Below are 110,350 nucleotides of genomic sequence, written 5' to 3'. Positions count from 1 at the left end.
GCTCACCTGCACACGCCCAAGGGCAGTGTCTTCAGCGGCCTCAAGCATGTCGCCCTTTTGGTGAGGTTGCGGGCATTGAACGGAACAGCTTGCGACAGTTCAGCTGGTTTGAAGACAAAACGGCTTGAAAAGCTTGTCCAGCAAGCGCTGCAAGCTATCAAAACATGAAATTTCCGGGATTGCCCATGCAGGCCATTCCGGGTGCCAGCGGGCAGGCTGCCATCGAGCTGGCCGGCGAACCCAGGCGCAGCCACGCCCCTGACATCCGGCGGATGAGCGCCACCGCGCGCAAGCCGCCGTAACCGCGCCGCGCGCCGATTCAGCGCACCGGCGCCTGCTGCAGCTCGCCCGCCTGCCACACGCGCCAGCGCAGCTGCATGCCCTGGGGCACGAAGACCACCACCGGCAGCTTGCTGTTGTAGCGCAGCAGCAGCGGTTCGGCCTGCACGAAGCCCGGTTTTTCAGTGCCCGGCGGGCACATCATCATGGTGGAGCGCACCTGGCCCTGGCTCTTGAGCACCCAGTAGGTATAGCCCCAGCCGGGCACGTCCTGCGCCTCGAAGCCGCCGTCCATGCCGCGCGCGTTGCAGTCCAGCGTCATGGCCTTGCCGCCGATCAGCTCCAGCTTGCGCGTGCTCTCGTCGGCCAGCGCGGGCAGCTCGATCACATGGCGCTGGTGGCCGGGCAAGGCCGCCGGGAAGGCCTTGAGCTCCTTGGCGAGATCGGTGGATGCAGGCATGGGCTGGGCCGCGCAGGCGGTGAGCAGTACCGCCAGGCACGGCCATGCTGCGCGTTGAAGGTGTTTGGAAAAGCAGTTCATGCAGCCAATGTAGCCGCAGGGCGGACTACGCGCCGCACAGCAGCACGACGGCGCGCGCCTCCATCGCCAGGCCCTGGCCCACGGGGCCCAGGCGCTCGGCGGTCTTGGCCTTCACGCTCACCTGCTGCGCGTCCAGCCCCAGCACCTGCGCAATGCCTGCGCGCATGGCGGGAATGTGCGCTGCCAGGCGCGGGGCCTGGGCGACGACGGTGCTGTCCACGTTCACGATCTGCCAGCCTGCGGCGCGCACCACGCGGACGGTCTCGGCCAGCAGCACGCGCGAATCGGCCCCGCCCCAGCGCGGGTCGGTATCGGGAAAGTAGCTGCCGATATCGCCCAGCGCCGCCGCGCCCAGCAGCGCGTCGGTGATGGCGTGCAGCAGCACGTCGGCATCCGAATGACCGAGCAGCCCCTGGGTGTGGGCCACCTGCACGCCGCCCAGCACCAGAGGGCGGCCAGGCACCAGGGCATGGATGTCCCAGCCCTCGCCCACGCGCAGTTTGGGCAAATCCGTCATGTGGCTTGACCTTTCAATATGGCCTCGGCCAAGGCAAAGTCCTGCGGCCAGGTGACCTTCAGATTGAGCAGACTCCCCGGCACCAGCAGCGGAGCATGGCCTGCCAGCTCCATGGCGCCGGCCTCGTCGGTCATGCCGGCAAAGCCCGCGGCCCGGTGCGGCTCAAGGGCTGACAGCAGGGGGCCAAGGCGAAACATCTGCGGCGTTTGCGCCAGCCACTTGTCGCTGCGCTCCAGGGTTTGCACGGCCCGGCCCGCGCGCGCGACCTTGAGCGTATCCGGCAGGGGCAGCGCCAGCAGGCCGCCCACGGCGTCGGGCAGGCAGGCGTCGATCAGGGCATTGACCAGCGCAGGCGTGACAAGGCAGCGCGCGGCGTCGTGCACCAGCACCCAGTCGCTGGCATGGGCACCGTGCGCCAGCAGGTGCTGCAGGCCGTTGCACACGCTCTCGGCACGCGTGGTGCCGCCGCAGCGGGCCACCTCCCAGTGGGCAGTGGCAGACAGCTGCGCATCCTGCGGCGCCACCACCACCAGCACGCGGCCGATGCGCTGCACCGCCGCCAGCGCGGCCAGCGTGTGCTCCACCAGCGGGCGGCCCGCCACGCTCTGGTATTGCTTGGGCTGGACCGCGCCGGCGCGCGAGCCCGTACCGGCGCAGGGCACGAGGGCGATGAGGCGGCCCGTTTCACCCATGCAGCAGGCTCCACAGGCGCGCGGCGGTCACGGGCATCTGCAGCCGCGGGGCCGCATCGCCACGCCCCGCGCGTGCCAGCGCATCGGCCACGGCGTTGACCACGCAGGGTGCGGCGCCGATGGTGCCGAGCTCGCCCACGCCCTTGACGCCCAGCAGGTTGTTGCTGCAGGGCGTGGATTCGTCCATGTCCATGCGGAACTCGCAGGCGAAATCCTGGGCGCGCGGCGCGCAATAGTCCATCAGGCTGCCGGTGAGCAGCTGGCCGCTGGCATCGTCATAGACCACGCGCTCCATCAGCGCCTGCCCCGCGCCCTGCACCGCGCCACCCACGAGCTGGCCGCGCACGATCAAGGGGTTGACCACGCGGCCGATGTCGTTCACCCCGGCGTAGGCCACGAGGCGCACCACGCCGGTCTGCGGATCGATCTCCACCTCGCACAGGTGCGCGCCATTGGGCCAGGTGGGGCCGGCCACGGTGTGCGTGTGCTCCACATGGATATGCCCTTCGGGCTGGCGGGCGGCCAGGTCGAAGAGGCCGATGCTGCGGTCCGTGCCCGCGACGGTGAAGCGCCCTTGCGCGTAGCGGATGTCGGGCTCGGCCACTTCCAGCTCGCTGGCGGCCAGGCGGCGGGCGCGCCGCAGGGTTTCCTGCGCGCCCGTGGCCATGGCCGAGCCGCCGGTAAACAGCGAGCGCGAGCCCGCCGAGCCATAGCCATTGCCACGGTCGGTATCGCCCAGCACCACGCGCACCCGGGACAGCGGCACGCCAAACACGTCCACCACCAGCTGCGCGAGCGAGGTGGCTATGCCTTGCCCCATCTGGTTGACGGCGGAAAAGACCTCGATCACACCGTCTGCCTGCACCTGAAGCGTGACGCGCTCTTCAAACGCATTGCCGCCGGTCCATTCCAGAAAGGTGGCGAGCCCCAGGCCGCGCCACAGGCCGCGCTGGCCCGATGCCTCGGCGCGCGCCGCAAAGCCCTGCGCGTCGGCAAGCCGCAGCGCCTGGTCCAGCACATGCTCGAACCGCCCCACGTCGTAGACCTGGCCCATGGGGTTGGTGTAGGGCATCTGCTCTGGCCGGATGAAGTTGCGCCGGCGCAGGGCGACGCGGTCCATGCCGATCTGGCGCGCGGCCTCGTCCATCAGGCGCTCGATGTTGAAGATGGCTTCGGGCCGGCCCGCGCCGCGGTAGGCGCCGGTGGGCGCCTGGTGGGTGAGCACGGCGCGGAAATGAAAGTCGATCAGCGGGATGTCGTAGACGCTGGTCTGCACCCAGGGGCCGACAAGCAGCTGGATGGCGGTGTTGGTGGCGGTGGGAAAGGCGCCGACATTGGCATCCGAATGCACGCGCAGCGCCAGGATGCGCCCCTCGTCGTCGAGCGCCAGGGCGGCATGCGACTGCACGTCGCGCCCGTGGGTGGTGGAGAGAAACTCCTCGCTGCGCTCGCCCATCCAGCGCAGCGGCCGCCCCGAGGCACGCGCGGCCCAGGCCAGCGCCGCCTCTTCGGGGTAGGAGCCGACCTTCATGCCAAAGCCCCCGCCCACGTCGCCCACCTGCACGCGCACCGCCTCGGGCGCTAGACCCAGGGCGAGCGCGACGTTCTTGCGCACCGAGGTCGGCATCTGCGAGGAAATCTGCATCAGCAGCCGCCCGCCGTGCGCATCCCAGAGCGCACGCACGCTGCGCGGCTCCAGCGTCAGCGCCACCACGCGCTGATGCACCAGCGTGAGTTGCACCACATGCGCCGCGCGGGCAAAGGCCGCGGCCGTCGCGGCGGCGTCGCCATGGCGGGCTTCGCAGGCGATGTTGTCCGGCGCCTCGGGCGTGACCAGCGCCTCGCGCGCCAGCGCCGCCGCCAGGCTGGGCACGCAGGGCAGCGCCTCGTAGTCCACCTGCACCGCCTCGGCGGCGTCTTGCGCCTGCTGCAGGCTGTCGGCCAGCACCAGCGCCACCGCTTCGCCGACGTAATGCACGCGCTCGGCCGCAAGCAGCTGGCGCGCCGGCGCAGCGCAGGCCGAGCCGTCGGCGCGCCTGAAGCCGACGCCGGCCTTCATCGCCGGCACCCCGGCCGCCTGCAGATCGGCGCCGCCATAGACCGCCACCACGCCGGGCATGGCGCGCGCCGCGGACAGGTCCACGCTCCGGATGCGGGCGTGGGCGTGGGGCGAGCGCACGAACACCGCCCAGGCATCGCCCGGCTCGCACAGGTTCTGTACATAGCGGCCCCGGCCTTTCAGCAGGGCGGCGTCTTCCATGCGTTGGACGGCGCGGCCACTGCCAAAGCGGGTGGCCACGGAATCTGAAGCTTCGGTCATCGATGGTCTGGGGAAACAGGCAGGACGCACGGACTATAGAGCCTGGGCTGCGCCAGGCCCGTCGCGGCGCTCGCACAGGCGCTTGTGCTGCCTGCGGGCTCGCCGGCTCGCATCGCGCGGGGCACCGGTGACGTCAAGGCCGCTCAGGCACGGGGCTTGCAGGCAGACGCAGGCAGGGCCGCGCGTGCACCGGCTTGCCCACGCATGAAACCAGCAGGCTCGCGTTGCGCGCCGAGGCGCGCTCCCGCAAGCCTGGGCCATGGCAAGCGAGGCGAGCGGGGAGCATCCCGACATTTGCTACTTGTTGAATAGCTGCAAGCGCTTGTCAGCAAAGCGTTTCAGCCGTATTTGTCTCAAAATTTGTGAATTCCCATAGCGCCCTAAAATAGCCGCCACGCACCCCCGTCCAAACCGGCCGGGGGTTTTGGTCGTTTCCGCTGCACGCCGTCCCCATGCAATTACCCAAGCTCATCCCCGGCAAGCGCCACGCGCTGCCCCGCCCCCCAGGTTCCAGCGACGCACTCTTGCTGGCGCGGCTGGCACAGGGCGTGTGCGCCGAGGGGCGACTCACCACCATCGTCTGCGCCGACGCGGCCGACGCGCGCCGCCTGATCGATGAGATCAACTTCTTCGCGCCTGAGCTGCGCTGCGCCCTCTTCCCCGACTGGGAGACCCTGCCCTACGACAACTTCTCGCCCCACCAGGACCTGATCAGCGAGCGCCTGTCCACGCTGTGGCGCATCAACCAGGGCGAGCTGGACGTGGTGCTGGTGCCCGCCACCACTGCGCTCTACCGTCTGGCGCCTCCCTCCTTCCTCGCGGGCTATACCTTTCATTTCAAGACGGGGCAGAAGTTGAACGAAGCCCGGCTGCGTGCCCAGCTCACGCTCGCCGGCTACCAGCACGTCGCGCAGGTCGTGGGCCACGGCGAATATGCGGTGCGTGGCGGCTTGATCGACCTCTACCCCATGGGCGCTCCCCAGCCGCTGCGGGTGGATCTGTTCGACGACGAGATCGACTCCATCCGCACCTTCGACCCCGACACCCAGCGCAGCCTCTACCCCGTACCCGAGGTGCGCCTGCTGCCGGGGCGCGAATTCCCCATGGACGAGGAGGCGCGCACGCGCTTCAGGAACCGCTGGCGCGAGCTGCTGGAGGGCGATCCGACCAAGAGCCGCATCTACAAGGACATGGGCGCGGGCCTGGCCACCGCCGGCATCGAGTACTACCTGCCGCTGTTCTTCGAAGCAACCGCGACGGTTTTCGACTATGTCGGCGACGGTGCCACGCTGGTGTTGCACGGCGACCTGGAAGGGGCGTTCCAGCGCTTCTGGCAGGACACGCGCGAGCGCCACCGGCTGCTGGCGGGCGACCCGGAACACCCGGCGTTGCCGCCCGAGGCCTTGTTCCTGACCGCCGAGCAGTTCTACGGCCAGGCCAAGGCGCATGCGCAACTGGCGCTGCGCCCCGCCGCCGTGCTCCCTCGCCCCTCCGCGGAAGGGGGCGAGCCTTTACTCCCTCACCCCTCCGGGGAGAGGGCCGGGGTGAGGGGTGCAGCAGGACAAACCGCACCTGAACCGACCCCCACCCCTGCCCTCCCCCAGGAGGGGAGGGAGGAATTCACCGCCCTGCCCGATCTGACCGCCGTGCGCGGCGCGGAGGACCCGATCGCCAAGCTGCACGCCCACATCGCCCGCACGCCGCACCGCGTGCTGCTGCTGGCCGAAAGCGACGGCCGCCGCGAAAGCCTGCTCGACTTCCTGCGCGCCAGCCACCTGCACCCGCCGAGGTTCGAGTCGCTGGAGGAATTTCTCGGCGCCAGCGGCGAGCGCGTGGGCATTGCCACCTCCATGCTGGCCGCGGGCTTCGCCTGGCAGGGGGAAGGCATCGACCTCGTCACCGAAACCGAACTCTTTGCCGCCACCGGTGGCGGGCGCAGGCGCAGGAAGCAGGAGCAGACCAGCGATCTGGAATCCATGATCAAGGACCTCGCCGAGCTGCAAATCGGCGACCCGGTCGTCCATGCCCAGCACGGCATCGGCCGCTACCGGGGTCTCATCAACATGGACATGGGGCAAAAAAACCCCGACGGCACGCCCGCGCTGCAGGAGTTCCTGCATCTGGAATACGCCGACAAGGCGGTGCTCTACGTGCCGGTGAGCCAGCTGCAGCAGATCAGCCGCTACAGCGGCATCGCGGAGGGCGACGCGCCGCTGCACAAGCTCGGCGGCCACCAGTGGGAAAAGGCCAGGCGCAAGGCGGCCGAGCAGGTGCGCGACACCGCCGCCGAGCTGCTCAACATCTACGCCCGCCGCGCGGCGCGCGAGGGCTTTGCCTTCCGCTTCTCGCCGCAGGATTACGAACAGTTCGTGAGCGATTTTGGTTTTGAGGAAACCGCCGACCAGAACGCCGCGATCCACGCGGTCATCCAGGACATGATCAGCCCCCGCCCCATGGATCGCCTCGTCTGCGGCGACGTGGGCTTCGGCAAGACCGAGGTGGCGCTGCGCGCCGCCTTCATCGCAGTGACCGGCGGCAAGCAGGTGGCGCTGCTCGCGCCCACCACACTGCTCGCGGAGCAGCACTACCAGACGTTGGTGGACCGTTTTGCGCGCTGGCCGGTCAAGGTCGCGCAGGTGAGCCGCTTTGCCTCGGGCAAGGAAACCACCACCGCGCTCAAGGGCCTGGCCGAGGGCACGGTGGACATCGTCGTCGGCACGCACAAGCTGCTCTCGGCCTCGACGAAGTTCAAGAACCTGGGCCTGCTCATCATCGACGAGGAACACCGCTTCGGCGTGCGCCACAAGGAGGCGATGAAGGCCATGCGCGCCGAGGTGGACGTGCTGACGCTGACCGCCACGCCGATTCCCCGCACCATGGGCATGGCACTCGAAGGCCTGCGCGACCTCTCGGTGATCGCCACCGCGCCGCAGCGGCGCCTGGCGATCAAGACCTTCCTGCGCGAGGAAAACCCGGGCGTGATCCGCGAGGCCGTGCTGCGTGAATTGAAGCGCGGCGGGCAGGTGTACTTCCTGCACAACGAGGTGGAAACCATCGAGGAGCGCCGCGCCCGCCTGCAAGACATCCTGCCCGAGGCACGCATCGCCGTGGCCCACGGCCAGATGCCCGAGCGCCAGCTCGAGCACGTGATGCGCGACTTCATCGCCCAGCGCAGCAATGTACTGCTGTGCTCCACCATCATCGAAACCGGCATCGACGTGCCCACGGCCAACACCATCCTGATCTCGCGCGCCGACAAGTTCGGCCTGGCGCAGCTGCACCAGCTGCGCGGCCGGGTGGGGCGCAGCCACCACCAAGCCTACGCCTACCTGATGGTGCCCGATGTTCAGGGCCTGAAGGGCCACGCGGCGCAGCGTCTGGAAGCCATCCAGCAGATGGAGGAGCTGGGCAGCGGCTTTTACCTGGCCATGCACGACCTGGAAATCCGCGGCGCGGGCGAGGTGCTGGGCGAGAACCAGTCGGGCAACATGATCGAGGTGGGCTTTCAGCTCTACAACGAGATGCTGGCCGAGGCGGTGAGGAGCCTGAAGGCCGGCAAGGAGCCCGACCTGCTCGCGCCCATGCAGGCCACCACCGACATCAACCTGCACGCCCCGGCACTGCTGCCCAGCGACTATTGCGCCGACGTGCAGACGCGCCTGTCACTGTACAAGAAGCTGGCCACCGCACGCAGCACGGACCAGATCGACACCCTGCTGGAAGAAATCGTGGACCGCTTCGGCAAGCTGCCGCCGCAAACCCAGACCCTGATCGACACACACCGCCTGCGCGTGCTGTGCGAGCCCTACGGCATCACCAAGGTGGACGCTGCGCCCGGCGTGATCCACATCAGCTTCGTGCCCGAGCCGCCGGTGGACCCCATGGCCATCATCCGGCTGGTGCAGAAGAACCGTGACATCAAGCTCGCGGGCAACGAGAAACTGCGCATCGAGCGCGAGCTGCCCGGGCCCGATCAGCGCGCGCAGCTGGTGCGTGACCTGCTGCGCAGCCTGGGCGAACCGCAGCGCGAAGTGCTTGCCGCCTGAAGCGCTGCGCCCTGGGCGCGGGCGCTCTGGCCACGTCCGCGGCCGACGCGCCCGGGGCCGGACCCCCGTGAAATCAAGGGTTTTCCCGCATTCCGATGGCACCATGGCGCAGGACGCGGCTGGTACTAGCAGCAAGACGGCAAATGACCATGATGGGAAGAGGCCCAATCTGCCAGGAGGGAATCATGTGGTCACGTCTGCTCAGCTTCGTCGTACTGGCGTTCTGCCTCATGGCAGCACACCTTCCTGCCTCGGCAACGATCTGGGATTCCGTCCCTGACGAGCAGCTCAAGGCGCTCGAACTCAGCCGGGACGCAACGCCCAAGGAACTCTTCGACAGCCTCTCCAAGCGTTACCGCGCGGAGCTGACCAAGGGCAAGCATGCCAAGTTCTGGGAGCCCATCCCGATGGACATGTACCTGGCGCCGACGCTGTTCTACAAGGCGCCGGATCTGGACATGCAGGTCACGCGCGAACAGTGCGCCAGCTGCCACGAGAGCGTCACCCATGGCTGGGTGGCCTCCTGGGAAAAGAGCGTGCACGCCAACCTTGACAAGATCCGCGCGCTGCCCGCAGACGACGTGCGCGCGTACAAGAAGGACATCATCACCGAGGTGGAAGCCAACTTGCACTCGCAGGGCCTGCTCGAGCAAGGCGCCCAGCTCAAGGACGTGGGCTGCGCCGACTGCCACCTGGGCATAGGGGCCAAGGCCGGCAACCACAAGGACCTGCATCTGCCCGACCGCACGGTCTGCGGCAGCTGCCACCTGCGCCAGTTCGCCGAAGCCGAGTCCGAACGCGACACCCTCACCTGGCCGCAGAAGCAATGGGACAAGGGCCACCCCTCGCATACCGTGGACTACATGGCCAACGTCGAGACCGCCACCTGGGCCGCGCTGCAGCAGCGCGAGGTGGCCGCCAGCTGCACCATGTGCCACACCAACCAGACCAAGTGCGACAACTGCCACACCCGGCATGAGTTCTCCACCGTCGAGGCGCGCAAGCCCGAAGCCTGCGCAACCTGCCACAACGGCGTGGACCACAACGAGTTCGAGCAATTCATGCTCTCCAAGCACGGCACCAAGTACCAGACGCGCGGCGACTCCTGGGACTGGAATGCACGCCTTGCCGACCAGAACACCAAGGGCGGCTTCACCGGTCCCACCTGCCAGGGTTGCCACTTCGAGTTCAACGGCCAGTTCACGCACAACACCGTGCGCAAGGTGCGCTGGGGCTTCCTGCCGTTCCAGAACATTGCCGACAACCTGGACGACCCCTGGTTCCAGGACCGCAAGACCGCCTGGATAGGCACCTGCTCGCAGTGCCACTCGCCGCGCTTTGCCGAAACCTATCTGACCATGATGGACAACGGCATCAAGGAGGGCACCAAGCTCGTCGAGGAAACCCGCAAGGTGGTGCAGAAGCTCTACGACGACAAGCTGCTCGTGGGCCAGAAGACCAACCGCCCGGCCCTGCCGGCACCGGAGCAGGACGAACCCGGCGGCTTCTTCTCGCTGTTCTTCGCCCAGAAGAACCAGACCACTCTGGTGGACCGCACCTTCGCCGAGATGTGGGAGCAGCACGTGGCGCGCTACATGAAGGGCCTGGAGCACGTCAACCCCGGCGGCTGGACCTATTCGCACGGCTGGAGCGATCTGATCAAGGACCAGGCCATCATCAACGAGCAGGACACCCTGCTGCGCGAAAAGGCGCAACTGGAGCAGCGGGTGCAAAAGCTTGAGGGCAAGGCCGGCGCCAGCGCCAAGCTGTCCTCGCTGGACAACCGCAAGCCGCAGAACCTGCTGGTCAGCCTCGGGGCGGACCCCTTGTACGCCGGTGGCACGCTGGCCTTCCTGGGCGGCGGCCTGCTGCTGGGCGGCCTTGCCGGGCGCCGCCGTAACAGGCGTGGCGACACTGGCGACACCCCGCAATGAGGCCGCGCCCGCACATGGAGCAACCCTGGGCCATCCACCCTTGAGGAGCGCAAATTGACACGCCAGCGCCCCCTTGTCGCCCGGCTCGCCATCGTCGGCGGCCTGGTGCTGATCGCGGCAGCCGCGCTGCTGCTCTGGCGGCACGCGAGCGCCCCGCCGATCTACCACTATGTGGTCGGCGAGACCCTGCCCGCGTCCGACGCGGGGGCGCTGTCCGCCTACGCCGAGGCCGGCTACACCCTGCGCCGCGCCAGCGTGCAGGCACCGGAACGGGACACGCCGCTTGCCACCCTGGACATCGCCGAGACCAGCGCGGGGCCGCTGCTGGTGAACTGGCAGGCGCGCGTCGATGACCCCTTCCTCACCCTCGCGGTACCGCCGGAAGACGTGGCGGCGCTCGCGCAGGTGCTCAAGCGCCATGTCTCCGGGGATGCCACGGTGCTCGCCTGGTGGGACAGCTCGCGCCAGTTCAAGACGCTCGCGGGTGTCGACGTCAACTTTGCGAGCCACCTGGGCCTGCCGCTCTTCGTGCCGGCGCACTGGAGCGGCAGCCGCGCGAGCGTGGAAGCCATCGAGCGCTCGTTCTGGAGCAGCGGCGACGCGGCTGCCGCCGCCGGCGAGCGCGAACGCTTCCGGCGCTTCGGCGAGGCTCTGGTGTCACCTGAAGCCGAAGGCATCGCGGCGCTGCGCGCCCTGGCCGGCGAAGGCAAGCGCGTGGTGCTCGTGCTGCACTGGCGCGACGTGATCCTGCTCGGCCAGATGTTCCCCGACAAGCTCGGCGTCGCCTTCCAGGATTTCGGCGCGACCAACGACGTGCACGGCATGGTGCGCCGCGTGCACGCCTGGCTGCAGGAGCACAAATACACCGCCTACGGCGTGCTGCAAGGCGGTGGCCAGCCCCTGCGCGCCATCGCGCTGACGGATGAGCCCTCGGGCAACACCCTGGCCGCCCGGCTGCTGCCGTTCATGGGAAACGCCCAGCACGACGTGCAGGGCGCAACCCTGGTCTATCAGACGGGGGGCTTCTCGGTGTATGAAATTGCGCCTGCGGGCGACGCGGACGCGGCCGTGCGGCAGGCCCAAGAAGGTTGACCAGCGCCGCGGCCTCGGCTCCACCGGGCGCGGCGCAGCACCTCCGCTGCGCGCCGCGCCGGCATGCCGGCCCGCCTTGCGGCGCGGCAGAAGCGAAATTCGGGGCACGCGCTTGCGGTGATCAGCGGCTCGGCCTTGCCAAGGAGAACGACCGATGCTCGGTTTTGTAGCGCTGACCGCGGCCATGGTGCTCACTGCACTGCTGGCGGTGCTGTTCCCCCTGCTGCGCCGCAGCCAGCGCCCGCTGCAGCGCGGCGAGGATCTGGCGGTGCTCGCCGACGGCCTGCGCGAGCTCGATGCGGCGCTGGCTGCGGGCGATGTGGGCGCAGCCGAGCACGAGAGGGCGCGCCTGGAGCTGCAGCGCCAGGCGCTGCAGGCCGACCAGGCGGCGCACGCTCGGGCCCAGTCGAGCCAGCAGGCCAACTGGGCCATCGCCCTGGCCACCGCCGTGGTACTGCCGCTGCTGGCGGTGGGCGTCTACTTGACGGTGGGACAGCCTGGGGCGCTCCATCCGCCTGCGGCAGCCGCACGCAGCGCCAGCGCGGGGGGCGCGCCGCACGCCCAGGACGACGCCGCGGTGGCCGCGCTGCAGGCACGCCTGGAGCGCGACGGTGGTGACGCCGACGGCTGGGTGCTGCTGGCGCGCTCCTACTACCAGATGGGCCGCATCAGCGACGCGCTGACGGCCTACGGCAAGGCGACGAAGCTGAGCGGCGACAACGCCGATCTCTGGGTCGAGTACGCCAACACCCTGGCGATCGCGCACCAGCGCGACCTCTCGGGCGAACCCGCCCGGATGGTGCAGCGGGCCCTTGAGATCGACCCGAACAATCTCAACGCGCTGGCGTTCGCGGGCCTGGCGGCGTTCCAGCAGGACGACCGGGCGGCGGCGCTGGCCCACTGGCAAAGGCTCAAGGCCCTGCTGCCTGCCGACACCGGGGACGCCAAGCGCATCGACGACCTCATTGCCCGCGCCCGCGGCCAAGCGCCGGCCACGCCGCAGGCAGCCACGCCGCAGGCACCCGGGCAGACCGGCGACGCCAGCATCCACGGCACGGTCACGCTCGACGAGCGCCTGCGCGGCCAGGTGGCGGCGGCCGACACGCTGTTCATCTTCGCGCGCGCGGGCGATGGACCACCCATGCCGCTGGCCGCCGTGCGTACCCGCGCCAGCGGCTGGCCGGTCTCGTTCACGCTCGACGACAGCAGCGCCATGGCGCCGGACATGCGCCTGTCCAGGTTCGCCCAGGTGAGCGTGGTGGCGCGCATCTCGCGGCTCGGCACGCCGGCGCCGCAGCCGGGCGACATCGAAGGCAGCGTCGAGCAGGTCGCAGTGGGCAGCAAGGAGGTGCGCATCGTGCTCGACCGCGTCGTCGGCCGCTGAGGCCGCGCGCGGGCCACGTCGCGGGCGCCGGCTGCCGGTGCTCCTATGCAAGCGCCGGCGTCGCCGCCAGTGCGCGGCGCATGCGCAGCAGCGCCTCGCTGATTTCAGTCTCGTCGAGCGCGGCATAGCCCAGCAGAAGCACGCGCCGCAAGGGGTCGTCGGCCGCTACGTCGAGCATCAAGGCATTGCCCTTGTCGATACCGTAGACGCCCACTCCCCGGGCGCGCGCCAGCGTCTCCACCTCACCCGCACTGCCCTCGTGGGCTGGCAGATGCACCACCACGTGCATGCCGCCCTCCCGGCCATCGACCCACCATTGCGGCAGAAAGTGCGCGAGCCCGGCGCACAGGTGGTTGCGCCGGGCGGCATAGGACTGGCGCATGCGCCGCAGGTGCTGTGCATAGCCGCCTTCGGCAATGAAGGCCGCAAGCGCCGCCTGTTCCAGCCAAGGCTGGCAATTGTTGAGCAGGGCCTTGGCATGGCAGCTGGGCTCGACCAGATCGGCCGGCAGGACCATGTAGCCTATGCGCAGACCCGCGCCCAGGCTCTTGGAGAAAGTGCCCAGGTAGATCACCACGTCGTCCCGGTCCAGGCTCTTGAGCGCCGGCAGCGGCGTGCCGTCATAGAAGAAGTCGCTGTCGTAGTCGTCCTCGACGATGATTCCGCCGCTGGCACGCGCCCAGTCCAGCAAGGCCTGGCGCCGGGGCAACGAGAGCGTGGCCCCGAGCGGGTATTGGTGCGAGGGGGTGGTGTAGACGAGCGCAGCGGCCTCGGGCAGGCGCGCCGGGTCTATGCCGTCGCGGTCCACGCGCACCGGCAGCAGCGTCGCGCCATGGTTGATGAAGACATTGGCCGCACCACGGTAACAGGGGTTTTCGACCGCCACCTGCACGCCGGGCTTGATCAACAGGCAAGCCAGCAGGTTCAGCCCCTCCTGTATGCCGTTGGTGATGACGATGCGCCCGGGTTCGGTGGCAATGCCGCGCGTCGCACCCACATGCGTTGCGATGGCCACGCGCAGGGCATGCAGGCCTTGCGGGTCACCGTAGTCGCACAGGTGCCGGGCGTTGCCGCGCAGCATGCGCATGAGCAGCGACTGCCAGAGCCGCAGCGGAAAGAGCCGCGCGTCGGGGCGTCCCACCCAGAAGTCGAACGGCAGTTCGCTGGCGTGCGGCGGCAGCACCTGATGGGACTGCACGCGCAGCGCCAGATGGCGTCCCTGACGCCGCGGCTCTGGCGCGGCGAAGTGGCTGGGCGCCAGGGGCAGGACCGACGGCCCTTCGTGCAGCGGGCGTGCGGTCACGAAGGTGCCGGCCGGCTCGCGCGCCTCGATCAGGCCCTCGGCCACCAGCCGCGCATACGCGCCCATCACGGTGTTGCGCGACACCTTGAGGTCGGCGGCCAGTTCACGGCTGGCCGGCATGCGCGCGCCCGGCGCCAGCCGACCATCCAGAATCAGGGTACGGATCTGCCCGGCAATACGCGTCTGCAGATTCTTGCCCGATGCGCCGTCGAGCCGTATGGGCAGCTGCATGGGTGACTCCTCCACAGTCCGCCACGCGTCCGCGCGACAGGCCGCGGCGCACGCAGCATCACCAAGCCAAAGAATTTCTCCCGTCAGCGCATGTTACATGGCTTGCGCCGCTAAAGCAGCAACGGCGCAGCCATGGCTCCACGGCGTTGCGCCGCATGGACCTAATCGGCGCTGCCCTGGAGCGCAAACACCAGCAGCAGCTCGTTGCGCTCCGGCAGGCGCCGGTAGTGCATGGCGCGCGTGTAGTGGCGCATCAGGCGCAGTCCATGCCCGCCGGGCACGGCCTCTTCGAGCGATGCTGCAAGCTCGGGGCTCGCCTTGTGCGTGGGATCGAAGGGCGCTCCATCGTCCGCCACCAGCAGGCCCATCCCGCCTTCGAGCCGGCCAAACGCCAGCCACACCTGCGCCGGTGCGCCGCCCGGCGCGCGCGCATTGGCGGTGACGTTGGCCAGCGCCTCGTCCGCGCACAGACCGACGGCAAAGCCCAGCTGCGCCGGCAAGTCCAGTTGTTCACACAATGCCTCCAGCCAGGCCAGCGACGCGGCCACCGCCTGGGCGCCGCTGTCCGGGGCGAACTCATGCGGAGCTTGCTGCCAGACGGGCCAGGGCTCGGGTGTTGTGCCAACCGTCATGTGGACGCCGCAGCGCGGGGGTGTGCAACAAGGCGATGGGCGCTAGAACCTGGCCAGCGCATCCTGGCGCGTGGCCTGCACGTCCAGGATGGCGAGAAAGCCGCTGATCTCGAACACCTCGCGCACGTGCGGCTGCATCGCGCACAGCACCAGGCGTCCGCCCTCCTGCTTCATGCGCTTGGCCAGCACCAGCACCAGGCGCAGGCCGGCGCTGGAGATGTAGTTGAGCCCGGAAAAATCCAGCACCAGGTTGCGCGCACCGCCATCGACTAAGGCCAGCAGCCGCGATTCCGCTTCCGCCGCATTGGCGCTGTTGATCTGCCCCTGCAGCGGCACGATGGTGGCCGTGGCGGTGGTCTCGGGAACGATGTCCATGGGTGAATGCCTCTCGGAACGCGCAGCTTCGGCCGGCGCAATGCGGATATCGCGGATGATAGCGTTCACTCCAGTCCCTGCCTGCGCATGCCCTTGTTCCACCTGCCTGCCCGCCCCGCCCCGCACCGTCGCGTGCCCGACCTCGCTTACGCTGCCAACGAGCGCCCGCCGGTGTCGGCCCTGTGGGTACTGGCGCTGCAGCATGCGGCCACCGCCATGGCCTTCATCGCCTACGTGCTGGTGACCGCGCGCCTGGCGGGCCTGTCGCGCGCGGACACCCAGACCATGGTCGCGCTGACCCTGCTGGCGATGGCATTGACCACCGCCATGCAGGCCTGGGGCGGGCGCTGGGGCGCGGGCGTGCTGGTGGTGAACATTCCCAGCGCCATGATGATCACGCTGGCCGCCAGTCTGCTGGGCGCCTACGGCCTGGGCGCCATGGCGCCGGCCGCGCTGGTGCACGGGCTGGTGTCCCTGGCCATGGTGCCGCTGGTGCGCCGCACCCGCCCGCTGTTTCCGCCGCCCGTCGTCGGCACGGTGATCTGCATGGCGGGTGTGGCGCTGGTGGCGGGCTCCATCCAGCGCGCGCTGGGGCTCACGCCCGGGCAGTGGAGCGTCGACGCCGCCAGCGCCGCGGTGGCCGGCGTCACGCTGGCGGGCATTGTCGGCCTGTCGGTCTGGGGCAGGCGCCTGCGCCTGATGGCCCTGCTGCTGGCCATGGCGGCCGGCGTGGCGGTGGCGGCGCTGCTCGGCAGGCTGGAGGGCACGCAGGCCCTGTCGGACGCCGCGCTGCTGGCCCTGCCCGAGCTGGCCGCGCCGCGCTGGCACCTGCAGGGCGACGTGCTGCTGGCCGTGGCGCTGGTGGCCATCCTCTCGCAGCTCGACACCCTGGGCAGCGTGATCATGCTCGACAAGATGGAAGACGCCGACTGGCGTCGCGCCGACATGGCGGCCATAGGCAGGGGCATACAGGCCAACGGCGTGGGCAACCTGCTCATGGGCCTGCTCGGCGCGCTGCCTACCTCCACCAGTTCGGCCAACATCGCGCTGGCCTATGCCACGCGCTCCACGGCCCGCGCCATCGGCCTGGCGGTGGCGGCGCTGCTGGCGCTGGCGGCCTTCCTGCCCAAGCTGACGCTGGCGCTCACGCTGGTGCCCGAGCCGGTGCTCGGCGCGGTGGGCCTGTACGCGGCGGGCTATCTGATGGTCTCCGGCATGCAGCTGACGGTCTCGCGCGCGATCGACAGCCGGGTGCTGTTCGCCGTCGGCCTGTCGCTGTCCGCAGGGCTGGCGGTGATGCAGATGCCGCAGCTGGCGCAGCAGGCGCCCGAGGGGCTGCGCTTTTTGCTGGGCAACGGTTTTGTCGTGGCAGGGGTGCTGGTGATCGCGCTGAACCTGCTGTTCCGCCTGGGCGTGGCGCAGCGCGCGCGCCAGGCCCTGCACGCGCCGGCTGAGGAGCTGCACGGCGAGATCACCAACTTCGTCGAGACCCGCGGGGCCGCCTGGGGCGCGCGCCGCGACGTGGTCCAGCGCGCCGCCATGGCCGCGCTGGAGGCCGCCGAGGCCATCCTGGCCAGCCCCGCACCCGCCGGCACGGACGCGCGCCGGCTCAGTGCCATCCGCGGGCAGTTCGACGAATTCAATCTGGACATCGAGCTGCTGCACAGTGGCGCGCCGCTGCGCCTGGGCGGCGGCCAGGCGCAGCTGCCCGATCCCGCGGCCCTGCTGGACGGCGCGGACGACAGCGCCATCGACGCCGCGCTGGCGCCCCTGTCGGGGCAGCTGCTGCACTACCTGGCCGACCGGGTCAGCACCGGCGCGAGCGCGGGACAGTCCTTCGTGCGCCTGCATTTCGAGCACTGAAACGCCCGACGCCCGCCGCCTGCCGCGGGCACGCGCGCCGCGCAGGCTAGACTGCAGCCATTCAGAGCCCGCCAGAGGCCTTGCCACGGAGACGACACCATGCGAGTCAATTGCGCCGCCGGCGCGCAGCCCGAGCTTGCCGCGCCGCCCAGCGTGCAGCAGTTCTGCGCAATCACCACGCCCTATTTGCCCGAAGCGGACAGCGAGGCGGCCTTCATCACCGCCATGCGCGACATCACGCGCTGGCACCAGCAGCGCTCGCCCTGGTATGCCAGGCTGCTGGCGCAGCACCAGGTGGACGTGGATGCGTTGCGCACCCTCGACGACCTGATCGCGCTGCCGCCGGTGCATGCCAATTTCTTCAAGCAGCATGAGATCCTGAGCGTGCCCGAAGACGCCATCACGCTGCACCTGACTTCGTCCGGCACCACGGGGCAGAAGTCGCAGATGTTCTTCGACGCCTTCACCATAGGACACGGGCGGCGCATGGCCGACGACTGCATGCAGGCGCGCGGCATGGTCAGCAGCGAGCCCGCGCACTACCTGGTGAACGCCTACGAGCCCTGCGACGGCCTGCGCGTGGGCACCTCCAACACCAACCAGTACCTGATGCGCTACGCCCCCGCGGCCGAGGTGTTCTGGACGCTGCGCGCGCTCGGCCAGGGGCAGCACGAGTTCGACGCCTTTGGCGCGGTGGCCAGGCTGCAGCGCTGGGCCGAGGGCAGCACGCCGGTGCGCATCATCGGCTTTCCGGCCTTCCTGCACTTCACGCTGCAGCGGCTGGAAAAAATGGGCGTCCCGCCGCTGCAGCTGGCCCCGGGCAGCGCGGTCATCCTGGGCGGTGGCTGGAAGGGCCATGCCGACCAGGCCATCGCCAAGGAGGCAATGCACGCCAGCATCGCGCGCCAGCTGGGCATCGCCGGCGAGCGCATCGTGGAGACCTTCGGCTCGGTGGAGCACAGCATCCCCTACACCAGCTGCAAGCACAACCACCTGCACCAGCCCACCTGGTCGCGCGTGCTGGTGCGCGACGTGGCCACGCTCGGGCCGCTGGCGCACGGGCAGGCGGGCTTCCTGTCCTTCCTCTCTCCCTACATCACCAGCGTGCCGGCGCACAGCGTGGTGATGGGCGACCTCGGCGTGCTGCACCCCGCACACAGCTGCGGCTGCGGCACGCCCACCCCGTGGTTCGAGATCCTGGGCCGGGCGGGCACCTCCTCGAACAAGAGCTGCGCGGCCGCGGCGGCCGAGCTGCTGCCTGCGGGCTGATGCCTGGCTGCCGCAAGAATATGAATGAAAAACGGCTCAAACGCTTGCCAGTCAAGCGCCAGCAGCTATGAATACCGAGAAACACCAAACCCGCCATTGCAAGGACACCGCACCATGAGCTCCCCCCTGGCCCCCACCGCCTGCTACTGGTTCGGGCGCTGGCTGCAGGCTGAAGAATTGCCCGCCGCGCTGCAGGGCTTGTCCGCACACATCGACGCCACCCTGCCCCGGCCCTTCCCGCTGCAGGCGCTGGTCGCGGCCTGCCACAGCGTATCGCGGCAGATCAGCGACCGCACCGGCTGCTACCCGGCCCTGCTGCGAGAGGCACTGCGCACCAGCACCGAGGCCGACGCGCTGGCCATGCTGCAGGCCATGGCCGCCATCCTGGACCAGGACGCACTGCACGAAAAACTGCGCAGCGAGCTGGGCAGCCACTACCCCGGCACGCTGCAGCGGCGCTACCCCGGCCGCCAGTTCGAGGCCTGGGCGGCCTGCGGCTGCGTGGTGCACATCGCGCCATCCAACGTCTTCACCGTGGCCGCGCTCGGCCTGGTGGAGGGACTGCTCACGGGCAACGTCAACGTGGTCAAGACCAGCGCGCGCGACGGCCACGTGGCCCAGCTGTTTGCCCAGGCGCTGGTGCAGGCCGACGTGTCCGGGCACCTGGCCGACTACATCGCGGTGCTCGCCCTGCCCTCCAGCGAGCAGCAGGCGCTGCGCCAGCTCATGGCCTGCGCCGACGCGGTCTCCGCCTGGGGCGGCGAAAAGGCCATGGCCGCGGTGCGCTCCATGGTGCCCGGCCACGCGCGCCTGATCGCCTGGGGGCACAAGGTGTCGTTTGCCTACCTGGCGGCCGACAGCCTGGACGACGACGCGGCGCTGGAAGGCTTTGCGCGCGACGTCTGCCGCCTGGACCAGCAGGCCTGCTCCAGCCCGCAAACATTGATGGCTGAAACCGACGAGGCCGGGCTGCACGCGCTGGCGCAGCGCCTGGCGGCGCTGCTGACGCGCATCTCCCCCGCCATCGCCGCACAACAGCCGGACAGCGCCGAGCAGGCCGAAATCACCAGCGTGGTGAGCGTGGTGCGCAGCGAGCAGGCGCTGGGCCTGACCCGGGTGATCGAAGACCCCGCGGGCGGCTGGCGCATCCTGCTGGACACCCGCCCGGGACTGCGCCCCTCACCACTCTTTCGCAGCATCTGGCTCAAGCCGGTGCAGCGCAGCCAGCTTGCGGCGCAGCTGCGCCCCATGCGCGCCTGGCTGCAGACCTGCGGCCTGGCGGCGGGGCTGGCCAGCATCGCGCCGCTCGCGCGGCTGCTGCTCTCGGCCGGGGTCACGCGCATCACCCGTCCCGGCGAGATGGTGGACAGCTACCTAGGCGCGCCGCACGACGGCATGTACGCGCTGCAGCAGCTGGCGCGGCGCGTCTCGGTCGACGGCCCCGAGCTGCTGCGCGAGCATGGCCAGATCGACGCGCTGGAAGCGCCCGAGCGCATGCCGCCGCCGGCCGCGCCCATCCTGAGCAAGGCGGGCTTTCAGGCACTCGAAGGGGTGGACCCGAAGGCCGGCGTCATCGTGCGCAGCGGCGGCTCCAGCGGCAAGATCGCCTACGCGGGCTACCGCTGGAGCGACTTCGACGTGCAGATGGCCACTTCGGGCGACGGCCTGGTGGCCGCGGGGCTGGAGCCCGGGCGCGACTGCGTGATGAACCTGCTGCCCGCGGGCAGCCTCTACGGCGGCTTCATCAGCTTCTGGGGCATTCTGGAGCGGCTGAAGGTGCGCCAGCTGCCCATGGCCATGTCGCCGGACTACGACTTCATCGCCGAGCAGATCATCGCCCACGGCGCCAACACCCTGATCGGCGTGCCGCCGCACCTGCTGGCCCTGTTCAAGGCCCAGGGCCAGCGCCTGCGCGCCTGGGGCGGGGTGCAGAAAATCTTCTACGGCGGTGAAGCGCTCTCCGGCGCCCAGCAGCGCTTTCTCACCCAGGACTGCGGCGTGGCCCTGGTGCGCTCGGCCGCCTACGGCTCCAACGACGCCGGCCCCATGGGCTACCAGTGCGCGCACGGCGGCGGCGGCGTGCACCACCTGTACACGCGGCTGCAGACGCTGGAGATCGTCGAGCTGGACAGCGACACCCCGGTGCAGGGCGAGGCCGTCGGGCGCCTGATCTTCACCCCGCTGGTGCGCGGCCTGCCGCGCATCGAGCGCTACGAAATCGGCGACCTGGGCCGCTGGCTGCCCGGCCCCTGCGCCTGCGGACGCCAGGAGCCGCGCTTCGAACTGCTGGGGCGCCTGGGCGACGTGTTCAAGGCCGGTCCGCTGATGCGCTACGACAGCTTTGTCAAGCTGCTGGGCGAACGCTTTGCCTACCCCGGCCCGGTGCAGCTGCACCTGCATGCGCACCAGACGCACACCGAACTGGAAATCCGCCTGGACAACCAGTGGAACAGCGCCGACGACCAGGCCGCCATAGCCCACCTGCTGGCCAGCTATCCGCCGCTGCAGGACTGCCAGAGCCTGGGCATCGCGCTGGCGCTGCGCATCAGCGTGCACGAGGACAGCGGCTTCACGCGCAACCCCGTGAGCGGCAAGATCATCCACATCTGCGACCACCGCGTCGGCGCCTGAACGCGCCGGCCAGTGCAAGGAGAGCCTCCCATGCCCCCGATTTCACCGCCTCCGCCCTCGCTGCTGCCCGAGCTGCTCGCCTTCGTGCGCGCCCGCTCGCCCTTCTACCGCGACTATTGGGCCCAGGTGCCGCCCGCCAGCGCCAGCCTGAGCGACTACCCGGTGCTGGACAGCCGGCGCTTCTGGGCCGCCAACACCGTGCAGGGCAACCAGGTGCTCACCGCACCCCTTGACAGCGGCATCACCTTCAAGAGCGGCGGCACCACCGGCCAGCCCAAATATTCGGTCTTCACCAACGCCGAATGGCAGGCCTTCACCGAAAGAAGTGGCGCGCGCCTGCGTGTGCTGCTGCGCGCCGGCGACCGCGTGGGCAACCTGTTTTACGCCGGCAAGCTTTATGCGTCCTTCCTGTTCTCGCAGCGCGTCATCGAGGCGGCGGGCCTGGGCGTAGGCTATCCCATCGCGGGCGACGACCTGCACGAGGCACTGGCCATCTGGCGCCAGTTCGACCTGAACGTGCTCGCCGGCGTGCCCACCACCCTCATGAAGCTGCTGGAGCTGCTCACGCCCGAAGACCGCGAGCGGCTGTCCCTGCGCCTCATCCTGTTTGCCGGCGAGCCCATGTTCGCCGACCAGATCGCGCGCGTGCAGGCCCTGTTTCCGGACTGCGTGGTGCGCTCCATCAGCGTGGCCGGCGTGGACTACGGCGAGCTGGGCTGGACCGAGCCCGACGCCGAGCCCGGCGTGCACCGCAGCTACGACGAAAGCACGGTGCTGGAGATCATCGACGAGGGCAGCGGCGCGCCCATTGACGCGACGGGGGTGCCCGGACGCCTGGTCGTCACCAACCTGCTGCGCCGCCTCATGCCCATCGTGCGCTACCCGGTGGGTGACCGCGGCGAGTGGGTGGACCCGCCGGGCACGCCCGAGCGGCGCTTTCGCCTGCTGGGGCGCACCGAGGAAGGCGCGCGCGTGGGTCCGATGACGCTGTACGTAGACGACATCCGCCAGGCGCTCACCACGCTGCAGGCGCAAGGCGTGCTGCAGGGCTTCAAGGACTTCCAGCTGCTGATCTCGCACCATGGCGAGCGCGACGAATGCTGCCTGCGCCTGGCGCTGGCCGAGCCGGCCAGCCTGGGCGAGCTGGGCGCGGCGCAGATTGCCCGGGCCCTCTATGCCGCACGCCCCATGTTCAGCGACCTGCTGGAGCAGGGCGTGGTGCACCCGCTGCGCGTGCAGGCGGTGACGCTCGATGGCCTGCAGACCAACGCCCGCAGCGGCAAGCTGCTGCGCGTGCTGGACCAGCGCCATGGATGAGCCGCCGGCCACCACCGCCGCAGGGCTGGTGTGCCCCTGGCTGCAACTGCAGCTGCCCGCCAGCCTTGCCGCCCTTGCGCCGCTGCAGGCCGTGCTGCAGCAGCAGGCGCAGCTGCTCGGCTTCGACCATGCCAGCGTGCAGCGCATCTGCGCCGCCTGCGACGAGGCCCTGGGCACGGTGCTGCACCTGGGGCACGACGCCGGCGACGACGCCAGCAACGAGCTGCAGGCCAGCATCCGGCTGCAAGGCCCGGCCCTGGAGCTGCGCCTGTCGGACAACGGTCTGCCCTACGACCTGAGCCTGCTGCCGCACTACGACCCCCAGGCTCCCGAGGCCGCCGATGAAGACGGCGCCGGCCTGGCCGCCTTCCTGATGCAGCGGCTGGCCGACCACTGCGAAGTGCTCAACCAGGGCCAGCAAGGCCACCACGTGCTGCTGCAATGGATGCTGCCCCAGGCTGCAGCGGGCGCGGCGAACCCGCCGCCCGCAGACACCACGCAGCCGCCGGATGCCACCGCCCAGGCCAGGGCGGCGGCCGCCATCCGGCCGATGCAGCCTGAAGACGCCATTCACCTGGCGCGGCTGATGTTTCGCACCTACGGCTATTCCTACACCAACCCCGACATGTATACCGCCGAAGGCATCCAGGGCAGGCTCAGCGACGGGCGTCTGACCTCCTGGGTGGCGGTGCATGGCGAGCAAGGCGTCCCCGTCGGGCATATCGCGCTGCTCAAGCCACAGGCCGACGACCCCGCGGTGGAAATCGGCACCGCCGTCGTCGCCCCGAGCGAGCGCGGCAGCGCGCTGTTCACCCGTCTCGTCACCACGGTGCAGGAGGCGCTGCCCCGCAGGCCGGAACGCGTGGCCTTCCTGCACGCGGTGGCCGCGCACCCGTATACGCAGAAAACCTTCAACCACCTCTGCTACCACCCCACGGCACTGCTGCTCGGGCTGATTCCGGGCAGTGCCAGCTTTCGCGGCATCGCGGGGCGCCGCCAGGGCGAGCGCGTGAGCGCCTTTCACAGCTGCAGGCTGCTGCAGCCGGTCGAGCCGCTGCAGGTGTGGCTGCCACCCGCGCTGCTCGAGCTCGTGCAGCCGGGCGCGCGCGCCATCGGCCTGCCTCTGCTGCCGCAACAGGAAGGGGCGCCGGCACTGGAGGGCGACACACAGCTGAGCAGCCAGGTCGTGCAAGACATGGGCGCGGCCTTCCTCACGCTGCAGCACGCAGGCCCGGACTTGCACACGGCCCTGGCGCGCCAACTGCGCGCACTGTGCCGCGCGCGCATGGATGCGATCTACCTGCACCTGGATGCGGGCCAGGTCCATGCTCCCGCGGTGTGCGCGGCCGCGCTGGCGCTGGGCTTCATTCCGGCCGGCCTCACGCCCTTCATGCCCTGGCCGGCCACGCTGTGCCTGCAGTACCTGAACAACCTGGAGCTCGACGAAACCCAGGTGCATGCCGTCGGCCCCGCAGCCGAGGCGCTGCGCAGCGCCCTCTTCAAGGCCTGGCGCGCGCGGGAATGGCTGGATTGAAGCGCCCGCCCTACCCCCGCCTCAAGCCGCAGGCGTGACCGGCAGCCCGGCGCAGGATTCGGGCGCATGCGTGGGAAACACCTCGCCCAGGAAGTCGAGAAAACTGCGCACCGCGGGCGACATGCCACGGCGCGAGGCAAACACCGCATGCACGATGGACTTGGGCTGGCTCCATTCGGGCAGCAGCCGCACCAGGCTGCCCTCGGCCAGCTCGCGGGCCACCATGTAGTCCGGCAGCCAGCCCATGCCGGTGCCGGCCATGGCGGCGAACTTGAGCGACAGCAGGTCGTCGATCACGCAGCGCGGCACCAGCTCCACGGTCTGCATCCGGCCCTGCGCGCCTATCAGGCGCACACTGGCGCGCCCCTCGCTCTCCGAGGGCATGAGCACGTCCATGCCCGCAAGCTCATCCAGACTGCGCGGCGTGCCCTGGCGCCGCAGCTGCGCGGGGCTGGCCACCAGTACCTGGCAGACCTCGTCCAGGCGCTTGACCACCATGGAGCCGCTGTCTTCCAGCGAGCTGCGCACGCGCAGCGCCACGTCCACGCCCTCTTCCACCACATTCACCACGCGGTTGCTGATCTGCAAGTCCAGCCGCACCTCGGGGTAACGGTCCAGATAGAACGGCAGCTGGCGCGCCAGCACCGTCTGCGCCAGCGTCACCGGGCAGGTCACGCGCACCGTGCCGCGCGGCTCGGCCTGCACCTGGGCCACGGCGTCGGCCGCTGCCTGCGCCGATTCGCGCACCGCCACGCAATGCGCCAGAAAGGCCTGGCCCGCGTCCGTGAGCGAGAGCGTGCGCGTGGTGCGCTGCAGCAGGCGCACGCTCAGCTGCGCCTCCAGCTCGGAGATGCGCCGCGACAGGCGGGACTTGGGTATGCCCATTGCCCGTCCCGCAGCGGCAAAGCTGCCACGCTCCACCACCTCGGCGAAGTAGAGCATGTCGTTCAAATCATGCATGGTTCTATTTTCAGGACAATCAAACACTGAAACACCTATCAATACCGGATAGGCGCGTGTTTGATAATACTGCTTGCGCAAGTTTCCGGGCTAAGCCGGCGCATTGCCTATCTTTACCGTCCCCACACACCACCTCGCAAGGAGAAGAACATGAGCAAGGTCCAACTCGCAGTCATCTACTACAGCAGCTATGGCACCAACCACCATCTGGCGGAAATTGCGGTCAAGGCGGCCGAAGAAGCCGGCGCCCAGGTGCGCCTGCGCAAGGCCGCCGAAACTGCGCCGCAGGCGGTCATCGACAAGGTGCAGGCCTGGAAGGAGTTCCAGCAGAAGACGGCCGACGTCGCCGAAGCCAAGCCGGAAGACCTGCAATGGGCCAATGCCTTCCTGTTCAGCGCGCCCACGCGCTTTGGCACCGTGGCAAGCCAGATGCGCGCCTTCATCGACACGCTGGGTCCGATCTGGCAGAAGGGCGACCTCGCCGGCAAGGCGGTGAGCGTGATGACCAGCGCGCAGAACCTGCATGGCGGCCAGGAATCGACGCTGCTGGGCATGTACACCACGTTTGCGCACTGGGGTTCGGTCATCGTGCCGCCGGGCTTTACCGACCCTGCGATGTTCAAGGGCCTGGGCAACCCCTATGGCGCCAGCAGCACGATGGGCGAAATCAAGGACGAGGTGCAGGACATCGTGCGCTACCAGGTGCGCCGTCTGCTGCAGGTCGCCGGCAAGCTGATCGCCTGATCCCCTGCCGCAAGGCCGTGACGCACGCCACCTCCGGGTGGCGTTTTTCATGCCTGCGCCCGCTCGCCCCGGCGGCGCTACCAGGCCCCCTTGTGCTCGGGCACCTGGTGCACCAGCGCCAGCAGCGCGCCCACCACGGCCAGCGCGGTCACCGCATAGATCCAGGCCTGCGCAACGCCGGGGTCGCGCACGGGCGCCAGCACCGCCGTGCTGACCGAGATGAAGACGATGGTGCCCACCTGCATGAACATCGAGCGCATCGCCGCCACCGAAGAGGAATGCTGCGGCGCCAGTTGCAGGCCGGCGTTGCGGCTGGCCGGGTTGATGATGCCCATGCCCACGCCCGCCAGCAGCGCGCCGCCGGCCAGCCAGGCATAGGGCGTGACGCCCAGTTGCGGCGCCATGGCCAGCACCAGCAGGCCCGCCGCCGTGATCGCGCCGCCCACGGCAATCGGCGCGCGGTAGCCGGTACGCCTGAGCGCCAGCACCGCCAGCACCGACATGACCACCGAGGCCAGGCCCTGGGCGATCAAGAGCGTGCCCGAAGCCAGCGCGTCGATCCCGTAGCGGTTGGTGGCGTACAGCGGCGCCAGCACGATGGCCCCCAGCGGCACCCCGCCCAGCAGCACGTTGACCAGGTTCACCACCCCGAAGTCGGGGCCATGGAGCAGTCGCGGCTCTATGAAGGGCTCGCACGTGCGCGCCAGATGGCGCACGAAGGCCCAGCCCGCCACCACCGACACCGCCAGCGGCGCCCACACCAGCGGCGCGAGAAAGGACACGCCGCGCTCGCCCAGGTAGTTCACGCCCAGCATGCCGCCAAGCACGCAGGCGGCCAGCAGCACCATGCCGGTCACGTCCAGGCTGCCCGCGCTCTGGTGGTGCTTGCGGTCGTGCGGAATCAGGCGCCAGGCAAAGAACAGGATCACCGCGCCGAGGGGCACGTTCACCAGAAACACCCCGCGCCAGTCCCAGTAGTGGACGAACAAACCGCCGAAGATCGGCCCGATCATCGCCCCGATGGGGAAGATGCTGCCGAACAGGCTCACCGCCCGGTCGCGCGCGCTGCCGAAGTGGTCCACGATGATGCCCGTGGCCGAGGGCGTGAAACCGGCTCCGCCCGCGGCCTGCAGGATGCGCAGCGCGATCAGCGTGTAGATGTCGGTCGCCAGCCCGCACAGCAGCGAAGCCAGCGTGAACACCACCACCGAGGCGATGAACACCCGCCGGCGCCCGTAGCGCTCGCTGAGCTTGCCGGTGATGGGCACCGCCACCACGAAGCCCAGCGAATACGCCGTCAGCGTCCAGCCTGCCCAGTTGATGGTGGTGCCCAGGCCGTGTTGCAGCGCATGCAAGGCCGTCGCGACGATGGTCGAGTCGATGGACATCATCAAGAGCGCCAGCGCGATCACCAGGAAGATGCGCACGCGCGGCACCGGGGTCTGGGCGTCGTCGGCGGCGCCGGCGTGGGGCTGTTCTTGTTCTTGCATGTTCCGAGTGTGCCCGAGCGCGCCCAGCGCTGCCGGGCGGCGCACGCATGGCAAACTTGCCGGTTTTCGCGTTGTGTCCGCCCCTCCCATGCAAGCCATCCTGCGGCAGATCGCCGCTGAAATCCACGCCACCGAATCCCAGGTCAAGGCCGCCGTCGATCTGCTCGACGGCGGGGCCACCGTCCCCTTCATCGCCCGCTACCGCAAGGAGGCGACGGGCGGCCTGGACGACGCGCAGCTGCGCGAGCTGCAAACCCGCCTTACCTACCTGCGCGAGCTGGTCGACCGCCGCGCCGCCGTGCTCAAGAGCATCGAGGAGCAAGGCAAGCTCACACCCGAGCTGCGTGCCGCCATCGAAGCTGCGCCGACCAAGCAGGAGCTGGAAGACCTCTACCTGCCCTACAAGCCCAAGCGCCGCACCAAGGGGCAAATTGCGCGTGAATTCGGCATCGAGCCCCTGGCCGACGCGCTGTGGGCCGACCCGCAACTGGACCCGCAAGCTGCCGCACAGCCGTACGTGAGAACTGAAAAAGGCGAAGGGGGAGAAGACTTCACCACCGTGCAGGCGGTGCTCGACGGCGTGCGCGACATCCTGAGCGAGCGCTGGACCGAAGATGCCGCCCTGGTGCAGAACCTGCGCGAGTGGCTCTGGGCTGAAGGCCTGCTGCAGAGCAAGCTCGTCACCGGCAAGAACGAAGCCGACCCCGAAGTAGCCAAATTCCGCGACTACTTTGACTACGACGAGCCCATGGCGCGCGTGCCCAGCCACCGGGCGCTGGCGGTGTTCCGCGGACGGCAGCTGGAAATCCTGGATGCCAAACTGGTGTTGCCTGAGGCTTTGCCTCCCTCCCCCGCTGGGGGAGGGTCGGGGTGGGGGCCAGCGAAGGCAGTGCCTTACGCAGGCCAGCCCTCATCCCCGCCTTCCCCCAGCGTAGGAAAGAGCAACAGCCCCAGCCTGGCCGAAGGCCGCATCGCGCTGCACCTGGGCTGGAGCCACCAAGGGCGCCCTGCCGACGACCTGCTGCGCAAATGCATCGCCTGGACCTGGCGCGTCAAGCTCGGCCTGTCACTGGAGCGCGACCTGTTCGCCCGCCTGCGCGAAGCCGCCGAAGCCGTGGCCATCAAGGTCTTTGCCGACAACCTGCGCGACCTGCTGCTGGCCGCGCCCGCCGGGCAGAAGGTGGTGATGGGGCTCGATCCCGGCATCCGCACCGGCGTGAAGGTGGCGGTGGTGGACGCCACCGGCAAGCTACTGGAAACCGCCACCATCTACCCGCACGAACCCCGGCGCGACTGGGACGGCAGCCTGACTGCTCTGGGGCGCCTGGTGCAAAAGCACGGCGTGCAGCTGATCGCCATCGGCAACGGTACTGCCAGCCGCGAGACGGACAAGCTGGCTGGCGAGCTGCTGAAATTAATACAAAATATGCCTCAAACCCATACTGGGCAAGCGCAAGCAGCTATTCAAAAAGTAGTTGTCAGCGAGGCTGGAGCCTCGGTCTATTCGGCCAGCGAATACGCCTCACAGGAACTGCCGGACGTGGACGTGAGCCTGCGCGGTGCAGCCAGCATCGCGCGCCGCCTGCAAGACCCGCTGGCCGAGCTGGTGAAGATAGACCCCAAGAGCATAGGCGTGGGCCAGTACCAGCACGACGTGAACCAGAGCCAGTTGGCGCACACCCTGGACGCGGTGGTGGAAGACTGCGTGAACGGCGTGGGGGTGGACTTGAACACCGCCAGTGCCCCGCTGCTGGCGCGCGTCTCGGGCCTGACGCAGACCACCGCCAAGGCCATCGTGCGCTGGCGCGAGCAGCACGGCGCTTTTGCCAGCCGCCAGCAGCTGCTCAAGGTTACCGGCCTGGGGCCGAAAACCTTCGAGCAATCTGCGGGCTTCTTGCGCATACGCGGCGGTGAAAACCCGTTGGACGTGACCGGCGTGCACCCCGAAACCTATCCGGTCATCGAACGGATCATCACCCAGACCGGCAAGCCCATAGACCAGCTCATGGGCCGCACCGAAGTGCTCAAGAGTCTGAAGCCCGAACAATTTGCCACGCCGCAGTTTGGTGCCATCACCGTCAAGGACATCCTGCAGGAGCTGGAAAAACCGGGCCGCGACCCCCGCCCCGACTTTGCCGTGGCCCGCTTCAACGACGGCGTGCAAGACATCGCCGACCTCAAGGAAGGCATGGTGCTTGAAGGCACGGTGAGCAACGTCGCCGCCTTTGGCGCCTTCGTCGATCTGGGCGTGCACCAGGACGGTCTGGTGCACGTGAGCCAGCTGGCCAACCGCTTCGTGGCAGATGCCCGCGAAATCGTCAAGACCGGCCAGATCGTGAAAGTGAAGGTGCTGGAAGTGGACGCGGCGCGCAAGCGCATCAGCCTGACGATGAAGCTGGACGCAGCCCCCACGCGGCGCGACGCCCCGCGTGAAAACCGCTACGAAGCCGCGGGGCGCAGCGCGCGCACCCGTGTCGACGCACCGCCAGCCACCACGATGGCTTCGGCCTTCGAGAAGCTCAAGGGTCTACAAGGGCGCTGACTGCTGCCAGCACGGCTTACTGAACTCAAGTTCGGCATAACGCGCAACGACGTCCGTTTGGATCATCGTCACGTGGCCGCCTTGTAGAGATTGCGGCAATAGTGGTAAGGGTGCCGATCCCGGAAACGGAGGGTGTGCAGAATTTTGTGTAAACGGACAATCCACCGCCGGCGTAAGCCGGCCTGTCCGTAAGCACAATGAACACCAAGAAACACGACGTACCCGAAGAACTGCTGTCTGGCCTGCTGGCCAACTACAAGAAGCCCGAAGACCTCATCGGCGAGAACGGTCTGCTCAAGCAACTGACCAAGCTGCTGGTCGAGCGAGCCCTGGACGCTGAGCTGACTGAGCACCTGGGCCATGAACGCAACGAGGCGGTGGCCAACCCCAGCGGGAACACCCGCAACGGCAAGAGCAAGAAGACCCTCAAGGGCGATTTCGGCGAGTTGCCCATTGAGGTGCCCCGCGACCGCCATGGCAGCTTCGAGCCTCAGCTCATCCCCAAGCACCAGACCCGCTGGGCCGGCTTCGACGACAAAATCATCTCGCTGTACGCCCGTGGCATGACGGTGCGCGAGATACAGGCCCACCTCGAAGAGATGTACGGCACCGAAGTTTCGCCCAGCCTGATTTCCTCGGTGACCGATGCCGTGGCCGACGAGGTCAAGGCCTGGCAGGCCCGACCGCTGGAGCCGATTTATCCCATCGTCTATCTGGACTGCATCCATGTGAAGGTGCGCGAGGGCGCGGTGCGGGTCAAGGCGGTGTACCTGGCCATCGGCATCACCATGACGGGCGACAAGGAGGTGCTGGGCCTGTGGCTGGCCCAGACCGAGGGCGCCAAGTTCTGGCTGCAGGTGGTCACCGAGTTGCGCAACCGGGGCGTGCAGGACATCTTCATCGCCTGCGTCGATGGGCTCAAGGGCTTTCCTGACGCCATCGAGGCCGTCTTCCCCCAGGCGGTTGTGCAACTGTGCATCGTTCACATGGTGCGCCACAGCCTGAACTACGTCTCATGGAAGCGCCGCAAAGAGGTGGCGGCCGACCTGCGCCGCATCTACACGGCCACCACTGCCGAAGAGGCCGAGCTGATGCTCGGTGAATTCGAGGCCCGCTAGGATGCCGAGTACCTGCCCATCGGCCAGTCCTGGCGCAGGAACTGGAGCCGCTTGACCCCGTTCTTTGACTACCCGCCGGAAATCCGCAAGGTCATCTACACCACCAATGCCATCGAGTCGGTGAACATGAGCCTGAGGAAGCTGACCAAGAACCGGGGCTCGTTCCCCAGCGACGAGGCGCTGACCAAGCTGTTCTACCTGGCGCTGCGCAACATCAGCCAGAAGTGGACCATGCCCATCCGGGATTGGAAGGCCGCGCTGACCCGCTTTACCATTCAGTTCGGAGACCGCATCTCCGTCAATTGAAGTCCGACCCGTTTACACAAAAATTCGGACACGCCCTCAAGAAACCAACGGCGGGCTGTTCTTGGCGTTTCACCGCTGATCGCTGCTGCAGCCACACCGGCCAGATTCAACCGTGCTGCCATCTCCTCGGCATGGTTTTTCGAATTCGCGAAAAAGAGAATGGAGCGCTCCGCACTGTTCTGAATGCACTGCAGCAGCCGTTCGTTGCGGCGCTGGTCACCCGCCAAGCGCTGGTTGATCGCCTCCAATAGGCGGTCAAAATCCAAACCCTCGCACACCGGGATCTGGCTCAACTGACTCTGTTCATCGTCCGTCAGCCCACCCCAATCCAGTGCCTCATAACTTGGCCGAGCCAGTACTCCCCGAGCCTGCAGGCACGTACCTGGACCCTCATCACCGTGAAGGCGATGACATTTCGCCCCGCTCGCGCCAATACCCGGGCCGTCGGCTCTGATGAGCGACGGCAAGCACCAGGACTTCCTGATCAATGGTCACGTAGATGATGGAGTACGGGAAACGCCGCATGACCAAACGCCGCTTGCCGTGCAACCATTGCGCCCCAAGCAAAGGGTATTCCTCCAGCAGCGCCATGGCACGTTCAAATTCACCGAGGAAGACCCGTGCCAGCAAGGCTCCAGCGCGCCCCCGGTAATACTCGGCAGCTTCCCACAGATCGGTTGCTGCCTCCGGGTGCAGCGAATACGTCACTGGAACTCAGCTTTCAGGCGCGCCAGCGTTTTCGTCCCCGGAAGGGGCAACGTCGCACCGCTGACCAGCTCCGCATGGCGTCGCTCGACTTCCGCTGCCCAAGCGGTCTCCACATCGGGATCAGTGTCCAGGCTGGCAATCAGCTTCTCGATCAAGCGAGCACGCTCAATAGCAGGCAGGTTCAGAGCCTGCGCCTGCAGCGCTTCTACAGTCTGTGACATGACTGGCACCTCCAAGGGATGACTTCCATACGCGGTCAGTTTACTCAGTGTCGCGTGTTCCGCCGCTCCGGCACGCGAGCCACTTGTCCGCTTCCACAACCACAACCAGCAGATATCAGTGACGGCTGCGCTGCACCGTCAGCGGCGCCATGATCGCCTGTCCCGGGGCAGTGCAGCCGCTGTCGCAGCACTTGCCGGGTTCGCGGTTTTGCGTGATGGGACGGTTCGGGTCATGCACCACGCCGCGCTCCAGCAGGCGCTCCACCAGTTCCACCTTGCTGCCCACGGGGTAGTTGCGCCAGATCTCCTGCTTCATCGCGGCGGGCGAGCCACCGCCGTGCAGGCTGATGAGCGAATACCAGCCGCCCTGGTAGGAAGCCGTGAGGTCCTCGATCAGGCGCGCGGCTTCGATGCGCTTGTCGTACGGCACCGCCGGGTTGGCGCGCAGCACCTCGGACAGGCTGGCGCTGGTAGCCGGGTTGTGGTCTTCATCCGGCCCGGGCAACGCCACGATCAGCCCGCCCGACACCTCATGCGCCAGGCGGTGCATGTCGTAGATCTGCGTGGCCAGCAACAGCTTGCCGATGTTGGCGAAGACCGGCTCGGGCATGAAGGTCTTGCTGTATTTGTCGGGTGCGGCATAGACGCTCGCGGCCACGCCGCAGGCGTAGAAGCCCTCGACGATCTTGATCAGCTCCACCATGGGTTCGCGCAGGCTGCTGACCTTGCCCGGGTCGTCAAAACCGTTGGCCTCGCACATCAGCGCGCCCGCGCCGATCAAGAGGTCGCCAAAGCCGGCGCGCGCCGCGATGCAGCTGTGGCGGTGGTGCGTGGCATAGCTGTAGGTAAGGATGTGGCTGTGCTCCCAGTCGCCGGCGTAGAACACCCGCTCCCAGGGCACGAAGACTTCCTCGAACAGCACCACGGCGGTGGACTGGCCGTATTTGCGCGAAAAGAGCGCATCGCCATGTTCCAGCTTCTCGCCCGGACGCCCGGCCACGCGCGAGACGATGGTGACACCGGGCGCATCCACCGCCACCGCGCAGCACACGGCAAAGGCCGCGTCCTGCGGGCCCATGTTGCGGCTGGGCATGACCAGCAACTCGTGCATGTAGGGCGCGCCGGTGACGATGGCCTTGGCGCCGCTGATCCAGACGCCCCTGCCGTCTTGGCGCACCACGTGCACGTAGGCGTCCTGCACGGGCTGCTCGTGCGGCTTCCGGGTGCGGTCGCCCTTGGCGTCGGTCATGGCGATGCCGATGGCCAGATCATGGTCCTGCACATGCTCCAGGTAGGCGCGAAAACGGTCACCGGCCTCACGCGTGCCGCTGGCATCGTCAATGGCGGCGGTGGCTTGCGCCAAGCCATTGAGTGCGTCGTGCGCCAGGTAGCGCTGGGCGCAGCCGGTTTCCTGGCAAAGCACGCGCACGGCTTCCAGCTTGTTCAGCAGATCACCCGCCGCCTCGTTCACGTGCAGCATGCGCGGCACCACCCTGGCGCGGCTGGTCTGGGTGGCCAGGGCTATCGGCGCCAATTCTTCGCGCAGGGCGAAGTCGTAGGTGTAGGCCAGCGCGTTCACGCCCGGCGCAAGCTGGGGCGCGTCCGCCACGCTGTCGATCTGCTGGCCATCGACGAAGACGCGCGGCTTGAGGCGCCGCAGCGATTCGCGATAGGCCTCGCCGGTCATCAGTTCTACGCGGGGCAGGGTCGCCTGGGTGGACTCGGTCATGGTGCTTGCTCGAAAACGTGGATGACGACATTTGAACGGTGTTCAATCAAATTGTCAATCCTACAATGCGGGGTATGCCGCTCACCGGGAAGAAAACCAGTCCCAGGCCGCCCTCGACGCACGAACTGCGCGCCGAGCGCCGGCGCCGGCTGGCCGACGTGCGCCAGGAACTGGTGCTGGATGCGGCGCGTTCGGCCTTCTTCGAGCTGGGCATGGAAAAGACCAGCATCCGCGAGATCGCCCGCCGCGCCGGCTATACGCCGGGCGCGCTCTACAGCTACTTCCCGAGCAAGGAGCACATCTATGGCGCACTGCTGGGCGAATCGCTGGAGCGCCTGAACACCCAGGTGCAGCTGGCGCTTCAGGCGGCCGAAAGCCCCGCCGAGCGGCTGCGCGCGGGCGCCAGCGCCTTCTTCGACTTCTACCGCGTCAACCCGCACGACCTGGATCTGGGTTTTTACCTGTTCCAGGGCATGGCGCCGCGCGGCCTCACGCCCGAGCTCGATGCGCGCCTGAACACCCGCCTGCGCGACGCCCTGCTGCCCTGCCATGCGGCGCTGCAGGCGCTGGGCCTTGACAACGCACGCGCCACCGCCGAAGTCACGGCCCTGTTCGCCCACATCGTCGGGCTGCTGGTGATGAGCCACACCGGGCGCATACGCATGTTCGGCCAGTCTTCGCAGGCGCTGTTTGTCGCTTATCTGGACAGCCTCTCGGAGCGCGCGCAACGCCCCTGAAAAAAAGGGCCGCATGGATGCGGCCCCGGTAGTTCGGCACGCGCCTTCGGCGCGTTCAAAGCACCTCGAACACGCCCGCCGCGCCCATGCCGCCGCCGATGCACATGGTCACGCACACGCGCTTGGCGCCGCGGCGCTTGCCTTCGATGAGTGCATGGCCGGTCAGGCGCTGGCCGGTCGCGCCGTAGGGGTGGCCCACCGCAATCGCGCCGCCGTTCACGTTCAGGCGCTCAGCCGGAATGCCGAGCTTGTCACGGCAGTAGATGACTTGCACGGCAAAGGCTTCATTGAGCTCCCACAGGTCGATGTCGTCGACCTTCAGGCCCAGCTTCTTGAGCACCTTGGGTACCGCGAACACCGGGCCTATGCCCATCTCGTCGGGCTCGCACCCCGCCACCGCGAAGCCGAGGAAGCGTCCCAGGGGCTTCAGGCCCTTGCGGCTGGCGTAATCCTCGCTCACGACCACGCAGGCGCCCGCGCCATCCGAGAACTGGCTCGCGTTGCCCGCCGCCACCAGGCCGCCGGGCAGCGCCGGCTTGATGCCGCTGATGCCGGCCGCCGTCGTGCCCTCGCGCAGTCCCTCGTCCTTGCTGACGGTGACTTGCTTCGTGATCAGCCCCAGGGTCTTGTCGGCGATGCCCGCGGTCACGGTGATGGGCGCGATCTCGGCCTCGAACAGGCCTGCGGCCTGTGCGGCGCAGGCCTTTTGCTGGCTGGCCGCGCCGTATTCGTCCATGGCCTCGCGGCCGATGCCGTAGCGCTTGGCCACCTGTTCGGCCGTCTGCAGCATGCTCCAGTAGATCTCGGGCTTCTTCTTCTGCAAGGCCGGGTCGAACAGCATGTGCATGTTCATCTCCTGCTGCACGCAGGAAATGCTTTCCACACCACCGGCCACATAGACGTCGCCTTCGCCCGCGATGATGCGCTGGCTGGCCAGTGCAATCGTCTGCAGGCCGGAGGAACAGAAGCGGTTGACCGTCATGCCGCTGGTGGTCACCGGCAGGTCGGCCATCAGGGCGATCTGGCGTGCGATGTTCATGCCGGTCGCGCCCTCGGGGTTGGCGCAGCCCATGATGACGTCCTCGACTTGCGAGCCCTCGATGCCCGCGCGCTCGACGGCGGCGCGCACCACGTGGCCGCCGAGCGTGGCGCCGTGCGTCATGTTGAACGAGCCCTTCCAGCTCTTGGCGAGCGGCGTGCGGGCGGTGGAAACAATCACTGCGGAGGTCATGGCGATATTCCTTGTTCTGTGGTTCTCGGGCTCAGGCGAAGTGCTTGCCTTCGGCCACCAGGCGCGCCAGCAGCGGCGCGGGCTGCCAGAAGGCGGCATCGTCGTGCGGGTTCTGCGCGAAGCGGCGCATCGCGGCCACCACGTTGAACAGGCCGAACTCATTGGCGTAGTTCAGCGGGCCGCCGCGGTACACCGGAAAACCGTAGCCAAAGATGTAGACCACGTCGATGTCGCTCGCCTTGTTGGCAATGCCTTCTTCCAGGATGTGCGCGGCCTCGTTGACCAGACTGAAGACCAGGCGCTGCACGATTTCCTCGTCGCCGATCTTGCGCGGCGTGATCCCTTCGCTCTTGCGGTAGTCCTCGATCATTGCCACCACCTCGGCATTGGGGATGGCGTCGCGCTTGCCCGGCACGTAGTCGTACCAGCCCTTGCCCACCTTCTGGCCGAAGCGCCCCTTCTCGCACAGCAGGTCGGCCGTCTTGCTGTACTTCATGTCGGGGTGTTCCACGTAGCGGCGCTTGCGGATGGCCCAGCCGATGTCGTTGCCCGCCAGGTCGCCCATGCGAAACGGCCCCATGGCGAAGCCGAACTTCTCGATCGCCTTGTCCACCTGCGCGGGGGTGCAGCCTTCGTCGATCAGGAAACCCGCCTGGCGCACGTACTGCTCGATCATGCGGTTGCCGATGAAGCCGTCGCACACACCCGCGACCACCGCCGTCTTGCGGATCTTCTTGGCCACGGCCATCACGGTGGCCAGCACGTCCTTGGCGGTCTTCTCGCCGCGTACCACCTCCAGCAGCTTCATCACGTTGGCGGGGCTGAAGAAGTGCATGCCCACCACGTCCTGCGGGCGCCGGGTGAAGGCCGCGATCTTGTTGACGTCCAGCGTGGAGGTGTTGCTCGCCAGGATCGCGCCGGGCCTGGCCACGGCATCGAGCTGCCTGAACACCGCTTCCTTGACGCCGATGTCCTCGAACACCGCCTCGATGATGAGGTCAGCGTCCTTGAGGTCGTCGTAGCTCAGCGTGGTCGTGAGCAAGGCCATGCGCTGCTCGTACTTGTCCTGCTTGAGCTTGCCCTTCCTGACCTGCGCCTCGTAGTTCTTGCGCATCACGCCCACGCCGCGCTCGATGGCTTCCTGCTTCATCTCCAGCATGGTCACCGGAACGCCCGCGTTCAGGAAGTTCATCGCGATGCCGCCGCCCATGGTGCCCGCGCCGATCACCGCGACCTTTTCGATCTTGCGCAGCGGCGTGTCGGCAGGCACGTCCGGAATCTTGCTCGCGGCGCGCTCGGCGAAGAACAGGTGGCGCAGCGAGCGCGATTCGGGCGACCACATCAGTTGCGTGAACAGCTCGCGCTCGGCCACCAGGCCATCGGCAAACTTCTTCTTCGTCGCGGCCGCCTGCACCGCGTCCACGCACATGGCCGGCGCGGGAAAGTTCTTCGCCATGCCCCGGGCCATGTTGCGCGCAAACTGGAAGTAGGCGTCGCCCTGCGGGTGTGCGCAAGGCAGATTGCGTACCAGCGGCAACGGACGCGCATCGGCCACGCTGCGCGCGAAGGCCAGGGCCTCGTCCATCAATGCCTCGGGCGAGCTGACCAGCTTGTCGAACAGCTTTTGCCCCGGCATGCCGGCAATGAATTCGCTCTTGACGGCTTCGCCGCTGACGATCATGTTCAGCGCCGCCTCCACGCCCAGCACGCGCGGCAGGCGCTGCGTGCCGCCGGCGCCGGGCAGCAGGCCCAGCTTGACTTCGGGCAGCGCCACGCTGCAGCCGGGCGCGACCACGCGGTAGTGGCAGGCGAGCGAAAGCTCCAGGCCGCCGCCCATGCATACGCCGTGGATCGCGGCCACCACCGGCTTGCTGGACTGCTCCACCAGGGAAATGACGGTGTGCAGATTGGGTTCGGCAAAGGCCTTGTCGGTGCCGAATTCGGTGATGTCCGCACCACCCGAAAACGCCTTGCCGGCGCCGGTGATGACGATGGCCTTGACGGCGGCGTCCTGCCCGGCCTTTTCCAGCCCCGCCACCAGCGCCTGGCGGGTGGCCAGGCCCAGGCCGTTCACGGGGGGATGGTTGAGCGTGACCACGGCCACGTCGCCATGAACTTGATAGCTTGCCGTCATGCTGTCTTCCTTGTAGAAATAAAAAAGTACGATCGTGCTTTTTTGAAGTGTAAGCGTGCGCCCGCCTTCCCTTTGTCCCCTTCGGGACAAGACGGCTCATTTGACTTTATTGATAGCTGCTTGCGCAGTCCCATATTGGCTTTGAGGCCAATTTGGCTTGAATTTCTGCGTGGACTCAGACTTCCAGCCATTCCTTGCGCACCTTGCCATCGGCACGCAACTGCTGGGGTGAACCTTCGAAGACGATGCGGCCATGGCCCATGACCAGCACGCGGTCGGAAATTTCCATGGCGATCGTCAGCTTCTGCTCGATCAGCAGCACCGCGATGCCACGCTCCTTCAGGCGCGTGAGGTAGATGCCGACCTGCTCGACGATCTTGGGCGCCAGGCCCTCGGTGGGTTCGTCGATCAGGATGCAGTCGGGGTCTCCCATCAGCGTGCGGCACAGCGTGAGCATCTGCTGCTCGCCGCCCGAGAGCAGCCCGGCCTCGATAGCGCAGCGCTCCTTCAGGCGCGGGAACATCGCGTACATGTCCTCGAAGCTCCAGCGGCTGCCGCGCCCGCTGCCCTTCTGCCCCAGCAGCAGGTTCTGCTGCACCGTCAGGCGCGGGAACACGTCGCGGCTCTCGGGCACGTAGCCCAGCCCCAGGTGCGCGATCTCGAAGGGCCTGCGGCCCAGCAGCGCCTGCCCCTTGAAGCGCACCGACCCCTGCGCCTGCACCATGCCCATGACGGCCTTGGCACAGGTGGAGCGCCCCGAGCCGTTGCGCCCCAGCAGCGCCACGATTTCGCCGCGTTCCACCTTCAGGTTCACGCCGTGCAGCACGTGGCTCTTGCCGTAGTAGGCATGCAAATCACGGATTTCCAGCATCAGTGCGCCCCTTCCTGCGCCTGGGCCACCGGCGAGCCGAGGTAGGCCTCCTGCACGCGCGCATTGGCGCGTATCGCCTCGGGCGTGTCGAAGGCGATCACCTCGCCATAGACCACCACGGCGATCTTGTCCGCCAGGCCGAAGACCACGCCCATGTCGTGCTCCACGGTCAGCAGGGTCTTGCCCTCGGTGACCTCGCGGATCAGCGCGATGAAACGCGCCGTCTCGGTCGTGCTCATGCCGGCCGTGGGTTCGTCCAGCAGGATCACCTGGGCGCCGCCGGCGATCGTGATGCCGATCTCCAGCGCCCGCTGCTCCGCATAGGTGAGGTTGACCGCCTGCACGTCGCGCCGGGCCGCCAGGCCGACCTGCGCCAGCAGTTGCTCGGCGCGCGCATTGGCGTCGTGCAGGCCGGAGAGGAAGCGCAGGAAGGTATAGCGATAGCCCAGGCTCCAGAGCACCGCGCAGCGCAGATTCTCGAACACGCTGAGCCTGGGGAAGATGTTGGTGATCTGGAAACTGCGCGACAGCCCCAGGCGGTTGATCTCGAAAGGCTTCTTGCCGTCGATGCGCTGGCCGTTGAGGCTGACCTCGCCACGGGTCGGCGCCAGCCGGCCGCTGATCAGGTTGAACAGCGTGGACTTGCCCGCGCCGTTGGGCCCGATGATGGCCACGCGCTCGCCCGGGCGCACGGCGAGGCTGGCGCCGCGGATGATCTCGGTCTTGCCGAAGCTCTTGTGCAGGTTCCTGATCTCGAGCGCGTAGTTCATGCGGCCTGCCCCGTGCGCTGCTGCTCCAGCTCGATTTCTTCCTGCGCCGCGCCCCAGGCCCGGGCAAAACGGCGCCCCACCTGGTGCACTGCCAGCGCGCCGGCGAGCGCCACCGCCGCGGCGCCGAGCCAGGGCGCAGACCGGCCCGCGTCCAGCGCGAAGCCCAGGTACCTGATCTCGCTGCCCATGGCGGCATTCAGCTGCATGTGGTAGATCATCTCGACCAGCAGGGACATGCCCAGCAGCAGCACCGCGCACGCCAGCACCAGCGCGCCGTAGAGCCCCGCGAAGCGCCCGAGCTTGCCGCTGCGCGCCATCTGCACGTTCATCATGATGAGACTGGCCACGCCGCCCGGGGCGTACATGATCATGAGCACGAAGATCAGCCCGAGATACAGCAGCCACGCGGCCGTGAGCTCCGACAGCAGCACCGTCGCGAGCACCATCAGCACGGCGCCGATGATGGGGCCGAAGAAGATGGTCACGCCGCCCAGGAAGGTGAACAGCAGGTAGGCGCCCGAGCGCATGCCGCTGAGCGAATCGGCCGCATTGAAGATCTCGAAGTTGATGGTCCCCAGCGCCCCGCCGACACCGGCAAAGAAGCCGGCGATGATGAAGCTGTACCAGCGCACCAGCTGGGGGTCGTAGCCGACGAACTGCGCCCGCTCGGGGTTGTCACGCACCGCGTTGAGCATGCGCCCCAGCGGCGTCGCGGTGAAGGCGTACATGAGCGCGGTGCAGACGAAGCAGTACGCCGCGATCAGGTAGTACAGCTGGATCTGCGGCCCGAAGCTGATGCCCGCCAGCGGCTTGCCGTAGGTGCGGTTGATGGAGATGCCGCCGTCGCCGCCGAACAGGTCCGGCAGCATGATGGCGAACGCCACCACGAGCTCGCCGATGCCAAGCGAGATCATGGCGAAGGTCGTGCCCGCCTTCCGGGTGGAGACGTAGCCCAGCGGCACGGAAACCAGCGCCCCGAACAGACCTCCCACCAGTGGCATGAGCACCAGCGGAAAGGCGATGCCGTGGGCGTCCACGTAGCTGATCGCCACCACGGCCGCATAGCCGCCCATGCCGGTGAATACCGCATGGCCGAAACTGAGCATGCCGCCCTGGCCCAGCAGCAGGTTGTAGGACAGGCAGATGACGATGAGATAGCCGATCTGCGAGAGCATGTTCAGCGCCAGGCTGCTGCGAAACACCAGCGGCAAGGCGAGCAGCACCAGGGCGAACCCTCCCCAGATCAGCCCGCGGCGCCGCGCGGCGGTGCCCGTCATGTGCGCGGCCATTTCAGTTCTCCCGCGTGCCCATGAGCCCGCGCGGGCGCAAGATCAGGATCAGCACCATGAAGAGGTAGGGCAGCATGGGCGCCACCTGCGCCACCGTCAGGCGCAGCGCCTGGCCGAAGGGGTTGTCGCCGGCCACCTGAACGCCCAGAATGCGCAGCAGGTCGGCCAGCGAGGTGTCGATCGCCACCGCGAAGGTCTGCACCACGCCAATCAGGATGGACGCCAGAAAGGCCCCGGCCAGCGAACCCATGCCACCCACCACCACCACCACGAAGATGATGGAGCCCACGGCATAGGCCATGGCGGGCTCGGTCACGTAGGTGTTGCCCGCCACCACCCCTGCCAGCGCCGCCAGCGCCGCGCCGCCGCCGAACACCAGCATGAACACGCGCGGCACGTTGTGCCCCAGCGCCTGGGCGGTGTCGGGATGGGTGAGCGCCGCCTGGATCACCAGGCCGATGCGCGTGCGCTGCAGCACCAGCCAGATGCCGCCCAGCATCAGCACCGCCACCAACATGATGAAGGCGCGCGACTTCGGAAACTGCGTGCCGTAGAGCGTGAACAGCGGCCCGCGCAGCTGCTCGGGCAGGTCGTAGGGCACGACGTTGCGGCCCCAGACCAGCTGCACGAGCTCCAGCACCAGGTAGGACAGGCCGAAGGTGATCAGCAACTCGGGCACATGGCCCCACTTGTGCACCCGGCGCAGGCAGATCTGCTCGAATGCCGCGCCCACCAGGCCCACGATGAGCGGCGCGATGACGAGCGCCGCCCAGTAGCCGACCGACTGCGACAGCGCATAGGCGAAATAGGCCCCCAGCATGTAGAAGCTGGCGTGCGCGAAGTTGAGCACGCCCATCATGCTGAAGATCAGGGTCAGGCCCGAGCTGAGCATGAACAGCATCAGCCCGTAGCTCAGCCCGTTGAGCAGCGAGATCGTGAAGAATTCCATCGCGAGTGCGCAGTGAAAAGGACGGCGCCGGGCAGGCCGGCTGCCCGACGGCCCGCCGGCTCAGCCGGCGGCAGCAGGCCTCAGGAGGGCCGCTTCATCTGGCAGCTCGTGGGCGTGCTGGCGATGTAGGGCTCGAGGTATTTCACCGGGGCGAAGGTGTAGCCGGTGTTTTCCACGCTGTAGCCGTTCTTGGCATCCACCTTCTGCCACTTGGAAATCCACATACCCATCTGCAGTTGGTGGTCGGCGGCGCGCATCTGCGCATCTTCGCCGTTGAAGCCCGTGAAGCGCAGCCCTTCCAGCACGGGCGCCACCTTCACCGGATCGGTGGACTTCGCCTTGGCCATGGCGTCGGAGACCGCCATCAGGGCGTTGTACACCGCATAGGTGTAGAAGTCGTCGTTGTACTGCGCCTTGAAGCCCTTGGCGAGTTCACCCAGGCGGCCGGTGTAGTTCGAATGGCCGTAGGAGATCTGGTAGACCTCGGCAATCTTGCCCTGCGCCAGCGCCGTGGGGGTGCCCGAGACGCCGGCGTAATAGGCATAGATCGGCACGTTCATGCCCGCGTCGTTCATGGCCTTGACGAGCAGCGTGAAGTCCTGCCCCCAGCTGCCGGTGACCAGGGTATCGGCGCCCGCGGCCTTCATCTTGGCGACATAGGGGGCGAAGTCCTTGACCTGGCCCAGCGCCACGTAGTCCTCGCCGACCACCTTCACGTCCGGGCGGTTGCGCTCTATGCCTTCCTTGAAGTACTTGGCCACCTGATGGCCGTGCGAGTAGTTCTGATTCACCAGGTAGACCTTGTGGATGTCCTTCTGGTCTTTCATGAAGCTGGTGAGCGCGGCCATCTTCATCGACGTGTCGGCGTCGAAGCGGAAGTGCCAATAGTTGCACTTCTCGTTGGTCGAGGCCGGATCGACCGCGGCATAGTTCATGTAGAGAACTTCCTTGCCGGGATTGCGCTCGTTGCTCTTGGCCACGGCGTCGGCCAGCGGCAAGGCGACGTTGGAGCCATTGCCCTGCGCGACATAGTGGATGCCCTGATCGACCGCGGCCTTGAGCAGGTTCAGCGCCTCCTGCGGCGAGCTCTTGCTGTCCATCGGCACGATCTCGAACTTGACGCCGGCCGGGTTTTCCTGCGCGTTCAGGTGCGCCGCGACATACTGCCAGCTCTTGAGCTGGTTCGTGCCGACATTGCCCATGGGGCCGGACAGACCCTCGATCATCGCGATCTTGACCGTCTGGCCGCTCTGGGCAAAAACGCCGCCGGCGCATGCCAGTGCTGCGCAAGCAGCAATTGTTCTGATAGTGAAATGCATGGGGTCTCCTGTAGGTGTAGCTGGCGTTTTCCTAGCCTACAAGAGACCCCCGTTGCAGGCCTTGAGGGTTTGCCCGGGTTTGCGGCCCATTCAGTCACCTACATGACTGCCCCAGCGCTCCCGCGCGTCGATTACAGCCCGGGCAGCTGGTAATCCTTGAGCTGCTCGCGCAGCTTGCTCTTTTGCATCTTGCCGGTGGCGCCCAGCGGGATCGACTCGACGAAGACCACGTCGTCGGGGATCTGCCATTTGGCCATCTTGCCCTCGTAGAACTGCAGCAGTTCATCGCGCGTCACCTGCGCGTCGGGCTTCTTCACCACCGCGATGATCGGGCGCTCGTCCCACTTGGGGTGCGCCATGCCGACGCAGGCGGCCATGGCCACGCCAGGGTGGGCCATGGCGATGTTCTCGATGTCGATGGAGCTGATCCATTCGCCGCCCGACTTGATCACGTCCTTGCTGCGGTCGGTGATCTGCATGAAGCCGTCGGCGTCGATGGTGGCCACGTCGCCGGTGGGAAACCAGCCGTGTCCGGCCTCGTCGTAGACCAGCGGGTCCGACGCGCCCTTGAAGTAGCTTGCCATGACCCACGGGCCGCGCACCAGCAGGTCGCCATAGGTCTGGCCGTCCCAGGGCTGGTCCTGGCCGTCGTCGCCGACGATCTTCATGTCCACGCCGAAGATCGCGCGCCCCTGCTTGGTGCGGATGCGCAACTGCTCCTCGGGCGGCAGCTTGAGCTGCTTGTTCTTGAGCGTGCAGACCGTGCCGAGCGGGCTGGTCTCGGTCATGCCCCAGGCATGCAGCACGTCCACGCCGTACTGGTCGCGGAAGGTGTCGATCATCGCCGGCGGACAGGCCGAGCCGCCGATCACGGTGCGCCGCAGGCTGGTGAACTTGAGGCCGTTGGCCGCCAGGTGCGACAGCAGCATCTGCCAGATCGTCGGCACGCCGGCGGCAAAACTGACCTGCTCGCTCTCCATCAGCTCGTAGATCGACTTGCCGTCCATCGCCGGGCCGGGAAACACCACCTTGCAGCCGGTGAGCGCCGCGCTGTAGGGCAGGCCCCAGGCGTTGACGTGAAACATCGGCACGACGGGCATCATCGAGTCGCGCGCCGACAGGTTCATCGCGTCGGGCAGGCTGCCGCCATAGGCATGCAGCACGGTGGAGCGGTGGCTGTACAGCGCGCCCTTGGGGTCGCCGGTGGTGCCGCTGGTGTAGCACAGGCCCGCGGCGGTGTTCTCGTCGAACTGCGGCCAGTCGTATTGGTCTGAGGCACCCGCAATCCAGGCTTCGTAGCTCAGCAGACCGGCAATGCCGCTGTCCGCAGGCAGCTTGTCGGCCTCGCACAGCAGCACCCAGTGCTTCACCGTGGGGCACTTGGCGTGCACCGCCTGCACCAGCGGCAGGAAGGTGGCGTCAAAACACACCACCTTGTCTTCGGCGTGGTTGATGATCCACACCAGCTGCGTCGGATGCAGGCGCGGGTTGAGGGTATGCATCACGCGCCCGGAACCCGCCACGCCAAAGTACAGCTCCATGTGGCGATAACCGTTCCACGCGATGGAGGCAACACGATCGCCCGGCCCTGTGCCCGCGGCTTGCAGCGCGTTGGCCAGGCGCTTGGCGCGCCGCGCCAGATCGGCGTAGGTGTAGCGGTGCATGTCACCCTCCACCCGGCGCGAGACGATCTCGCCGTCGCCATGGTGGCGCTCGGCGAAGTCGATCAGCATGGAAATCAAGAGGGGTTGGCTCTGCATCTGTCCGAGCAGCATGGTGTCTCCTTTTTGGGTCGGCGAACGAAACGCCGTGATGTTAGCTCTGGCGTGCGCTCGCCTGAAACGCCCGCGCCGCGGGGCCGCATGCACCTTGTCCCCTACCGGACAAGGGCGCGCCCGCCAGCACCGGCCGGCACTTCGTCCCACAATGGGCCATGGACATCTGCGCCGCGCCCGCCCACCCGCCGCAAGGCCCGGTCTGGCAAGCGGGCTTCTCCACCCTGGGCGAAGCGTTTTTCACCCCGCTGGCACCCAGCCCGCTGCCCGAGCCCCATTGGGTAGCCCGCAACACGGAGCTTGCCGCACAGCTCGGCCTGGAGCCCGCCTGGCTGGACAGCGACCAGGCCCTGCAGGCCCTCAGCGGCAACACCACGCTGCCCGGCAGCACGCCGCTGGCGAGCGTCTATGGCGGCCACCAGTTCGGCGTCTGGGCCGGGCGCCTGGGCGACGGGCGCGCCCTGCTGCTGGGCGAGACCGTGCAGGGCCAGGAGCTGCAGCTCAAGGGCAGCGGGCGCACGCCCTATTCGCGCGGCGCCGACGGGCGCGCGCTGCTGCGCTCGAGCATCCGCGAATACCTGGCCAGCTGCGCCATGCAGGGCCTGCAGATCCCGAGCACGCAGGCGCTCGCCCTGGTCGGCTCGCCCCTGCCGGTGCAGCGTGAAACGCTGGAGACCGCCGCCGTGCTCACGCGCGTGGCGCCCAGCTTCATCCGCTTCGGCCACTTCGAATGGTTTGCCGCGCAGGGGCAAGTGCAGGCGCTGCGCCGCCTGGCCGATTACGTGATCGAGCGCTACTACCCCGCATGCCGCACGGCCGACGCCGCCCAGGGCAATGCCTACGCCGCGCTGCTGCGCACCGTGGGCGAACGCACCGCAAAACTGGTGGCCCAATGGCAGGCGGCGGGCTTCATGCACGGGGTGATGAACACCGACAACATGAGCATCCTGGGCCTGACGCTGGACTATGGCCCCTTCCAGTTCATGGACGGGTTCGACCCGCAGCACATCTGCAACCACAGCGACCAGCTGGGTCGCTACGCGTTCGACGAGCAGCCCGCCGTCGCCCACTGGAACCTGGCCTGCCTGGCACGCGCGCTGTTGCCGCTGATCGAGGAGCTGCCCCACGCCCAGGCTGCGATCGCCGTCTACCCTGGCGCATTCGAGGCGCATTACATGACCCGGATGCGGCGCAAGCTGGGACTGAGCCAGCCCTTCGAGGGCGACGCGCAATCTCTTGCACAGCTGCTGCGGCTGCTGGCACGTGAACGCGTGGACTACACCATTTTCTGGCGCCGGCTGGCCGAAGCCTGCGCCAGCGGCGCGCCGGAGGAGGCGGCCGATCTGTTCCTCGATCGCACGGCCTTTCACGATTGGCTGCTCTCTTTCGAGAAGCTTGTAGCGCAAGCTGGTATTGCGCAAAACCCGGATTTGATGCTCAAAACCAACCCGAAATTCGTGCTGCGCAACCATCTGGCAGAGCTGTGCATCCGGGCAGCGAAACTTCAGGACTTTTCCGTCATCGAAGCCTTGCAGCAGGTGCTCATGCGCCCGTTCGACGAACACCCCGACCACCAAGCCTGGGCCGACCCGCCACCCGACTGGGCGGCTTCCCTCACCCTGAGTTGCTCCTCATGACCTATCCGCTACACAAGACCGACGACGAATGGCGCGCCCTGCTGGCCGACAAGCAGGCCGAGCCCGGCGCCTACGAAGTCACACGCCACGCAGCCACCGAGCGCCCCTTCACCGGCAAATACGAAAGCCACTGGCAGGACGGGCGCTACCGCTGCGTCTGCTGCGGCGCGCAGCTGTTCGAATCAGGTACCAAGTTCGACGCCGGCTGCGGCTGGCCCAGCTTCTCGCAGGCGCTGCCGGGCGCGGTCCGCGAGACCGTGGACCGCAGCCACGGCATGGTGCGCACGGAGACCACCTGCGCCCAGTGCGGCGCGCACCTGGGCCACGTGTTCGAGGACGGCCCCGCGCCCACCGGCCTGCGCTACTGCATGAATTCGGCGGCACTGGACTTCGAACCGCGATAATCCGGCACTCCATGCGCCTGCTGCTCGACTTCTTCCCCATCCTGCTGTTCTTCATTGCCTACAAGTGGCAAGGCATCTACGTGGGCACCGCGGTGCTGATGGGCGCCACCGTAGTGCAGATGGCCATCGTCTGGCGCCTGGACAGGAAACTCAGCACCATGCACAAGGCCACGCTGGTGCTGATCCTGCTCTTTGGCGCCCTCACGCTGGCGCTGCAGGACGAACGCTTCATCAAGTGGAAGCCCACGGTGCTCTACGCCGCCATGGCACTGGCCCTGGCCGTGGCGCTGTGGGCCTATCACAAGAACTTCCTCAAGATCATGCTGGGCGGCCAGATCGCGCTGCCCGAGCCGGTCTGGCAGCGGCTCACGCTGGCCTGGGTCGGCTACTGCCTGTTCATGGCGGCGCTCAACGGCTATGTGGCCGCCTATTTCTCCACCGATGCGTGGATGGACTTCAAGCTCTGGGGCTATGTCTTCCCCGTGGTCTTCATCATCGGGCAGGGCCTGTACATCGCGCGCCACCTGAGCGAAGCGCCCCAGGGCGCATCCTCTGGGACCTCCGGGGCGCCCGAATGAGTACCACCGTCACACCCCCGGGTACCGGCAATGCGGTAACCGCCGAAGCCATGGATGCCCGCCTCAGGCAGCAGCTGGCCCCGACACGGCTCGAAGTGCTGGATGAAAGCCGCCTGCACGAAGGGCACGCCGGCGCCAACGGCACTGGCTACGGCACCCATTTTCGGGTGCGCATTGCCGCCGCATCGCTGCAGGGCCACGGCCGCGTGCAGCAACATCGGCTTGTGTATGATGCGCTGCGCCCCTTCATAGAGGCCGGGGCCCACGCCATCGCCATCGAAGTTCTCTGACCCGCAGGCTTTCGCCCTCCAGGGTTTTCGCTCTCCTCCCTTTCCTCCTCCCTGCACCATTTCCATGCAAAACAAGCTCTTGTCCGGCCTGATGGCCGTTGCCGTCGTTGCTGCCACCGCCCTGCCGGCGGCCGCCCAGAACCTCGCCATCGTCAATGGCAAGGCCGTGCCCACCGCGCGCGCCGAGCTGATCGAGCAACAACTGAAGCAGGCGGGCCGCGAAGTCACGCCCGACATCAAGAAGCAGGTGCGCGAAGAAGTCATCGCGCGTGAAATCTTCATGCAGGAAGCGCAAAAGCGCGGCCTGCAGAACAGCAAGGACTTCAAGGACCAGATGGAGCTGGCCCGCCAGGCCCTCCTGATCCGTGAGCTGTTTGCCGACTACCAGAAGAAAAACCCGGTAAGCGACGCCGAAATCCAGGCCGAGTACGACAAGTTCGTCGCCGCCAACGCCGGCAAGGAATACAAGGCCAGCCACATCCTGGTCGAGAACGAAGACCAGGCCAAGGCCATCATCGCCGAGCTCGACAAGGGCGGCAATTTCGAGGAAATCGCCAAGAAGGAATCCAAGGATCCGGGCTCGGGCGCCAAGGGCGGCGACCTGGGCTGGGCCAACCCGAGCAGCTACGTGCCCGAATTCACCGAAGCCATGATCAAGCTCGAAAAGGGCAAGGTCACCCAGACGCCAGTCAAGAGCCAGTTCGGCTGGCACGTCATCCGCCTGGACGACACGCGCGACGCCCAGCTGCCCAAGCTCGAGGAGGTCAAGGACCAGGTGCGCCAGCAGCTGGAACAGCAAAAGCTGATGCAATTCCAGCAGGACCTGCGCACCAAGGCCAAGGTGGAATGAGGCGCCGGCCCTGACGCCAGGCAAACGCAGCGCGGCCCCCGGGCCGCGTTTTCATTGCGCCAGCACCCAGCCCGCGAACAGCAGCGCGCCTATCAATACCGGCTGGTGCAACATGTAGTACGGCAGGCTGTGGCGCCCCAGCAGCATCAGGGTGCGCCCGGGCCAGCCAGGCGCTCGCCGTGCGAGCCACGCCGGCCGGCGCGCAAGCAGCCACTGCCCCAGCGCCAGCCCCCACCAGAACACGCCCATCCAGGGAAACAGCGGCACATAGTCTTCGGTGACCGGCTTGCGAGTGATGAAACCCAGCCAGTTGAGCCAGCGTCCGTTGAAGGCTTCGGCCCAGCCGGAGGGCGCAGCCTCCAGCAGATACTGCCCAGCCCATGGCAGCAGCAGCGCCAGCAGGCCCGCCAGCCACAAGCCGCGTCCCCAGCCCGCACTCAGGCGCGCCAGCAGCCACATCAGCGCGATGCCGTGCAGCACGCCGAAGTAGATGAAGCTGTGCGGAAACATCAGCAGCGAACCGGCGCTCACCAGCAGCGCGCAACCGGCGATCTGCAGCCAGCGCCGGCCGAAGCGGCGCCAACCGACGCCCTGGGCCTGCGCCACCGCCTGTGCCATGCCCGCGCACAGCAGGAACAGGCTCAGGATCAGCGTGCGCTGCATCGTCCACAGCGGGTCGCGGTAAAAATCCTGGCGCCACCAGCCAAAATGGTTCAGGTCGAAACCGAAGTGGTAGAGCGTCATCCACACCAGCGCCAGGCCGCGCAGCGCGTCCAGTGCGCCGTAGCGCGGCGTCTCGCCTGAAGGGTCCCTCGCATTCATGCGGCTCACTCCCAAGTCGCGCAGCAAAACAAAAGGGGCCGGCGCAATGCCGGCCCCCATGGTATTGGTCGGAGCGATAGGATTCGAACCTACGACCCTCTGGTCCCAAACCAGATGCGCTACCAGACTGCGCTACGCTCCGATAGCCTGTGCTGCCACGTGGGCCGGGGCGCTCAACGGCCGGGCGCCGGGCCCCGTCCCGCCAGGTGGCGGAAAGTGATGCGCCCCTTGCTCAGGTCGTAGGGCGACATCTCGAGCGACACCTTGTCGCCCGCCAGAATGCGGATGTGGTGCTTGCGCATCTTGCCGCCGGTGTAGGCGATGAGCTGGTGGCCGTTGTCCAGTGTGACGCGAAAACGCGAATCGGGCAGCACCTCGGTGACGCTGCCCTGCATTTCTATGAGTTCTTCCTTTGCCATAAAGGTCTGTGCTCTTCTCCGGATGGGTCGCTGCCGCGCTCAAGCCAACCCCGCCGCGCAAGCAAAAAACAATCGCGTATTGTACTTCAGGCGCCGATTTCTGCCTGAACCGCTACACTGCATGCTTTTGCATCCACCGTGTCCGACCGTCTCGCCATCGCCCTCCAACACCTGGCTCCCAAGCAGGCCCTGACACAGCTGGCCGGCTACGGGGCGACGGCGCAGGGCGGGCGCTGGACCACCGCCGTCATCCGCTGGTTCGTCCAGCGCTACGGCGTGGACATGGCGGAGGCGGCGCAACCGGACATCGCCGCCTACCCGAGCTTCAACGCCTTTTTCACCCGGGCGCTCAAGCCGGACGCGCGGCCGCTGGCGACATGTGACCTGATCTGCCCGGTGGATGGGCAGATCAGCCAGTTCGGCAGCCTGCGCCAGGGCCGCCTGTTGCAGGCCAAGGGGCACGACTACAGCGCCACCGCACTGCTCGGCGCGGACGCAGCGCTCGCCGCGCGGTTCGACGATGGGCTGTTTGCCACCCTCTACCTGAGCCCGCGCGACTACCATCGCGTGCACATGCCCTGCCGCGGGCGGCTGCTGCGCATGCGGCACGTGCCGGGCAGCCTGTATTCCGTCAATCCGGTGACCGCACGCCACGTGCCCGGGCTGTTCGCGCGCAACGAGCGCGTGGTCTGCCTGTTTGATACCGATTTCGGCCCCATGGCCATGGTGCTCGTGGGGGCCACCATCGTGGGCAGCATCTGCACCAGCTGGCATGGGCAGGTCAATCCGCCGCGCGGCGCGCCCATGCGCCATTGGGACTATACGGACCAGGACATCGTGCTCGCGCAGGGGCAGGAGATGGGCCGCTTTCAGCTCGGCTCCACCGTCATCGTCTTGCTGCCGCGTGGCGAATTGCGCTGGTCAGAGAACTGGAGTGCCCCCGGCGCTGTGCGCATGGGCGAAGCCATGGCTCACAGGCCGTGCGAATAACCGAGGTTCTCCACCGTCGGCACGCGCTCGGTGGTGAAGAGCAACGGTGACAGCTCGAGCTCGCGCGTGGCCACCGGATCGCTGTGGCCCACAAGGTAGACCACCAGTTCGAGCCGGCGCAGTTTCACGTAGTCCACGGTTTCCCAGCGCCCCGCATGCCTGACCTGCGTGCCGTGGCGAAACAGCGGCATGGTGAAGCGCCGGCTCCAGCCCTGAGGAACGAGTTCGGGCAGCGCTTGATCGGGGTTGGCCTGGATCTGCATACGTCCTGCTTATCGGCAGTTTCGAGGCAAACATGAGCGAAAAAAAGCCACTCTTGCGAGTGGCTTGCGGTCCAGCCTTCGGCAAAGCCGCCCGTGGCGGCTTTGCCGGCGCGCCGGCTCAGTGGAACTGGGCTTCTTCGGTCGAGCCGGTGAGCGCCTTGACCGAGGAGCTGCCGCCCTGGATCACGGTGGTCACGTCGTCGAAGTAGCCAGCGCCCACTTCCTGCTGGTGGCTCACGAAGGTGTAGCCCTGCTGGCGCGCCGCGAACTCGGGCTCCTGCACCATCTCCACGTAGTGCTTCATGCCTTCCCCTTGCGCATAGGCATGGGCCAGCTTGAAGGTGTTGTACCAGTTGCTGTGGATGCCGGCCAGGGTGATGAACTGGAACTTGTAGCCCAGTGCCGACAGATCGTCCTGGAAGGAAGCAATCTGCTTGTCGTCGAGGTTCTTCTTCCAGTTGAATGAAGGCGAGCAGTTGTAGGCCAGCAGCTTGTTGGGCGAAGACGCCAGCACGGCCTGCGCGAATTCACGTGCAAAGCCGATGTCCGGCACGCCCGTTTCGCACCACACCAGGTCGGCGTAGGGCGCATAGGCCACGCCGCGGCTGATGGCCTGCTCCAGGCCGTTCTTGACGCGGAAGAAGCCTTCCTGCGTGCGCTCACCGGCCAGAAAGGCCTTGTCGTTGGCGTCATGGTCGCTGGTCAGCAGATTGGCTGCCTCGGCGTCGGTGCGCGCCAGGATCAGCGTGGGTACGCCCATCACGTCCGCGGCAAAGCGCGCGGCCGTCAGCTTTTCGACCGCCTCCTGCGTGGGCACCAGCACCTTGCCGCCCATGTGGCCGCACTTCTTCACGGCAGCCAGCTGATCTTCGAAGTGCACGCCGGCGGCCCCGGCGGCGATCATGTTCTTCATCAGCTCGAAGGCGTTGAGCACGCCGCCGAAGCCAGCCTCGGCGTCGGCCACGATGGGCAGGAAGTAGTCGATGAATTCCTTGCTGCCCGGCTCGACGCCTCGTCCCCACTGGATCTCGTCGGCACGCTTGAAGGTATTGTTGATGCGACGCACCATGGTCGGCACCGAGTCATAGGCGTAGAGCGACTGGTCCGGGTACATGGTCTCGGACGTGTTGCCGTCGGCGGCCACCTGCCAGCCCGACAGGTACACCGCTTCCAGACCGGCCTTGGCCTGCTGCATGGCCTGGCCCGCGGTGATCGCGCCGAAGGCGTTCACATAGCCCTTGCGGGCGCCGCCGTGCAGCTTGTCCCAGAGCTTCTCGGCTCCCAGACGGGCCAGCGTGTGCTCGGGCTGCACGCTGCCCCGCAGCCGCACCACATCGGCCGCCGTGTACGCGCGCTTGACGTCCTTCCAGCGCGGGTTCTGCGCCCAATCCTTTTCCAGGGCGGCAATCTGTTGTTCACGGCTGAGTTGGGCATTCAGCGATTGGGGCATGGTCTTCTCCGAAGGTTGAAAAATCGAAGGCTCCCGGGCGGAGCCGTGCAGGCATTGTATGTCTTATACAAGACTCGATTAACGTCTTGTGTCTTATATAAGACATATATTTTCTACAAACAAATCAACAACTTGCCTTCGATTTCCTGCGATATGAAAAACAATTTCTCATATCGAGAAATTTTCGTGCACTGCAACATGGAAGGTTTCACTGCAAGAATTCCCTTTTCGCAATGCGAAAAGAACGCGATGCACCGGTTCAATGCACACTTGTGTCTTCTCTCAAGCAACAAGAACCTCTGTCATGCACGCCAGCAACTCCCCAGCCTCCGGGCGCCCTCTGTCCTTCGCCGTCATGGGAGCCGGGGCTGTCGGCTGTTATTTTGGCGCCCTGCTGGCACGGGCAGGGCATGGCGTCACGCTGATCGGGCGCGGGGCGCACGTGCGCGCGATACAGAGCGCAGGCCTGCGGCTGCAGACCCAGAGCGAAGACCTGCACCTGGCCCTGCCCGCCAGCACCGAAGCCAGCGCCGCGCGCGGTGCCGACGTGGTGCTGCTGTGCGTCAAATCGGCGGACACCGAAGAGGCAGCGCGTCAGCTGCTTCCCCACGTTCGCCCGGACACGCTGGTACTGACGCTGCAAAACGGCGTGGACAACGACCTCAGAGCCGCGCAGGTGCTGAACGGCGCCTGCGACGTGGCGCCCGCCGTGGTCTACGTGGCCACGGCCATGGCGGGCCCGGGGCACGTGCGCCACTACGGCCGCGGCGACCTCGTGATTGCGCCTACCCGGCGCAGCGCAGAGCTGGCGCGCCAGCTGCAGGCGGCGGGCATACCGACCCAGGTTTCCGACAACGTGCGCGGCGCGCTCTGGGCTAAGCTGATCATCAACAGCGCCTACAACGCGCTGTCCGCGCTGCTGCAGCAGCCCTATGGCTGGCTCATGCAGCAGCCCGGCGCCGCCGAGGTGGTGCGGGATATCGTGGACGAGTGCCTGGCGGTGGCGCATGCCGAAGGCGTACAGCTGCCGGGCGACATCCAGGGGGCGCTGCGCTCCATCGTGCAGACCATGCCGGCTCAGCTGTCGTCCACCGCGCAGGACCTGGCGCGCGGCAAGACGACCGAGATCGAGCACCTCAACGGCTATGTGGTGCGCCGCGGCAACGCGCTGGGCATCGCCACGCCGGTCAATCGCACCATGCTGGTGCTGGTGCGCATGCTCGAGCAGCGCACGGCCGAGCAAGCTGCCGGCTGAAGACCGCACACCCGCCACCCGGCGGTGGAAAAGCAACAATTCCGCCGGCTGCTGCCGCAGCCACGTGCAGCCCCCGAACTTCTTGATGCGAAAACTGGCGGCAGGCACGTTTGCACGTTAACATAACGCTATCTTTTTAGATGCTTTTGCGTACATTCACGCATCCCGGCATCGCTCAGCACCAGGAGACACGTTCATGGGTTCGAAAGAAAACGCCGCCGTCAATCAGCTCCTTGAACGGCTGGAACGCCGCTACGCACTGCGCGTGCTCTGGGCCCTGCGCGACGGCCACCCCCAGACTTTCCGGCTGCTGCAGGACAGCGTGGGCAACATCACCCCGAACACCCTGAACACGCGGATCAAGGAGCTGCGCGAAGCCGGCTTTCTCGACCATGGCAGCGAAGGCTACATCGTGACTTCTTCGGGGCAGGATCTGCTCAAGCGCCTGTCCGACCTGCAGGCCTTCTCCACCCGCTGGGCCGCCGCCCGCAACAAGAAATAAACCCCGCCTGCCCCATCCAAGCGCTCCACGCCATGATTACCACCGATTCCGGCCTGCAATACGAAGACACCCACCTGGGCGAAGGTCCGCGCGCCGAGCACGGCCGCTCTGTGAAGGTGCACTACACCGGCTGGCTGTACCAGGACGGCGCCAAGGGCGCGCGCTTCGATTCCAGCCACGACCGTGGCGAACCGTTTGAATTTCCCCTGGGCGCGGGCATGGTGATCCGCGGCTGGGACGAAGGCGTGCAGGGCATGCAGGTGGGCGGCCAGCGCACGCTGCTGATCCCCGCCGCGCTGGGCTATGGCGCGCGCGGCGCCGGCGGCGTGATTCCGCCCAACGCCACGCTGCTGTTTGAAGTGCAATTGCTGTCGCTCGGCTGAGTCAGCGCGCGCGCCGGGGGCGTGTGAGCAGGCTCACGCCCCAGGTCGCCACCAGCCCCATGGGGGCGCCGAACACCCCCGCGGAAATCGGCTCTATGCCCCACCACAACCCCGGCACCAGAATGGCCTGCGGCAAGAGGCCGCGCAGCGCGCTGTTGTGCAGCACCAGGTAGTAAACGGTCACACCCAGCCCGACGAGCATGCCGACCACCGCCCCTTGGCGCGTGGTCTGGCGCCAGTAGATGCCCAGCACCATCGCCGGCACGAAGGTGGCCGCGGCGATGGAAAACGACGCCGACACCAGCGGCAATATCTCCGAGGGCTTGAGCGCCGCGACGAAGGCCGCCGCCAGCGCCACCGTGAGCAGGGTGAACTTGGTCAGAATCACGCGCTGCTCGGGCGAAGCCTTGTGGCCGGTGGACTGGAAGTACAGGTCGCGCACCAACGCGTTGCTGATGGTCAGCAGCAGGCCGTCCGCGGTGGACAGGGCCGCGGCCAGGCCGCCGGCGGCCACGAGGCCGGAAATCACGTACGGCAGCCCGCCGATCTCTGGTGTGGCCAGCACCAGCAGGTCCGCGCCCAGGCGCACCTCGCCAAACTGCACGATGCCGTCGCCGTTCATGTCCTGCACCGACAGCAGCGAGGCGTCCACGCGGGCCCACTGCGCGATCCAGGCGGGCAGTTCGTCGAAGCGGCTGCCCACGAGGTGCGTCATCACCTCGAACTTGACCAGCGCGGCCAGCGCCGGCACGCTCAGGTACAGCAGCGCGATGAACAGCAGCGACCAGGCCACAGAGGCACGGGCGCCGGCCACCGTGGGTACGGTGTAGTAGCGCATCAGGAGGTGGGGCATGCCGGCGGTGCCCAGCATCAGGCAAAACAGCAGCGCCATGAAGTTGCGCCGTGATATTTCGTACTGCGCCTGCTGGATCTCGTCGCCCTGCGGGTCGGCGGCAAACGGCAGGCTGTGCCGCGGCAGGCCGCCCAGGGGCTGGGCGCGTTCCTGGTTCTCGCGCAGCTCGCGACTCCAGCGCTCGCGCGCCTCGGCTTCGTCGCGCGGCATGGACAGCAGCTCTCGGCTGGCGGTAACGATCAGGTCCACGTCGGCGCTGCGCGAGCGCAGCTGCTGGATCCGCTGGCGCGCCTCGCTGCGTTCGCGCTCCAGCGCCGCCGGCACGTCGGCCAGGCGCTCCTGGTAGTCGCGCACCTTCTGCTGGTAGGCGTCGATGACCTGCTTTTCGGCGCTGGATGCCAGCAGCGCCGCCTCGCGCTCGGCAATCTTGCCCAGCTGCTGGCCGTAGGCGAGTGGCGCCGCCGGATTGCCCAGCTGCTTGTAGGCCAGCCAGGACACCGGTATCAGGAAGGCCAGCAACAACACCACGTACTGCGCCACCTGCGTCCAGGTGATCGCGCGCATGCCGCCCAGGAAGGAGCACAGCAGCACCCCGCCCAGGCCCAGCATGATGCCGATCTCGAACTGCACCCCGGTCAGGCGCGAGGCAATCAGGCCCACGCCATAGATCTGTGCGACCACATAGGTGAAGGAGCACAGCACAGCGCCGACGGCCGCCAGGATGCGCGGCCAGTCGCCGCCGAAGCGCACCTGGAAAAAGTCGGGAATGGTGTAGAGCTTCATCGCCCTGAGCGGCGGCGCGATCAGCATCGCCACCAGCACGAAGCCACCGGTCCAGCCCAGCATGTAAGCCAGGCCGCCGGGCGCACCCGGCATGCCGGAAAAGCCCTGCAGATACAGCGCCCCCGAGAGGCTGATGAAGGACGCGGCGCTCATCCAGTCGGCCGCGGTGGCCATGCCGTTGTAGATCGGCGGAATGCGTCGCCCGGCCACGTAGTACTCGGCCGGATCGGAGGTGCGTCCGTACACGCCGATCACCGCATACATCATCACCGTCAGGAACAGGAAGATGGGGCCTATCCAGTGGCGCGACAGGCCGCGCTGCTCGGCCCAGGCCATGGCCGCGACAAAGCCCACCAGGCCCAGCACATACAGGCCCAGGATGCGATTGAGCTGGGCGATGTAGGAGCGCCCGGTCACCGGCTCAGCCATGGGGTCCCTGCTCCGGCTCGCGCCCTCTCGCCTTGCCGCTGCGCTCGTAGTGGCGCATGCCCAGGTGGTAAACCCAGGTCAGCAGGATGAAGACCAGCACCCCGCCCTGCGCCGCCACCCAGTAGCTGAAGGGCCAGGGGCCAACCTGGAACTGCAGCGATTCGGCAAAGTAGCTCACGCCGAAAGAGACTGCAAACCACACCCCGAAGAGCACCAGCTTGAAGCCCAGGTGGTGCAGATCGGCCAGCTGCGGGTCCAGCGGCACGCCCACCCGCTCGGTGCCGGAGTCGGGCGTGGAAGTGGGCATGGCGCAGGCGTTCAGCCAGCCAGGCGCTGCCAGGTGGCGACCACGGTGTCGGGGTTGAGCGAAATCGAGGCGATGCCCTCGTGCGCCAGCCACAGCGCGAAGTCCGGGTGGTCACTGGGCCCCTGGCCGCAGATGCCGACGTACTTGTCCTGGGCCTTGCACGCCGCGATGGCCTGCTTGAGCAAGGCCTTGACGGCGGGGTCGCGCTCGTCGAAGTCGTGCGCCAGCAGCTCCAGGCCCGAGTCGCGGTCCAGCCCCAGGGTGAGCTGGGTGAGGTCGTTGGAGCCGACCGAGAAGCCGTCGAAAAACTCGAGGAACTCGTTGGCCAGTACCGCGTTGCTCGGCACCTCGCACATCATGATGAGCTTGAGCTCGTTCTCGCCGCGCCTGAGGCCGTGCTCGGCCAGCAGCTCGGTCACGCGCCGGGCCTGGCCCAGCGTGCGCACGAAGGGCACCATCACCTGCACGTTGGCCAGGCCCATTTCGCCGCGCACGCGCTTGATGGCCTCGCATTCCATGGCAAAGGCCTCGGCAAAGTCTTCGCTGATGTAGCGCGCCGCGCCGCGAAAACCCAGCATGGGGTTTTCTTCCTCGGGCTCGTAGCGGCTGCCGCCGATGAGCTTGCGGTATTCGTTGCTCTTGAAGTCCGACAGGCGCACGATGACGGGCTTGGGCCAGAAGGCTGCGGCAATCGTCGCCACGCCCTCGGCGACCTTGTCCACATAGAACGCACGCGGGCTGGCGTGACCACGCGCCACGCTCTCCACGGCCTTCTTCAGGTCGGCATCGACCGCGGGGTAGTCCAGGATGGCCTTGGGGTGCACGCCGATGTTGTTGTTGATGATGAATTCCAGACGCGCCAGGCCCACACCCTCATTGGGCAACTGCGCAAAATCGAAAGCCAGCTGGGGGTTGCCGACGTTCATCATGATCTTGGTGGCGATCTTCGGCATCTCGCCGCGCTGCACCTCGGTGACCTCGGTTTCCAGCAGGCCGTCGTAGATCTTGCCGGTGTCGCCTTCGGCGCAACTCACCGTCACCAGCGTGCCGTCCTTGAGCAGCTCGGTCGCGTCGCCGCAGCCGACCACGGCGGGAATGCCCAGCTCGCGCGCGATGATGGCCGCGTGGCAGGTGCGCCCGCCGCGGTTGGTGACGATGGCGCTGGCCTTCTTCATCACCGGTTCCCAGTTGGGGTCGGTCATGTCGGTGACCAGCACGTCGCCCGCCTGCACCGTGTCCATCTCGGCAATGCTGTGCACCAGGCGCACCGGGCCGGTGCCTATCTTCTGGCCGATGGCGCGGCCTTCGACCAGCACCGCGCCCGAGCTCTTGAGCTTGAAGCGCTGCTCGGCCTGGCCCTTGGTCTGGCTCTTCACCGTCTCGGGTCGCGCCTGCAGGATGTAGAGCTGGCCGTCCTGGCCGTCCTTGCCCCACTCGATGTCCATGGGACGGCCGTAGTGCTGCTCGATGACCAGGGCGTAATGGGCCAGTTGCTCCACCTCGGCGTCGCTCAGGGAATAGCGGTTGCGCTGCTCGGCCACGACCTCGGTGGTTCTGACCAGCTTGCCGCTGGCCGCCCGCTCCTCGTCCGTGGCAAACACCATCTGGATCAGCTTGGAGCCCAGGTTGCGCCGGATCACCGCGCGCTTGCCCGCGCGCAGCATGGGCTTGTGCACGTAGAACTCGTCGGGGTTCACGGCGCCCTGCACCACCGTCTCGCCCAGACCATAGCTGGAGGTGATGAACACCACGTCCTCGAAGCCGGATTCGGTATCTATGGTGAACATCACCCCCGCCGCGCCCAGGTCGGAGCGCACCATGCGCTGCACGCCCGCCGACAGTGCCACCACGTCGTGCGCAAAGCCCTTGTGCACGCGGTAGCTGATGGCACGGTCGTTGTACAGGCTGGCAAAGACCTCCTTCATCTTGTGCAGGACTTGATCGATGCCGACGACGTTGAGGAAGGTTTCCTGCTGTCCGGCGAAGGAGGCATCAGGCAGGTCCTCGGCCGTGGCCGAGCTGCGCACCGCGAAGCTGGCCTGGGCGCTGCCGCCGGAAAGCCGGGCAAAGGCCTCGCGCACGGCCTTTTCCAGCTCGGCCGGAAAGGGCTGGCTCTCCACCCAGCCGCGGATTTCGGCACCCGCGGCGGCCAGCGCGCGCACGTCGTCCACGTCCAGCGCCGCCAGGCGCGCACTGATGCGCGCGTGCAGGCCTTCGTGCTTCAAAAATTCGCGAAACGCATGCGCCGTGGTGGCAAAGCCCGTGGGCACGCGCAGCCCTTCAGGCAGTTGCGAGATCATCTCGCCGAGGCTGGCGTTCTTGCCGCCGACGACCTCGACATCGCTCATTCTCAGGTTCTCAAACGGTACGACCAGGGCGGTCGCCTCATAGCGTGCAGACATGGGAAAGCTCCAGAAGTTGAAACCGGGCCTGCCGCCGCACCTTCACGAACAGGTGGACGCGCACCCATGCAGGCCATCGGGCTTTGTGGTTGGAGGTATGGGCCAGCGCACTGCATGGTGGGAATGGGAATAATCGCGCGATTGTAGGCGCACCCCGCGCTTGCGCCTGCCCTCTCTCCCGGCCCCATTCCCAGGTTTTGCATCCATGACCCCACGCACCGTGTTTTTCGTCTCCGACAGCACCGGCATCACTGCCGAGACCTTCGGCAACGCCATCCTGGCGCAGTTCGACATCGAGCCGCGGCGCGTGCGCATGCCCTTCATCGACTCGGAGGACAAGGCCCACCAGGTGGTGCGCCAGATCAACCACACGGCGCAGCAGGAGGCCAACCGCCCCATCGTCTTCACCACGCTGGTGGACATGCCGGTGCTCAAGGTCATCCAGCAGGGCTGCAAGGGCATGCTGCTGGACATGTTCGGCACCTTCGTGCGGCCGCTGGAGGACGAGCTCGGCATGAAGAGCCACCACCGCGTGGGGCGCTTCTCGGACATCAGCCAGAACAAGGAATACCACGACCGCATCGAGGCGATCAACTTCAGCCTGGCGCACGACGACGGCCAGACGCACGACGACCTGGCGGGCGCCGACGTGATCCTGGTGGGCGTGAGCCGCAGCGGCAAGACGCCCACCAGTCTGTACCTGGCAATGCAGCATGGGCTGAAGGCGGCCAACTACCCCTTGATACCCGAAGACTTCGAGCGCAAGCAGCTGCCCTCCGCGCTGCTGCCGTTTCGCAGCAAGATCTTCGGGTTGACGATCAGCCCGCAGCGCCTATCGGAGATCCGCAGCGAACGCCGCCCCGGCTCGCGCTACGCCAGCCTGGACAACTGCCGCGCCGAGGTGCACGAGGCCGAGGCCATGATGCGCCGCTCGGGCATACGCTGGCTGTCTTCCACCACCAAATCGATCGAAGAAATAGCAACGACCATCCTGCAGGAAATCCGGCCCGAGCGCCTCAGCTACTGAGCTCGCATTGGCATCACCTACAGGACAATGTGGCCGGCTTGGGCCCCCTAGTCTTTTTTCGTCCCGATCCCACAATCAGGACATGGAGGTTGCCATGAAACATGTCGAGCAGATCTGGAGCGCCCCGCGCGGGCATTGGGTGGGCGACGGCTTTCCGGTGCGCACGCTTTTCAACTACAACCAGCACGCGCCGCTGCTCTCGCCCTTTTTGATGCTGGACTACGGCGGCCCGGCGCAGTTCGAGCCCACCGAGGCGCGCCGTGGCGTGGGCGAGCACCCGCACCGCGGGTTCGAGACCGTGACCATCGTCTTCGACGGCGAGGTCGAGCACCTGGACTCCACCGGCCAGGGCGGCACCATAGGCCCGGGCGACGTGCAGTGGATGACCGCCGCCAGCGGCATCCTGCACGAGGAATTCCATGGGCGCGAATGGGCGCGCAAGGGCGGCAAATTCGAGATGGCCCAGCTCTGGGTCAACCTGCCGGCCAGGGACAAGCGTGCCGCGCCCGGCTACCAGGGCATCACGGCGGCGCAGATTCCCACCGTGCAGCTCGCGGGCGGTGCGGGCAGCGCGCGCATCATCGCGGGCGAGCTGCAGGGCCAGCGCGGCCCGGCGCGCACCTTCACGCCCATGCAGGTGTGGGACGTACGGCTCAAGGCCGGTGGCACGGTCGATCTTCCCCTGCCCGAGGGCTGGAGCAGCGCCGTGGTCGTGCTGCAAGGCCGGATCGAGCTCGATGGCGCACAAGCCACCGACGCGCAGACCGTGCACCTGAGCCGCGCGGGCAGCGGGGCCACGCTCAAGGCGCTGGAAGAAACCCATCTGCTGGTGCTCAGCGGCGAGCCCATCGCCGAGCCCATCGCCGCCTACGGCCCCTTCGTGATGAACACCGAGGCGGAAATCCGCCAGGCCTTCATCGACCTGCAAGGTGGCCATTTCGGCGAGATGCCGCGCACCGCCAAGGCCTGAAGGAGACAAGTGCCATGCCGGATCCGAAAGATGGGGTGATCGAGATCATCACCGCGCGCAAGCGGCCGCTGGACGGTTTTTCCGTGCGCCGCCTGCTGCCCACGGCGCGGCGCAAGACCGTGGGGCCGTGGATCTTCCTTGACCACATGGGGCCGGCCGACTTCAAGCCCGGCGACGGCATCAACGTGCGCCCGCACCCGCACATCGGCCTGGCCACGGTGACCTACCTCTTCGAGGGCGAAATCCTGCACCGCGACAGCCTGGGCAACACCCAGGCCATCACGCCGGGGGACATCAACCTGATGGTCGCCGGGCGCGGCATCACCCATTCCGAACGCGAAAGGCCCGAGGTGCGCGCCAGCGCCCATCGCCTGCACGGCCTGCAGCTCTGGCTGGCGCTGCCCGAAGCGGACGAAGACTGCGCCCCCGCCTTTCACCACTACGCCGCCCAGACCCTGCCGCGTGTGGAACTGGCCGGGGTGCCGGCCCGCGTAATGATGGGCGCCGCCTGGGGCGTTCAGTCGCCCGTGCCCACCTATGCCGGTGCGCTGTACGCCGAGGCCGAACTGCAAGCCGGCCAAAGCCTGCCCCTGCCGCACGCGACCGAACTGGCCATCTACACCGCCAGCGGCAGCCTGCGCGTGGGCGAGACCATCGTGCCCGAGCACGCGCTGGCCATCGTGGACAGCCGCACTGCAAGCCACGTTCAGGCCGGCGGCACCGCACGGCTTGCCCTCATCGGCGGCGACAGCGTGGGGCAGCGCTTCATCGACTGGAATTTCGTCGCCAGCAGCAAGGAGCGCATCCAGCAGGCGCGCGAGGATTGGGTGCAGCAGCGCTTTCCCAAGGTGGTGGGGGATGGGGAGGAATACATTGCGCTGCCGAAGTGAGTGCTGACCGGCGGTGCGCGCAGCCCGGATTGCCGCTGGAACTCAAAACCCGCTGAGCACCTCATCCATCGCGCTGGTGATTTCTGCGGCCCTGGAGGCCAGCGAGCCCACAGGCTGCTTCAACAGCCGCACCGGCATGGGTGCCGCCAGATGTGGCATCAGCACCAGTGGCTCGCCAACCACCTCCAGCACGGGGCACAGCTTGGTGGGCAAGCGCACCTGCTTCACGCCCACCCGTGACAACGGCACCACCAGCCGGGTGCCCAACTGGTCGGTCAGTGCGCTTTGCACATCCAGCACACAGGGGATGAATTGGCGTGAACCCGGCTGCGGATTCACGCAAGCGTCGAACTGCGTCATTCAGCGCCGCCCGGGCTCTTGCCAAGACACCCAGCCGTCGCACCACAGGCCATGTGCCTCATGATGGGCATTTTGTTCGGCAATCCAGCCTTGTAGGTCTCGTTGAATTCACGCTTGCGCTGGGGGGCCAGGCTTTTCTGCTGCTCCCGTGCCGTCAGCTCGGCATAGCGCGTGGCGGACACAATGTTTGCCACTACACGCTCGTTCTCGACGCACATCTCACGGCAAACCTTGAGTATTCAAAAAAAATAGCTGTCAGCGCCTGTCAACAAACGATTTCAAATAGTTTTATATCTGAAATCGTTGTATGACAAGCGCGAGCAGCTCTCTTTTCAGTAGTCTTGACCCCGGTTCACTGCCCCGGCACCGGATTGCGCAGCCGGATATGCAGCTCGCGCAGCTGCTTTTCATCGACCTCGGACGGGGCCTGGGTCAGCAGGTCCTGGGCGCGCTGGGTCTTGGGGAAGGCGATCACGTCGCGGATGGATTCGGCGCCGGTCATCAGGGTGATGAGCCGGTCCAGCCCGAAGGCCAGGCCGCCGTGCGGCGGCGCGCCGTATTGCAGCGCATCGAGCAGGTAGCCGAACTTGGCGCGCGCCTCCTCGGGGCCGATCTTGAGGGCGGAAAACACCTTGCTCTGCACCTCGGCGCGGTGGATACGCACCGAGCCGCCGCCCAGTTCCCAGCCGTTGAGCACCATGTCGTAGGCCTTGGAGAGGCAGGCGCCGGGGTCGGTTTGCATCAGGTCTTCGTGCCCGTCCTTGGGGCTGGTGAAGGGGTGGTGCACGGCCGTCCAGCGGTCTTCCTCGTCGTCGTGCTCGAACATCGGGAAGTCCACCACCCACAGCGGCGCCCAGCGGTCTTCGAACAGGCCGTGCTTGCGGCCGAACTCGCTCAGGCCCACCTTCAGGCGCAGCGCGCCGATGCTGTCGTTGACGATCTTGGCCTTGTCCGCGCCGAAGAAGATCAGGTCGCCGTCCTGCGCGCCGCTGCGCTTCAAGATCTCGGCAATGGCCGCGTCGTGCAGGTTCTTGACGATGGGCGACTGCAGCCCTTCCCTGCCCTTGGCCACTTCATTGACCTTGATCCAGGCCAGGCCCTTGGCGCCGTAGATCTTGACGAAGTCGGTGTAGCCGTCGATCTCCCCGCGCGAGATCTGCGCGCCGCCGGGCACGCGCAGGGCCACCACGCGCCCGCCGGGCGTGGTGGCCGGGCCGGAGAAGACCTTGAAGTCCACGTCGCGCATCACCTCGGTCAGTTCGGTGAATTCAAGCGAGATGCGCAGATCGGGCTTGTCCGAGCCGAAGCGGTGCATGGCTTCGGCGTACCGCATGACGGGGAACTCGCCCAGATCGACATTCAACTGGGTCTGGAAGACTTCCTTGATCATGCGCTGGAAGATGTCGCGGATTTCCTCTTCGCCGAGGAAGGAGGTCTCGCAGTCGATCTGCGTGAACTCGGGCTGGCGGTCGGCGCGCAGGTCTTCGTCACGAAAGCACTTGGTGATCTGGTAGTAGCGGTCGTAGCCCGCCACCATCAGCATTTGCTTGTACAGCTGGGGCGACTGCGGCAGCGCGTAGAACTGGCCGTCGTGCACGCGGCTGGGCACCAGGTAGTCGCGCGCGCCCTCGGGCGTGCTCTTGCCCAGCATGGGGGTTTCGATGTCGATGAAGCCTTCCCGGTCGAGGAAGTTGCGCACCTGGATCGCGGTTTTGTAGCGCAGCATCATGTTGCGCTGCATCACCGGGCGGCGCAGGTCCATCACGCGGTGCGTGAGGCGCGTGGTCTCCGACAGGTTGTCGTCGTCCATCTGGAAGGGCGGCGTGACCGAGGGGTTGAGCACCGTGAGCTCATGGCACAGCACCTCGATCTGGCCGCTTTTGAGCTTGTCGTTGGTCGTGCCCTCGGGGCGCGCGCGCACCAGGCCCTTGATCTGCAGGCAGAACTCGTTGCGGATGCCCTCGGCGGTCCTGAACATCTCGGGGCGGTCGGGGTCGCAGACCACCTGCACATAGCCTTCGCGGTCGCGCAGGTCGATGAAGATCACGCCGCCGTGGTCGCGGCGGCGGTTGACCCAGCCGCACAGGGTGACGGTTTGGCCCATCAGGGCTTCGGTCACGAGACCGCAGTAGTGGGAACGCATGGGCATGGTGTTTTTCTTCCTGCGCCCGCCGTGGGGCGCGCTGTCGGTCATTCGGTGACGCGGCTGGCGTCGGCCAGCACCGGGTCGGGTGGCGCCACGACCCCCATCGAGACAATGTACTTGAGCGCCTCGTCGATGCTCATTTCCAGCTCGATGCATTCGCTCTTGCGCATGAGCACGAAGTAGCCGCTGGTCGGGTTCGGCGTGGTGGGCACGTAGATGCTGACGAATTCATCGCGCAGGTAGCCGGCCACTTCGCCGTTGGGCTGGCCGGTGATGAAGGCCACCGTCCACACCCCGTCGCGCGGCCACTGCACCAGCACCGCGGTGCGAAAGGCGTTGCCGCTCTCTGAAAACAGCGTCTCCGACACCTGCTTGACGCTGGAATAGATCGAGCGCACCACCGGAATGCGGCTGACCAGCGCGTCGCCCATGGCCACCAGCTTGCGGCCGAAGAAATTGCTGGCCAGCGCCCCGACGACGAGCAGGATGAGCAGCGTGAGCACCACGCCAAAGCCCGGCACGTGAAAGCCCAGCAGCCGGTCCGGCTGCCAGGCCTCGGGCAGGATCTCCAGCGTCTGGTCCAGCAGCCCCACCACCCAGGTCAGCACCCAGGCGGTGATGATCACCGGAACGATCACCAGCAGGCCGGAAAACAGCCATTTGCGCAATGCCGCCATGCCCGCTCTTCCTCAGGCCTCTGAAGTACTTGCGGCACTGGCGGGTGCTGCGCTGGGTGCTTCGGTTTTCGTAGCTTCCGGGGCGGGGCTGGCGGCGGCGGAGGCGCTCTCTTGCCCGCCCGTGGATTCAGCCGGCGCGCTGCTCTTGCGGCCACTGAAATCGGTGGCATACCAGCCCGTGCCCTTGAGCTGGAAACCCGCCGCCGTCAGTTGCTTGGCGTACGTCTGCTGCCCGCAGGCGGGGCAATGCGTCAGCGGCGCGTCCGACATTTTTTGCAACACATCCCGGGCGTGTCCGCAGTGGCTGCAGCGGTAGGAATAAATGGGCATTTCAAACGGCGCAAATTTCTTGCAAAGCCCACGATTATAGGTAGCGCGGCCTCCCCCGGCCGGCGCGTGGATTCAGGCAGCGGCCGTCTCGTAATGCCGCGTGTGCCCTTTCTGATCGGCAATGAATTGCGGCGCCAGCGAACCGCCGATCATGCCCGCAAACGACCCCAGCAGCCCCGCCAGCTGCTGCGGAAAGGCCTCGCTCAGCACCGGGCTGGCGACGAACCACAGCCACACGCCGATTCCCATCACCACCGCCAGCAGCGCGCCCTGCGTGGTCGCGCGCTTCCAGTACACGCCCATGAGCAGCGGCACGAAGGCGCCCACCAGCGGCACCTGGTAGGCGCCCGAGACCAGCTCGTAGATGGACGAGCCTTCCATGGTGATGGAATACACCAGCACGCAGAAGGTGAAAACCAGCACGCTCACGCGCATGGCCTTGAGGGTTTCGGCATCGCTCATTGCGGGCTTGAGGTTGCGCAGGATGTTCTCCACGAAGGTGGTCGCGGGCGCCAGCAGCGTGGCCGACGCGGTGGACATGATGGCCGAGAGCAGCGCACCAAAGAAGGCCACCTGCAGCGCCACCGGCATATGCGTGAGCACCAGCGTGGGCAGTACCTTCTGCGGGTCGTCTTCCAGCAGCGCGGCCGTGCCCGGCAGCACCAGCAGCGCCGCCATCACCACGAACATGGGCACGAAGGCAAAGCCGATGTACAGCAGCCCGCCGATGACCGGGCCCTTGCGCGCCGTCTCGGCGTTGTTCGACGACATCACGCGCTGGAACACGTCCTGCTGCGGGATGGAGCCCAGCATCATGGTGATGGCCGCGGCAAAGAAGAAAGTCCACTCCTTGGCCCCGCCCGTGGGCAGGAACTGCAGCTTGCCTTCGCTGGCGGCGTAGGACACCACACGCTCGGCGCCGCCGGCAATCTCCGCCGCATACCAGGCAATCGCCAGCAGACCGGCCACGATCACGATCATCTGCACGAAGTCGGTCAGCGCCACCGACCACATGCCGCCGTAGAGCGTGTAGATGAGCACGATGAGCGTGCCTATGACCATGCCCCAGGCGAGCGCGATCGCGCCGTCGCTCAGGATGTTGAACACCAGCCCCAGCGCGGTGATCTGCGCGCCCACCCAGCCCAGGTAGCTCAGGATGATGATGATGGAGCACAACACCTCCACCACACGCCCGAAGCGGCGGCGGTAATAGTCGCCGATGGTGATGATGTTCATCGCGTACAGCTTGCGCGCGAAGAACAGGCCCACCAGCACCAGGCACATGCCGGCGCCGAACGGGTCTTCCACCGTGCCGTGCAGCCCTTCCTTGACGAACTGCGCCGGTGCGCCCAGCACCGTCTCGGAGCCGAACCAGGTGGCGAAGGTGGTGGCGATGACGACGGCCAGCGGCAGGCTGCGCCCGGCCACCGCGTAGTCGGCGGTGTTCTTCACGCGCCGCGCGGCCAGCAGGCCGATGGCGATGGACACCAGCAGATACAGGACGATGAAAGTCACCAGCATGGGCGGCTCCGGCTGCAGTTGGGGAAAAAAGCGCGCGGATTATCAGCGCAAGCCGGCGCAAGGAGCGTCCCGCGCGCGCGATGCGCGGCATTTGCGCGGTATTTACAACACCCGGATGCGGATGATGAGCTGGATCAGCACCAGCCCCAGCACGAAGCCCAGGCCCGCGTACAGCAGGCGCTGCAGCAGCCGGTTGGTGCGCTGCTGTTCGGCGAGAAGCTGGCGCAGCTCGGCAGACTCGGGCTGCGGGCCGCGGCGCAGGTAGGCATGCAGCAGGCGCGGCAGCTCGGGCAGCATCTTGGCGTAGCGCGGCGCCTCGGCCTGCAGCTCGCGCCACAGGCGGCGCGGGCCCAGCTGCTCATGCATCCAGCGCTCGAGGAAGGGTTTGGCCGTGCTCCACAGGTCCAGGTCGGGGTCGAGCTGGCGCCCCAGCCCCTCGATGTTGAGCAGCGTCTTTTGCAGCAACACCAGTTGCGGCTGGATCTCCACCTGAAAGCGCCGCGAGGTCTGGAACAGGCGCAGCAGCACCATGCCGAGCGAGATTTCCTTGAGCGGGCGGTCGAAGTAAGGCTCGCACACCGCGCGGATCGCGCCTTCGAGCTCGTTGACCCGGGTGTCGGGCGGCACCCAGCCGCTTTCCACGTGCAGCTCGGCCACGCGCTTGTAGTCACGCCGGAAGAACGCCGTGAAGTTCTGCGCCAGATACTCCTTGTCCACCTCGGTGAGCGAGCCGACGATGCCGAAATCGAGCGAGATGTAGCGCCCGAAGGTTTGCGGCTCGGTGCTCACCATGATGTTGCCCGGGTGCATGTCGGCATGGAAGAAGCCGTCGCGAAACACCTGCGTGAAGAAGATGGTGACGCCGTCGCGCGCCAGCCGCGGGATGTCCACGCCCGCCACGCGCAAGGCCTCGATCTGGCTGATGGGCAGGCCCTTCATGCGCTGCATCACCAGCACGTCGCTGTGGCACCAGTCCCAGAACACCTCGGGGATCAGCACCAGCTGCAGCCCCGCCATGTTGCGCCGCAGCTGCGCGGCGTTGGCCGCTTCGCGCAGCAGGTCGAGCTCGTCGTGCAGGTAGTTGTCGAACTCGCGCACCACCTCGCGCGGCTTGAGCCGCCGCCCGTCGGCCGACAGGCGGCTGACCCAGCCCGCCACCATGTGCATCAGCGCCAGGTCTTTCTCTATCGCCGCCAGCATGCCAGGGCGCAGCACCTTCACCGCCACCTCGCGCTCGCGCCCCTCCTTGTCGCGCAGCACGGCAAAGTGCACCTGGGCGATGGAGGCGCTGGCCACGGGCTCGCGCTCGAAGGAGACGAAGATTTCATCGAGCGGCCGGCGAAACGCCCGCTCTATCGTGGCCACGGCAATGGCCGGATCGAACGGCGGCACGCGGTCCTGCAGCAGCGCCAGTTCGTCGGCGATGTCGGGCGGCAGCAGGTCGCGGCGGGTGGACAGCACCTGGCCGAACTTGACGAAGATCGGCCCCAGCTGCTGCAGCGCCTCTCGCAGTCGCTGGCCACGCGGCGCGTCAAGGCGCCGCCCTACGGTGATGATGCGCGTGAGCGCCCGCACCCCGGGACGGGAAAAGCCCGAGAGCACCAGCTCGTCCAGGCCGTAGCGCAGGGCCACCCAGAGGATGGCCACGCCGCGAAAGAAGCGACTCATGTGCCGGCCGATGCGTCGGCACCGGCGCCGGCATGCGGGCGTGCGCGCGCCACGAAGCCGCGCAGTGCCGCCAGCACGCGCTGCGCCGCGCCGGCAAGCAGGTGTGCGGTCGTGTCACCCAGCAGGCGCGCCAGGTCGTCCTCGATGTCCCAGCGCAGGTTCTGCGCCAGCCACTGGATGTCGGCCGCAAGCTGCACGTCGCCTTCGATGCGGATCTCGGGCCGCTCGCCGGCCAGCGCGCCGCGCGCCAGCTCCAGCGGCGACTCCTGGGTGAGCCAGACCTGCAGATCGGCATGTGCGCCCTCGGGCGCGAGGTCGAGCAGTCCCGCCGGCGTGACCTGCAGGGCCATGTACAGGCTGCGCCACTGCACCCGCGCCACGCGCCCGCTCTGGCGCTGCAGCCGCTGCATGGCGACGGGCTCCTGCTGCAGCACGTGGTTGAGCAGCAACACCAGCCGCTGCTGCGTGCCCTTGACCAGCCATTGCGGTGCCCGGGGCGGGCGCGGCATCTGCGCCGCCAGCCGGTGCAGGAAAGAAAAAGGGGACCGTGTGTTCATGGTCCCCGATTATTCCCCGAACGGCGCCTGGCGCCACGGGCCGCGCCTGCGGCCCCGGCACTTTACTGCAGCGCCTGCAGCCCGGCCACCAGCCAGCCGCTCCTGCCGTCCTTGGGCTTGGTCATGTTCCAGACCTCGCGGAAGGGGCCGGGCCCGGCCGAGGGGTCTTCGCGGATCACGCCCGAAAACTCCACGCTGGCCAGGTATTCGCCGTCCAGCTCCTCGATGCCCAGCAGCTTGGCTTCGAGCATCAGCACGTCGGTCTGGTTGGGCTCGCGGCCGCCGCGCTGTGCCTCGCGCTCCTGCAGCTCGGCGCGCACCTGCTCCAGCATGCCATCGGTCATCATCGAGCGCAGCGTGACGAAGTCGCTGCGGTCCCAGGCCGACTGCAAGGTGGTGAAATTGCGCTTGGCGGCCTCCAGGAAGCCATGCACGTCGAAGCCTTCGGGCACGCCCCAGTCCTGCGAGCCGGCGAGCGCCGAGCCTATGGCCACGCCGCCGCCCGCCGCCGGTGCGGCGTCCAGCGCCATGCGCGGGTCTTCCCAGGGGCGGGCCGAGGCGTCGTTGCCCACTTTGGCGGGGTTGTACTGGCCGGGCATGCGTGCCGCGGCATCCGCGCCCGCGCCCTGAAAGGCCAGGGGCGATGCGCCCGCACCCGCCCCGGCCTTGGGGCGCATGAGCATGCGCAGCACCGCCACGCCCACCAGCACCAGCAGCGCAATCAGCAGGAACTGGCCGAACTCGGCGCCCAGCCCCAGCGCACTGGCCAGCCAGGCCAGGCCCAGGCCTGCGGCGAGACCGCCCAGCATGCCGGCCCAGGGTTTGCGCGGCGCGGCGTTGCCCGCACCCGGTGCGGCCGCGGGTTTGGCGGCGTTGGCGCTGTTCTGGGCCGCATTGGGCGCCTTGGCCGGCGCGCGCACCGCCTCGCGCTGCGTCACGTTGGCCGACTGGCGACCGATCGAGCGGCCACCACCCAGCCGGGCGGCCTCGGCCTGGGCATATACCAGTGTCAGCAGCACCACCAGAACCACGGACCACAGTTGCTTCATAGTTTCCTCGTCACTCCATCAGATCGATCAAAAAAAGCGACCGGTCGAAATCGCTTCAACACTTCACGCCCACATGCAGCGCCACCACGCCCCCCGTCAGGTTGTGGAAGTCCACATGCCCGAAGCCCTGGCGCTGCATCAGCGCCTTGAGCTCTTGCTGGCCCGGGTGCATGCGTATCGACTCCGCCAGATAGCGGTAGCTTTGCGCGTCGCCCGCCACCCACTTTCCTAAACGCGGCAGCACCTGAAAAGAATACAAGTCGTAGATTTTTTCCAGCGGCGGCGCCACCTTGGAGAACTCCAGCACCAGCAGGCGCCCGCCGGCGCGCAGCACGCGCGCCATCTCGGCCAGAGCGCGGTCCTTGTGCGTCATGTTGCGCAGGCCGAAAGCCACGCTGACCAGGTCGAAGTGCCCGTCGGCAAAGGGCAGGCGCTCGGCGTCGCACACCAGCGTGGGCAGCACCACGCCCCGGTTGATGAGGCGCTCGCGCCCGGTGCGCAGCATGGATTCATTGATGTCTGTGTGCACCACCTGGCCGCCGGTTCCCACTTTTTTCGAAAAAGCGAGCGCCAGGTCACCGGTGCCGCCGGCGATGTCCAGCACGCGCTCGCCCTCGCGCAGATTGGCCACCATGACGGTGTAGGCCTTCCACAGACGATGCAGACCGCCGGACATCAGGTCGTTCATGATGTCGTAGCGCGGCGCGACCGAGTCGAACACGCCGCGCACGCGCTCGGCCTTTTCGCCCTCGTCTACCGTCTGGAATCCGAAATGTGTAGCAGCCATGCCTCGATCGTAGGCGAGGCCGGGCGCAAATGAGACAAGGCCGGGTCTATCCCCCGGACTTGTGTCGCTATTTCGCTGAATTGCTCAGTGCGCCTTCTTCCTGGAGATGGTCGCGCCACGGCGCACCATGGGGGTGTCGCGGTCGGCGCCCGCCTCCTGCAGGCGCTGCAGGTAGTTGGCCCACAACGTCTGATGTTCGCGCCCGAGCTTGTAGAGATAGCTCCAGGTGAACAGTCCGCTGTCGTGCCCGTCGGAAAAAATCGGCCGGATGGCGTAGTTGCCCATGGGCTCGATGCCGTTGACCGTCACCTCGCGCTTGCCGGTCTGCAGCACCTCCTGGCCAGGGCCGTGACCGGTGACCTCCGCCGAGGGCGAGTACACGCGCATGAGTTCGAAGGGGATGTGGAAGTGCTCACCGCTGGAGAAGGAAATCTCCAGCACGCGCGAGCGCTGGTGCACGGTGATGGACAGGGGCACGGGCGTGCCGGAGGTCTGCTCTGCCATGGTCTCGGGGAAGGAAATTTCAGGTCAAATAGGCCGCAAACGCTGGCCTGGCTTGCGCTGGCAGCTATCAAACATTTTGGGCTTGCTGCCACTGCGCAAGGCGCGAATGCAGCCGATCATGCACCATGGCCCGCTTGGCCGCGATGGCCGCAATGCGTGCAGTGTCTTGCGCGCGCCGCGCCGGCGCCCAGACGGCGTCGGGGAAATGACTGTCCCAGTCGAAGCGCGCCAGCACATGCCAATGCAGGTGCGCCACCTGGTTGCCCAGCGCCGCGAGGTTGATCTTGCGCGGCGCGAGCTGCTCGCGCAGCACCTCTTCGACCAGCACCACGGCCTGCATGCAGTCGGCGCGCTGCGTCGGCGTCAGCTCGGAAAATTCCGCCACGTGGGCGTTCCAGACCACGCGGTAGAAGGCGGGAAAGCCCGGCTCATCCGCCTGGATCACGCGCAGCTGCGCCCCGCGCCAGACCAGCGGGCCGCCCTCGCTCTGGCACAACGGGCAACCGTGCCGGGGCGTGGCCATGCTTCAGAACAGCACGCGGGTGCGGATGGTGCCCGGCACCTTGGCGAGCTTTTCCAGCGCCATGTCGGAAGAGCGCGCATCCAGATCGACCACCACGTAGCCGACGTTGTCGCGCGTCTGCAGGAACTGGGCCGAGATGTTCACCTCGCCGTCCGAGAGGATGCGGTTGATCTCGGACATCACGCCCGGGATGTTGCGGTGGATGTGCAGCAGCCGGTTCTTGCCCGGGTGCGCGGGCAGCGCCACCTCGGGCAGGTTCACCGAGCTGGTGGACGTGCCGGTGTCGCTGTAGGTGATGAGCTTGTGCGCGACCTCCAGGCCGATGTTGGCCTGCGCCTCCAGCGTCGAGCCGCCGATGTGCGGCGTGAGGATGACGTTGTCCAGCCCGCGCAGCGGCGAGACGAATTCGTCCTTGGTGCTCTTGGGCTCCACCGGAAACACGTCGATGGCGGCGCCAATCACGCGCCCGGCCTTGATCGCCTCGGCCAGCGGCTCGATCTCCACCACCGTGCCGCGCGAGGCGTTGATCAGGATGCTGCCCGGCTTCATCTGCGCGATCTGCTGGGCGCCCATCATCCACTGGGTGGACGGCAGCTGCGGCACGTGCAGACTGACGATGTCCGATTGCGCCAGCAGCGTCTTGAGCGAATCGACCTGGTGGGCATTGCCCAGCGGCAGCTTGGCGACGACGTCATGAAAGATCACGTGCATGCCCAGGCTCTCGGCCAGCACCGAAAGCTGCGAGCCGATCGCGCCGTAGCCGACGATGCCCAGCGTCTTGCCGCGCGCCTCGTGGGAATTTTCCGCGCTCTTGAGCCAGCCGCCGCGGTGCGCGGCGGCGTTGCGCGCCGGGATGCCGCGCAGCAGCAGGATGGCCTCGGCCAGCACCAGTTCGGCCACCGAGCGGGTGTTGGAATACGGCGCGTTGAACACCGCGATGCCCTTCTCGCGCGCGGTGTTCAGGTCCACCTGGTTGGTGCCTATGCAAAAGCACCCTATGCCCACGAGCTTGTGCGCATGCTGCAGCACCTCGCCGGTGAGCTGGGTGCGCGAGCGCACGCCGATGAAGTGCACGTCGGCGATCTTGTCCAGCAGCTCCTGCCCCTCCAGCGCGCGCGGCAGCAGCTCCACGCTGGAGTAGTCGGCCGCGTGCAGCGCATCCACCGCGCACTGGTGGATGCCTTCGAGCAGCAGAAACTTGATCTTGCTTTTATCCAGGGAGGTCTTGGGCATGTGCTCTTCCATTCTTTGGGGCGCCTGCGCGGGCAGGCAGGGAAAACCGGGCGTTCAAGGCCCGATTGTGCATCGCACAAAAAACCTCTGCCAAGCCCGCGCGCGCAGCCCCGGCCCGCAATGCCGGCACGCATGTCGCGTGCATTACCCGCGCGGGGCGCCAACAGCTGCCACAATTTGCGACGGGTAAACCCGGTTGCGCCAAACAAACCGCTGTGCGAAAAAAGCAACCGAGCACAGTGGACCGAGGCCGCGCAGCCCGCGCGGCGGCCGTTCCCTTTTCCGATAGAACAAGGAGCATTCATGCGATTCAAACCCTTGGCGCTGGCCGGCGCCGCAATGCTGTCCATGGCCATGGCCATGCCCGCGCAGGCCCAGACCGAGATCCAGTGGTGGCATTCCATGGGCGGCGCCTTGGGCGAATGGGTCAACGACCTGGCCAACCAGTTCAACGCCAGCCAGAAGGACTACAAGGTGGTGCCCACCTTCAAGGGCAGCTACGACGAATCCATGACGGCCGCCATCGCGGCGTTTCGCGCCGGCAACGCGCCCGACATCCTGCAGGTGTTCGAAGTGGGCACCGCCACCATGATGGCCAGCAAGGGCGCGATCAAGCCGGTGGCCGAGGTCATGAAGATGGCCGGCGTCAACTTCGACCCCAAGGCCTACGTGCCCGCCGTGGCCGGCTACTACACCGCGCCCAACGGGCAGATGCTGAGCATGCCCTTCAACAGCTCGACGGTGGTGTTCTACTACAACAAGGACGCCTTCAAATCCGCGGGGCTGGACACCAGCAAGCCACCCAAGACCTGGCCCGAAGTGGTGCTGGCGGCGGGCAAGCTCAAGGCCGCCGGCCACAAGTGTCCGTTCACCACGAGCTGGATCAGCTGGACGCAGCTGGAGAACTTCTCCGCCTGGCACAACGTGCTGTTCTCCTCGCTGAACAACGGCTTTGGCGGCATGGGCACGCGCCTGGAGTTCAACAGCCCGCTGCACGTGCGCCACTTCGAAAACCTGGCCAACATGGCCAAGCAGGGCCTGTTCGTCTACAAGGGGCGCAACAACGCGGCCGACGCCACCATCGTCTCGGGTGAATGCGCGATGGCCACGGCCTCGGCCGGGCTGCTGGGCAACCTCAAGCGCAACGCCAAGTTCGACTTCGGCGTGAGCACCATGCCCTACTACCCCGACGTGGCCGGCGCGCCGCAGAACTCGGTGATCGGCGGGGCCAGCCTGTGGGTGATGTCCGGCAAGAAGAATGAGGTCTACAAGGGCGTGGGCCAGTTCCTGAGCTACCTGGCCAAGCCCGAAGTGGCCGCCGCCAGCCACCAGCGCACCGGCTACCTGCCGGTGACCACGGCCGCCTACGAACTGACTGAAAAATCCGGCTTCTACAAGGGAAACCCGGGCGCGGACGTGGCCGTCACGCAGATGATCCGCAAGACCACCGACAAGTCGCGTGGCATACGCATCGGCAACTTCGTGCAGGTGCGCACCATCATCGACGAGGAAACCGAGAACATCTGGTCGGGCAAGAAGACGCCCAAGGAAGGGCTGGACGCCGCCGTCAAGCGCGGCAACGAACAGCTCGAACGCTTCCAGAAGGCGAACAAGGGCTGAGAGCCCGCCCAGCCCGGGGCTTGCGCTGCGAAATTCTGGACATTTCCGGCTGCAAGCCCCGCCAATAGTGCGCAAGGCGCTATTGTTTTTCATATTTCCCTGAGCCCGGCGCCCCTGCGGCAGCGGCCGGGCGTCGATTACCATCGCCCTCCATGGAAAAACGCGTTCGCTTCAAGTCCGCCTGGCTGCCCTGGGTGCTGGTGGCGCCGCAGATGGCGATCGTGCTGGTGTTCTTCTTCTGGCCCGCGGGCCAGGCGCTCTACCAGAGCGTGCTGCAGGAGGACGCCTTCGGCACCAGCCGCGAATTCGTCGGCCTGGAGAATTTCCGCCGCCTCTGGGAAGACCCGAGCTACGTCGATTCCTTCTACACCACCGCGCTGTTTTCCGTGCTGGTGGCGGTCATCGGCATCTGCGTGGCGCTGCTGCTGGCGGTAATGGCCAACCGCGTGGTGCGCGGCGCGGCCATCTACAAGACGCTGCTGATCTGGCCCTATGCGGTCGCGCCCGTGGTGGCCGGCGTGCTCTGGCTGATGATGTTCGCCTCGCCCTGGGGCGTGGTGTCCTACACCCTGCAGGCGCTGGGCTATGACTGGAACCACCTGCTGAGCGGGCGCGACGCGATGGCGCTGATCGTCATGGCATCGGTGTGGAAGCAGATTTCCTACAACTTCCTGTTCTTCCTCGCGGGGCTGCAGTCGGTGCCCTCCTCGGTTATCGAGGCGGCCACCATCGACGGCGCCTCGCCCTGGAAGCGCTTCTGGAGCATCGTCTTTCCGCTGCTCTCGCCCACCACCTTCTTCCTGCTGGTGATGAACGTGATCTACGCCTTCTTCGACACCTTCGCCATCGTGGACGCAGCCACCCAGGGCGGGCCGGGCAAGGACACCTCCATCCTGGTCTACAAGGTCTACTACGACGGCTTCAAGGCGCTGGACATGGGCGGCTCGGCCGCGCAGTCGGTGGTGCTGATGGCGGTCGTCATCCTGCTGACCGTGTTCCAGTTTCGCTTCGTCGAGAAGAAGGTCCAGTACTGAAACTGATCATGCCCCCACGCTCACTTCGTTCGCTGCCCCCCGAGGGGGCCTCAGCGCCTTCGGGCGGCCGGGCGGCGCTGACATGATCGAGCGCCGCCCCGTCCTGGACTTCGTCTCGCACGCCGTGCTCATCCTGGGCGTGCTCGTCATCGCCTTCCCGGTCTATGTGGCGTTCGTCGCCAGCACGCAGACGGCGGCGCAGATCACCGGCAGCAACCCGCTGTCGCTGCTGCCCGGGGGCAACATCTACAACAGCTACTACCTGGCGCTGATGGGCGGCAAGGTGGCCGCGGGCGGCACCATCCCGCCGGGCTGGCCCATGCTGTGGGTGAGCTTCGTCACCGCCATGGGCATCGCGCTGGGCAAGATCGCGATCTCGCTGCTGTCGGCCTTCGCCATCGTGTACTTTCGCTTTCCGTTTCGCGGCCTGGTGTTCTGGATGATCTTCATCACGCTGATGCTGCCGGTGGAAGTGCGCATAGGCCCGACCTACCAGGTGGTCTCCGACCTGAAGATGCTCAACAGCTACGCGGGGCTGACGGTACCACTGATCGCCTCGGCCACGGCCACCTTCCTGTTTCGCCAGTTCTTCCTCACGGTGCCCGACGAGCTGGCCGAGGCCGCGCGCATGGACGGCGCCGGGCCGATGCGCTTTTTCGTCGACATCCTGCTGCCGCTGTCCAAGACGACGATGGCGGCGCTGTTCGTGATCCAGTTCATCTACGGCTGGAACCAGTACCTGTGGCCGCTGATCGCCACGACGAGCGAGGACATGTACCCCATCGTGCTGGGCATCAAGCGCGCCATCTTCGGCGAGATCTACGTGGAATGGAACGTGGTCATGGCCACCGCCATCCTGGCCATGATCCCGCCGGCCATCGTCGTCATCCTGATGCAGAAGTGGTTCGTCAAGGGCCTGGTGGATACGGAGAAATGAAGGTAAATAATGCTAAGAAAGGTCTGCAAAAGTCCACCACCTGAGCCCCTCGGACGTTGAACACCCATGAAGCAAATGAGCCTTGCCACAAGCGGATTTGAACTTTCCCCCAAGAGGACGCGCAAGCGTGCATTCCTCGATGAGATGGATGCCGTCATCCCATGGCCTGATCTTCTGGCGCTGATTGCACCGCACGCGCCTGCAGGCAAGACGGGGCGCCCTCCCTTTGCGCTGGAGACGATGCTGCGCATTCACCTGCTGCAGCAATTCTTCGGGCACTCCGACCCGGCGATGGAAGAAGCCTTGCACGACGTTCCCCTGTACCGAGAGTTCGCCCACTTGGACGCGGGCATCACCCGCCTGCCCGACGAAAGCACCATCCTGCGCTTTCGACACCTCTTGGAGAGGAACGAGCTGGCAGCTCAAATCCTTGCCACCGTCAATGCCCAACTGGCCGCCCGTGGTCTGCTGCTCAAGAGCGGCACCGTGGTCGATGCCACCTTGATTGCCGCACCCAGTTCCACCAAGAACAAGGATGGGCAGCGCGACCCTGAGATGCACCAAACCAAGAAGGGCAACCAATGGCACTTCGGTATGAAGGCGCACATTGGCGTGGATGCCGATTCGGGCTTGGTGCACACCGTCACCACCACGGCCGCCAACGCCCACGACATCACGCAGGCAGCGGCGCTGTTGCACGGCGAGGAAACACAAGTCTTTGCAGATTCGGGCTACCGAGGTGTTGACAAGCGTGGCGAAGTACAGGATCAACACCCCGATACCCGTTGGCACATCGCCATGATGCCGGGCAAGCGCAAGAAGCTCGACAAGAACCGCCCCCTGGATGTGTTGCTCGATCAGATGGAGACCGTCAAGGCGCGTATCCGCGCCAAGGTCGAGCACCAGTTCCGAGTTCTCAAGTGCCAGTTTGGCCACCGCAAGGTGCGCTACAAGGGCCTGGCCAAGAACACCAGCCAGCTTCTGGTGCTGTTTGCGCTGTCCAATCTGTGGATGGTGCGCAAGCGCATTTTGCAGGGAGCGCGGGCATGAGTGCGCCTGCAGCACGGGCGAGAGCCCGCAATACGGCTGAAATTGGCCGAAAGAGCGGGAAATCTGACGCAAATTCGGCTTCGGTTTCACCATGTGAATGTTCACGCGTCAGCTTGCGCCATGAGGCGGGTTGTGCAGACCTTCCCTAAGCGTAGGGCAGCGGGTAAAAGAGGCAATTGATTATATGGGCACAGGCCAAGTGGTTTCCGCTCTGACCCCAACCTGTATCGCTCTAGATATCACAGCCCAACGCGTCGCGGGTGCAAAGCGATCTGGCCGAAAGATTTTTAAAGATTTTATTCAAAAATCGATGTGGCTCATCACACTCATCGGGTTTCCTGGCCTGATGTCATCGGAAGTCAGGGTTCCGTTTCACCACCCAGAAATTCCACCCAATTCTACTGGAACAATTGGAATAGACGAGATCGTATACCATGTGCTTCGTTGCGGGTCAGTGCACAGTGATGAGAAAAATAGCAAGATCACCTGGAATAAAAATATTAGCTTAGGCATTGATCACAATACAGGCAATTTAGTTCTGCATGAACAGTTGGTTTGGGGCCTTTTAGCCGCTGTCATCTTTATGCCAGAAAATAAAGACGAGCAAATTCCAGATACGTATTGGATATCAATTTGGGGTTTTAAGAATTTTGTGACAGAGTTTTGGGGTCGAATTGATTTGGCCAAACGAATCGCCAAGGAAGTTACTGGCATTACTATTCAATAAAAACTCATGGCGAATATAGAGTTCAACAACGTCATCAAGCGCTACGGCAGCGGCCCCAAGGCCAACCAGGTCATCCACGGCGTGACCGCCGACATCGCGGACGGCGAGTTCGTCGTCATCGTCGGCCCCTCGGGTTGCGGCAAGTCGACGCTCCTGCGCATGGTGGCCGGACTGGAGGAAATCAGCGAAGGCACGATCTCCATCGGCACGCGCGTGGTCAACCGCCTGGAGCCGGCCGAGCGCGACATCGCCATGGTGTTCCAGAACTATGCGCTCTACCCGCACATGAGCGTGTTCGACAACATGGCCTACGGGCTGAAGATCAAGAAGGTGCCAGCGCCCGAGATCAAGGCGCGGGTGGACAAGGCCGCCGCCATCCTTGAGCTCTCCGGGCTGCTGGCGCGCAAGCCGCGCGAGCTCTCGGGCGGGCAGCGCCAGCGCGTGGCCATGGGCCGCGCCATCGTGCGCCAGCCACAGGTCTTCCTGTTCGACGAGCCGCTGTCCAACCTGGACGCCAAGCTGCGCGCCCAGACCCGCCTGGAAATCGAGAAACTGCACCGCGAGCTGGGCATCACCAGCCTGTTCGTCACCCACGACCAGGTGGAGGCGATGACGCTCGCGCAGCGCATGATCGTGATGAACGCCGGGCGCATGGAGCAGTTCGGCACGCCCGAAGAGGTCTACCACCGCCCCGCTTCCACCTTCGTCGCCGGCTTCATCGGTGCGCCGCCGATGAATCTGCTCTCGGGTGTGCCCGGCGTGCGCGACGGCGTGCTGCTGGGCATACGCCCCGAACACCTGCGCGTGGTGGCCTCCGGCGGCTGGGAGCTGCAGGTGGACACGGTGGAGATGCTCGGCGCCGAGCGCCTGGTGCACGGCCACCTGGGCGGGCCCGAGGGCGAACGCATGATCGTGCGCATGAACGAAACCGAGGAGCGCCCCCTGCCCGGCCAGACGCTGCGCGTGCTGCCGCTGGAAGACCGCATCCACGGCTTTGATGCCACCACCGGCCTGCGCATCGAAGCCTGAACTACGTTTTTGCTAGCTTCCAGCGCCCGCCGCACAAGGGCTGGAGCCTGAAAACATGCCAAAAACCGAACTCCCCGCCTGGCCCTACCCGCGCTGGATCGCGCACCGCGGCGCGGGCAAGCTCGCGCCCGAGAACACCCTGGCCGCGTTTCGCCTCGGCGCACGCCACGGCTGGCGCATGTTCGAATGCGACGCCAAGCTCAGCAGCGACGGCGTGGTGTTCCTGCTGCACGACAGCGAGCTGGAGCGCACCACCAACGGCCAGGGCCGCGCCGGCGAGCGCAGCTGGGGGGAACTGGCCCAGCTGGACGCCGGCAGCTGGCACTCGCGCGAATTCGCCGGCGAGCCGCTGCCCACGCTGGAGCGCGTCGCGCGCTGGTGCCTGGCCAACCACCTGCAGCTGAACATCGAGATCAAGCCCACGCCCGGCACCGAACACGCCACCGGCCTGGCCGTCGCGCGGCTGGCGGCGCGGCTGTGGCAGGGGCAGGCGGCGGGGCCACTGCTCACCTCCTTTCAGCCCGCGGCCCTGGCCGGGGCGCACGAGGGCGCGCCCGCGCTGGCCCGCGGCCTGCTGCTGGACGAAGCGCGGCCCGAGGCGCTGTCCGTCGCCCGCGAGCACGCCTGCGCGGCGCTGGTGTGTAACTATCGGCTGTGGAATTCCGACACCGTGGCCGCCGCCCGCGCCGCCGGCCTGCGCACGCTGAGCTACACCGTGAACGACGAAGCAAGCGCGCGCCATCTGCAGGACCTGGGCACCGACGGCATCATCACCGACCGGGTGGAGCTCTTCAGTCCCGCCGGCTGATCAGCGCCAGGCGCGCAGCTGCAGCCAGTGCGCGCTGGCCAGCACCAGCACCAGCGCCGCATAGGTGGCCATGCGCCCGTCGCTGCCCAGCAGCCACAGCCCCGCCAGCAGCACCGCGCAGCCCAGCACGGTGAGCAGCGCCAGCGGTGCCAGCCAGCCGCGCTGCCTGGCATGCGTACGCAGCAGCAGTTGCCCGAGCAGCACCAGCGCCAGCGCCAGCGCCGGCGCGGGGGCAAAAAAAGCCAGCAGATGCTTGAGGAAGGACAAAAAGCTCATGGTAGGCGCGGGGGCGCACAAATTTTATAATCCCCGCCCATGGCAGTCTGGACCCTGGGCATCAACCACCATACGGCGCCGCTGGACCTGCGTGGCCGTTTCGCGTTCGCCATGGACCAGATCGCGCCAGCGCTGCAGGGCCTGCGTGCCTCGCTCGGCACCCAGGGCCGGCCGGTGGAAACCGCGCTGCTGTCCACCTGCAACCGTACCGAAGTCTATTGCGCGGCCGACCTGCTGGTGCCCGAGCACACGCTGCACTGGCTGGCCGCGCGCGGCGGCCTGAGCGTGCAGCAGTTGCAGCCCCACGCCTATCTGCACCAGGGCGACGGCGCGGCGCGCCATGCCTTTCGCGTGGCCAGCGGCCTGGACAGCATGGTGCTGGGCGAGGCGCAGATCCTCGGCCAGATGAAGAACGCGGTGCGCGCGGCCGAAGGCGCGGGCGCGCTCGGCTCCACGCTCAACCAGCTGTTCCAGCGCAGCTTCGCGGTGGCCAAGGAAGTGCGCACCAGCACCGACATCGGCGCGCACAGCATCAGCATGGCCGCGGCCGCGGTGCGCCTGGCCGGCCAGCTGTTCGAGGACCTGGCGCAGATCCGCGTGCTCTTCGTCGGCGCGGGCGAGATGATAGAGCTGTGCGCCACCCACTTCGCGGCGCGCAAGCCCCGGCAGATCGCCATCGCCAACCGCACGCTGGAGCGCGGCGAGAAGCTCGCCACGCGCTTTGACGCCAGCGTGATGCGCCTGGCCGACCTGCCCGAGCACCTGCACGAATTCGACGCGGTCATCAGCTGCACCGCCAGCCAGCTGCCCATCATCGGCCTGGGCGCGATCGAGCGCGCGCTGAAGAAACGCCGCCACCGCCCCATCTTCATGGTGGACCTGGCGGTGCCGCGCGACATCGAACCCGAGGTCAAGCAGGTGCCCGACGTCTACCTCTACACGGTGGACGACCTCGCCGGCGTGGTGCACAGCGGCCAGGCCCAGCGCGAGGCGGCCGTGGCCCAGGCCGAGGCCATCATCGACGTGGGCGTGCAGGGCTTCATGCACTGGATGGACCTGCGCAAGGGCGCCGACGGCGCCAGCGCGGTGGTGCCTCTGATCCAGCAGTTGCATGCGCAGGCCGACGACTGGCGCGCGCAGGAGATCGCCCGCGCCAAGAAGCTCCTGGCCAAGGGGCAGGACGTGGACAGCGTGCTCGAGGCGCTCTCGCGCGGCCTCACGCAGAAGATGCTGCACGGCGCCATGGCCGAGCTGCGCGCCGGCGACGCCGAAACCCGCAGCCACACCGCCGAGACGGTATCGCGCCTGTTCCTGCGCTCCAGCCGCAGCCAGAACGGGCTGTAGCGGATTTCAAGCCAAATCCGCCTCCAGCCCTTGCGCAGCAAGCGCTGCCAGCTACTCAAGAAGTAGCAAACCATCTTTCCGCTTTCGATGAAACCCTTTCTCCGCCACCAGCTGGAACGCCACGCCGAGCGCCTCAAGGAGCTGGACTTCCTGCTCTCGCGCGAAGACATCATGGGCGACATGCAGCAGTACCGCACGCTCTCGCGCGAGCATGCCGAAGTCAGCGCCGTCACCAGTCGCTGGTCCCGCTACCTGCAGCGCGAGGCCGATGCCCAGGCCGCCCAGGCGCTGCTGGACGACCCTGAAATGGCCGAGATGGCGCAGGACGAAATCGATGGCGCGCAGACCGAGCTGACCCAGCTCGAATCCGAGCTGCAGCGCCTGCTGCTGCCCAGGGACCCGGAAGACGAGCGCAACGCCTTCCTTGAAATCCGCGCCGGCACCGGCGGTGATGAATCCGCCCTGTTCGCCGCCGACCTCGCGCGCATGTACACCCGCCATGCCGCCAACGTCGGCTGGCGCGTGGAGGTGATGAGCGCGCACGAAAGTGAGCTGGGCGGCTACAAGGAGGTGGTGCTGCGCATCGAGGGCGAGCAGGTCTTCGGCTGGCTGCGCTTTGAATCGGGCGGCCACCGCGTGCAGCGCGTGCCGGTGACGGAAACCCAGGGACGCATCCACACCAGCGCCTGCACCGTCGCCGTCATGCCCGAACCCGACGAACACGAGGCCATCACGCTCAACCCCGCCGATCTGCGCATCGACACCTTCCGCGCCAGCGGCGCGGGTGGCCAGCACATCAACAAGACCGACTCCGCCGTGCGCGTGGTGCACCTGCCCACCGGCATCGTCGCCGAATGCCAGGACGGGCGCAGCCAGCACGCCAACAAGGCGCAGGCGCTACGCGTGCTGCAGGCGCGCATCCAGGAAAAGGAGCGCAGCGAACGCGCCGCGAAGGAAGCGGCGCTGCGCAAGGGCCTGGTGGGCAGCGGCGACCGGTCTGATCGCATCCGCACCTACAACTTCCCGCAGGGGCGGCTTACCGACCACCGCATCAACCTCACGCTCTACAAGCTGCAGATGGTGATGGACGGCGACCTGGGCGAGGTGCTCGAAGCCCTGCGCAGCGCGCGCGAGGCCGAGCTGCTGGCGGAGCTGGAAGAAAATTGAGCCAAATACGGCTCCAGCCCTTGCCCGACAAGCGCTGGCAGCTACCAATACAATGAGCAGCACCACCACCATGCGCTTCGCCCTGCAGCAAGCCCAGGCCCAAGGCCTGGCGCGCATCGACGCGCAAATGCTGCTGCTGCATGCGCTGGGCCGCGCCGCGCACGACCGCGCTTGGCTGATCGCCCACGATGACGACGCGCTGCCCGCTGGTGCGCAGATCGCCTTTGCCGGGTTCGTCCAGCGCCGCCTGCAGGGCGAACCCGTGGCCTATCTCACCGGCCGCAAGGCCTTTTATGGGCTGGACCTGGCCGTGGACGAGCGCGTGCTCGATCCGCGCCCCGACACCGAAACCCTGGTCGATTGGGCGCTTGAAGTCCTGGCGCCCCTGTCTGCGCCGCATGCCATCGACCTGGGCACGGGCAGCGGGGCGATCGCCCTGGCGCTCAAGGCGCGGCGCCCCGACGCCCAGGTGAGCGCGGTGGACGCGAGCGAGGCGGCGCTGGCGCTCGCGCGGGCCAATGCGCAGGCGCTCGCCCTGCCCTTGCACCTGCGCCACGGCCACTGGCTTGAGGGCGTGGCCGAATGCTTTGACCTCATCGTCAGCAACCCGCCCTACGTTGCGGAGGGCGACCCGCACCTGGCGGCGCTCACGCACGAGCCGCGCATGGCGCTGGTGAGCGGCGCGGACGGGCTGGCCGACATCCGCGCCATCGTCGGTCAGGCGCCGGCGCGCCTGCGCCCGGGCGGCTGGCTGCTGCTGGAACACGGCCACGACCAGGCCAGCCAGGTCCAGGCCTTGATGCAGGAAAGCGGCTTTATCCAGGTGCAAGGCCGCAAGGACCTCGCGGGTATCACCCGCTGCACCGGCGGGGCAATACCCGCGCCGCGCATCCCCGCGGCCGCGGGGGTGGAATAATTCAGCCCCCACTGCCAGCGGTGGCAAGGTTTTCAGGAGTTTTTCATGAGCGACGTCCAGCAACGCATCGACCAACTGGTCAAGAGCAACCCCATCCTGCTTTTCATGAAGGGAGACGCCCATTTCCCGATGTGCGGTTTTTCCGGCCGTGCGGTGCAGATCCTCAAGGCCCTGGATGTGGACCTGGACCAGCTTGCCACGGTGAACGTGCTCGACGACGAGGAGATCCGTCAGGGCGTGAAGGAATACAGCAACTGGCCGACGATTCCGCAGCTCTACGTCAAGGGCGAACTCGTCGGCGGCGCGGACATCATGATGGAGATGTACGAGTCGGGCGAGCTCAGGACCCTGCTGGCCGAAGTCCAGGCCTGATACGGCTGCTGCGCCGTCCGGAGCATCGCTGCGCGGCTGCGCCCGGGGCCATGCCGCGGGCGGGCGCAGCCGCGCAGCCCGCCCTCACTCGGGCATGGAGCAGTGCCCGCCCTGGGTGGCCTGGCCCGAACCCGCGGCGATCGGCGCCAGCTCCCAGCGCAGGTCGACCGGCGGCGAGGCGTTGTAGTCCCAGGCCAGGAAGGCGGCGAACAGCAGCCAGAAGACGGTACGCAGCGCGGCGGGTTTCATCGCTTGCCCACCTCCCTCAATAGCCCATGCGCCTGCGTATGCGCAGGCCGAAGATGGTGCCGGCGAAGGCCATCGGGGCCCAGATCCAGCCGTGGATCGAACCGGTGGAGATGCCCGAGAACATCGCCCCGATGTTGCAGCCAAAGGCCAGGCGCGAGCTGTAGCCCAGCAGCAGCCCCGCGAGCAAGGCCACGCTCCATTGCCTGCCCGTCATCGGTTTGTGCGCCGCCGGCTTGCCGGCGCTCACCCACAGCGCCCCGGCCAGGATGCCGACGTTGGTGATGGTGGTCACGTCGAGCAGCACGCTCTGCTGCAGGATGGCGGCGTTGTCCGGCAGGCTCCAGAACCAGTTGTGCGCCGGGTCCACCACGCCGGCCGAGGTGGCCATCTTGGCCACCCACAGCCCCGGGCCGTAGATGATGCCCCAGGGGTTGCCCGAGATGAACAGCACCAGCGCGGCGAACGCCGCGATCATGATGGCGCCCACGACCCATTTGCGCACCCACAGTTGCGGCGCCGCCGCGCCGCGCGCGCGGTGCCAGCGGCGCGTGTACCAGGCCACGCCCACGCCGATCAGCGCCAGCGCCACCAGCGTGAGCGCCAGCGCCCGCTGCCAGCCCAGCAAGGTGACAAAGCCCACCGGCTCGGTGCGCCCCAGCTCCAGCCACCAGCCCAGATGCCAGCTGCCCAGGAAGCTGCCGACCGCAAACAGCGGCAGGATGGCGGTATTCAGCGGTATGCCCATGCCCGCCTTGTAGAACACGCCGCTGCCGCAGCCGTCGGCCACCTGCATGCACAGGCCGAAGGTGAAGGCGCCCACGAGCAGGCTGACGCTGGGCGGGCCCAGCGCCGCGGTCAGCTCGCCGTAGTGCCCGAGCAGCGGCATGCACAGCAGCGCCGCCAGCCCGAAGGCGATGAGCTGGCCGACGACGCCGCTGGGGTTCTTGTCCTCCACCAGGATGCGCCAGGCCGTGGTGAAGCCGAAGCGCTGCCCGGCCAGCGCCACCCCAAGGCCGATGCCGGCGAGGAACAGCAGCGCCTGGCGCATGGAAACGCTCCAGAGCATCCAGGCAAAGAAGACCGCCATCAAGGCGAGGAGGGGGAGGCGCTTCATTTCTTCAGGTTCTTCCATGCCTGCGCAAACGCCTGCACGATCTGTTCGCCGCGGCCGGGCGCATGGAGCGTGGGCAGCATGGGCACCGCTTGCACCCAGTCCACCATGGAGCCAGGGTAGATCTTCACGTCCTTCATGCCCAGGATTTCATGCGTCTCGAACCACACCAGCGCGGACCACACGCCGGTGTTGCAAAACACCACCAGGTCCTGCCCCGCAGGGCGCTGGATCTCCTGCGCCAGCCGGCGTGCCTCCTCGGGTGCGACCGACAGCGCCGAGCCGTTCTGCACCCAGCGCGTGAAGTCCTGCTGCACCGCGCCGGGCAGGGTACCGGCCATGCGTGCCATGGGCGCCTTGAACTGGCCAAGGTAGAAATTCTCGGGGCGCACGTCCAGCAGCACCGCGTCGCCCTTTTGCACGTGCGCCAGTACCTGCGCGCGCGTGGCAGTCCAGCGCGGGTTCCATTGCGGCTGCCATTGGCTGGGCGCCGGATCACTCACGCTTTTGGTGGTGGCCATGCCGTCGAAGTCCCAGGACTGCATGCCGCCGTCCAGGATGGACAGCTCTTTCACGCCCAGCGACTTGAGCATCCAGTACACGCGCGCGGCCGCGCCGAAGTCGGTGCCGTCGCTGCCTGCGGAAATCACCACGGCATGGCTTTCTGGCGTGAGCCCCAGGCGCCGCACCAGGGCCACCATGTCTTGGGCAGGCGGCAGAATGCCGAAGTTTTCCGGCGGACCCAGCCATTCGTTGTAGGGGGCGTTGTGCGCACCTTCGATGTGGCCGCCGGCAAAGCTCTGGGCATCGCGGATGTCGACGATGCGCACGGCAGGGTCGGCCAGCAGCGGCTCGAGCTCGTCCGAGCTGAGCAAGGGCTGCGCCGCAAAAGCGGCGCCGCACCACAGCAAAAAGGCAAGCAGCCAATACTTCATGTTTCATCCGCCCGGGGCCAACCGGTTATTGTCCGGTGCATGCCCCGCGCGACCAAGGACATTTTTCCATTTTGCTTATGACTGAAAAGCCTGAAGAACCCGCCGGCACGCCGGCCACCGTGCCCTGCCCCACCTGCGGCCAACCCAGCCTGTTCGCCCCGAGCAACCGCTACCGGCCGTTTTGCAGCCGGCGCTGCCGCCAGATCGACCTGGGCGCCTGGGCGGCAGAAGAGTTTCGCGTGCCGAGCAGCGCCCCGCCCGATGATGCCCCTTTCGGAGACCCCCGGCAGCTGCCCTGAATTTTCAGCCAAAACGCGCTTGAGCCCAATGCTGGCAAGCGCTTGCAGCTATGCTTTCAAGACCCTTCAGCACCAAGGGCCCGGGCATCGAAAGGCAAGCCCCTCTCCTGCGCCAGCATCTGCAGCACCGGGAAGGCACCTGGCAGCAGGGGCCGCACCGTCGGTGGCCAGCTCTGCCAGGCCATCCGCTGACCTTCGCGCATCTGCAGCTCGCCCTGCCAGTCGAACACCTTGCACCAGTGCAGGCGCACCAGCGCATGTGGATAGTCGTGCTCGGTCACTTGCCAGGGATGGGCGGCGGCGATGGTGATGCCCAGCTCTTCCTGCAGCTCGCGGCGCAGCGCCTGCTCCACGCTCTCACCCGCCTCCAGCTTGCCGCCCGGGAACTCCCAGTAGAGCGCATAGGGCTTGCCCTCGGGGCGGCTGGTGAGCAGCATCTGCCCGTCTGCACGCAGCAGGATGCCCGCCGCGACCTCGGTGTGCCGGCGCTTCACGCCGCCGTGCGCCCGGAGTAGTCGCGCGCAAACTGCCACGCCACGCGGCCGCTGCGCGAGCCGCGCTCCAGCGCCCACAAGAGCGCCTCGGACCGCGCCGCCTCAATGGCTTCGGGCGCGACGCCGAAGTGCGCGAGCCACTGGCCGGCGATGGCGAGGTATTCGTCCTGGTTGAAGGGATAGAAACTCAGCCACAGGCCAAAGCGCTCGGAGAGCGAAATTTTCTCCTCGACCACCTCGCCCGGATGCAGCTCGCCGTCCTCGGAGTGCTGGTAGCTGAGGTTTTCCTTCATGTACTCGGGCAGCAGGTGGCGGCGGTTGCTCGTTGCGTAGATCAGCACGTTGGGCGTGGCCGCGGCCACCGAGCCGTCCAGGATGCTCTTGAGCGCCTTGTAGCCCGGCTCGCCTTCATCGAAGCTGAGGTCGTCGCTGAAGATGATGAATTTTTCCGGCCGCGCGGCGACGATCTCGACGATGTCGGGCAGGTCGGTGAGGTCGCCCTTGTCCACCTCGATCAGGCGCAGGCCCCGGGGCGCGTAGGCCTGCAGGCAGGCCCGGATGAGCGAAGACTTGCCGGTGCCGCGCGCGCCGGTCAGCAGCACGTTGTTGGCAGGCTTGCCGGCCACGAACTGCTCGGTGTTGCGCCGCAGTTTTTCTTTTTGCGGCTCGACCTCCTTGAGGTCGTCGAGCTGCATCGCGGCGATGTGGCGCACCGGCTCCAGCGCACTGCCACCGCTGGCGCGGCGCCGGTAGCGCCAGGCGATGGCGCCGTCCCAGTCGGGCGCGGCAAGCGGCCTGGGCAGGATGGTCTCGATGCGTGTGATGAGCTGGTTGGCACGCTCCAGCAGCAAATCCAGTTTGTCGTTCATTTTGGCTTGCAGCCCGCACCGGACAAGCGCAAGCCGCTATGGTTTTCAGGATCTGTAGTCGGCGTTGATGGTGACGTAGTCGTGGCTCAGGTCACAGGTCCAGACGGTGTCCTGCGCGCTGCCGCGCCCGAGCAGCACGCGCACCGTGATCTCGCTTTGCTGCATCACGCGCTGGCCGTCCTCCTCGCGGTAGGCGGGGTGGCGCCCGCCGCGCGTGGCCACGTGCACCTCGTCCAGATAGAGCTCGATCTTCGTCTGGTCCAGGTCAGCGATGCCCGCGTAGCCCACCGCCGCCAAAATGCGCCCGAGGTTGGGGTCACTGGCGAAGAAGGCGGTCTTGACCAGCGGCGAATGCGCGATGGCGTAGGCCACCTTCAGGCATTCCGCGGTGTCCGCGCCCTGCTCCACGCGCACGCTGATGAACTTGGTGGCCCCCTCGCCGTCGCGCACGATGGCTTGCGCGAGCTGCTGCGCCACGCCGCGCAGCGCGGACATCAAGGCCTGGCCCTCGTCGCTGTCCAGCGCGGTGATCGGCGCGTGCGCCGCCTTGCGCGTGGCCATGAGGATGAAAGAGTCGTTGGTGGAGGTGTCGCCGTCCACCGTCACCCGGTTGAAGGACTGGCCGGCCAGCTCCTGCACGGCGACGCGCAGCAGTTCGGGCGCGATGTTCGCGTCGGTGGCGACAAAGCCCAGCATCGTCGCCATGTTCGGATGAATCATGCCGGCGCCCTTGGCAATGCCGGTCACGTGCACCGGCACACCGGCAATCGCGATCTGGGTGCTGAAAGCCTTGGGCACGGTATCCGTCGTCATGATGGCCTGGGCGGCGCGCAGCCAGTGCCGCGGCTGCGCATCGGACACCGCTGCGGGCATGCCGGCAAGAATGCGCTCCAGCGGCAGCGGCTCCATGATCACGCCGGTGGAAAACGGCAGCACCTGCTGTGGCTGCACGCCCAGTTGCCAGGCCAGCTGGGCGCAGCTCTTGCGCGCATCGAGCAGGCCCTGCTCCCCCGTGCCGGCATTGGCCACGCCGGTGTTGATCAGCAAGGCGCGCACGTCGCTACCCGCGGCCAGGTGTTCTCGGCAGATCTGCACCGGCGCGGCGCAAAAACGGTTCTGCGTGAACACGCCCGCCACGGCGGCGCCCTCGTCGAGCAGGAGGACCGTGAGGTCCTTGCGCCCCGGCTTGCGCACACCGGCTTCGGTACTGCCCATGCGCAGGCCCTCCACGGGATGCAGATGTTCGGCCACCGGGGTCTGAAGGTTGACGGGCATCTCGGCTCCCAGGGTTCAGGCCAGCTTGCCGTGGCAATGCTTGTACTTCTTGCCGCTGCCGCAGGGGCAGGGATCGTTGCGACCGACGCGCGGAACGGCCGCTGCCGCCGCCGCGGCAGTCACCGCGGCCTCGCCGGTTTCGGTGGGCGCGCTGTAGGTGACGTTGGTGACGCTCTCGTTGCGCGCATTGACGGCTTCGGCCGCCTGGTCCACCTGCTCGGGCGACTGCACCTGCACGGTCATCATCACGCGCGTGACCTCGTCGCGGATGTGGTCCAGCAGCTGGCGGAACATCTCGAAGGATTCGCGCTTGTATTCCTGCTTGGGCTGCACCTGGGCATAGCTGCGCAGGTGGATGCCCTGGCGCAGGTAGTCCAGCGCGGTGAGGTGGTCGCGCCAGCTGGTGTCCAGGCTTTGCAGCAGCACCGCGCGCTCGAACTGGTGGAAGTTCTCCTTGCCCACCAGCGCCACCTTGGCCTCGAAGGCCTCGCGCGCGGCGTTCACCACCTGCTCGACGATGTCTTCGTCGGACAGCACCTCGGAGGCCTGCACCTGCTGCACCAGCGGCACATTCAGCTGCCAGTTGGAGGCAAGGTCCTTTTCCAGCCCCGCCAGGTCCCACTGCTCCTCCACCGACTCGGCGGGCACGTACAGGCGCACCACGTCGGTCATGCAGGCGTCGCGCATCGCTGCGATCATGTCCGACAGGTCGGCCGCATCCAGGATCTCGTTGCGCTGGCGGTAGATCACCTTGCGCTGCTCGTTGGAGACGTCGTCGTACTCCAGCAGCTGCTTGCGCATGTCGAAGTTGCGCCCTTCCACCTTGCGCTGCGCGCTCTCTATGCTGCGCGTGACCATGCCGGCCTCGATGGCTTCCCCGTCGGGCATCTTCAGGCGCTCCATGATGGACTTGACGCGCTCGCCCGCGAAGATGCGCATGAGCGGGTCGTCCAGGCTGAGGTAAAAGCGCGAGGAACCGGGGTCGCCCTGGCGGCCGGAGCGCCCGCGCAGCTGGTTGTCGATGCGCCGCGATTCATGGCGTTCGGTGGCGATGATGCGCAGGCCCCCCAGCGCCATCACCTTCTCGTTGTCGGCCTTCCACTGCGCGCGCAGCTCTTCGAGCTTGCGCTCGCGCTCGGCTTCGGAGAGGGACTCGTCGGCCTGCAGCGCCGCAATGCCCTTGTCGATGTTGCCGCCCAGCACGATGTCGGTGCCGCGCCCGGCCATGTTGGTGGCAATCGTGATCGACTTGGTGTGACCGGCCTGGGCGATGATTTCCGCCTCGCGCTCGTGCTGCTTGGCGTTGAGCACCTGGTGGGGCAGCCCGGCCTTGGTCAGCAGCTCGTCGATGATCTCGGAGTTCTCGATCGAAGACGTACCCACCAGCACCGGCTGGCCGCGCTCGTAGCACTCGCGGATGTCGGCAATGGCCGCCTCGTATTTCTCGCGCGTGGTCTTGTAGACGCGGTCCAGCTGGTCGTCGCGGCGGCTGGGCTTGTTCGGCGGGATGATGACGGTCTCCAGGCCATAAATGTCCTGGAATTCATAGGCCTCGGTGTCGGCCGTGCCGGTCATGCCCGAGAGCTTGGCGTAGAGGCGAAAGTAGTTCTGGAAGGTGATCGAGGCGAGCGTCTGGTTCTCGGCCTGGATGTTCACGCCTTCCTTGGCCTCCACCGCCTGGTGCAGGCCTTCGCTCCAGCGCCGCCCGGCCATCAGGCGGCCGGTGAACTCGTCGACGATCATCACCTCGCCGTCCTGCACCACGTAGTGCTCGTCGCGGTGAAACAGGTGGTGCGCGCGCAGCGCCGCATACAGATGGTGCACCAGCGAGATGTTGGAGGCCGCGTAGAGCGACTGGCCTTCGGGTATCAGCCCCTGGCTGGCCAGAATGCGCTCGGCGCTTTCAAAGCCCTGCTCGGTGAGCGTGACCTGGCGCTGCTTTTCATCCACCGTGAAATCACCCGGCGTGATCACGCCTTCACCGGTGCGCGCGTTGGCCTCGCCCTCCTGGCGCTTGAGCAGCGGCACCACCTTGTTCATCGCCAGGTAGGTGGCGGTCTGGTCCTCGGCCTGGCCGCTGATGATGAGCGGCGTACGCGCCTCGTCGATCAGGATGGAGTCCACCTCGTCGACGATGGCGTAGTTCAGCGGCCGCTGCACCCGGTCGCGCCCCTCGTAGACCATGTTGTCACGCAGGTAGTCGAAGCCGTACTCGTTGTTCGTGCCGTAGGTGATGTCGGCGTTGTAGGCAGCCTGCTTTTCCTCGCGCGGCATGTTGGGCAGGTTGATGCCCACGCTCAGCCCCAGATAGTTGTACAGCCGCCCCATCCACTGGGCGTCGCGGCTGGCCAGGTAGTCGTTCACCGTCACCACGTGCACGCCCTTGCCCGCCAGCGCGTTCAGGTAGACGGCCAGCGTGGCCGTGAGCGTCTTGCCCTCGCCGGTGCGCATTTCGGCGATCTTGCCGTAGTGCAGCACCATGCCCCCGATGAGCTGCACGTCGAAGTGGCGCATCTTCATCACGCGCTTGGAGGCTTCACGCACCACCGCAAACGCTTCGGGCAGCAGATCGTCCAGGGTTTCTCCCTTGGCCAGACGGTCACGGAACTCCTGCGTCTTGCCGCGCAGCTCCTGTTCGCTCAGTTTCTCGTGGTCGGCCTCCATCGCATTGATGCGGCGAACGGTCTTGCGGTATTGCTTGAGCAGCCGGTCGTTGCGGCTGCCCAGGAGTTTGGTGAAGAAATTGGTGCCCATGCGGATGCCGCCGCCACGCCGGGCCGGGGGCCGGCGGACGGTGATTGACCTCAAAGAAGAAACAGGTGCAGATGCAGGCCGCGAAAGCCGATTGCAAGGGTCAGCAACTCAGCGCTCGCCAGCCAGGCAAAGCCCGAAACCGAGCATTTTACTGTTGCCCGGGCTCGACACTGTGTTCGCGCCCGGCGACCATCTGCACGGGCGACTTGCCTTCGCCGGCAAACAGGAAGCTGCTGGGGTTCTGCCAGACGCCATCCTTGAGCACCTCGAAATGCAGGTGCGCCCCGGTCACGCGGCCAGTGGCGCCGACCTCGGCGATCTTCTGCCCCTGGCGCACGAGATCGCCCTTCTTGACGAGCACCCTGGAGGCGTGGGCGTAGCGGGTGATGAGGCCATTGCCGTGGCTGATCTCCACCATGTTGCCGTATTCGCGGTGAAACTGCTGCGTGACCACCACGCCCCCCGCGGCCGCGGTGATGGCGGTGCCCGAGGGCGCCGGAAAATCAAGGCCGGTGTGGCGTGCGACATGGCCGTTGATCGGGTCGATGCGGGTGCCAAAGGGTGAACCCACGGGGCGCCCGGCCACCGGCAGCATCGACGGAACCAGCGTGGTGCGCGCCTGCTGATCCACCAGGCGCGATTCAATGGTCAGCATGCGGTCGTGCCGGGCGTCGGTGCGCTGTACCAGCGCGGTGAGCATGTCGTCGAACTCCTGCATGCTCAGCGGCCTGTCGTCCAGCAGGATGCCGCCCTGCCCCGGCACCGGCTCCCATTTGACGGGCGGCAGGCCCGCCAGGCCGCGAACGCGCTCGTCCAGCGACTCGAGTTGCATCAGCCGCGCCTGCATCTCGCCGAGTTTGCGCGCCATCGCGTCCAGGCTGGCGCGGGCTGCGCGCTCCTGGCGCTCGAGCACGCGGTCCGGCGCAGGCCAGAGCACGGCGGTGCGTTCGGCCATGGCGGCGGGCAGGCTTTCCGCCTGCAGCGCCAGCCACATCAGGGCCGCGCCCAGAAGGACCAGCGCCGCCATCGCGGCCAGCACATGCGTCCAGCCCACGTTGAGCACACGACTCCTGGTCGCATGAAGGTCGGTAATGATCAGGTGCACAATGCACACTCCTCTTTGTGCAACAAGTTCGCCCGTGCAGCGTCGCCACTACGCCATCTCACTGGAACAGGCCAGCCAGGAAGCGCCCGCACTCGCCCGCCTGGCGGCGCTGGCACACGAATCGAAAGAGCGCCTGCAGTCGCTGCAGACGCTCATCCCCATGCCGCTGCGCTCGCAGGTGCAGGCCGGCCCCATCGAGGGCGAGACCTGGTGCCTGCTGGTGCGCAGCAACGCCGCTGCCAACAAGTTCAGGCAGCTGCTGCCGGTGTTTGTTGCACACCTGCGCGGCAAGGGGTGGGAGGTTAGCGCGATCAGGCTGAAAATTCAACCCGACTGACGCGGCCTCTGCAAACGCCAGCGGCGTAGCCTGCGGGAGGCGAGGCCCGGCACCCGTCGCGCCGATGGCCCGGTGCCCGGCATTGCTCTCGCGGTAGCCGCATACTCCTCGGACGGCCCACTGAGGAGCGAAGCATGCAATTCCCGAAGCTCGGACCCATTCTCTGGTTGCTCCTGGGCGCAACGGCTGCGGTCGCGCAGATCAATGCCGGAAGTCTGCCCGCCACCCCATCACCGCCGTTCAAGCTCACCAAGGTTGCGCAGTTCGATCTGCCGTGGCGCATTGCCTCCCTGCCGGACGGGCGCATGCTGGTCACCGAGAAGCCCGGCAGGCTCTTCCTCACGACCCCGTCCGGGCAGAAGCTCCAAGTCACTGGCGTGCCGCCGGTGTTCCATCAACGCCAGAACGGCCTGCTCGGTGTCTATCTCGCACCGTCCCACGCGAGCGACGGGGCGATCTATCTGACCTATTCGGAGCCCGGACAGGTCCGGGGCACCTCGAGCCTGGCGCTCGCCCGCGCGACGCTCAGGCTCGGCACAGGCACCGCCAGGCTGCAAGACCTGAAGGTCATCTGGCGCGATCCGATCAAGGGCAAGGGAGGCCAGGTCGGCGCCGCCGTGGCCTTTTCACCCGACCAGAAGTTTCTCTTCCTCGCGGCCGGCGATCGGCAGCGCATGACCCCCGCCCAGGATCCGAACCAACCGCTCGGCAAAATCCTGCGGCTGACCCTGGACGGCAAGCCCGCACCAGGCAACCCCATGGAAGGCAAGACTGGCGCACGGTCGGTCCCCGTGATCGATCCGCCAAGAGACACCCAGGCCGCCAAGGCCGCACCGGTTGTGCGCACCCATGTCTTTGACGGTCCCAATCTGACGCCGTCCGAGACCTGGACCTCGGGCCATCGCACGCCCTACGGCCTCGCGTTCGCGCCGGACGGCCGCCTTTGGGTACTCGAGCACGGACCGCGTGGCGGCGACGAACTCAACCTGATCGAGCCGGGCAAGAACTATGGCTGGCCGCTGGTCTCCTACGCGGTGAACTACAACGGCGTGCCCATTGCAAGCCCCGACACGCGCCCCGATCTCGCCCAGCCCGTGATCTACTGGACGCCCGTTTTCGCGCCCGGCAACCTGATGTTCTACAGCGGCGCAATGTTTCCACAGTGGAAGGGTTCGGCGTTCGCATCCGGCCTCGTCAGCCGCGCGCTGCACCGCATCGAGGTGCACGGCGCGAGCGCGCAACCAGCCGAGCACTGGACGGTAGGCTTTCGCGTCCGCGACGTCGAGCAGGCGCCCGATGGTGCCCTGTGGTTGATCGAAGACAGCCACGAGGGCGGCTTGTATCGGCTCACGCCAAAGTGATCACCCCGAGGTCGTTGCAACGCGCGGACCATCGCCCACGGCTGCAAGCGGTCAGCAGCCCGATGTCGCCCCGGCAGTTTTGGACACCGTCCAGGCGCGGTCATCCGAAGCACCGACCCGCAGCGTGGTGCAGGCATCGGCCATGATGGTCACCAGCTTCATCCCGTCAGCGCCACAAACACCTGGAGCCACCGACGGGTCGCGCTCTCATTGACGCACCGGACCGCATCCCGGCTCCCGCAACTGGTTGCGGTTTCGCGCCAGGTCATTGGTGCGATGCTCTTTTTCAGGGGACCAGGGCACTGAGGCAGCGGCAAAACACCTCAAGGAAAGCTGGTGCCGGTTGTCGGGTTCGAACTGACGACCTTCCGCTTACAAGGCGGGTGCTCTACCAACTGAGCTAAACCGGCAAGGGCCGTGATTCTAACCAGAGCACCCCGCGCAGGAGCCTATTTCACGCGCTTGAGCGCCGGTTTGCGCCGCTTGGGCGTGGGCGTGTCCGGGCCGTCCGGATCCGGCTTGGAGGCCGCCGGAGGCGGCGCCTTGACCGACTGCAAGGCCGGTGCCGTGTCGCGCACCTCCTGGGCCGCAGCGCCTTCGTGCGGCACGGCAGACAAGCCCGGAGGAGCATTGTCTTGCACCGCAAACGCCATGCCCTGCCCGTTCTCGCGCGCATAGATCGCGCTGACCCGGCCAATGGGAACGGAAATGTCGCGCGGCTTGCCGCCGAAGCGCGCCTTGAAGACGATGAACTCGTTGGAAATCTGCAAAGCGCTCGTGGCTTCGTCGCTGATGTTGAGCACGATCTCCCCGCGGGAGACGTACTCCTGGGGCACGTGCACGCTGTCGTCCACCTGCACCACGACGTAGGGCGTGAGCCCATTGTCGGAACACCATTCATGCAGCGCCCGTATCAGATAGGGGCGCGTCGAAACTCCCGTGGGGTCGGCGCTCATGTCGTCTCTCGGCCAGGTGGCGGCGGTGCAGCGCTTACTTGCGCATGACTTTTTCCGAAGGCGTCAAGGCCTCGATGTAGGCCGGACGCGAGAACACGCGCTCGGCGTACTTGAGCAGCGGCGCCGCGTTGCGCGAGAGCTCGATGCCGTAGTAGTCCAGGCGCCACAGCAGCGGCGCGATCGCCACGTCGAGCATGGAAAAGCCGTCGCCCAGCATGTACTTGTTCTTCAGGAAGATGGGCGCCAGCTGCGTGAGGCGGTCGCGGATGTGACCGCGCGCCTTCTCCAGTGCCTTCTCGTTGCCCTTGGTGGCGCGCGATTCCAGCGTGTTCACGTGCACGAAGAGCTCCTTCTCGAAATTGAGCAGGAACAGGCGCACGCGAGCGCGATCCACCGGGTCGCCCGGCATGAGCTGCGGGTGCGGAAAGCGCTCGTCGATGTATTCGTTGATGATGTTCGACTCGTACAGGATGAGGTCGCGCTCGACCAGGATCGGCACCTGGCCGTACGGGTTCATGACGCTGATGTCTTCGGGTTTGTTGAACAGATCGACATCCCGGATCTCGAAATCCATGCCCTTTTCAAAAAGGACAAAACGGCAACGGTGAGAGAACGGGCAGGTCGTCCCCGAATAAAGCACCATCATGCAGGCAGCTCCTCAAAAATCAAAAGAGTGGGCACACCAGGCGCCCACTCCGTATCCACAAGTACGCCCGGCGGCGGGCGCACGCCACGGTACTACTTCACGTCCTTCCAGTATGCAGCGTTCAGACGCCACGCGATCAGGATGAAGACCGAGATGAAAAGCAGTACCCACACGCCTATGCGCACGCGGGTGTTTTGCGCGGGTTCTCCCATCCACTGTAGGTAGTTGACCAGATCGCCCACGGTCTGGTCGAACTCGACCGTCGACTGCGTTCCGGCCGAGATCTGCTCCCAGCCCTTGAACTTCTGCACCTTCTCGCCGTGGCTCTCCATCTCGTCGAACAGCGCCTTGCGTTCCCCCTGCAGCTGCCAGAGCACATGCGGCATGCCCACGCTGGGGAACACCAGGTTGTTCCAGCCCGTGGCCTTGGTGTCGTCGCGATAAAAGGTGCGCAGGAAGGTATAGAGGTAATCGGCGCCGGTGCCGCCATTGCCCGAACGCGAACGCGCGATCACGGTGAGATCGGGCGGGTTGCCGCCAAACCAGTCCTTGGCCTCGTTGGGGTTGATCGCCGCCTTCATGGTCTCGCCGACCTTGTCGGTGGTGATCAGGAGGTTGTCCTTGATCTGCTGCTCGGTCAGGCCGATGTCGGTCAGACGGTTGTAGCGCATGAAGGCTGCCGAGTGGCAACTCAGGCAGTAATTGACGAAGGTGCGCGCACCGCGCTGCAGCGAGACGTTGTCCGCCACGTTGACCGGCGCCTTGTCCAGCGGAAAGCCGCCGCTGGAGGCCTGTACGCCGCCCACCAGACCAAGGCTTGCAATCAGGGCAAAGATGATTTTTTTCATGGTGATGACTCCGGCTCTCAGTGCGCCACAAATTTCACGCGCTCGGGCACCGGCTTGGGCGTACCCAGGCGGCTCCACCAGGGCATGAGCAGGAAGAAGCCGAAATAGAACAGGGTGCCGACCTGCGAAATGCGCTCACCCAGCGGGAAGGGAGCCAGCATGCCAAGGTAGCCCAGCACGAAGAACACCAGGACGAACAGCGCGTAGAGCCACTTGTGCCAGTTCGGGCGGTAGCGGATCGAGCGCGCCGGGCTGCAGTCCAGCCAGGGCAGGAAGAACAGGATCACCACGGCGCCGCCCATGGCCACCACGCCCCAGAACTTGGCGTCGATGGCCAGCATGAGCGCAATCACCACCACGCCCGCCACCAGGATGGCGCCCTTGACCAGGCCGGCCAGGCGCGCCTTGAACACGCCGTAGGCGGTGCCCAGCACCACGCAGGCGATCAGCGCATACATCATCTCGCTGGTCACGGCACGCAGCATCGAATAGAAGGGCGTGAAGTACCAGACCGGAGCGATGTGCGAAGGCGTCTTCAGCGGATCGGCGGGGATGAAGTTGTTGTATTCAAGGAAATAGCCGCCGAACTCCGGCGCCAGGAAGACGATGGCCGAGAAGATGAACAGGAAGATGGAGACACCGAAGATGTCGTGCACCGTGTAGTAAGGATGGAAGGGCACGCCATCGAGCGGGTGACCCTGCGCATCCACCGCCTTGCCCGGGCCCTTGATCTCGATGCCGTCGGGGTTGTTCGAGCCTACGTCGTGCAGCGCCAGCAGGTGCGCCACCACCAGGCCCAGCAGCACGAGCGGCACGGCGATGACGTGGAAGCTGAAGAAGCGGTTGAGCGTCGCGTCACCGACCACGTAGTCGCCGCGGATGAAGATGGACAGGTCCGGTCCGATGAAGGGAATGGCGGAGAACAGGTTCACGATCACCTGCGCGCCCCAGTAGGACATCTGGCCCCACGGCAGCAGATAGCCCATGAAGGCCTCGGCCATGAGCGCGAGGAAGATGGCGCAGCCGAAGATCCAGACCAGCTCACGCGGCTTGCGGTAGCTGCCGTACAAGAGGCCGCGGAACATGTGCAGGTAGACGACGACGAAGAAGGCCGAGGCGCCCGTGGAGTGCATGTAGCGGATCAGCCAGCCCCAGGGCACGTCGCGCATGATGTACTCGACCGACTCGAAGGCCTTGGCGGCGTCGGGCTTGTAGTGCATCACCAGGAAGATGCCGGTGACTATCTGGATTACCAGCACCAGCAGCGCCAGCGAGCCGAAGATGTACCAGAAGTTGAAGTTCTTCGGAGCGTAATACTCCGACATGTGCACCTTGTAGGCGTCAAAGGCCGTCGGGAACCGGTTTTCCAGCCAGTTCATGGTCTTCGCGCCCATGGAGGCATTGGGCGAGATCTGCTTGAATTCGCGATAGGCAGCCATGGATGTTCCCTTCAAGCCTTCTTCTTGTCTTCACCGATCAACAAGCGGGTGTCCGACAGGTACATGTACGGGGGCACCGGCAGATTGTCCGGAGACGGTTTGTTCTTGAATACGCGGCCGGCAAGGTCGAAGGTGGAGCCATGGCAGGGGCAGAGCCAGCCGCCCGCCCAGTCGCTGGGCAGCGAAGGCTGCGGCCCGGTGGCGAACTTGTCGGTGGGCGAGCAACCCAGGTGCGGGCAGATGCCCACCACCACCAGGATTTCGGGCTTGATCGAGCGCCATTCGTTGCGCGCATAGGGCGGCGTGAATTCGTCCGGGTGGCGCTTGGACTCGGGGTCCGCGAGCTCGCCGTCGTGCTTGGCCAGCGCTTCCACCTCCGCCTTGGAGCGCCGCAGGATCCACACCGGCTTGCCGCGCCATTCCACCGTGATCTTCTCACCTTCCTTGAGTGCGGAAATGTCCACTTCCACCGGCGCTCCAGCCGCCTTTGCCTTCTCGGACGGCTCAAAGCTGCTCACGAAGGGCACGGCCGTGGCCACGCCGCCCACCGCGCCGGCGCAACTGGTTGCGATCAGCCAGTTGCGCTTGCTGGAATCGATCGGAGTATCACTCATGGGGGAATCCTTGCTATGCGTCAGTCCGCGAGACGATCAACCGCAAATTGTAGCGGACGCCCACGCCCCGACAGCGCTCGCCGGCCGTGCGAAGTCGCGCGATACTTGCGTCGGTTGACACAACACAAGGAAACCCCATGGGCATGTTGCAGGAGTTCAAGGAATTCGCCGTCAAGGGCAATGCCGTCGATCTGGCCGTCGGCGTGATCATCGGCGCGGCCTTCAGCAAGATCGTCGATTCCATCGTCGGTGACCTGATCATGCCGCTGGTCGGCAAGGCCACCGGCGGGCTGGATTTTTCCAACTACTACATCCCGCTGGCGGGACAGGCCGCCGGCCTGACGCTGGAAGAAGCGAAGAAAGGCGGCGCGGTCTTCGCCTACGGCAACTTCATCACCATCCTGGTGAACTTCATCATCCTGGCCTTCATCATTTTCATGATGGTCAAGCAGATCAATCGCCTGAAGAAGGAAGCCCCGCCCGAGCCCGAGCAGCCGGCAGCGCCGCCCGAGGACATCGTGCTGCTGCGTGAAATCCGCGACAGCCTGAAAAAAGGCTGATTCGCGGCCGCCCACGGGCGGCGTCAGGGGCCGCCGGCCAGCGCCTTGGCCATGCGCACGGCCTGGACCAGGCTGGCAGCGTTGGCGCTGCCCTGCCCAGCGATGTCGAAGGCGGTGCCGTGGTCCGGACTGGTGCGCACCAGCGGCAGGCCCAGGGTCACGTTCACGCCCTGCTCCACGCCCAGGTATTTCACCGGGATCAGTCCCTGGTCGTGGTACATCGCGACCACCACGTCGAACTCGCCAGCATGGTCCGGCGCATTGCGCGCGCGCATGAAGACGGTGTCGGGCGCAAACGGCCCCTGCACATCCAGCCCGAGAGCGCGCGCCTGCCCGATGGCGGGCGCAATCTGCTCAAGCTCCTCGCGTCCGAACAAGCCACCCTCGCCCGCATGGGGATTGAGCCCGGCCACCGCAATGCGCGGCGCACGGCCCAGACTTGCCGACAGCGCCGCATGCGTGATTTGCAGCGTCTGCAGCACGCCGGCCTGGGTGACGGCCGCAATGGCCTCGCGCAAGGCGACGTGGATGCTCACGAGCACCGTGCGCAGCTCTTCATTGGCCAGCATCATGCGCACCGGCATCTCGCCCAGCGGCACGCCTGCATGCTCGGCAGCCAGCGCCTGCAGCAGCTCGGTATGCCCCGGATAGGGCATGCCGGCCAGCGACAGCGCCTCCTTGTGCAGCGGCGCGGTCACCAGCGCGGCGAGCTCGCCGCGCAGGGCCGCGCGCGCCGCCCAGTCCACGCAGGCCGCCGCGTCGCGGCCCGCAGCCGCGCTCACCTGGCCAAAGACCGCCGGTCCATGCAGATGATCGAGTTGCCACACGGGCAGGCAGCGCGGCGGCAGCACGGCCACCTCATCCAGCGACTGCAGCAGCGCCACCGGCAGTGGCGGCTCGCCCGCACGCACGATGCAGGCTGCGGCGCGGCGCAAGGTGGCGAGGTCGCCCACCGCAAAGCAGCCCTGCAGCGCTCCGGGCGCATCGCGAAAGGCCTTGGCGACGATTTCCGGGCCTATGCCGGCCGGATCCCCCTGGGTGATGGCGACGGGAAGCATGCGGTGTGCTCGCTGTGCCCTGCTTTCAGGCCGGGTTGTCGATGTCGATGAAACGGTGCTCCAGCCCCAGTTCCCTGGCCACGTGGCCAGCGACCGCAGGGGCGCCATAGCGCTCGGTCGCATGGTGGCCGGCGGCGATGAAGACGACGCCCGTCTCCCGCGCCAGATGGGCCTGCGGCTCGGAAATTTCACCGGTCACGAAAGCGTCGGCGCCGGCGGCGATCGCGGCCTCGAAATAGCCTTGCGCGCCACCGGTGCACCAGGCGATGCGCCGTATCGGGCGCGCCTGTTCGGGGCCTGCCACAAGGACCGGGCGCCGCAGCAGCTCGCGCAAGGGCGCCGCCAGCGCGGCAGCATCCGCATAGTCGGCCGCACCGACGCAGCCCAGATCCTGCTCTCCGAAGTGGCCGTCGGCCACCCAGCCCAGGCGCTGGCCAAGCTGCGCGTTGTTGCCCAGCTCGGGGTGCGCATCCAGCGGCAGGTGGTAGGCAAACAGGTTGATGTCGTGCGCCAGCAGACGCTGCAGTCGCTCCTTCATCCAGCCGACGACGCGACCGTCCTGGCCACGCCAGAACAGGCCATGGTGCACGAAGAGCGCGTCGGCGCCGACGGCGATCGCGGCGTCGATCAGTGCGCGGCTGGCGGTCACGCCGCTGACGATGCGCCCGACCATGGCCTTGCCCTGCACCTGCAGGCCGTTGGGGCCGTAGTCCTTGAAACGTTCGGGCGTGAGCAGCGCGTCCAGGCGCGCCAGCAGATCTTCTCGCGGGATGCTCATGGGCACGATTGTGCCCGCACAAACACGCGACAATGCACCACCGTCCGCCTCCTAGCCTCCCATGAAACGTTTGTGGCTCGTTTTTTCCCAGGCCGTCACCGTCACCCTGGCGCTGTGGTTCGTCGTGGCGACCTTGCAGCCGGGCTGGCTGGGGCGCGCCGCCCTGCGCACACCGGCCGGCATCACGCTGTATGAAGCACCCGGTCAGGCCAGCACGGGACAGGAGGCCGCGCCGGGCAGTTTCAGCCCGGCGGCGCGCAAGGCCTCGCCCGCCGTGGTCAGCATCACCACCAGCAAGGCGGTGCGCGACCCGCGCAACAGCGATCCCTGGTTTCGCTTCTTCTTCGGTGAGCAGGGGCCGCGCTCGCAGACCGGGCTGGGCAGCGGCGTCATCGTCAGTCCCGACGGCTACATCCTGACGAACAACCACGTGGTGGAAGGCGCCGACGAGATCGAAGTGGCGCTGGCCGACAGCCGCCATGCCAGCGCCCAGGTGATAGGCACCGACCCCGAGACCGATCTGGCGATCCTGAAGATCAGCCTGGACGCGCTTCCGGTCATCGTGCTGGGCGACTCCAGCCACCTTGCCGTGGGCGACCGGGTGCTGGCGATAGGCAACCCCTTCGGCATGGGGCAGACCGTCACCAGCGGCATCGTCTCGGCGCTGGAGCGCAGCGAGCTGGGCATCAACACCTTCGAGAACTTCATCCAGACCGACGCGGCGATCAACCCCGGCAATTCCGGCGGTGCGCTGGTGGACGTCAACGGCAACCTCATGGGCATCAACACCGCGATCTATTCGCGCGACGGCGGCAGCCTGGGCATAGGCTTTGCCATCCCGGTGTCCACCGCGCGCTACGTGCTCGAGAGCATCGTGCGCGAGGGGCGCGTGACGCGCGGCTGGATAGGCGTGGAGCCGAGCACGCTCTCGCCCGAGCTCGCGCAGGTCTTCGGCGTGCGCGCCAGCGAGGGCGTGATCATCACCGGCGTGCTGCACAACGGGCCGGCCGCCCAGGGGGGCATGCTGCCTGGCGACGTGGTGCTGCAGGTACAGGGCAAGCCGGTGCGCACCGTGCGGCAATTGCTCTCGGCGGTGGCCGCGCTCACGCCCGCGACCAGTGCCGACTTCAAAGTCCAGCGCGGTGACAAGCAACTGCAGCTGGCGCTGGTGCCCAGCGTGCGCCCCAGCCAGCCGCGCCGGCGCTGATGCGGATGTGCAATCCACAAGAGAACAAGGCGCGAAGCCGCAGGCAGTACACCTGGTACGGCAAGGCGAAGCGAGGCAGTTGTCTTGTTGATTGCGAAGCCAGATGAAGCCGCGACGCGGGTTCAGGGCGGGCCGGACGACGGCGAACTCTCGCCCTGCTCGGCGGTTTCGTCCTCTGGCGGGCGGCCGCGAGCGAAGAGCTGCGCGGCCCAGATGCCGACCTCGTAGAGCAGGCACATGGGAATGGCCAGCGCCAGCTGCGAGACCACGTCCGGCGGCGTGATGATGGCGGCGATGACGAACGAGCCGACGATGAAGTAGCCGCGCCCGTGCTTGAGCTTTTCCACGCTGATCACGCCCAGGCGCACCAGCACCACCACCGCGATCGGTACCTCGAAGGTCACGCCGAAAGCCAGGAACATGGTGAGTACGAAGCCCAGGTAGGCCTCGATGTCCGGCGCCGCCGTGATGCTCTTGGGCGCAAAGCTCTGGATGAAGGCGAACACCCGCCCGAACACGAAGTAGTAGCAGAAAGCCACGCCCAGGAAGAACAGGATGGTGCTCGACACCACCAGCGGCAGTACGGTCTTTTTCTCGTGCGAATACAGGCCCGGCGCCACGAAGGCCCAGAGCTGGTAGAGCACCACCGGCAGCGCGATCAGGAAGGCCGTCATCAAGAGGATCTTGAGCGGCACCATGAAAGGCGAGATCACCGAGGTGGCGATCATCGTCGCACCCTGGGGCAGGTGCGCCACCAGCGGCGCGGCCAGGAAGTCGTACAGCGGCCCCGGTCCGGGGAACAGGAACAGCACGCCCGCCACCACGCCCACGGCCAGCACGGCCTTGACCAGCCGGTTGCGCAGCTCCATCAGGTGCTCGACAAAGGGCTGCTCGCTGCCGGCAAGTTCGTCTTCGGGGTCGGGGGTCTGGGCCATAAGCTAGGGTGTCCGGCGCCCGGGCAGGCCCGGCGCGTCGGCATCTCGCGCAGCAGCGCGCTGGCGCAAGGGGTTCAACGGGATTTCTTGGGTCGGAAGCGCGCCACCCGGGCCGCGCCGGATTGCACGTGCGTGCGCAGGCGGCTGCGCGCCTTGTACCACTGCGGGATCGCGCCGCGCCGGGCGCGCCAGTGCTTGTCCGGACGCTGGTAAGGGGGGACGTAGCGCGCCAGCGCCGCCGGGTCGTCGGGCAAGGGGTCGGCGCTGGAGTCGGCCAGGTCGCCGACCGCGTCCTTCCAGTCCTTCTCGAATTCGCTCGCCCCGGTCTGAATGCTCTGCTCGACGTTGCGCGCGGCGTTTTCCACCGTGCTCTTCATCTTGCGCAGCTCATCGAGCTCCATGGAGCGGTTGACCTCGGCCTTGACGTCGGCCACGTAGCGCTGTGCCTTGCCCAGCAGGGCGCCGACGGTGCGTGCCACGCGCGGCAGCTTCTCGGGGCCGATGACGACCAGCGCCACCACGCCCACCAGCGCCATTTTGGACAGACCGATGTCAAGCATGCGAAATCACTGCCCGTGCTTCAGCTCTTTTGCTTGGCTTCGACGTCGATCGTCGTCTTGTCGGCGGACGCGGCGTTGGTCACCTGCCCCGGGGGCGCGGCATTCGCGCTGGCCTCGTCGCTCGAGCTGCCTTCCTTCATGCCGTCCTTGAAGCCCTTGACGGCGCCGCCGAGGTCGGAGCCGATGTTCTTGAGCTTCTTGGTACCGAACACCATGACCACGATGAGCAGCACGATGAGCCAGTGCCAGATGGAAAACGAACCCATTGAAAACCTCCTGAGTGGAACCGGTCATTTTAGGGCAAGGCCGGACGGCTCCCCGGCGCGGGCCGCCGGGTGTCAGGACTTGAGCCAGGGGCGCGCGCCGGCCACCACGTGCATGTGCAGGTGGTAGACCTCCTGCCCGCCTTCGGTGCCGGTGTTGATCTGCAGCCGGTAGCCGCCGTCCGGATACGGATTGCTGCCCTGCTCGCGCGCCAGCCGCGGACCGAGCAGCAGCATGTGCGACAGCAGCCGGGCGTGCTCCGGCCCGGCCTGCTCCATCGAGGCGATGTGCTCCCTGGGCACGATCAGGAAGTGGATCGGTGCCCACGGGCGGATGTCCTTGAAGGCGTAGACGAGCTCGTCCTCGTGGACCTTCTGCGAAGGGATCTTGCCTTCGATGATCTTGCAGAACAGGCAATCAGGGTCGTGGTGCATGGTGAGTGAGCTCCGTTGGCGGGTGTCGCCGATCACACGTCGTCGGCGGATTCGACGCTGCAGCGCACCCCGACATCGTGGTGGTGCTGATGCAGCCAGCGCTTGCCCTCCTCGCGCCCCAGCTGGAACAGCTGGCGCAGAAAGAGCGTATCGGCACGCGACTTGCTGGCCGCCCCGAAGGGGGCGAGCACCTCGCCGCCGTCGATGCGGTGCACGCGCACGTCCTTGTAGCGCTTGGGATCGAGCTTGCCCTCACGCAGCAGACGGCGCACGAAGGCGATGGCGCGCAGCTCGGCCAGGAGGCTGGCGTTGAAGGTGACCTCGTTGATGCGGTCGACGATGTCGCTGGCGTTTTCGGGCACCGCGCGGTGCTGCACCGGGTTGATCTGCACCAGCAGCACGTCCGAACACTCGGTGTGGTAGATCAGCGGGTACAGCGCCGGGTTGCCCGAATAGCCGCCGTCCCAGTAATGGTCCTCGCCCACCTTGACGGCCTGGAACATCATCGGCAGGCAGGCCGAAGCCATGACCGAATCGATGCTCAGCTGCTTGCCGGAAAAGATCTCGCCGCGGCCGGTACGCACGTTGGTGGCGCAGACGAAGACCTTGGGCACCTGCCCGTGTTCGGCATGCAGCAGCGCAAAGTCCACGGTCTCGCGCAGCAGCTTGCGCAAGGGGTTGATATCGAGCGGATTGGTCTGGTAGGGCGAGAACCACTGCGACATCATGCCCACCAGCGGGTTGCCCGGCAGCGGCACGCCCCAGAGCATGGCGCCGAGCCTGCCCACGCCCTCCCACAGCGTGCGCAGCGTCTCGCGCGCCAGCGCACAGCCCTGACTGTGGATTTCCTCGCGGTCCTTGCTCTGGTTTGCGGCCAGTGCAAAGCCCTGGGCCACGGCCACGGCGTTCATCGCGCCGGCGCTGGTGCCGCTGATGCCGTCGAGCGCGAAGCGCCCGTCTTCCAGCAGCGCATCCAGCACACCCCAGGTGAAGGCGCCGTGCGAGCCGCCGCCCTGCAATGCCAGGTTCAGCGGCAAACGCACCTTGGACTCAGGCATGCACCGCCCGCCCTTCGTTCATGCCGACCATGCCGCGCACGATGCGGTAGAGGAACCACAGCGAGATCAGCCCCCAGGCAATCCAGCCCGGCAGGATGAAAAAGAACCACAGCGGCGCCGTCACGATGTAGAGCACGCCGGCCCAGACCACGCTGCGTATGCGCCAGGAAAAATGGCTGGCCTGCCAGGTGCCGGCCGCGTCGCCCCGCTTGACCAGGTCGATCACCAGCGCCACGATCAGGAGCGCCGCGCTCGGCTGCGCACCCGGCACCACCGCGGCAATCGCCACCGCCAGGTGCAGCAGGTAGCTGACCCAGCCTATGGTCTTGAGCGATTCGGCGCGCGCGTCGGCGTCCACGTCGATGATGTCGTCGTTCATGGGTGCTCCTCTTCCTGTGCCTGGCGCTCGCGCAGTTTGCGCAGCGCCTTTTCTTCCAGCCCGCTCATGCCTTCACGGCGCTGCAGCTCCGCGATCACGTCGGCCGGCTGCAGGCCGAAGTGCGCCAGCGCCACCATGCAGTGAAACCACAGGTCGGCCATCTCATGGACCAGCTTGACGGCTTCGGCGCCGTGCTCGACATCCTTGGCGGCCATCACCACCTCGGTCGCCTCTTCGCCCACCTTCTTGAGAAAGGCGTCCGGCCCCTTGGCCAGCAGGCGCGCGACATAGCTGGTGGCGGGATCGCCCCCGCGCGCCGGCTTGCGGCTTTCGATCACGGCGGCAAGCTGCGCCAGGGCGTCGGTACTGGTCATGGTGTTCATTTGTAGATTTGTTCGGGGTCTTTCAAGACCGGATCCACCGCCTGCCAGGCGCCATCCTTGAGCACGCTGAAGAAGCAGCTGTGGCGCCCGGTGTGGCAGGCGATGCCCGGCGTGTGGCCGTGCTGGGTGACCTTGAGCAGGACCACGTCGCGATCGCAGTCGATGCGGATCTCGTGCACCTGCTGCACGTGGCCGGACGCTTCGCCCTTGTGCCACAGCCGCCCGCGCGAGCGGCTGAAGTACACCGCCCGGCCCGAGGCCGCCGTCTGCGCCAGCGCCTCGCGACTCATCCAGGCGAGCATGAGCACGTCGCCGCTGTCCGCCTCCTGGGCGATGGCGGGCACCAGCCCCTGCGCGTCCCAGCGCAGCTGCGAGAGCCAGTCGGTGTCGATAGCGGTATCAGGCATGGAAGAGTTTCTTCAAAAACGTGAGCTGTCAGCGCTTGCCCAGCAAGCGTTACAGGCCGATTTCATTCAAATTTCGGCTCACAGGCGCACCGTGATGCCCTGGGCCTGCATGTATTCCTTGGCCTGGCGCACGGTGAATTCACCGTAGTGAAAGATGCTGGCGGCCAGCACCGCGTCGGCCGCACCCAGGCTCACGCCGTCGGCCAGATGCTGCAGGCTGCCCACGCCGCCGGAGGCGATCACCGGCAGCGTCACCGCCTCGCTCACCGCGCGCGTGAGCTCCAGGTCGAAGCCCGAGCGCGTGCCGTCGCGGTCCATGCTGGTGAGCAGGATCTCGCCCGCGCCGCGCTGCTGCATCGCCAGCGCCCACTGCACCGCGTCCAGCCCGGTGTTGCGCCGCCCGCCATGGCTGTAGACGTCCCAGCCCTCGCCGCGCGCGGCCAGGTCCTCGCCCTGGCGGCGCTTGGCGTCTATGGCCACGACGATGCACTGCGCGCCGTAGTGGGCCGAGGCGTCGGCGATGACCTCGGGGCTCGCGATGGCCGCCGAGTTGAAACTCACCTTGTCCGCTCCCGCATTGAGCAGGCGGCGCACGTCCGCCACCGAGCGCACGCCGCCGCCCACCGTGAGCGGAATGAAGACCTGGCTGGCCACGGCTTCGATGATGGGCAGGATCAGGTCGCGCTCGTCGCTGGTGGCGGTGATGTCCAGGAAGGTGAGCTCGTCGGCGCCCTGCTCGTTGTAGCGCGCGGCGATCTCCACCGGGTCGCCCGCGTCGCGCAGTTGCACGAAGTTGACGCCCTTGACGACACGGCCGCCGGTCACGTCCAGGCAGGGAATGATGCGTTTGGCAAGCATGAAAAGTCCGCAAAAAAGCCGGAAGCACAAGATACCACGCACGGCCGCATGCTGCGGAAAGGCGCCGGGCGCTGGGTATATTCGAGACCTCCGCAACCGAGACCCCGAAGCTGCCCATGGTGACGACCGCCGCGCCCGCCGCCGCGCACCCCGATGAACCCGTCTGGGAGCCGACGCACTACCAGCGCGCCATCTTGGCGGTGTGCGAGCGCCGCCGGGTCAGCACCGCCAAGGCGGTGTTCTCGCGCTCGGGCCTGAAGCTGGTGGAAGCCGGCGTGCAGCTGGGTGCCGACAACTACCGGCGTCTGATGCAGCACGAGTTGCGCAAGCCGCTGGAAGAGCTGCTGACCATGGACGGGCTGGTCAGCCCCGCGTCGCTGGTGGAATTTGCCCGCGAACTCTGCCAGCGCGAGCCGTTGCTGGAGCTGCTGACGCAGGACGGCAGCGAAGGCGTGGCCGCCGGCGCGCTGCTCGTCCCGCTGCAGGCGATGGTGCTGCCGCCGCAGCTCGCCTTCATGCTCAGCGTGTTGCGCGAGCAGCATCCGGCGCACTTCGCGCATGCGGTGCACGTGGCGCTGGTGGCGGCGTATTTCGCGATCCGCGCCAACTGGACGCGCGGCGAATGCACCAACGCCGCCACCGCCGGCCTGCTGCACGACCTGGGCACGCTGCTGATGGACCCGGTCTGGCTCGACGGCTCGCGCCCGGTGAGCGGCGCGGAGCGCAGCGAGCTGATGCGCCACCCCCTGGCCAGCGCACGGCTGGTCAGCACCTGCGAGGTCTATCCGCGCTCGCTGGCCGTGGCCATCCTCGAGCACCACGAGCGCATGGACGGCAGCGGCTACCCGCGCGGCCTGCAGGGCGCGCAGATCTCGGCCATGGGCCAGCTGCTGCTGCTGGCCGAAGTGGTGGCGGCCTTCTTTGAAAAATACGCCACCGACGGCGCGGCGGTACGCCTGTCGCTCACGCTGCGGCTGGGCCACCACAAGTTTCCGGCGGAGTTCACCACGCTGCTGCTGCCCCTGCTGCAGGCAAGCAACATCCAGCGCGGCGAACCCGAAGACCTGGCGCAGGTGCGCGAGGCGGCCGCGCAGATCAGCCAGGCCATGGCGCTGTGGCAGCAGCTGCATGCCGGGCTGCAGCAGGCGGGCGTGGCCGATGAGCCGGGCAGCGCCCAGGCCTACG

General features: G+C 67.1%; 109 protein-coding genes, 2 tRNA genes and 2 pseudogenes (2 of these 113 cut by a window edge). 43 read left to right on the top strand and 70 right to left on the bottom strand.

Annotation, left to right across the window (positions count from 1 at the left end):
• On the bottom strand, window positions 1–48 hold the 5' end (the start) of the coding sequence (locus FOZ74_RS14405) for a hypothetical protein (protein WP_146913702.1). 189 nt of this gene lie to the left of the window's left edge; only the first 48 of its 237 coding nucleotides appear in the window; its start codon is at window positions 46–48; the stop codon falls past the left edge of the window.
• Between the two features lie 116 nt (window positions 49–164).
• Between FOZ74_RS14405 and FOZ74_RS16095 the strand changes: the two genes are divergently transcribed.
• Complete coding sequence (locus FOZ74_RS16095) at window positions 165–302, top strand: hypothetical protein (RefSeq protein WP_186764609.1); 138 nt, start codon at window positions 165–167, stop codon at window positions 300–302.
• A gap of 17 nt (window positions 303–319) precedes the next feature.
• Here the strand turns inward: FOZ74_RS16095 and FOZ74_RS14400 are convergent, their stop codons facing one another.
• The 4 genes from FOZ74_RS14400 to FOZ74_RS14385 all read right to left on the bottom strand — a co-directional run bounded on the left by FOZ74_RS14400 (window position 320) and on the right by FOZ74_RS14385 (window position 4,349).
• Window positions 320–739 (bottom strand): ecotin family protein, encoded by a 420-nt coding sequence (locus tag FOZ74_RS14400; protein ID WP_186764608.1) that lies wholly within the window; start codon window positions 737–739, stop codon window positions 320–322.
• Between the two features lie 106 nt (window positions 740–845).
• The gene (ispF, locus tag FOZ74_RS14395) at window positions 846–1,337 is read right to left on the bottom strand and encodes a 2-C-methyl-D-erythritol 2,4-cyclodiphosphate synthase (RefSeq protein ID WP_146913700.1); all 492 of its coding nucleotides are present in this window, start codon (window positions 1,335–1,337) and stop codon (window positions 846–848) included.
• On the bottom strand, window positions 1,334–2,029 hold the full coding sequence (gene ispD / locus FOZ74_RS14390; protein WP_146913699.1) for a 2-C-methyl-D-erythritol 4-phosphate cytidylyltransferase: 696 nt from the start codon (window positions 2,027–2,029) through the stop codon (window positions 1,334–1,336). Before ispD ends, ispF begins: the two co-directional genes overlap by 4 nt.
• Complete coding sequence (locus tag FOZ74_RS14385) at window positions 2,022–4,349, bottom strand: xanthine dehydrogenase family protein molybdopterin-binding subunit (RefSeq protein ID WP_146913698.1); 2,328 nt, start codon at window positions 4,347–4,349, stop codon at window positions 2,022–2,024. Before FOZ74_RS14385 ends, ispD begins: the two co-directional genes overlap by 8 nt.
• Before the next feature lie 452 nt (window positions 4,350–4,801).
• Between FOZ74_RS14385 and mfd the strand changes: the two genes are divergently transcribed.
• The 4 genes from mfd to ccmI all read left to right on the top strand — a co-directional run bounded on the left by mfd (window position 4,802) and on the right by ccmI (window position 12,805).
• A complete protein-coding gene (gene mfd / locus FOZ74_RS14375) occupies window positions 4,802–8,395 on the top strand; it encodes a transcription-repair coupling factor (protein WP_255437646.1) in 3,594 nt (1,197 codons plus the stop codon).
• Between the two features lie 185 nt (window positions 8,396–8,580).
• On the top strand, window positions 8,581–10,329 hold the full coding sequence (locus FOZ74_RS14370) for a multiheme c-type cytochrome (protein ID WP_186764607.1): 1,749 nt from the start codon (window positions 8,581–8,583) through the stop codon (window positions 10,327–10,329).
• Window positions 10,330–10,383: 54 nt separating this feature from the next.
• Window positions 10,384–11,421, top strand: coding sequence for a hydroxylamine oxidation protein HaoB (haoB, locus tag FOZ74_RS14365; RefSeq protein WP_146913696.1), 1,038 nt, complete (start codon window positions 10,384–10,386; stop codon window positions 11,419–11,421).
• A gap of 154 nt (window positions 11,422–11,575) precedes the next feature.
• Complete coding sequence (gene ccmI / locus FOZ74_RS14360; protein WP_146913695.1) at window positions 11,576–12,805, top strand: c-type cytochrome biogenesis protein CcmI; 1,230 nt, start codon at window positions 11,576–11,578, stop codon at window positions 12,803–12,805.
• A 43-nt stretch (window positions 12,806–12,848) separates the two neighbouring features.
• Here the strand turns inward: ccmI and pdxR are convergent, their stop codons facing one another.
• The 3 genes from pdxR to FOZ74_RS14345 all read right to left on the bottom strand — a co-directional run bounded on the left by pdxR (window position 12,849) and on the right by FOZ74_RS14345 (window position 15,346).
• Window positions 12,849–14,339: a MocR-like pyridoxine biosynthesis transcription factor PdxR gene (gene pdxR / locus FOZ74_RS14355; protein WP_146913694.1), complete on the bottom strand. Its 1,491-nt coding sequence runs from the start codon at window positions 14,337–14,339 to the stop codon at window positions 12,849–12,851.
• A 161-nt stretch (window positions 14,340–14,500) separates the two neighbouring features.
• Window positions 14,501–14,971, bottom strand: coding sequence for an ATP-binding protein (locus tag FOZ74_RS14350; protein ID WP_146913693.1), 471 nt, complete (start codon window positions 14,969–14,971; stop codon window positions 14,501–14,503).
• 42 nt (window positions 14,972–15,013) lie between these two features.
• Complete coding sequence (locus FOZ74_RS14345) at window positions 15,014–15,346, bottom strand: STAS domain-containing protein (RefSeq protein ID WP_146913692.1); 333 nt, start codon at window positions 15,344–15,346, stop codon at window positions 15,014–15,016.
• An 87-nt stretch (window positions 15,347–15,433) separates the two neighbouring features.
• Between FOZ74_RS14345 and FOZ74_RS14340 the strand changes: the two genes are divergently transcribed.
• From FOZ74_RS14340 to FOZ74_RS14320, 5 genes are all read left to right on the top strand, one after another.
• Window positions 15,434–17,209 (top strand): solute carrier family 23 protein, encoded by a 1,776-nt coding sequence (locus FOZ74_RS14340; protein ID WP_186764606.1) that lies wholly within the window; start codon window positions 15,434–15,436, stop codon window positions 17,207–17,209.
• A gap of 99 nt (window positions 17,210–17,308) precedes the next feature.
• Window positions 17,309–18,478 carry a LuxE/PaaK family acyltransferase gene (locus tag FOZ74_RS14335; protein WP_146913690.1) on the top strand — a complete coding sequence of 390 codons (1,170 nt, stop codon included), beginning with the start codon at window positions 17,309–17,311 and terminating at the stop codon, window positions 18,476–18,478.
• 114 nt (window positions 18,479–18,592) lie between these two features.
• Window positions 18,593–21,109: an acyl-CoA reductase gene (locus FOZ74_RS14330; protein WP_186764605.1), complete on the top strand. Its 2,517-nt coding sequence runs from the start codon at window positions 18,593–18,595 to the stop codon at window positions 21,107–21,109.
• A gap of 30 nt (window positions 21,110–21,139) precedes the next feature.
• A complete protein-coding gene (locus tag FOZ74_RS14325; protein ID WP_146913688.1) occupies window positions 21,140–22,426 on the top strand; it encodes a phenylacetate--CoA ligase family protein in 1,287 nt (428 codons plus the stop codon).
• A complete protein-coding gene (locus FOZ74_RS14320) occupies window positions 22,419–23,960 on the top strand; it encodes a GNAT family N-acetyltransferase (protein ID WP_186764604.1) in 1,542 nt (513 codons plus the stop codon). Before FOZ74_RS14325 ends, FOZ74_RS14320 begins: the two co-directional genes overlap by 8 nt.
• A gap of 21 nt (window positions 23,961–23,981) precedes the next feature.
• On the opposite strand, the gene FOZ74_RS14315 is transcribed toward FOZ74_RS14320, so the two are convergent.
• Window positions 23,982–24,920 (bottom strand): LysR family transcriptional regulator, encoded by a 939-nt coding sequence (locus FOZ74_RS14315; protein ID WP_146913686.1) that lies wholly within the window; start codon window positions 24,918–24,920, stop codon window positions 23,982–23,984.
• Between the two features lie 150 nt (window positions 24,921–25,070).
• On the opposite strand from FOZ74_RS14315, the gene wrbA reads away from it, so the two are divergent.
• Window positions 25,071–25,664 carry an NAD(P)H:quinone oxidoreductase gene (wrbA, locus tag FOZ74_RS14310; RefSeq protein WP_146913685.1) on the top strand — a complete coding sequence of 198 codons (594 nt, stop codon included), beginning with the start codon at window positions 25,071–25,073 and terminating at the stop codon, window positions 25,662–25,664.
• A 77-nt stretch (window positions 25,665–25,741) separates the two neighbouring features.
• Here the strand turns inward: wrbA and FOZ74_RS14305 are convergent, their stop codons facing one another.
• Window positions 25,742–27,154: an MFS transporter gene (locus tag FOZ74_RS14305; protein ID WP_186764603.1), complete on the bottom strand. Its 1,413-nt coding sequence runs from the start codon at window positions 27,152–27,154 to the stop codon at window positions 25,742–25,744.
• An 88-nt stretch (window positions 27,155–27,242) separates the two neighbouring features.
• Between FOZ74_RS14305 and FOZ74_RS14300 the strand changes: the two genes are divergently transcribed.
• Both FOZ74_RS14300 and FOZ74_RS14295 read left to right on the top strand, forming a co-directional pair.
• The gene (locus tag FOZ74_RS14300) at window positions 27,243–29,696 is read left to right on the top strand and encodes a Tex family protein (protein WP_146913683.1); all 2,454 of its coding nucleotides are present in this window, start codon (window positions 27,243–27,245) and stop codon (window positions 29,694–29,696) included.
• 197 nt (window positions 29,697–29,893) lie between these two features.
• Window positions 29,894–31,120, top strand: a pseudogene (locus tag FOZ74_RS14295) (IS256 family transposase).
• Here FOZ74_RS14295 and FOZ74_RS14290 read toward each other — a convergent pair.
• The 4 genes from FOZ74_RS14290 to FOZ74_RS14275 form a co-directional block, all read right to left on the bottom strand.
• The gene (locus FOZ74_RS14290; protein WP_146913682.1) at window positions 31,090–31,413 is read right to left on the bottom strand and encodes a hypothetical protein; all 324 of its coding nucleotides are present in this window, start codon (window positions 31,411–31,413) and stop codon (window positions 31,090–31,092) included. The pseudogene FOZ74_RS14295 and the gene FOZ74_RS14290 overlap by 31 nt on opposite strands.
• Before the next feature lie 100 nt (window positions 31,414–31,513).
• A complete protein-coding gene (locus FOZ74_RS14285) occupies window positions 31,514–31,828 on the bottom strand; it encodes a type II toxin-antitoxin system RelE/ParE family toxin (RefSeq protein ID WP_146913681.1) in 315 nt (104 codons plus the stop codon).
• Window positions 31,825–32,049, bottom strand: coding sequence for an addiction module protein (locus tag FOZ74_RS14280; RefSeq protein WP_146913680.1), 225 nt, complete (start codon window positions 32,047–32,049; stop codon window positions 31,825–31,827). Before FOZ74_RS14280 ends, FOZ74_RS14285 begins: the two co-directional genes overlap by 4 nt.
• 115 nt (window positions 32,050–32,164) lie before the next feature.
• On the bottom strand, window positions 32,165–33,778 hold the full coding sequence (locus FOZ74_RS14275) for a 4-hydroxyphenylacetate 3-hydroxylase N-terminal domain-containing protein (RefSeq protein ID WP_146913679.1): 1,614 nt from the start codon (window positions 33,776–33,778) through the stop codon (window positions 32,165–32,167).
• Window positions 33,779–33,852: 74 nt separating this feature from the next.
• Here FOZ74_RS14275 and FOZ74_RS14270 point away from each other — a divergent pair, with 74 nt between their 5' ends.
• A complete protein-coding gene (locus FOZ74_RS14270; protein WP_146913678.1) occupies window positions 33,853–34,515 on the top strand; it encodes a TetR/AcrR family transcriptional regulator in 663 nt (220 codons plus the stop codon).
• Window positions 34,516–34,570: 55 nt separating this feature from the next.
• Here the strand turns inward: FOZ74_RS14270 and FOZ74_RS14265 are convergent, their stop codons facing one another.
• From FOZ74_RS14265 to FOZ74_RS14230, 9 genes and pseudogenes are all read right to left on the bottom strand, one after another.
• Window positions 34,571–35,746 carry an acetyl-CoA C-acyltransferase gene (locus FOZ74_RS14265; RefSeq protein WP_146913677.1) on the bottom strand — a complete coding sequence of 392 codons (1,176 nt, stop codon included), beginning with the start codon at window positions 35,744–35,746 and terminating at the stop codon, window positions 34,571–34,573.
• 31 nt (window positions 35,747–35,777) lie between these two features.
• Window positions 35,778–37,880, bottom strand: coding sequence for a 3-hydroxyacyl-CoA dehydrogenase NAD-binding domain-containing protein (locus tag FOZ74_RS14260; RefSeq protein WP_146913676.1), 2,103 nt, complete (start codon window positions 37,878–37,880; stop codon window positions 35,778–35,780).
• A 175-nt stretch (window positions 37,881–38,055) separates the two neighbouring features.
• Window positions 38,056–38,751: an ABC transporter ATP-binding protein gene (locus FOZ74_RS14255; protein ID WP_146913675.1), complete on the bottom strand. Its 696-nt coding sequence runs from the start codon at window positions 38,749–38,751 to the stop codon at window positions 38,056–38,058.
• Window positions 38,751–38,906: an ABC transporter ATP-binding protein C-terminal domain-containing protein gene (locus FOZ74_RS16575; protein WP_432417485.1), complete on the bottom strand. Its 156-nt coding sequence runs from the start codon at window positions 38,904–38,906 to the stop codon at window positions 38,751–38,753. The genes FOZ74_RS14255 and FOZ74_RS16575 overlap by 1 nt, the downstream gene beginning before the upstream one ends.
• Before the next feature lie 147 nt (window positions 38,907–39,053).
• Window positions 39,054–39,452: pseudogene (locus tag FOZ74_RS16570) on the bottom strand (ATP-binding cassette domain-containing protein); the annotation flags it as partial.
• A 65-nt stretch (window positions 39,453–39,517) separates the two neighbouring features.
• Entirely contained in the window at window positions 39,518–40,810 is a 1,293-nt protein-coding gene (locus FOZ74_RS14245) for a branched-chain amino acid ABC transporter permease (protein ID WP_146913673.1), read from the bottom strand.
• Between the two features lies 1 nt (window position 40,811).
• Window positions 40,812–41,759: a branched-chain amino acid ABC transporter permease gene (locus FOZ74_RS14240; protein WP_146913672.1), complete on the bottom strand. Its 948-nt coding sequence runs from the start codon at window positions 41,757–41,759 to the stop codon at window positions 40,812–40,814.
• A gap of 80 nt (window positions 41,760–41,839) precedes the next feature.
• Complete coding sequence (locus FOZ74_RS14235; RefSeq protein WP_146913671.1) at window positions 41,840–43,078, bottom strand: branched-chain amino acid ABC transporter substrate-binding protein; 1,239 nt, start codon at window positions 43,076–43,078, stop codon at window positions 41,840–41,842.
• Between the two features lie 131 nt (window positions 43,079–43,209).
• On the bottom strand, window positions 43,210–44,850 hold the full coding sequence (locus FOZ74_RS14230; RefSeq protein WP_146914219.1) for a 3-(methylthio)propionyl-CoA ligase: 1,641 nt from the start codon (window positions 44,848–44,850) through the stop codon (window positions 43,210–43,212).
• 161 nt (window positions 44,851–45,011) lie between these two features.
• Here FOZ74_RS14230 and FOZ74_RS14225 point away from each other — a divergent pair, with 161 nt between their 5' ends.
• The 5 genes from FOZ74_RS14225 (at window position 45,012) to FOZ74_RS14205 (ending at window position 48,612) form a co-directional block, all read left to right on the top strand.
• Window positions 45,012–46,490: a protein adenylyltransferase SelO gene (locus FOZ74_RS14225; RefSeq protein ID WP_146913670.1), complete on the top strand. Its 1,479-nt coding sequence runs from the start codon at window positions 45,012–45,014 to the stop codon at window positions 46,488–46,490.
• Window positions 46,487–46,894, top strand: a complete 408-nt coding sequence (gene msrB / locus FOZ74_RS14220) for a peptide-methionine (R)-S-oxide reductase MsrB (protein WP_146913669.1) — start codon at window positions 46,487–46,489, stop codon at window positions 46,892–46,894. Before FOZ74_RS14225 ends, msrB begins: the two co-directional genes overlap by 4 nt.
• 11 nt (window positions 46,895–46,905) lie before the next feature.
• Window positions 46,906–47,472 carry a septation protein A gene (locus FOZ74_RS14215; protein ID WP_146913668.1) on the top strand — a complete coding sequence of 189 codons (567 nt, stop codon included), beginning with the start codon at window positions 46,906–46,908 and terminating at the stop codon, window positions 47,470–47,472.
• A gap of 50 nt (window positions 47,473–47,522) precedes the next feature.
• Window positions 47,523–47,762 (top strand): BolA family protein, encoded by a 240-nt coding sequence (locus tag FOZ74_RS14210; RefSeq protein WP_255437645.1) that lies wholly within the window; start codon window positions 47,523–47,525, stop codon window positions 47,760–47,762.
• Window positions 47,763–47,826: 64 nt separating this feature from the next.
• The gene (locus FOZ74_RS14205; protein WP_146913666.1) at window positions 47,827–48,612 is read left to right on the top strand and encodes a peptidylprolyl isomerase; all 786 of its coding nucleotides are present in this window, start codon (window positions 47,827–47,829) and stop codon (window positions 48,610–48,612) included.
• Between the two features lie 51 nt (window positions 48,613–48,663).
• On the opposite strand, the gene FOZ74_RS14200 is transcribed toward FOZ74_RS14205, so the two are convergent.
• From FOZ74_RS14200 to infA, 3 genes are all read right to left on the bottom strand, one after another.
• Window positions 48,664–49,434, bottom strand: coding sequence for an acetyltransferase domain-containing protein (locus tag FOZ74_RS14200; RefSeq protein WP_186764602.1), 771 nt, complete (start codon window positions 49,432–49,434; stop codon window positions 48,664–48,666).
• Window positions 49,435–49,499: 65 nt separating this feature from the next.
• Window positions 49,500–49,576: transfer RNA gene (locus FOZ74_RS14195), tRNA-Pro, on the bottom strand.
• A gap of 31 nt (window positions 49,577–49,607) precedes the next feature.
• Window positions 49,608–49,853 carry a translation initiation factor IF-1 gene (infA, locus tag FOZ74_RS14190; RefSeq protein WP_146913664.1) on the bottom strand — a complete coding sequence of 82 codons (246 nt, stop codon included), beginning with the start codon at window positions 49,851–49,853 and terminating at the stop codon, window positions 49,608–49,610.
• Between the two features lie 138 nt (window positions 49,854–49,991).
• Here infA and asd point away from each other — a divergent pair, with 138 nt between their 5' ends.
• Window positions 49,992–50,843, top strand: a complete 852-nt coding sequence (gene asd / locus FOZ74_RS14185) for an archaetidylserine decarboxylase (RefSeq protein ID WP_146913663.1) — start codon at window positions 49,992–49,994, stop codon at window positions 50,841–50,843.
• Here asd and FOZ74_RS14180 read toward each other — a convergent pair.
• Both FOZ74_RS14180 and aceA read right to left on the bottom strand, forming a co-directional pair.
• On the bottom strand, window positions 50,825–51,106 hold the full coding sequence (locus FOZ74_RS14180) for a hypothetical protein (RefSeq protein WP_146913662.1): 282 nt from the start codon (window positions 51,104–51,106) through the stop codon (window positions 50,825–50,827). The two genes, asd and FOZ74_RS14180, sit on opposite strands and share 19 nt — an antisense overlap.
• Before the next feature lie 118 nt (window positions 51,107–51,224).
• On the bottom strand, window positions 51,225–52,556 hold the full coding sequence (gene aceA, locus FOZ74_RS14175) for an isocitrate lyase (protein WP_146913661.1): 1,332 nt from the start codon (window positions 52,554–52,556) through the stop codon (window positions 51,225–51,227).
• Window positions 52,557–52,860: 304 nt separating this feature from the next.
• Here aceA and FOZ74_RS14170 point away from each other — a divergent pair, with 304 nt between their 5' ends.
• The 3 genes from FOZ74_RS14170 to FOZ74_RS14160 all read left to right on the top strand — a co-directional run bounded on the left by FOZ74_RS14170 (window position 52,861) and on the right by FOZ74_RS14160 (window position 54,696).
• Window positions 52,861–53,811, top strand: a complete 951-nt coding sequence (locus FOZ74_RS14170) for a ketopantoate reductase family protein (RefSeq protein ID WP_146913660.1) — start codon at window positions 52,861–52,863, stop codon at window positions 53,809–53,811.
• 196 nt (window positions 53,812–54,007) lie between these two features.
• On the top strand, window positions 54,008–54,313 hold the full coding sequence (locus FOZ74_RS14165; RefSeq protein ID WP_146913659.1) for a winged helix-turn-helix transcriptional regulator: 306 nt from the start codon (window positions 54,008–54,010) through the stop codon (window positions 54,311–54,313).
• A gap of 32 nt (window positions 54,314–54,345) precedes the next feature.
• Window positions 54,346–54,696 (top strand): FKBP-type peptidyl-prolyl cis-trans isomerase, encoded by a 351-nt coding sequence (locus FOZ74_RS14160; RefSeq protein WP_146913658.1) that lies wholly within the window; start codon window positions 54,346–54,348, stop codon window positions 54,694–54,696.
• 1 nt (window position 54,697) lies between these two features.
• Here FOZ74_RS14160 and FOZ74_RS14155 read toward each other — a convergent pair whose 3' ends face one another.
• Genes FOZ74_RS14155 through ppsA form a run of 3 tightly spaced genes read right to left on the bottom strand, consistent with a single transcriptional unit; the run spans window position 54,698 to window position 59,470 of the window.
• On the bottom strand, window positions 54,698–56,761 hold the full coding sequence (locus tag FOZ74_RS14155) for a VC_2705 family sodium/solute symporter (RefSeq protein WP_146913657.1): 2,064 nt from the start codon (window positions 56,759–56,761) through the stop codon (window positions 54,698–54,700).
• Window positions 56,754–57,068, bottom strand: coding sequence for a DUF4212 domain-containing protein (locus FOZ74_RS14150; RefSeq protein WP_146913656.1), 315 nt, complete (start codon window positions 57,066–57,068; stop codon window positions 56,754–56,756). The genes FOZ74_RS14155 and FOZ74_RS14150 overlap by 8 nt, the downstream gene beginning before the upstream one ends.
• A gap of 11 nt (window positions 57,069–57,079) precedes the next feature.
• Window positions 57,080–59,470 (bottom strand): phosphoenolpyruvate synthase, encoded by a 2,391-nt coding sequence (ppsA, locus tag FOZ74_RS14145; protein ID WP_146913655.1) that lies wholly within the window; start codon window positions 59,468–59,470, stop codon window positions 57,080–57,082.
• 205 nt (window positions 59,471–59,675) lie between these two features.
• Here ppsA and ppsR point away from each other — a divergent pair, with 205 nt between their 5' ends.
• The 3 genes from ppsR (at window position 59,676) to FOZ74_RS14130 (ending at window position 62,357) form a co-directional block, all read left to right on the top strand.
• Window positions 59,676–60,497, top strand: a complete 822-nt coding sequence (gene ppsR / locus FOZ74_RS14140) for a posphoenolpyruvate synthetase regulatory kinase/phosphorylase PpsR (RefSeq protein ID WP_146913654.1) — start codon at window positions 59,676–59,678, stop codon at window positions 60,495–60,497.
• Between the two features lie 94 nt (window positions 60,498–60,591).
• On the top strand, window positions 60,592–61,467 hold the full coding sequence (locus FOZ74_RS14135; RefSeq protein WP_146913653.1) for a pirin family protein: 876 nt from the start codon (window positions 60,592–60,594) through the stop codon (window positions 61,465–61,467).
• Window positions 61,468–61,481: 14 nt separating this feature from the next.
• Entirely contained in the window at window positions 61,482–62,357 is an 876-nt protein-coding gene (locus FOZ74_RS14130) for a pirin family protein (protein WP_146913652.1), read from the top strand.
• A gap of 42 nt (window positions 62,358–62,399) precedes the next feature.
• Here the strand turns inward: FOZ74_RS14130 and FOZ74_RS14125 are convergent, their stop codons facing one another.
• From FOZ74_RS14125 to serA, 13 genes are all read right to left on the bottom strand, one after another.
• Window positions 62,400–62,717 (bottom strand): CcdB family protein, encoded by a 318-nt coding sequence (locus tag FOZ74_RS14125; protein WP_146913651.1) that lies wholly within the window; start codon window positions 62,715–62,717, stop codon window positions 62,400–62,402.
• The gene (locus FOZ74_RS14120) at window positions 62,714–62,935 is read right to left on the bottom strand and encodes a hypothetical protein (protein WP_146913650.1); all 222 of its coding nucleotides are present in this window, start codon (window positions 62,933–62,935) and stop codon (window positions 62,714–62,716) included. Before FOZ74_RS14120 ends, FOZ74_RS14125 begins: the two co-directional genes overlap by 4 nt.
• Before the next feature lie 134 nt (window positions 62,936–63,069).
• A complete protein-coding gene (gene aspS, locus FOZ74_RS14115; protein ID WP_146913649.1) occupies window positions 63,070–64,866 on the bottom strand; it encodes an aspartate--tRNA ligase in 1,797 nt (598 codons plus the stop codon).
• Window positions 64,867–64,907: 41 nt separating this feature from the next.
• A complete protein-coding gene (locus tag FOZ74_RS14110; protein WP_146913648.1) occupies window positions 64,908–65,540 on the bottom strand; it encodes a DUF502 domain-containing protein in 633 nt (210 codons plus the stop codon).
• A 12-nt stretch (window positions 65,541–65,552) separates the two neighbouring features.
• Window positions 65,553–65,870 (bottom strand): FmdB family zinc ribbon protein, encoded by a 318-nt coding sequence (locus FOZ74_RS14105; RefSeq protein ID WP_146913647.1) that lies wholly within the window; start codon window positions 65,868–65,870, stop codon window positions 65,553–65,555.
• A 72-nt stretch (window positions 65,871–65,942) separates the two neighbouring features.
• A complete protein-coding gene (locus FOZ74_RS14100; protein ID WP_146913646.1) occupies window positions 65,943–67,391 on the bottom strand; it encodes a high affinity choline transporter 1 in 1,449 nt (482 codons plus the stop codon).
• A gap of 102 nt (window positions 67,392–67,493) precedes the next feature.
• Entirely contained in the window at window positions 67,494–69,059 is a 1,566-nt protein-coding gene (ubiB, locus tag FOZ74_RS14095; RefSeq protein ID WP_146913645.1) for a ubiquinone biosynthesis regulatory protein kinase UbiB, read from the bottom strand.
• Window positions 69,056–69,616, bottom strand: a complete 561-nt coding sequence (locus tag FOZ74_RS14090; protein ID WP_146913644.1) for an SCP2 sterol-binding domain-containing protein — start codon at window positions 69,614–69,616, stop codon at window positions 69,056–69,058. Before FOZ74_RS14090 ends, ubiB begins: the two co-directional genes overlap by 4 nt.
• A 62-nt stretch (window positions 69,617–69,678) precedes the next feature.
• A complete protein-coding gene (locus FOZ74_RS14085; protein WP_146913643.1) occupies window positions 69,679–70,665 on the bottom strand; it encodes a Tim44 domain-containing protein in 987 nt (328 codons plus the stop codon).
• A 55-nt stretch (window positions 70,666–70,720) separates the two neighbouring features.
• Entirely contained in the window at window positions 70,721–71,452 is a 732-nt protein-coding gene (gene ubiE / locus FOZ74_RS14080; RefSeq protein WP_146913642.1) for a bifunctional demethylmenaquinone methyltransferase/2-methoxy-6-polyprenyl-1,4-benzoquinol methylase UbiE, read from the bottom strand.
• Window positions 71,453–71,536: 84 nt separating this feature from the next.
• Window positions 71,537–71,956 carry a gamma-butyrobetaine hydroxylase family protein gene (locus FOZ74_RS14075; protein WP_146913641.1) on the bottom strand — a complete coding sequence of 140 codons (420 nt, stop codon included), beginning with the start codon at window positions 71,954–71,956 and terminating at the stop codon, window positions 71,537–71,539.
• 67 nt (window positions 71,957–72,023) lie between these two features.
• The gene (locus FOZ74_RS14070) at window positions 72,024–72,479 is read right to left on the bottom strand and encodes an HIT family protein (RefSeq protein WP_146913640.1); all 456 of its coding nucleotides are present in this window, start codon (window positions 72,477–72,479) and stop codon (window positions 72,024–72,026) included.
• A gap of 3 nt (window positions 72,480–72,482) precedes the next feature.
• Entirely contained in the window at window positions 72,483–73,712 is a 1,230-nt protein-coding gene (gene serA, locus FOZ74_RS14065; RefSeq protein WP_146913639.1) for a phosphoglycerate dehydrogenase, read from the bottom strand.
• A 303-nt stretch (window positions 73,713–74,015) separates the two neighbouring features.
• Here serA and ugpB point away from each other — a divergent pair, with 303 nt between their 5' ends.
• From ugpB to ugpQ, 7 genes are all read left to right on the top strand, one after another.
• Window positions 74,016–75,332 (top strand): sn-glycerol-3-phosphate ABC transporter substrate-binding protein UgpB, encoded by a 1,317-nt coding sequence (gene ugpB, locus FOZ74_RS14060; protein WP_146913638.1) that lies wholly within the window; start codon window positions 74,016–74,018, stop codon window positions 75,330–75,332.
• Window positions 75,333–75,484: 152 nt separating this feature from the next.
• Window positions 75,485–76,366 (top strand): sn-glycerol-3-phosphate ABC transporter permease UgpA, encoded by an 882-nt coding sequence (ugpA, locus tag FOZ74_RS14055; RefSeq protein ID WP_146913637.1) that lies wholly within the window; start codon window positions 75,485–75,487, stop codon window positions 76,364–76,366.
• Between the two features lie 82 nt (window positions 76,367–76,448).
• Entirely contained in the window at window positions 76,449–77,303 is an 855-nt protein-coding gene (gene ugpE, locus FOZ74_RS14050; protein ID WP_146913636.1) for a sn-glycerol-3-phosphate ABC transporter permease UgpE, read from the top strand.
• Between the two features lie 66 nt (window positions 77,304–77,369).
• Window positions 77,370–78,353 carry an IS5 family transposase gene (locus FOZ74_RS14045; RefSeq protein WP_146911817.1) on the top strand — a complete coding sequence of 328 codons (984 nt, stop codon included), beginning with the start codon at window positions 77,370–77,372 and terminating at the stop codon, window positions 78,351–78,353.
• Window positions 78,354–78,537: 184 nt separating this feature from the next.
• Window positions 78,538–79,080, top strand: coding sequence for a hypothetical protein (locus FOZ74_RS14040; protein ID WP_146913635.1), 543 nt, complete (start codon window positions 78,538–78,540; stop codon window positions 79,078–79,080).
• Between the two features lie 6 nt (window positions 79,081–79,086).
• Entirely contained in the window at window positions 79,087–80,109 is a 1,023-nt protein-coding gene (gene ugpC, locus FOZ74_RS14035) for a sn-glycerol-3-phosphate ABC transporter ATP-binding protein UgpC (protein ID WP_146913634.1), read from the top strand.
• A gap of 55 nt (window positions 80,110–80,164) precedes the next feature.
• Window positions 80,165–80,917, top strand: a complete 753-nt coding sequence (ugpQ, locus tag FOZ74_RS14030) for a glycerophosphodiester phosphodiesterase (protein WP_146913633.1) — start codon at window positions 80,165–80,167, stop codon at window positions 80,915–80,917.
• Here the strand turns inward: ugpQ and FOZ74_RS14025 are convergent, their stop codons facing one another.
• Window positions 80,918–81,193 (bottom strand): DUF4175 domain-containing protein, encoded by a 276-nt coding sequence (locus tag FOZ74_RS14025; RefSeq protein WP_146913632.1) that lies wholly within the window; start codon window positions 81,191–81,193, stop codon window positions 80,918–80,920. It abuts the gene before it with no gap.
• 39 nt (window positions 81,194–81,232) lie between these two features.
• Between FOZ74_RS14025 and hemA the strand changes: the two genes are divergently transcribed.
• The 4 genes from hemA to grxD all read left to right on the top strand — a co-directional run bounded on the left by hemA (window position 81,233) and on the right by grxD (window position 84,992).
• Window positions 81,233–82,537: a glutamyl-tRNA reductase gene (gene hemA / locus FOZ74_RS14020; RefSeq protein WP_146913631.1), complete on the top strand. Its 1,305-nt coding sequence runs from the start codon at window positions 81,233–81,235 to the stop codon at window positions 82,535–82,537.
• Between the two features lie 87 nt (window positions 82,538–82,624).
• Window positions 82,625–83,704: a peptide chain release factor 1 gene (gene prfA / locus FOZ74_RS14015; protein ID WP_146913630.1), complete on the top strand. Its 1,080-nt coding sequence runs from the start codon at window positions 82,625–82,627 to the stop codon at window positions 83,702–83,704.
• A gap of 52 nt (window positions 83,705–83,756) precedes the next feature.
• A complete protein-coding gene (prmC, locus tag FOZ74_RS14010; RefSeq protein WP_146913629.1) occupies window positions 83,757–84,620 on the top strand; it encodes a peptide chain release factor N(5)-glutamine methyltransferase in 864 nt (287 codons plus the stop codon).
• A gap of 45 nt (window positions 84,621–84,665) precedes the next feature.
• A complete protein-coding gene (gene grxD, locus FOZ74_RS14005) occupies window positions 84,666–84,992 on the top strand; it encodes a Grx4 family monothiol glutaredoxin (RefSeq protein ID WP_146913628.1) in 327 nt (108 codons plus the stop codon).
• A gap of 84 nt (window positions 84,993–85,076) precedes the next feature.
• Here the strand turns inward: grxD and FOZ74_RS16090 are convergent, their stop codons facing one another.
• The 3 genes from FOZ74_RS16090 to FOZ74_RS13995 are packed head-to-tail and all read right to left on the bottom strand — an operon-like array spanning window position 85,077 to window position 87,287.
• A complete protein-coding gene (locus FOZ74_RS16090) occupies window positions 85,077–85,241 on the bottom strand; it encodes a hypothetical protein (RefSeq protein ID WP_186764601.1) in 165 nt (54 codons plus the stop codon).
• Between the two features lie 16 nt (window positions 85,242–85,257).
• Window positions 85,258–86,355 (bottom strand): YeeE/YedE thiosulfate transporter family protein, encoded by a 1,098-nt coding sequence (locus tag FOZ74_RS14000; protein WP_146913627.1) that lies wholly within the window; start codon window positions 86,353–86,355, stop codon window positions 85,258–85,260.
• Window positions 86,352–87,287: a sulfurtransferase gene (locus FOZ74_RS13995; RefSeq protein WP_146913626.1), complete on the bottom strand. Its 936-nt coding sequence runs from the start codon at window positions 87,285–87,287 to the stop codon at window positions 86,352–86,354. Before FOZ74_RS13995 ends, FOZ74_RS14000 begins: the two co-directional genes overlap by 4 nt.
• 77 nt (window positions 87,288–87,364) lie before the next feature.
• Between FOZ74_RS13995 and FOZ74_RS13990 the strand changes: the two genes are divergently transcribed.
• Window positions 87,365–87,586: a DNA gyrase inhibitor YacG gene (locus FOZ74_RS13990; protein ID WP_146913625.1), complete on the top strand. Its 222-nt coding sequence runs from the start codon at window positions 87,365–87,367 to the stop codon at window positions 87,584–87,586.
• A 56-nt stretch (window positions 87,587–87,642) separates the two neighbouring features.
• On the opposite strand, the gene FOZ74_RS13985 is transcribed toward FOZ74_RS13990, so the two are convergent.
• The 5 genes from FOZ74_RS13985 to FOZ74_RS13965 form a co-directional block, all read right to left on the bottom strand.
• Window positions 87,643–88,023, bottom strand: coding sequence for an NUDIX domain-containing protein (locus FOZ74_RS13985; protein ID WP_255437861.1), 381 nt, complete (start codon window positions 88,021–88,023; stop codon window positions 87,643–87,645).
• Between the two features lie 53 nt (window positions 88,024–88,076).
• Window positions 88,077–88,949 carry an ATP-binding protein gene (locus FOZ74_RS13980; protein WP_146913623.1) on the bottom strand — a complete coding sequence of 291 codons (873 nt, stop codon included), beginning with the start codon at window positions 88,947–88,949 and terminating at the stop codon, window positions 88,077–88,079.
• Window positions 88,950–88,994: 45 nt separating this feature from the next.
• Complete coding sequence (gene argJ, locus FOZ74_RS13975; protein ID WP_146913622.1) at window positions 88,995–90,224, bottom strand: bifunctional glutamate N-acetyltransferase/amino-acid acetyltransferase ArgJ; 1,230 nt, start codon at window positions 90,222–90,224, stop codon at window positions 88,995–88,997.
• Between the two features lie 15 nt (window positions 90,225–90,239).
• A complete protein-coding gene (gene secA, locus FOZ74_RS13970; RefSeq protein ID WP_146913621.1) occupies window positions 90,240–92,978 on the bottom strand; it encodes a preprotein translocase subunit SecA in 2,739 nt (912 codons plus the stop codon).
• 148 nt (window positions 92,979–93,126) lie between these two features.
• Window positions 93,127–94,083: a M23 family metallopeptidase gene (locus tag FOZ74_RS13965; RefSeq protein WP_255437637.1), complete on the bottom strand. Its 957-nt coding sequence runs from the start codon at window positions 94,081–94,083 to the stop codon at window positions 93,127–93,129.
• A 34-nt stretch (window positions 94,084–94,117) separates the two neighbouring features.
• Here FOZ74_RS13965 and FOZ74_RS13960 point away from each other — a divergent pair, with 34 nt between their 5' ends.
• Window positions 94,118–94,420 (top strand): hypothetical protein, encoded by a 303-nt coding sequence (locus tag FOZ74_RS13960; RefSeq protein ID WP_146913620.1) that lies wholly within the window; start codon window positions 94,118–94,120, stop codon window positions 94,418–94,420.
• A 134-nt stretch (window positions 94,421–94,554) separates the two neighbouring features.
• Complete coding sequence (locus tag FOZ74_RS13955) at window positions 94,555–95,781, top strand: PQQ-dependent sugar dehydrogenase (RefSeq protein ID WP_146913619.1); 1,227 nt, start codon at window positions 94,555–94,557, stop codon at window positions 95,779–95,781.
• A gap of 334 nt (window positions 95,782–96,115) precedes the next feature.
• Here FOZ74_RS13955 and FOZ74_RS13950 read toward each other — a convergent pair.
• From FOZ74_RS13950 to petA, 6 genes are all read right to left on the bottom strand, one after another.
• Window positions 96,116–96,191 (bottom strand) — tRNA-Thr (locus FOZ74_RS13950).
• Window positions 96,192–96,230: 39 nt separating this feature from the next.
• On the bottom strand, window positions 96,231–96,737 hold the full coding sequence (locus FOZ74_RS13945; protein ID WP_146913618.1) for a ClpXP protease specificity-enhancing factor: 507 nt from the start codon (window positions 96,735–96,737) through the stop codon (window positions 96,231–96,233).
• Between the two features lie 34 nt (window positions 96,738–96,771).
• Window positions 96,772–97,383: a glutathione S-transferase N-terminal domain-containing protein gene (locus tag FOZ74_RS13940; RefSeq protein WP_146913617.1), complete on the bottom strand. Its 612-nt coding sequence runs from the start codon at window positions 97,381–97,383 to the stop codon at window positions 96,772–96,774.
• A gap of 92 nt (window positions 97,384–97,475) precedes the next feature.
• On the bottom strand, window positions 97,476–98,231 hold the full coding sequence (locus FOZ74_RS13935; protein ID WP_146913616.1) for a cytochrome c1: 756 nt from the start codon (window positions 98,229–98,231) through the stop codon (window positions 97,476–97,478).
• A gap of 17 nt (window positions 98,232–98,248) precedes the next feature.
• Entirely contained in the window at window positions 98,249–99,670 is a 1,422-nt protein-coding gene (locus tag FOZ74_RS13930) for a cytochrome b (RefSeq protein ID WP_146913615.1), read from the bottom strand.
• Window positions 99,671–99,681: 11 nt separating this feature from the next.
• Window positions 99,682–100,284: a ubiquinol-cytochrome c reductase iron-sulfur subunit gene (petA, locus tag FOZ74_RS13925; RefSeq protein WP_146913614.1), complete on the bottom strand. Its 603-nt coding sequence runs from the start codon at window positions 100,282–100,284 to the stop codon at window positions 99,682–99,684.
• A gap of 137 nt (window positions 100,285–100,421) precedes the next feature.
• Between petA and mscL the strand changes: the two genes are divergently transcribed.
• A complete protein-coding gene (gene mscL, locus FOZ74_RS13920; RefSeq protein ID WP_146913613.1) occupies window positions 100,422–100,844 on the top strand; it encodes a large conductance mechanosensitive channel protein MscL in 423 nt (140 codons plus the stop codon).
• Window positions 100,845–100,867: 23 nt separating this feature from the next.
• Here the strand turns inward: mscL and pdxA are convergent, their stop codons facing one another.
• Window positions 100,868–101,902 carry a 4-hydroxythreonine-4-phosphate dehydrogenase PdxA gene (pdxA, locus tag FOZ74_RS13915; protein ID WP_146913612.1) on the bottom strand — a complete coding sequence of 345 codons (1,035 nt, stop codon included), beginning with the start codon at window positions 101,900–101,902 and terminating at the stop codon, window positions 100,868–100,870.
• A 25-nt stretch (window positions 101,903–101,927) separates the two neighbouring features.
• Window positions 101,928–102,680 (bottom strand): Nif3-like dinuclear metal center hexameric protein, encoded by a 753-nt coding sequence (locus FOZ74_RS13910; RefSeq protein ID WP_146913611.1) that lies wholly within the window; start codon window positions 102,678–102,680, stop codon window positions 101,928–101,930.
• Between the two features lie 61 nt (window positions 102,681–102,741).
• Between FOZ74_RS13910 and FOZ74_RS13905 the strand changes: the two genes are divergently transcribed.
• A complete protein-coding gene (locus tag FOZ74_RS13905) occupies window positions 102,742–103,887 on the top strand; it encodes a trypsin-like peptidase domain-containing protein (RefSeq protein WP_146913610.1) in 1,146 nt (381 codons plus the stop codon).
• A 122-nt stretch (window positions 103,888–104,009) separates the two neighbouring features.
• On the opposite strand, the gene tatC is transcribed toward FOZ74_RS13905, so the two are convergent.
• From tatC to hisF, 9 genes are all read right to left on the bottom strand, one after another.
• The gene (gene tatC, locus FOZ74_RS13900) at window positions 104,010–104,822 is read right to left on the bottom strand and encodes a twin-arginine translocase subunit TatC (protein WP_146913609.1); all 813 of its coding nucleotides are present in this window, start codon (window positions 104,820–104,822) and stop codon (window positions 104,010–104,012) included.
• Window positions 104,823–104,896: 74 nt separating this feature from the next.
• Window positions 104,897–105,382, bottom strand: coding sequence for a Sec-independent protein translocase protein TatB (gene tatB, locus FOZ74_RS13895; RefSeq protein ID WP_146913608.1), 486 nt, complete (start codon window positions 105,380–105,382; stop codon window positions 104,897–104,899).
• Window positions 105,383–105,402: 20 nt separating this feature from the next.
• On the bottom strand, window positions 105,403–105,648 hold the full coding sequence (tatA, locus tag FOZ74_RS13890; protein WP_146913607.1) for a Sec-independent protein translocase subunit TatA: 246 nt from the start codon (window positions 105,646–105,648) through the stop codon (window positions 105,403–105,405).
• 72 nt (window positions 105,649–105,720) lie between these two features.
• Entirely contained in the window at window positions 105,721–106,080 is a 360-nt protein-coding gene (locus FOZ74_RS13885; RefSeq protein ID WP_146913606.1) for a histidine triad nucleotide-binding protein, read from the bottom strand.
• Between the two features lie 32 nt (window positions 106,081–106,112).
• Complete coding sequence (locus FOZ74_RS13880) at window positions 106,113–107,138, bottom strand: patatin-like phospholipase family protein (protein WP_146913605.1); 1,026 nt, start codon at window positions 107,136–107,138, stop codon at window positions 106,113–106,115.
• On the bottom strand, window positions 107,131–107,517 hold the full coding sequence (locus tag FOZ74_RS13875; protein WP_146913604.1) for a DUF4870 family protein: 387 nt from the start codon (window positions 107,515–107,517) through the stop codon (window positions 107,131–107,133). Before FOZ74_RS13875 ends, FOZ74_RS13880 begins: the two co-directional genes overlap by 8 nt.
• Window positions 107,514–107,891: a phosphoribosyl-ATP diphosphatase gene (locus FOZ74_RS13870; RefSeq protein WP_146913603.1), complete on the bottom strand. Its 378-nt coding sequence runs from the start codon at window positions 107,889–107,891 to the stop codon at window positions 107,514–107,516. The genes FOZ74_RS13875 and FOZ74_RS13870 overlap by 4 nt, the downstream gene beginning before the upstream one ends.
• Before the next feature lie 5 nt (window positions 107,892–107,896).
• Window positions 107,897–108,307 (bottom strand): phosphoribosyl-AMP cyclohydrolase, encoded by a 411-nt coding sequence (gene hisI, locus FOZ74_RS13865; protein ID WP_146913602.1) that lies wholly within the window; start codon window positions 108,305–108,307, stop codon window positions 107,897–107,899.
• A gap of 78 nt (window positions 108,308–108,385) precedes the next feature.
• A complete protein-coding gene (hisF, locus tag FOZ74_RS13860) occupies window positions 108,386–109,165 on the bottom strand; it encodes an imidazole glycerol phosphate synthase subunit HisF (protein ID WP_146913601.1) in 780 nt (259 codons plus the stop codon).
• Between the two features lie 116 nt (window positions 109,166–109,281).
• Here hisF and FOZ74_RS13855 point away from each other — a divergent pair, with 116 nt between their 5' ends.
• Window positions 109,282–110,350: the 5' portion of an HD-GYP domain-containing protein gene (locus FOZ74_RS13855; protein ID WP_146913600.1), read on the top strand. The gene runs 272 nt beyond the window's last position; only the first 1,069 of its 1,341 coding nucleotides appear in the window; the start codon lies at window positions 109,282–109,284; its stop codon lies beyond the right edge, outside the window.

Source organism: Comamonas flocculans (assembly GCF_007954405.1).
In the GTDB taxonomy this organism is placed as follows: Bacteria; Pseudomonadota; Gammaproteobacteria; order Burkholderiales; family Burkholderiaceae_C; genus Comamonas_C; species Comamonas_C flocculans.
The sequence above is the reverse complement of the archived record's forward strand: the minus strand, read 5'-3'. Positions and strand labels throughout refer to the sequence as shown.

Bases quoted from the DNA above. Each gene is read 5' to 3' on its own strand.
- FOZ74_RS16095 (WP_186764609.1), top strand. From the start codon at position 165: ATGAAATTTCCGGGATTGCCCATGCAGGCCATTCCGGGTGCCAGCGGG.
- FOZ74_RS14400 (WP_186764608.1), bottom strand. From the start codon at position 739: ATGCCTGCATCCACCGATCTCGCCAAGGAGCTCAAGGCCTTCCCGGCG.
- ispF (WP_146913700.1), bottom strand. From the start codon at position 1,337: ATGACGGATTTGCCCAAACTGCGCGTGGGCGAGGGCTGGGACATCCAT.
- ispD (WP_146913699.1), bottom strand. From the start codon at position 2,029: ATGGGTGAAACGGGCCGCCTCATCGCCCTCGTGCCCTGCGCCGGTACG.
- FOZ74_RS14385 (WP_146913698.1), bottom strand. From the start codon at position 4,349: ATGACCGAAGCTTCAGATTCCGTGGCCACCCGCTTTGGCAGTGGCCGC.
- mfd (WP_255437646.1), top strand. From the start codon at position 4,802: ATGCAATTACCCAAGCTCATCCCCGGCAAGCGCCACGCGCTGCCCCGC.
- FOZ74_RS14370 (WP_186764607.1), top strand. From the start codon at position 8,581: ATGTGGTCACGTCTGCTCAGCTTCGTCGTACTGGCGTTCTGCCTCATG.
- ccmI (WP_146913695.1), top strand. From the start codon at position 11,576: ATGCTCGGTTTTGTAGCGCTGACCGCGGCCATGGTGCTCACTGCACTG.
- pdxR (WP_146913694.1), bottom strand. From the start codon at position 14,339: ATGCAGCTGCCCATACGGCTCGACGGCGCATCGGGCAAGAATCTGCAG.
- FOZ74_RS14350 (WP_146913693.1), bottom strand. From the start codon at position 14,971: ATGACGGTTGGCACAACACCCGAGCCCTGGCCCGTCTGGCAGCAAGCT.
- FOZ74_RS14345 (WP_146913692.1), bottom strand. From the start codon at position 15,346: ATGGACATCGTTCCCGAGACCACCGCCACGGCCACCATCGTGCCGCTG.
- FOZ74_RS14340 (WP_186764606.1), top strand. From the start codon at position 15,434: ATGCCCTTGTTCCACCTGCCTGCCCGCCCCGCCCCGCACCGTCGCGTG.
- FOZ74_RS14335 (WP_146913690.1), top strand. From the start codon at position 17,309: ATGCGAGTCAATTGCGCCGCCGGCGCGCAGCCCGAGCTTGCCGCGCCG.
- FOZ74_RS14330 (WP_186764605.1), top strand. From the start codon at position 18,593: ATGAGCTCCCCCCTGGCCCCCACCGCCTGCTACTGGTTCGGGCGCTGG.
- FOZ74_RS14325 (WP_146913688.1), top strand. From the start codon at position 21,140: ATGCCCCCGATTTCACCGCCTCCGCCCTCGCTGCTGCCCGAGCTGCTC.
- FOZ74_RS14320 (WP_186764604.1), top strand. From the start codon at position 22,419: ATGGATGAGCCGCCGGCCACCACCGCCGCAGGGCTGGTGTGCCCCTGG.
- FOZ74_RS14315 (WP_146913686.1), bottom strand. From the start codon at position 24,920: ATGCATGATTTGAACGACATGCTCTACTTCGCCGAGGTGGTGGAGCGT.
- wrbA (WP_146913685.1), top strand. From the start codon at position 25,071: ATGAGCAAGGTCCAACTCGCAGTCATCTACTACAGCAGCTATGGCACC.
- FOZ74_RS14305 (WP_186764603.1), bottom strand. From the start codon at position 27,154: ATGCAAGAACAAGAACAGCCCCACGCCGGCGCCGCCGACGACGCCCAG.
- FOZ74_RS14300 (WP_146913683.1), top strand. From the start codon at position 27,243: ATGCAAGCCATCCTGCGGCAGATCGCCGCTGAAATCCACGCCACCGAA.
- FOZ74_RS14280 (WP_146913680.1), bottom strand. From the start codon at position 32,049: ATGTCACAGACTGTAGAAGCGCTGCAGGCGCAGGCTCTGAACCTGCCT.
- FOZ74_RS14275 (WP_146913679.1), bottom strand. From the start codon at position 33,778: ATGACCGAGTCCACCCAGGCGACCCTGCCCCGCGTAGAACTGATGACC.
- FOZ74_RS14270 (WP_146913678.1), top strand. From the start codon at position 33,853: ATGCCGCTCACCGGGAAGAAAACCAGTCCCAGGCCGCCCTCGACGCAC.
- FOZ74_RS14265 (WP_146913677.1), bottom strand. From the start codon at position 35,746: ATGACCTCCGCAGTGATTGTTTCCACCGCCCGCACGCCGCTCGCCAAG.
- FOZ74_RS14260 (WP_146913676.1), bottom strand. From the start codon at position 37,880: ATGACGGCAAGCTATCAAGTTCATGGCGACGTGGCCGTGGTCACGCTC.
- FOZ74_RS14255 (WP_146913675.1), bottom strand. From the start codon at position 38,751: ATGCTGGAAATCCGTGATTTGCATGCCTACTACGGCAAGAGCCACGTG.
- FOZ74_RS16575 (WP_432417485.1), bottom strand. From the start codon at position 38,906: ATGGGCGTGGTCTTCGGCCTGGCGGACAAGATCGCCGTGGTGGTCTAT.
- FOZ74_RS14245 (WP_146913673.1), bottom strand. From the start codon at position 40,810: ATGGCCGCGCACATGACGGGCACCGCCGCGCGGCGCCGCGGGCTGATC.
- FOZ74_RS14240 (WP_146913672.1), bottom strand. From the start codon at position 41,759: ATGGAATTCTTCACGATCTCGCTGCTCAACGGGCTGAGCTACGGGCTG.
- FOZ74_RS14235 (WP_146913671.1), bottom strand. From the start codon at position 43,078: ATGCATTTCACTATCAGAACAATTGCTGCTTGCGCAGCACTGGCATGC.
- FOZ74_RS14225 (WP_146913670.1), top strand. From the start codon at position 45,012: ATGGACATCTGCGCCGCGCCCGCCCACCCGCCGCAAGGCCCGGTCTGG.
- msrB (WP_146913669.1), top strand. From the start codon at position 46,487: ATGACCTATCCGCTACACAAGACCGACGACGAATGGCGCGCCCTGCTG.
- FOZ74_RS14215 (WP_146913668.1), top strand. From the start codon at position 46,906: ATGCGCCTGCTGCTCGACTTCTTCCCCATCCTGCTGTTCTTCATTGCC.
- FOZ74_RS14210 (WP_255437645.1), top strand. From the start codon at position 47,523: ATGGATGCCCGCCTCAGGCAGCAGCTGGCCCCGACACGGCTCGAAGTG.
- FOZ74_RS14205 (WP_146913666.1), top strand. From the start codon at position 47,827: ATGCAAAACAAGCTCTTGTCCGGCCTGATGGCCGTTGCCGTCGTTGCT.
- FOZ74_RS14200 (WP_186764602.1), bottom strand. From the start codon at position 49,434: ATGAATGCGAGGGACCCTTCAGGCGAGACGCCGCGCTACGGCGCACTG.
- infA (WP_146913664.1), bottom strand. From the start codon at position 49,853: ATGGCAAAGGAAGAACTCATAGAAATGCAGGGCAGCGTCACCGAGGTG.
- FOZ74_RS14180 (WP_146913662.1), bottom strand. From the start codon at position 51,106: ATGCAGATCCAGGCCAACCCCGATCAAGCGCTGCCCGAACTCGTTCCT.
- aceA (WP_146913661.1), bottom strand. From the start codon at position 52,556: ATGCCCCAATCGCTGAATGCCCAACTCAGCCGTGAACAACAGATTGCC.
- FOZ74_RS14170 (WP_146913660.1), top strand. From the start codon at position 52,861: ATGCACGCCAGCAACTCCCCAGCCTCCGGGCGCCCTCTGTCCTTCGCC.
- FOZ74_RS14165 (WP_146913659.1), top strand. From the start codon at position 54,008: ATGGGTTCGAAAGAAAACGCCGCCGTCAATCAGCTCCTTGAACGGCTG.
- FOZ74_RS14160 (WP_146913658.1), top strand. From the start codon at position 54,346: ATGATTACCACCGATTCCGGCCTGCAATACGAAGACACCCACCTGGGC.
- FOZ74_RS14155 (WP_146913657.1), bottom strand. From the start codon at position 56,761: ATGGCTGAGCCGGTGACCGGGCGCTCCTACATCGCCCAGCTCAATCGC.
- FOZ74_RS14150 (WP_146913656.1), bottom strand. From the start codon at position 57,068: ATGCCCACTTCCACGCCCGACTCCGGCACCGAGCGGGTGGGCGTGCCG.
- ppsA (WP_146913655.1), bottom strand. From the start codon at position 59,470: ATGTCTGCACGCTATGAGGCGACCGCCCTGGTCGTACCGTTTGAGAAC.
- ppsR (WP_146913654.1), top strand. From the start codon at position 59,676: ATGACCCCACGCACCGTGTTTTTCGTCTCCGACAGCACCGGCATCACT.
- FOZ74_RS14135 (WP_146913653.1), top strand. From the start codon at position 60,592: ATGAAACATGTCGAGCAGATCTGGAGCGCCCCGCGCGGGCATTGGGTG.
- FOZ74_RS14130 (WP_146913652.1), top strand. From the start codon at position 61,482: ATGCCGGATCCGAAAGATGGGGTGATCGAGATCATCACCGCGCGCAAG.
- FOZ74_RS14125 (WP_146913651.1), bottom strand. From the start codon at position 62,717: ATGACGCAGTTCGACGCTTGCGTGAATCCGCAGCCGGGTTCACGCCAA.
- FOZ74_RS14120 (WP_146913650.1), bottom strand. From the start codon at position 62,935: ATGTGCGTCGAGAACGAGCGTGTAGTGGCAAACATTGTGTCCGCCACG.
- aspS (WP_146913649.1), bottom strand. From the start codon at position 64,866: ATGCCCATGCGTTCCCACTACTGCGGTCTCGTGACCGAAGCCCTGATG.
- FOZ74_RS14110 (WP_146913648.1), bottom strand. From the start codon at position 65,540: ATGGCGGCATTGCGCAAATGGCTGTTTTCCGGCCTGCTGGTGATCGTT.
- FOZ74_RS14105 (WP_146913647.1), bottom strand. From the start codon at position 65,870: ATGCCCATTTATTCCTACCGCTGCAGCCACTGCGGACACGCCCGGGAT.
- FOZ74_RS14100 (WP_146913646.1), bottom strand. From the start codon at position 67,391: ATGCTGGTGACTTTCATCGTCCTGTATCTGCTGGTGTCCATCGCCATC.
- ubiB (WP_146913645.1), bottom strand. From the start codon at position 69,059: ATGAGTCGCTTCTTTCGCGGCGTGGCCATCCTCTGGGTGGCCCTGCGC.
- FOZ74_RS14090 (WP_146913644.1), bottom strand. From the start codon at position 69,616: ATGAACACACGGTCCCCTTTTTCTTTCCTGCACCGGCTGGCGGCGCAG.
- FOZ74_RS14085 (WP_146913643.1), bottom strand. From the start codon at position 70,665: ATGAAGCAACTGTGGTCCGTGGTTCTGGTGGTGCTGCTGACACTGGTA.
- ubiE (WP_146913642.1), bottom strand. From the start codon at position 71,452: ATGGCTGCTACACATTTCGGATTCCAGACGGTAGACGAGGGCGAAAAG.
- FOZ74_RS14075 (WP_146913641.1), bottom strand. From the start codon at position 71,956: ATGGCAGAGCAGACCTCCGGCACGCCCGTGCCCCTGTCCATCACCGTG.
- FOZ74_RS14070 (WP_146913640.1), bottom strand. From the start codon at position 72,479: ATGGCCACGCCCCGGCACGGTTGCCCGTTGTGCCAGAGCGAGGGCGGC.
- serA (WP_146913639.1), bottom strand. From the start codon at position 73,712: ATGCCCAAGACCTCCCTGGATAAAAGCAAGATCAAGTTTCTGCTGCTC.
- ugpB (WP_146913638.1), top strand. From the start codon at position 74,016: ATGCGATTCAAACCCTTGGCGCTGGCCGGCGCCGCAATGCTGTCCATG.
- ugpA (WP_146913637.1), top strand. From the start codon at position 75,485: ATGGAAAAACGCGTTCGCTTCAAGTCCGCCTGGCTGCCCTGGGTGCTG.
- ugpE (WP_146913636.1), top strand. From the start codon at position 76,449: ATGATCGAGCGCCGCCCCGTCCTGGACTTCGTCTCGCACGCCGTGCTC.
- FOZ74_RS14045 (WP_146911817.1), top strand. From the start codon at position 77,370: ATGAAGCAAATGAGCCTTGCCACAAGCGGATTTGAACTTTCCCCCAAG.
- FOZ74_RS14040 (WP_146913635.1), top strand. From the start codon at position 78,538: ATGGGCACAGGCCAAGTGGTTTCCGCTCTGACCCCAACCTGTATCGCT.
- ugpC (WP_146913634.1), top strand. From the start codon at position 79,087: ATGGCGAATATAGAGTTCAACAACGTCATCAAGCGCTACGGCAGCGGC.
- ugpQ (WP_146913633.1), top strand. From the start codon at position 80,165: ATGCCAAAAACCGAACTCCCCGCCTGGCCCTACCCGCGCTGGATCGCG.
- FOZ74_RS14025 (WP_146913632.1), bottom strand. From the start codon at position 81,193: ATGAGCTTTTTGTCCTTCCTCAAGCATCTGCTGGCTTTTTTTGCCCCC.
- hemA (WP_146913631.1), top strand. From the start codon at position 81,233: ATGGCAGTCTGGACCCTGGGCATCAACCACCATACGGCGCCGCTGGAC.
- prfA (WP_146913630.1), top strand. From the start codon at position 82,625: ATGAAACCCTTTCTCCGCCACCAGCTGGAACGCCACGCCGAGCGCCTC.
- prmC (WP_146913629.1), top strand. From the start codon at position 83,757: ATGAGCAGCACCACCACCATGCGCTTCGCCCTGCAGCAAGCCCAGGCC.
- grxD (WP_146913628.1), top strand. From the start codon at position 84,666: ATGAGCGACGTCCAGCAACGCATCGACCAACTGGTCAAGAGCAACCCC.
- FOZ74_RS16090 (WP_186764601.1), bottom strand. From the start codon at position 85,241: ATGAAACCCGCCGCGCTGCGTACCGTCTTCTGGCTGCTGTTCGCCGCC.
- FOZ74_RS14000 (WP_146913627.1), bottom strand. From the start codon at position 86,355: ATGAAGCGCCTCCCCCTCCTCGCCTTGATGGCGGTCTTCTTTGCCTGG.
- FOZ74_RS13995 (WP_146913626.1), bottom strand. From the start codon at position 87,287: ATGAAGTATTGGCTGCTTGCCTTTTTGCTGTGGTGCGGCGCCGCTTTT.
- FOZ74_RS13990 (WP_146913625.1), top strand. From the start codon at position 87,365: ATGACTGAAAAGCCTGAAGAACCCGCCGGCACGCCGGCCACCGTGCCC.
- FOZ74_RS13985 (WP_255437861.1), bottom strand. From the start codon at position 88,023: ATGCTGCTCACCAGCCGCCCCGAGGGCAAGCCCTATGCGCTCTACTGG.
- FOZ74_RS13980 (WP_146913623.1), bottom strand. From the start codon at position 88,949: ATGAACGACAAACTGGATTTGCTGCTGGAGCGTGCCAACCAGCTCATC.
- argJ (WP_146913622.1), bottom strand. From the start codon at position 90,224: ATGCCCGTCAACCTTCAGACCCCGGTGGCCGAACATCTGCATCCCGTG.
- secA (WP_146913621.1), bottom strand. From the start codon at position 92,978: ATGGGCACCAATTTCTTCACCAAACTCCTGGGCAGCCGCAACGACCGG.
- FOZ74_RS13955 (WP_146913619.1), top strand. From the start codon at position 94,555: ATGCAATTCCCGAAGCTCGGACCCATTCTCTGGTTGCTCCTGGGCGCA.
- FOZ74_RS13945 (WP_146913618.1), bottom strand. From the start codon at position 96,737: ATGAGCGCCGACCCCACGGGAGTTTCGACGCGCCCCTATCTGATACGG.
- FOZ74_RS13940 (WP_146913617.1), bottom strand. From the start codon at position 97,383: ATGATGGTGCTTTATTCGGGGACGACCTGCCCGTTCTCTCACCGTTGC.
- FOZ74_RS13935 (WP_146913616.1), bottom strand. From the start codon at position 98,231: ATGAAAAAAATCATCTTTGCCCTGATTGCAAGCCTTGGTCTGGTGGGC.
- FOZ74_RS13930 (WP_146913615.1), bottom strand. From the start codon at position 99,670: ATGGCTGCCTATCGCGAATTCAAGCAGATCTCGCCCAATGCCTCCATG.
- petA (WP_146913614.1), bottom strand. From the start codon at position 100,284: ATGAGTGATACTCCGATCGATTCCAGCAAGCGCAACTGGCTGATCGCA.
- mscL (WP_146913613.1), top strand. From the start codon at position 100,422: ATGGGCATGTTGCAGGAGTTCAAGGAATTCGCCGTCAAGGGCAATGCC.
- pdxA (WP_146913612.1), bottom strand. From the start codon at position 101,902: ATGCTTCCCGTCGCCATCACCCAGGGGGATCCGGCCGGCATAGGCCCG.
- FOZ74_RS13910 (WP_146913611.1), bottom strand. From the start codon at position 102,680: ATGAGCATCCCGCGAGAAGATCTGCTGGCGCGCCTGGACGCGCTGCTC.
- FOZ74_RS13905 (WP_146913610.1), top strand. From the start codon at position 102,742: ATGAAACGTTTGTGGCTCGTTTTTTCCCAGGCCGTCACCGTCACCCTG.
- tatC (WP_146913609.1), bottom strand. From the start codon at position 104,822: ATGGCCCAGACCCCCGACCCCGAAGACGAACTTGCCGGCAGCGAGCAG.
- tatB (WP_146913608.1), bottom strand. From the start codon at position 105,382: ATGCTTGACATCGGTCTGTCCAAAATGGCGCTGGTGGGCGTGGTGGCG.
- tatA (WP_146913607.1), bottom strand. From the start codon at position 105,648: ATGGGTTCGTTTTCCATCTGGCACTGGCTCATCGTGCTGCTCATCGTG.
- FOZ74_RS13885 (WP_146913606.1), bottom strand. From the start codon at position 106,080: ATGCACCACGACCCTGATTGCCTGTTCTGCAAGATCATCGAAGGCAAG.
- FOZ74_RS13880 (WP_146913605.1), bottom strand. From the start codon at position 107,138: ATGCCTGAGTCCAAGGTGCGTTTGCCGCTGAACCTGGCATTGCAGGGC.
- FOZ74_RS13875 (WP_146913604.1), bottom strand. From the start codon at position 107,517: ATGAACGACGACATCATCGACGTGGACGCCGACGCGCGCGCCGAATCG.
- FOZ74_RS13870 (WP_146913603.1), bottom strand. From the start codon at position 107,891: ATGACCAGTACCGACGCCCTGGCGCAGCTTGCCGCCGTGATCGAAAGC.
- hisI (WP_146913602.1), bottom strand. From the start codon at position 108,307: ATGCCTGATACCGCTATCGACACCGACTGGCTCTCGCAGCTGCGCTGG.
- hisF (WP_146913601.1), bottom strand. From the start codon at position 109,165: ATGCTTGCCAAACGCATCATTCCCTGCCTGGACGTGACCGGCGGCCGT.